Genomic DNA, 113021 nt, shown 5'->3' with positions numbered 1-113021 from the left:
GGGAGGGGCGGGCCGAGGTGCAGCGGACGGCGCGGCGGAACCGGCGCGGGCGGCGGCGGTGCGGGCAGCCGGACGCCCCCCAGATCGACGGAACCGCTGTCACGGCCGGCCGTCTCGTGCGGACCCGGCTCATGTACAGCGGCCTCATGCGGAACCGGCTCGGGCACAGCAGCCCCTTGCTCAGCCGCTTCCTGCGGAACCGCCTCGGGCGATACGACCTCGTACACACCCGGCTCCTGCGCGGCAGCCTCGTGCAAGCCCGGCTCGTAGGCCGCCGCTTCCTGCGGGGCCGGCTCATGAACCGTCTCGAAAACGGGCTCGGGGGCGGGAGGCGGGACCTCGTTGCCCCAGGCGCCCTGGGCGCCCGGGAGGAGCAGCAGGTCTTCGTCCTCGGCGGTGGTCTCGGAGAGGTAGGTGTACGCGCCGTGCGCGGGAACGCCTGGCTGTTCCACCATGCCTGCGTTCTCCGGCAGCCCCTCGGCCGGGATCTGGCCGGTGTCGGTCATGCGTACCCCTCGCCCATCGGTTAGTGCTTCTACGACCCGCTCACCGGGAACGGCGCACCGACCGCCCCGCAGTGGAGAACGAGCGTGCCTGTCCAGCGGCACGAACGACCCGACGTCAAAAGGCGACAAAGCCATTTAGACGACAAAGCCATTGACTGGCATTGTCGCGGGCGTTCGGCCGTCGCGACAGCTTGATCCGCGACGGCCCGCTGTGGACTGCGCCACGTTGCGCGTCCTCCGGTTCCGCCGTACCACACTCACCCCAAAACGGGCGGGTTTTCCGGACATTGACGAACGAAGTGCCGGGTCACCCGATGCGGTACAACAGTCCGCCAGCCTACCGCGCGCAGTACGACAACAGGATCACGGGGACGGTACGAGGGGTCAGGAAACGCGCTCCGGAAGGAGGCCGCTGAGCAGGAACGCGACGCTCCGTTCCGTCTCCGTCCAGGCCCTGGTGTCGAGTTCGACGGACTGGAGGAGGGCGCACTCCACGTGGTAGCCGTGCTCCGTGAGGTCGCGGCCGACGAGTTCGGCCTCGTCGCGGGTGGCGGCGTGCGCCACGATGCGCTGCGGGCGCCGGTCGGCGACCGCGGAGACGACGGCCACTCCCCCGCCGCCGACCCGTACCACGTCGGGTTCGGGGAGGTTCTCCAGGATGTGCGGGGCGTCGCCCTGAACGATCTGGAGGTGCACGCCGAAGCTCCGGGCGGCGGAGTCGGTGCGGGTGCAGGCCTGGGTGTCCCGGTCGACGGCGATGACGGCCGCTCCGGCGCGGGCCGCCTCGATGGCGAAGGCGCCGCTGCCGCAGCCGATGTCCCACACCAGGTCTCCGACGCGCGGGCCGAGACGGGCGAGCTGGGCGGCCCGGAGCAGATCGGTCTCGCCCTCGCCGAGTCGGCCGCCGTAGGCCTCGGCGGGGAGGGTCCAGCCGCGGGCGACCGCGGACGGGTCGCGGCCGGCGATCCAGCCCTCGGCGGTGGTTCCGGTGACGGTCGGGCCGACCGGGCCGCCCATGACGATGACGACGTTGGGGTCGCGCCAGGTGCGGTCGGCGGCCTTCTCGGAGGTGAGGACGGTGACCTGCTCGTGCTCGGTGCCCAGTTCCTCGCAGATGACGAAGGTGCGGTGGACGCCCTCCATGAGGAGACCGAGTTCGGCGGGTCCGGCGCCCGGTGAGGTGAGGACGGCGACCTTTGTGTGGGCCCGGCACACATTCACCGCGCGTCGCAGGGTGCGCCTGTGTGCGACGACCACCTGTGCGTCGTCCCAGGGCATCCCGGCGCGGGCGAAGGCGGCGGCCACCGAGGAGACGGCGGGGACAACCTCGACCTCCAGGCCGAACTCGGGTGCGTGCAGGGCCCGTACGACTCCGAAGAAGCCGGGGTCCCCGTCGGCGAACACGACCGCCGTGCCGCGATGGCCCGCGATGCGGCGGGCGGCGAGGGCGACGCTGCCGAGGCGGATGCGCTCGGCGCGCGGAGGTACCTCGGGGAGCGCGAGATGGTGGGGCGCGCCCGCCACCAGGGTGGCGGCGGCGAGGGCGGAGCGTGCCGCGGCGGTCAGCGGAGAGCCGTCCCAGCCGATCACCGTGACGCGGTCGGCCATCGTCGTCAGTCTCCAGGGGTAATTCGCAGGTCGTCGGGGAAATCGGCCCGTACGCGGGCACCGTGAGGGTACCTGGTGCGGCTGGGAGGTGTTCTCTGTGCCGTACCCGCCGGATTCAGTTCCAGTCGGCGAGTGACGTGAAACCGTCGATGTCCGCGAGTTGTTCGGCCGTGCCCTCCAGGTCCTCCGGGAGGAGGCTCCACACGATGAAGTCGGTACGGACGTCGCTCCAGGTGCCGTCGTCGGCGTGGACATGCGCTATGCACGCGTTGCGCAGAACGCCCTCGCTGATGCAGCCGATCTTCTGGGCCACCTGCTGGGACGCCGTGTTGTCGGCGGCGGTGCGCAGCTCGATGCGCTCGAACTTCTGGTCCCCGAACAGCCATTGGGCGGTGGCGAGCGCCGCCTCGGAGGCGTAGCCCTCGCCGCGGGCCCAGGGCGCGATGACGTACGACAGCTCGGTGGACCTGATGTGCCAGTCGGTCTTGGTCAACTGGACGACGCCGACGAGCCGTTGGGTGAGGAACTCGGTGACGGCGAGGTCGAGGCCGCGCCCCGAAGTCCGTTCGGCGGGCGCATAGTTGGTGATCCACCGACGGGCGCCGGCCTCGGTGAACGGCTGGGGGACGTCGGTCCAGGCCGCGACCTGCTCGTCGTTCATCATCTCGGTCAGGGCGGGCACGTCGTCCTCGTCGAGGGGCCGGAGCACCAACCGCTCCGTGCTGATGGAGATGTTGGGGAAGGTGCTCGTCATGCGCCGCTCCGTAACCTTCGGAAAATGTTCCGGGCCTACCTGAACTGCCCAGCATGCAGCATGAAAGCGGGGAACCGCACCACGGGGTCCACTCATGGTGAGGGCGTGGACCCCGTGCGTGGTGATACGCCGTATACGCCCCCGTCAGCCGGAAGTGACCGGCAGGACAGAGCCCTTGTACTTCTCCGCTATGAACTTCTTCACGTCGGAGGAGACGAGCAGCTTCGCGAGCTTCTCGACGCGGGGGTCGTCCTCGTTGCCGCGTTTGACGGCCAGGAGGTTGGCGTAGGGGTTGTCCTTCGCCGACTCCAGGAGGATCGCGTCCTTGGCGGGGCTGAGGCCCGCGTCCTGGGCGTAGTTGTTGTTGATGACGGCCACGTCCAAGTCGTCCAGCGAGCGCGGCAGTTGGGCCGGGTCCAGCTCCTTGAACCTCAGGTGCTTCGGGTTGGCCGTGATGTCCGCGGGGGACGCGTCCGTGCCCGCGCCCTTCTTGAGGGTGATCAGCCCCTTGGCGGCGAGGAGTTTGAGGGCGCGTCCCTCGTTGGTGGTCTCGTTCGGCACGGCGACGGTGGCTCCGTCGGCGAGCTTCGCGATGTCCTTGACCTTCTTGGAGTACACGCCCATCGGCGGCAGGTAGGCCTTGACGACCGAGACCAGGTCGGTGCTCTTGGACTTGTTGAACTCGTCCAGGAAGGGCTGGTTCTGGTAGAGGTTCGCGTCCAGCGAGCCCTCCTGGAGCGCGGTGTTCGGCAGGACGTAGTCCGTGAACTCCTTGATCTCCAGCTTCAGTCCGGCCTTCACGGCCAGGTTGTCCTTGATGTACGTCAGGACCTCGCCGGCCGGTACGGCGGTGGCGCCGACGACGAGCGTGCCGTCGGCCTTGCCACCGCTCTTGCCCGAGCCGGAGTCGGAACCCGAACCGCAGGCCGTGAGGCCGAAGACGGTCACGGCGAGTCCGGCCGCCGTGATGGCGATGTTCTTGCGCATGGTGATTCCCCCGATTCGGATCAGAAGGACGGTCGGATCAGAAGGACGGAATGACGGAACCGGCGTACTTGCTCTCGATGAACTTCTTCACCTCGGGCGAAGTGAGCAGCTTCGCGAGCTTCTTGACGCGCGGGTCCTTCTCGTTGCCCTTCTTCACGGCGAGGAAGTTGCCGTACGGGTTGTTCTTCGCCGACTCCAGGATCAGGGCGTCCTTGGCGGGCTTCAGGCCCGAGGAGATCGCGTAGTTGCCGTTGATGACGGCCGCGTCGACGTCGTCCAGGGAGCGCGGGGTCTGGGCCGCCTCCAGTTCCTTGAACTTGAGCTTCTTCGGGTTCTTGGTGATGTCCGCGGGGGTCGCCTCGTTGCCCACACCGGACTTGAGGGTGATCAGCCCGTTCGCCGCGAGCAGCTTGAGGGCGCGGGCCTCGTTGACGCTGTCGTTCGGGACGGCGACGGTCGCGCCGCTCTTGAGGGCCTCGGCGCTCTTGACCTTGTGGGAGTAGAGGCCGAGCGGCTCCAGGTGGACCGTGACGACGGGCACGATGTGGGTGCCGTTCTTCTTGTTGAAGTCGTCCAGGTACGGCTGGTTCTGGAAGTAGTTGGCGCCCACCGAGCCGTCCTCCGTCGCCGTGTTCGGCGTGACGTAGTCGGTGAACTCCTTGACCTCCAGGTCGAGTCCGGCCTTCTTCGCCAGGTGGTCCTTGACGTAGTCGAGGATCTCGGCGTGCGGGGTCGGGCTCGCGGCGACGACCAGCGGTCCGCTGTAGTCGGAGGAGGCCGAGGAGGAACCCTTGTCCGAGCCGCAGGCGGAGAGCCCGAAGGTGAGGGCTCCGGCGGCGAGGACGGCGGTGGTGAGCTTTGCGGTGTTACGCACGAAAAGTGCCTTTCCTGAAGGGTGTCGCGTGGTACGACCCCGCGATGGGTGGTGCGGGGAGCTATGGGGGGGTGGGCCAAGCGCTCCGGCTCAGACGGTCTCGCTCGTCGCGGTGGACGCCTTGAGCAGCCGGAGCCTGGGCGCGGCACCGGACTGCCCGCCGCGCCGGTGCAGCGAGCGGGCCGCGTAGTCGCCGGCGAACTGGATGAGGGAGATGACGACCGCGAGGATCGCCACGGTGATCCACATCAGCTGGGTCTCGAAGCGCTGGTAGCCGTAGCGGATGGCGATGTCGCCCAGGCCTCCGGCGCCGACCGTGCCGGCCATGGCGGAGTAGCCGATGAGCGCGACGATCGTGGTCGTGGTGCTGGAGATCAGCGAGGGCAGGGACTCCGGTACGAGGACCTTGCGTACGACGGTCCACGTGTTGCCGCCCATCGACTGCACGGCCTCGACGAGCCCGCCGTCCACTTCCCGGACAGCCGTCTCAACGAGCCGTGCGAAGAAGGGGATTGCCCCGATCGCGAGCGGCACGATGGCGGCCTCGCGGCCGATGGTCGTGCCGGTGATGGTCCGGGTGAAGTTCATCAGCGCGACCATGAGGATGATGAACGGCAGCGAGCGGGCGACGTTCACGATCTGCCCGATGACCTTGTTCGCGGCGACGTTCTGGAGCAGTCCGCCGCGGTCGGTCAGGACGAGCAGGATGCCGAGCGGGAGTCCGCCGACGACGGCGATGACCGTGGACCAGCCGACCATGTACAGCGTGTCCCAACACGCCTGGGACAGCAGCGGCTGCATCTCGGACCAGGTCACTTGGCACCTTCCTTCAGCAGTACGGGCTCCTGGCCCAACACGTCGATCTGTAGGCCCTGTTCGCGCAGGAAGCCGATCGGCACGACGTTGTCCTCGTAGCGGCCGGGCAGTTCGATGCGCATGCGGCCGACCTGGAGTCCGCCGACGGTGTCGATGGCGGCGCCGAGGATCGAGATGTCGATGTTGTAGGTGCGCGAGAGCTGGGAGATGACGGGCTGGGTGGCGGCCTCGCCGTGGAAGGTGACGTCGACGACGGTGCGGTCCTCGCCGTGTGCATCGCCGCTGACCGGGAAGAGCGCGGAGGCCAGCTCGGAGCCCGGGGTGGCGAGCAGTTCGCTCACCGTGCCGGACTCGACGATGCGGCCGTTCCGCATCAGGGCGGCCGAGTCGCACACGTTCTTGACGACGTCCATCTCATGGGTGATGAGCAGGACGGTCAGGCCCAGCTGCCGGTTCAGGTCGCGCAGCAGCTGGAGGATCGAGCGGGTGGTCTCCGGGTCGAGCGCGCTGGTGGCCTCGTCGGACAGCAGCACCTTGGGGTCGCCGGCCAGCGCCCGGGCGATGCCGACGCGCTGCTTCTGACCGCCGGAGAGCTGTGCCGGGTAGGACTTCGCCTTGTCGGCGAGCCCGACGAGGTCGAGGAGTTCGAGGGCCTTGGCGGAGCGATCCTTCCCGGACTTGCCGAGGATCTCCAACGGCAGCTCGATGTTGTCCTGCACGGTCCGCGAGGAGAGCAGGTTGAAGTGCTGGAAGACCATGCCGATACGGCTGCGCGCCTGCCGGAGTTCCCGTCCGGCGCGCGGTCCGCGCCCGGCGAGGGCGGTGAGGTCCTGCCCGGCGACGGTGACGGTGCCCGCGGTGGGCTTCTCCAGCAGGTTGACGCAGCGGATGAGCGAGGACTTGCCGGCGCCGGACTGGCCGATGACGCCGTAGACCTCGCCTTCGCGGACGTGGAGATCGACGCCGTCGAGGGCGGTGACCTCACGGCCGCGTGAGCGGTAGACCTTGGTCAGGCCCGATGTGGTGATCACTGGGGTTCCATGACTGTCGGGTACGCGGGCGTGGGTGTGCCCTGGGTACGAGGGGGGAAATGTGCGCGGGGCGGCGTCAGTCACGTACGAGATGCGACGCACGGACATGCCACGGCGGCTCGCTTCGGGGCGCGAGGCTCGGGGCGCGAAGCCCGGGGGTGGTGCGGGGGCCCTCTAGAAGGCGCACATTCGACACATACAACGAGCACCGGGCGTCAGGGTCGCCTCGGTCGCAAGGGTGCGGCTGCTCGTCGTGGTCATGGAATCAGTAAAGCAGACGTACGGTCCTGACAAAGGGCCGCTGTCCGCATCCCGGACAGCGGCGGACGCCCGTCAGCCGCGTACGGAGATCTCGACTCCCCCGTCACTGACCAGGGCGGACAGGGCTGACAGGTCACTCACAACAAGGTCGGCGTCGAGCTCGTGGGCCTCGTGGGTTGTGGCCAATGCCACGGTGATCATCCCGGCCGCGCGGCCCGCCTGGAGGCCCGCCGGTGCGTCCTCGAAGACGACACAGCGGGCCGGGTCGACGCCCAACTGGCGTGCGGCGAGCAGGTAGGGCTCGGGGTCGGGCTTGCCGCGCGTGACGTCCTCGGCGACCACGAGGGTCTTGGGGAGGATGCCGGCGTACGCGAGCCGGGCCTCGGCGAGGCGCCGGGTGGCGGAGGTGACGACGGCCCAGCGGTCGGCGGGCAGCGAGTCGAGGAAGTCCCGGGTGCCGGGCAGCGGAACGGCACCCCCATTGGGCACGTCCTCCACCTCCAGCGCCTCGATCCGCGCGACCGCGGCCGGGACGACGTCGGCGGGCAGCAGGTCGGCGGCTATCGCCACGGCGGTCCGCCCGTGCAGCTCGACCCGGGCGAAGTCCTCGGCCGTGATCCCGAACTCCTCCGCCCACCGGGTCCAGCACCGGCGCACGGATTCGAGGGAGGAGACGAGCGTGCCGTCGTTGTCGAACAGGAGGGCCTCAGCGTGGATCTTCATGTCCCCGACCCTACGGTCACCTGCCTTTTGGCCCGTAATAGGGTCACTGCATGCTTGATGCCCTGACGCTGGTGACCGGTGTCGCCGCGCTGCTGCTCGCCGCCTGGTGCGGGTGGGCGGCCTACCGTGATCAGCCGACCAAGGACTGGCACTTCATCGGCATGGCCGTCGTCACCCTGCTGGCCACGGTCCAACTGGTGGTCGGCATCGTGCAGTTGGCGCGCGGCGAGAAGGCGGAGCAGGGCACGGTGATCTTCGTGGCGTATCTGCTGGGCGCGTTCGCGTCCGTCCCGGCGGCGGGCTTCATGTCACTCACGGAGCGCACACGCTGGGGTTCGATCACGGCCGCGGCCGGCGGTGTGGTCCTCGCCGTGCTCGAAGTGCGGCTCTACGACATCTGGGGAAGCTGAGATGACCACCGTGGAAGAGAACACCGTGGAAAAGAGGCCCAAGCGGCTCATCAGCGGGCCCGGCATGCTGCTCGTCTGGTTCTACGGCGTGATGGTCGTCGGCGCGGTCTCCCGCTCCGTCTACCAGATCGCCACCGAGTTCGACCGGGCCCCGCTCGCCTACTCCCTGTCGGCCGTCGCGGGCGTGGTGTACGGGTTCATCACGTACTCCCTGATCCGCGGCGGCGAAAGGGCCCGCCTGGCGGCACAGGCGTGCTGCGCCGCCGAACTCGCGGGTGTCCTGATCGTCGGTACGTTGACCGTGATCGACAGTTCGGCCTTCCCGGACGCGACGGTCTGGTCGTACTACGGCGCGGGGTACATCTTCATCCCCGTGCTGCTGCCGCTGTCCGCGCTGTACTGGCTGCGGAAGAACCGTACGACCGAGGCGTCCGACACCGTCACGCCGTAGCGACGTACGCCTCCACCGGCTTCTCCAGGACGATCATCGGTACGCCGTCGTCGCCCTGGGAGGTGCCTACGGTCTCGTAGCCGACGCGGCGGTACAGGCGGAGGTTGCCCTCGCTGCGGTGGCCGGTGTGGAGGCGGAACTTCTTGGCTCCGCGCTCCCCGGCGAGGGCCGACTCTGCCGCGCGGAGGAGGCGGGCGCCGATGCCGTGGCCCTGGAGGCGCGGGTGGACGCAGAGTTTGCCGATGGCCGCCGCGCCGTCCTCGGTCACCGTGCCGCGGACCGATCCGACCACCTCCTCGCCGAGCCGGGCGACGAAGACGCAGTCGGAACCGACCTCGTCCCGGACCGAGTCGAGGCTCTGGAGGAGCGGGTCGATGCGGTAGTTGCCGTACAGCGCCGCCTCGCTCTGGAAGCACAGGTACTGCAGCCTGAAGATCTGCTCTGAGTCCTGCTCGGTCGCCACCGAGATGGTCACGCTCATGCCCATGTGCGCACGCCTCCCGCTCACCTGATCGCCACTTGATTCCTCACTCCTATCCCCGTGCTTCGTGGGCCGCAACCTCCGGCGCCAGCAATCGCCGAAGACATCCCAGACATCTGGAACGTTCCGGGCCGAGACTGCCCTGTGAGATACCCAACTCCCCCGCGATCTCGCGGTAGGTGAGGTCCTTGGGCGACAGCAGCGCCTCCATCAGCCGCGGGCAACGGCCCGGCAATCGGCTCACCGCGTCATGCAGCGCGCGATGCCGCGCAGCCGTGAGCGCGGCCTGCTCGGGGCCGCGGTCGCTGTCGTCGACGGGCTCGTCGCCGTACGACTGTTCGAGGCGAGCGGTACGGCGGCTGCGCTGGGCCTCCGAGCGGACCGCGCGGCGGAGCCAGCGCTGGGGGTCGACCGGAGGGCCGGAGGCGTCGAGGCGCTCCAGGAGGCGGAGCCAGACGGCCTGTTCGAGGTCGCCGGGCTCGGTTCCGGAGGCATATGCCTCGGCCGAGGCTTCTGCGGCGAGCAAGGGGCGCAAGGTGGCGACAAGTTGGTGCGTCATATGCGGCACGACGCGGCCGCCCCGGCGCGAGGTTGCCGGGGCGGCCGTCTGTCACTCCAACGGGGCGGCGGGGTCAGCCGTTGACGAAGTCCGCGCGGGCCAGCAGGCCGGTGTCGGCGTTGTCGGTGAAGACACCGTCGATGCCGGTGGCGAAGTACCGCTTGAAGGCGCCGAACGCGTCGCCGTAGGCGTCCGCGGCCGTGCCCTTGCGGTACTCCAGCGGAAGGAAGGGGTTCTCGTTGCGCATGGTGTAGGGGTGCAGGATCAGGCCCGCCTTGTGCGCGTCGGCGACCAGGGTGGTCTCCTGGTTGAGGCTGCCGTCGGCGTTCTTCGTGATGATCAGGTCGAGCGTCGGGCCCAGGCCGTCCGCGTACTTCGCGATCTCGGCGAGACCCTTGGGCGTGATCAGGTCGTCGACCGTGCGCGGGTCGCCCTGGTCGATGAAGTCGAAGGGCTGGGTGCCCGTGCCGGACAGCAGCACGACCAGCGGGTTGCCGACGAGCTTGTTGATCTTCGCGATGCTGGTCGGCTCGAAGGACTGGATGAGGACCGGCGAGTTCTTACGGTCCTTGCCGTGCTTGCGCAGGATCGTCGAGAGCAGCTTCTCCATCTCGAACCCGCGCTTGCGGAAGTAGGTGGGGTGCTTCATCTCGGGGTAGATCCAGACCTGCTTGCCGCGCTTGCGGGTCTGCTCGTCCTGCCACTTGAGGACCTCTTCGAAGGTGGGGATCTCCCAGCGGCCGTTGTAGAGCATGTTGTGCGGGCGGTTGACCGGGATGCGCTCGATCGCGCGCAGGGTCTTCAGCTCGGCGAGCGTGAAGTCCTCGGTGAACCAGCCGGTCGTGGAGACGCCGTCGAGCAGCTTGGTGGTCTTGCGCGAGGCGAACTCGGGGTGGTCGGCGACGTTCGTCGTGCCGCCGATCTCCGGCTCGTGCCGGCAGACCAGGTGACCGTCCTTGGTGGGGACGAGGTCACCGGCCTCGACGATGTCGGCGCCCAGGTCGAGGGCCAGGTTGTACGAGCCGAAGGTGTGCTCCGGGCGGTAGCCGCTGGTGCCGCGATGACCGACGATCGTCGGCTTGGGCAGGTCCTTCAGGCCACCGCCTCCGTGGCGGGCCGTCGTCGCCTCGGCGGCTCTCGCCGCGCCCGCCGGTCCGAGTGCGGCCACTCCCGCACCGAGCACGGCGGCGCCGAGGAGCGCCCGTCGTCCGGTGCCGTTGGTTCGCTCGTTCGGCCCCTGCGTTCCCTGCGTGTCCATGAAACCTCCTGGCGTCGCCCCGTCGCTGCGCGCCGATCGTAGGTGCGCGTACATGACGAACGGGAGACCTTGGCCGGAACACGGCGGTGACGCTGGATGTCGTACCGGCTGGCAGGTTTGACTCACCGTCACCATGGAACGCGAGATGCGTCACAACATGGCGGCCCGGTTACGGGACCGTCCTGGCGCGGCACCGCAGGTAAACGTGCGTCAACACTGCGTAAGACCTCGGTGAACCCGATGTGCAATACCCCCGGGGCCGCGAGTATCGTCCTCACCTGCACAGATTTATATCGAACCCCTTGACACCGGAGGGCCCGTTGTCCCGCTTCGCGCTCATCAAGGCAGTGCTCGGACCGATCATGCGCCTGATGTTCCGCCCCCGGGTGGAGGGAATCGAGCACATCCCGGGAGACGGTCCGGTGATCCTGGCCGGCAACCACCTCACGTTCATCGACTCGATGATCCTTCCGCTGGTCTGCGACCGGCAGGTGCTGTTCATCGGCAAGGACGAGTACGTCACCGGGGAGGGGTTCAAGGGCCGGCTCATGGCCTGGTTCTTCACCGGGGTCGGGATGATTCCGGTGGACCGGGACGGGGCGAACGGCGGGGTCGCCGCGCTGATGACCGGGCGGCGGATCCTGGAGGAGGGCAAGGTCTTCGGGATCTATCCCGAAGGGACGCGGTCGCCCGACGGCCGGCTGTACCGGGGGCGGACCGGGATCGCTCGGCTCACGATGATGACCGGGGCGCCTGTTGTTCCGTTCGCGATGATCGGGACGGACAAGTTGCAGCCGGGCGGGGCAGGGTTTCCTCGGCCGGGGAAGGTCACTGTTCGGTTCGGTGAGGCGATGGAGTTCTCTCGGTATGAGGGGATGGATCGGGATCGGTATGTGTTGCGGGCTGTGACTGACTCTGTGATGACTGAGGTCATGCGGTTGTCTGGGCAGGAGTACGTGGATATGTACGCCACTAAGGCCAAGGCTGCGTAACGCTGTTTTTCGGGTGCGGGTGCGTGGGGGCTGGTCGCGCAGTTCCCCGCGCCCCTAAAAGCATCCCCCTAGGCGGCGTTTTCCAGGCTTTGCCCCTTGAGCATGAACCAAGCGGCAACTGCCGTTGCCAGTAGGACTGTTGCGCCTACCGCCGACGCCACGCTGAGGCCGCTGACGAAGGCTTCTCTCGCCGAGGTCAGCATTTGCTGGGACGCGTGAGACGGCATTCCCGCTGCCGCTTCCACCGCTCCGCCCAATGACTCGTGCGCGCCGCTCGGAGTGCCCGCCGGAGCTGCGAAGCCCCTGTACACGCCCGTCACGATCGAGCCGAGTACGGCGATGCCCAGGGCCGCGCCCAACTCGTAGGCCGTTTCCGAGACCGCTGAGGCTGCTCCCGCTTGTTCCTTCGGTACGGAGGAGAGGATGACGTCGGCTGTCACCGTGAAGGAGAAGCCGGCGCCTACGCCGACCACCAGGAGGGCGGCGCCGAGCAGTGGGTAGCCGGTTGACTGGTTCAGAGTTGTCAGTACGGCTAGTGCCAGGCCCACCGCCGCCAGGCCGCCGGCGACCACCGCTCGGACCGAGAAGCGGCGGGCTGTCCTTCCCGCGATCAGGCCGGCCGCCACCGCGCCTACGGCGGCGGGGATTTCGGCCAGGCCTGCCTCGAACGGGCCTCTCCCCTGGACCAGTTGGAGGTACTGGGAGAGGAAGAAGACCAGGCCGGACAGGCCGAGGATGGTCAGCAGATCGGCCAGGACGGCCGCGCTGAAGCCTCGGTTGCGGAACAGGCGCATGTCCAACAGGGGGGCGGGGAGCGTGAGTTGGCGGCGGACGAACCAGTACAGGGCCGCCGCGCCGAGCATGCCCACCGTGAGAGAGGGCAGCTCGAAGCCGTGGGTCGCGGCCTCCTTCACGGCGTAGACCACTCCGATCACGCCGATCAGGGACAGGACCACGCTGATCAGGTCCCACGGGCCCGGGTTGGGGTTCTTGGATTCCGGGAGCGTCTTGATGCCTACCAGGACCAGGACCGCCATCACGGGCAGGTTGATGAGGAAGACCGAGCCCCACCAGAAGTGTTCGAGGAGGAAGCCGCCCGCGACGGGGCCGACTGCCGTACCGGCGGAGGCTGTTGCGCCCCAGATACCTACGGCCAGGCTGCGTTCGCGCGGGTCGTGGAAGATGTTGCGGATCAGGGCGAGGGTGGCGGGCATCAGGGTCGCGCCCGCGACACCGAGGAGCGCCCGGGCCAGGATCATCAACTCCGGTGTGGACGCGTAGGCGTTGAGGATCGAGATCGCGCCGAAGGCTGTGGCTCCGATGAGAAGGATCTTCTTGCGGCCTATGCGGTCGCCGAGGCTGCCCATCGATACGAGCAGGCCCGCGATGACAAAGGAGTAGACGTCGCCGATCCAGAGGAGTTGGGTGCCGGTCGGCTTCAAGTCCTCGCTGATGTAAGGGGTTGCGAGGCCCAGGACGGTCGCGTCCACGGCCACCAGCAGCACGGCGAGCACGAGGACGGAGAGCGCGAGCCAACGGCCCGGGCGCTTCTCCGTCTCCGACACGATCGCCGGCCGCAGGGTGCTGGTCATGATTCCTCTCTCTGTGTTTCGTCTCGTCGTAGTGCGCCGCCGAGCAGCAGCTCGGCGATCATGCGGGTGAAGTCCTTGGGGGCGCCCTTGCCGCTCTGCACCATCCAGGCGCCGGAGGCCAGCAGGCCGAACAGCGCTTCGGTGAGCCAGGCGGGCGTCAGGTCGATGCGGAACTCGCCGTTCTGCTGGCCGCGCCGGAACACGGCGGTGATGCGGTCGTCGATCCGGGCCCAGCCCGCGTGCTGTTCCTCGCCCTCGAACAGCTGGTTCTCGGTGTAGAGGAAGGCGAGCAGGCCGGCGGCCGGTTCCACCTCGCGGACGAGCCGTCGTACGGCGTCCTCGGCGGGCTCCTCGTCCAGCCGCGCCGCCTCCAGCGCGGTCTCGCACTCCGCGATGCCGAGCGCCTCCAGCGCCCGTACGAGCGCGTCGCGGCCCGCGAACTGGCGGTGCAGCGTGGCCCGGCTGATCCCGGCCGCCTTGGCGACCTCGTCCATGGTCGCGGTGGACTTGCGGGTCAGCAGGGCCGCGGCGGCGCGGAGAACGTGGTCACGGTCGAGAGCCATGAGACAACCATAACCCACATGAGACACTCACGTCTCATCGGGTGCATGGCTGTCTCATGGATGGTGGGTTGCCAGGGGTTTTTTGCTCAGTGCCAGGGCAGGCGGCCGCGCTTCTCCCAGTACGTCTGCGGCTCCTCGGCGAGGGTCGCGAGGCGGGACAGCTGGTCGTCGTCGAAGTCCACGACCGCCGCGTGCAGGTTGGACGCGAGCTGGCCGACGGTCGCCGCGCCGGAGAGGACCACGCCGGCCCAGGGTTCGCGCAGGACCAGTGCGAGGGCGACCGCGTCGGAGCCCAGGTTCGTTTCCTCGGCTACGGCCTTCAGCGCGTCCGGGGCGTGCGGGTCCGCCAGTCTTCCGTTGGCCATGCCCTCCTTGATGATCACCGTGAGGCCGGCGTCGTGGGCCTCGGTGAGGGCGGGGCCCGCGGAGGTCTCCAGGGCGTTGTAGGTCGACTGGACCGTGCGGAAGAGGGGCTCGCCGTCCACCGTCACCGTGAGTGCGGCGCGGATCGCGTCCGCCTGGGCGGGGCCGCTGGTGGAGAAGCCGATGGTGACGCCTGTTGCCGCCAACTCGGCCAGTTTCGCGTGGAGTTCCTTGTCGGTGAGGGCCGGGCTGTCCGGGGTCACCGAGTGGATCTGGTAGAGGTCCAGGTGGGCGCCGAGCAGTTCGGCGGTCTCGGCGCGCTGGCGGTCGTAGACCTGGACGCTGTGGTCCTTGACCTCGTGCTTCTCCGCGTCCGTGGTCCAGTCGGCTGTGTAGGTGTAGCCCCATTTGCTGCCGACCACGATGTCGTCCAGGTCGGGGTGAGCCTTCAGCCAGTCGGCCAGGAACTCCTCGGAGCGGCCGTAGGAGCGGGCCGCGTCGAAGTAGCGGACGCCCTGCGCGTACGCGGCGTCGAGGAGGTCGTGGGTGCGGGTACGGAGGGCTTCTACGGTGCGGGTCTCTCCGAGGTCTTCTTCTCGGCCCAGGGTGATGTAGCCGGGGCGGCCTACTGCGGCGAGGCCCAGTCCGATGTGGCTGGTGGGGGTTGTCGCGTTGGCCAGTCGGGCGAAGGGCATCGCGGGCTCCGTTGGTCGGCTCCGGTGGGGCTGCTGACCAACGTAACCCGCGATGACCTGCGCTTCAGAGCTCGGGCCTTGCGGTGTTCTGGCGACTACGGGCGCGTCGTGGCTTGTCGCGCAGTTCCCCGCGCCCCCAGAGGGCCTGCGGCCCTTGGGGGCAGAATGCCCAGGCCTACTTCTTCTTGGCCGTTGACCAGGCATGCTGAACCGCCAAGTCCCGCTTTACCTCTGCCAGTTGGATCGCTACCGCGCTCGGGGCCGTGCCGCCTCGGCTGTTGCGGGACGCCAGGGCGCCCGGCACGTTCAGGACCGACCGCACCTCCGGCGTGAGGTGGGGGGAGATCTTCGCGAACTGGTCGTCCGTCAGGCCGTCCAGTTCGATGCCCTCGGATTCGGCGACCTTGACGCACTCGCCGGCTACCTCGTGGGCGACGCGGAAGGGGACGCCCTGCTTGACCAGCCACTCGGCGATGTCCGTGGCGAGGGAGAAGCCGGCCGGGGCCAGTTCTTCCATGCGGTCGCGGTGGATGGTGAGGGTGGCCATCATGCCGGTGAACGCCGGGAGCAGGACCTCCAGTTGGTCGATGGAGTCGAAGACCGGCTCCTTGTCCTCCTGGAGGTCGCGGTTGTAGGCGAGCGGGAGGGCCTTGAGCGTGGCCATCAGGCCCGTGAGGTTGCCGATCAGGCGGCCGGACTTGCCGCGCGCCAGTTCCGCGATGTCCGGGTTCTTCTTCTGGGGCATGATCGACGAGCCCGTGGAGAACGCGTCGTGCAGGGTCACGAAGGAGAACTCCTTCGTGTTCCAGATGATGATCTCCTCGGCGATCCGGGAGAGGTTCACCCCGATCATCGCCGTGATGAAGGCGAACTCCGCGACGAAGTCACGGGAGGCCGTGCCGTCGATGGAGTTGGCGACACTGCCGTGCTCGAAGCCGAGGTCCTTCGCCACCGACTCCGGGTCCAGGCCGAGGGAAGAACCCGCGAGCGCGCCCGAGCCGTACGGGGAGACGGCCGTCCGCTCGTCCCACTGGCGCAGGCGTTCCGCATCCCGGGACAGCGGCTGTACGTGGGCCAGCATGTGGTGGGCGAACAGCACCGGCTGGGCGTGCTGGAGGTGGGTGCGGCCGGGCATCGCCACGTCCGGGTGGGCCTCCGCGAGGCCGACCAGCGCGTCCTGGAGGTCGGCGATGAGGCCGCCGAGGGTGCGGGCGTGGTCGCGCAGGTACATCCGGAAGAGGGTCGCGACCTGGTCGTTGCGGGAGCGGCCCGCGCGCAGCTTGCCGCCGAGGTCGGGGCCGAGGATCTCCAACAGGCCGCGTTCCAGGGCCGTATGGACGTCCTCGTCGGCGATCGTGCCGACGAGGGAGCCGTCGGCGACGTTCGCTGCGAGCTGGTCGAGGCCCGCGAGCATGCGGTTCAGCTCGTCGTCGTCGAGGAGGTTCGCCTTGTGCAGCACGCGCGCGTGGGCGCGGGAACCGGCGATGTCGTAGGGCGCGAGCCGCCAGTCGAAGTGGACGGACGCGGACAGCTTCGCCAGGGCCTCGGCGGGACCGTCGGCGAAACGACCGCCCCAGAGCCGTACGTCACCGCTGTTGCTGCTCACTTGCGCTGCTCCTCAAAGGCCGTGGGTGGGTCGCGATGTTCCGCGTTGTCCCTGTGTCGTCCCTGCAGTTTCCCTGCATTGTCTCGCATGCATGATTATGCAGAGTTCTGTATGGATCGTCAATTTTAGTGTCCCTTGAACGGCAGCAACCGCTTACCCGTACCTCTCGCCGGACGCAGGCGCCGCGTTTCTCCCCATGAGTCACCCAAGAGTCACCCCCAGTTCACCCCTGACCCGAGTGAGGCATTCGCATGTCCAGGGCTCTCCCCAAGTACAACAAGCGTCGCGTCGTGTTCATCGGCGGTGCCGCCGCCGTGGCGCTGTCCGGCGCGGTCATCGCCGGGTCCGCTCTTGCCGGGACGCCGGACAAGAGCAGCACGGCGCAGAGCGCCCGGACCTTGTCCGACCCCGGGACGATCTCTTGCCCTGATGTGAAGTCGCAGCTGCCCGCCGTTCCGGCTTCCGCGCAGGCCGAGGTGGATCGGAACCTCACCCTTCTCGACACGCAGATCGCCGAGGCCGACAAGCGGCTCGTCGACACGGTGGGACAGGGTGGGGCGAACTTCGTCCAGAACGCGATCCTCGGTCCGCTGAAGGACAAGCGGGTGTCCACCATCGACCGGATCGCCATCGCCATCGGGCGTCAGGGCACCAAGCCGACGGGGCTCGACTCGCTGGCCACCTGCACCCTCAACGCCGGTGGGACCGACGTCGGCGGGACGGAGACGGGCGGAACCGACACCGGTGCGACCGACACCGCGACCCCGAGCGCCACGGAGTCCGCCACCGACGCGGCCGGGGGCACGGAGGACACCGGCGACGCGGCGAGTGCGGTCGGGACGATCTCCTGCCCCGACGTGAAGTCGCAGCTGCCCGCCGTTCCGGCCTCCGCGCAGGCCGAGGTCGACCGGAACCTCACCCTTCTCGACACGCAGATCGCAGAGGCCGACAAGCGACTCGTCGACACGGTCGGGCAGGGCGGCGCCAACTTCGTTCAGAACGCGATCCTCGGCCCGCTGGCGGACAAGCGCGTCTCGACGATCGACCGGATCGCGATCGCCATCGGGCGTCAGGGCACCAAGCCCTCCGGTCTCGACTCCCTGGCCGCCTGCACGCTCACCAAGTGACGTGACAGGCAGCCGTGGCCGCCCCGATGAACGCCGGCCGGGGCGGCCACGGTGACGCCCGCGACACACCGGACCACACTCGGACCGGCCCTGAATGGGTCATCCGGGCTGCCCGTGCCGCCGGTGACCTCTACCGTCTGTGCCATGCGCTCCGGTGTCGTCGCCCTCGCGTCCGCGTCCCTTCTTCTGCTCGCCGCGGTTCCCTCACGGGCCGCGGCGCCGCCGAATCCGTCGTCGCTCGCGGATACCGGGGGTGGGAGTCAGCTGATCCTCGCGCAGGCTCCGCGTGTGAACTCCACGGCGGGGACGGTGAGTTGGTGGGAGCGGCGGGGTGGGGTCTGGGTGAAGGTCGGGTCTGTGGCGGCTCGGTTCGGGGCGAAGGGGCTGGTTGAGGGTCGGGCTCGTCAGCAGGGGTCCTATACGACTCCTACCGGGTTGTACGACCTGCCGTTCGCCTTTGGGATCAAGGCGGCTCCTGCTGGGACCAAGGCCAAGTACCGGCGGGTCAGCGGGAGTTCGTGGTGGTGTGAGGACACTCGGTCTCGGGTCTACAACCGGTGGAGCGAGCCCCTGGCGAGCGATTGTCGGGCGTCCGAGTCCGAGCGGTTGATCTCCTATGCGACGCAGTATGCGTACGGGTTCGTCGTCGGGTTCAACTACGCCAAGCCTGTGAAGGGGCGAGGGGCCGGGATTTTTTTGCATGTCAACGGGCGTGGGGCTACCGCCGGTTGTGTGTCTGTGTCGGGGGATGCGATGCGGAGGATTTTGCGGTGGGCTGATCCTTTGCGGGAGCCGCATATTGCGATTGGGACGGTGAGCGGGGTTACGGCGATCACTCGGTACTGATTCGCTAGAGCGCCGTTTCGTTATCGGTCGTGTGGCGAGTGCGGGCGCGTCGTGGCTGGTCGCGCCCACGCGGCGGAGCCGCATATCGACACAGCCCCGCGCCCCTTAGGGGGTTCAGGCCGCCGGAAGCCTCACCGTGAACGTTGTCGAACCCGGGCGGCTCTCCAACGTCACGCTTCCTCCATGCGCCTCCGTCACCGCCGCCACGATCGACAGGCCCAGGCCCGCGCCTCCCCCTCCCCCGCCCTCTGTTCGTCTGCGGTCTGCGCGGGTGAAGCGTTCGAAGACTCCTGGTTGGACCTCTGCGGGGATGCCCGGGCCGTCGTCGTGGACCGTCAGCGAGGTCTCCTCGTCACCCTTCTCGACCGTCACCGTCACTTTCGTGCCAACAGGCGTGTGCAGGCGCGCGTTGGCCAACAGGTTGGCCAGTACCTGTTGGAGGCGGTGGGCGTCGCCCGTCAACGTGACCGGTTCCTCGGGGAGTTCGAGGGTCCAGCGGTGGTCGGGGCCGGCGGCGCGGGCGTCGGCCACGGCGTCGAGGACCAGGCGGGTGAGGTCGACCGGGCGGCGTTCCAAGGGGCGGCCCGCGTCGAGGCGGGCGAGGAGGAGCATCTCGTCGACCATGACGCCCATGCGGGCGGACTCCGCCGCTATGCGTTCCAGCGCCCGGGTGACCTTCGGTGGGACGGGGTCCGGGTGGAGGAGGGCGAGTTCGGCGTGGCCCCGGATCGACGCCACCGGGGTGCGCAGTTCGTGGCTGGCGTCGGCCGCGAAGCTGCGCAGCCGTTCCTCGCTGGCGTGCCGGTGGGTGAGCGCGTCCTCGACATGGCCGAGCATGCGGTTGAAGGCACCGGCGACCTTGCCCACCTCGCTGCGCGGATCGGACTCGGGTGCCCGGGGCGGCAGCGTCACCTCACCGCTGGCCAGCGGGAGTTCACTGACCCGGGTGGCCGTCGCGGCGACCCGGCTGAGCGGCCGTAGGGACCAGCGCACCCAGAGCGCGCCCGCGAAGCCGGCGATCAGGAGGGCCGCGCCGAAGACGATCGCCTCGACCGCCTCCAGCCGGTGGACCGTGGCCTCCACGGACTCCAGCGGGAGCCCGGTGATCATCACGTCGCCGTCCCGGCCCGCGGAGGCGAGGACGCGGTACCCGCCGAGGGACGAGAGGTGGAGGGTGCGTGCCGTGCCTCCGACCGGGACCGCGGCGAGCGCCTTTCTGTCCCGTGCGGTCAGGGTGACCTTCAGGTCCGTCGTGGCGTCGTCCTTGTCGGTGGGTACGACCGCCGCGTTGGTGACGGTGCCGTCGACCAGGCGGGCGCCGAACGTGCCCGGTGCCTGGCGACGGGTGTCGCCGCGTTCCCGGTCGTCGGCGTCGTGGTCGGTCGGCGTCTGGCCCTTGTGCTCCAGGCTGGCCGGGAACTGGGTGCCGACCTCGGTCAGTTGCTGGTCCAGGCGTCCGGTGAGGAAGCCGTCCAGCTCGATCACCGCGGCCACCCCGACCGCGGCGCAGCTGACCGCGAGCAGCACGACCAGGCCTGCCGTGAGGCGCGCCCGCAGGGTGTGCGGCCAGCGCAGTCCCCGTAGTCCCCTGCTCAGTCCCCCGCGCATCAGGGCACCGGCTTGAGCACGTACCCGGCCCCGCGCACGGTGTGAATCATCGGGGCGCGGCCCGCGTCCACCTTCTTGCGCAGGTACGAGATGTACAGCTCGACGACATGGGCCTGGCCGCCGAAGTCGTAGGACCAGACGCGGTCCAGGATCTGGGCCTTGCTGAGGACGCGGCGCGGGTTGCGCATGAGGAAGCGGAGCAGTTCGAACTCGGTCGGGGACAGCTCGACGAGTTCGCCCGCGCGGGTGACCTCGCGGGCCTCCTCGTCCATCACCAGGTCCCCGACCGTCATCCGGGGGCCCTCCTCCTGCTGGCGGGCCATGCCCGCGCGGCGCAGCAGGCCGCGCAGCCGGGCGACGACCTCCTCCAGGCTGAAGGGCTTGGTGACGTAGTCGTCGCCGCCCGCGGTGATGCCGGCGATGCGGTCCTCGACCGTGTCCCGGGCGGTGAGGAAGAGGACGCAGACGTCGGGCTTGACCTCGTGCAGGGAGCGCAGCACGGCGAAGCCGTCGGTGTCCGGGAGCATCACGTCGAGGACGACGGCGTCGGGCCGCAGCTCGCGCGCGCCGACGAGCGCGGAGGCGCCGTCGCCGGCCGCGCGGACCTCCCAGCCCTCGTAGCGCAGGGCACCGGACAGCACCTCGGCGAGGTCGGGGTCGTCGTCGACGACGAGGACGCGCACGGGGGTGCCGTCGGGGCGGGTGAGGGCCGGTCGGCCGGAGCGGGTCGTGTTCATGGCGCTTACCAGCATCTCCCCTGGTGGCGCCCCCGGCCGCCGTGAGCGGCTCTGAGTTTCCTCTGAGAAAGCTGAGAAAGGCGTTCGCTCAGAGATCCCTCAGAGGTTCGGCCCGCACAGTTGCGTGCAGGACGGGTGAAAGGACACACACATGACCACCGTGTACGAACGGCGGACGGCGCCGCCCGTGGCGCCCGCTCCCCGGCGTTCGCCGGCGGGCGCGGTGCTCGGGCTGCTGTGGGCCGGTGCGGCGGCCGCGGTCGCCCTCTGGTGGGCGGACACCGGGTCGGTGGTCGGAGCCGCGGGCTGGCTGACCGGGATCGGGCGGATCGCCGGACTGCTGTGCGGGTACGCCTGCGCGGTGCTCGTGGGTCTGATGGCGCGGGTGCCGCTGCTGGAGCGGCGGGTCGGCTCGGACCGGGTGGCCCGCTGGCACGCGATGGCCGGGCGGTACACGGTCTGCCTGCTCGTCGTGCACATCGTGTTCATCCTCCTCGGGTACGCCGCCCAGGACCGCGCCTCGATCGTGCACGAGGCGGTCACCGTGGTCCTGGACTACCCGGACATGCTGAAGGCGACGTTCGGCGGGGTCATCCTGTTCGCGGTCGGCATCACCTCGGCGCGCGCGGCGCGACGGAAACTGAGTTACGAGTTCTGGTACTACGTCCATCTCCTCACGTACGTCGCCGTGTTCCTCGCCTTCTTCCACCAGCTGTCCCTGGGCAACGAGTTCAACGGCAACGCGGGGGCGACGGACGCCTGGTACGCGTTGTACCTCGGCGTCGCGGCCCTCGTCCTCTGGTACCGGATCCTCGCCCCGGTGCGGCTCAATCTGCGGCACCGGCTGCGGGTGGAGTCCGTGCACCGGGAGGCGCCGGGTGTCTACTCCGTCGTCGTACGCGGGCGGCGGGTCGACGAACTCGGCGCGGAGGCGGGGCAGTTCTTCCGCTGGCGGTTCTTCGGTGAGGGCATGGGCTGGGCGTCCACGCCGTACTCGCTGTCGGCGCCGCCCCGCGGGGACCTGCTGCGGATCACGGTCAAGGCGCTCGGCGACCACAGCGCGGCCGTGCCGTTGCTGCGGCCGGGGGCGCGGGTGTGGGCGGAGGGGCCGTACGGGTCGATGACCGCCCAACGGGGTTCCGGGCAGCGGTCGTTGCTGATCGCGGCCGGGGTCGGGATCACCCCGCTGCGGGCGCTGTTCGAGACGCTGCCCGGCGAGGTGACGCTGCTGTACCGGGCCCGTACGGCCCAAGACCTGGCGCTGGGCGGGGAGTTGGAGGCGATCGCCCAGTGGCGCGGGGCGAAGGTGCTGTACGCGCTCAACGGGCCCAAGGGACAACGGCCTTCGCTCAGCCCGGCGTATCTGCGCAAAGCCGTGCCCCATCTCGCCGGGCACGACGTGTACATCTGCGGTCCGCACGCGTTCGCCCAGGAGATGTACGGGGCTCTGTCCGCCGCGGGTGTGCCGGACCGTCGTATCCATCACGAGTCGTTCGAGCTGTGAGGCCGTCGTGCATCCGTTGAAGAAGAACCGCCCGCTGCGCCGGATCGTGCTGGCGAGCGCGGTCACCGCGTCCGGTCTGGTGATGCTGCTGGCGCTGAAGCCGCACACGACGCCCGAGATCGCGGTGGCGCCCGCGCCGGCCAGCTCCAACTCCGGTGCTGGTTCGGGCGGTTCGACCGCCACCGGCACCAAGACCGTCACCGGGGACACCGTGCAGACCCAATGGGGTCCCGTGCAGGTGAAGATCACCGTGAAGAACGGCAGGATCACCGATGTCACCGCGGTCCAGTCGCCGTCGGACAATCCGCGCGACCAGGAGATCAACTCCTATGCCCTGCCCGAGTTGCGGAGCGAGACGCTGGCCGCGCAGAGCGCGAAGATCGACACGGTGTCGGGAGCCACCTACACAAGTGACGGTTACCGCCAGTCACTCCAGTCCGCACTGGACTCCGCCGGACTCTGAACGCACAGGCGCAACGGCACGTACTTCAGGGCCAAGGGACCAGCCCACCCCCCTTGCCCCGTCCACGGAGGAACCGTGACCACCACGCTCGCAGGCGGACGTGCCGCCCGCCGACAGACGATGCGCCGCATCCGCCCGCGCCGCTCCCCAGCGACCCTGCTGCTGCTCGCCGTCTGGGCGGGCGCGGTCGGGGTGCTGTGGATGTGGTGGCACAACACGCCGTCCATCGCCGACCAGAACGGCAAGATCCTCAACGCGGGCCGTATCACCGGCCTGTTGGCCGGCTATCTGATGGCACTCGTCGTGCTCCAGATGGCCCGCGTGCCCGCCCTGGAGCGCCGGGTCGGCTCCGACCGGGTCGCCCGCTGGCACGCAATGAGCGGTCGCTACACGCTCTGCCTGGTCTTCGCGCACGTCTTCCTCATCATGTGGGGCTACGCCCTCCAGGCGGGCAAGACGCTGAGCGACATCGTCCAGCAGACCATCGACTCGGTGAACCAGCTGCCCGACATGGGCAAGGCCGCGATCGGCACGGGCCTGTTCCTGCTCATCGGCCTGTCGTCGATCGGCGCCGTCCGCCGCAGGCTGCCGTACGACACCTGGTACCACGTCCACCTGCTGACGTACGGGGCCGTGTTCCTGACCTTCTGGCACCAGATCACCACCGGCAACGACTTCGCGCTGACGCCGATCGCCAAGACCGTCTGGTACGGGCTCTACGGCACGGTCACCGCGCTGGTGGTCTGGTACCGGATCCTCACCCCGATCCGCCTCAACATGCGGCACCGGATGCGGGTCGAGGCGGTCATCGAGGAGACGCCCGGCATCGTGTCGGTGCTGATCAGCGGGCGCAAGCTGCACCGGATCGGCGCGGAGGCCGGGCAGTTCTTCCGCTGGCGGTTCCTGGCGCCGGGCATGCGGTTCAGCTCGCACCCGTACTCGCTGTCGGCGGCACCCCGCCCGAACATGCTGCGGATCACGGTCAAGGCGATCGGCGACCACAGCGCCCGGCTGCGCGAGCTGCGGCCCGGCACCAAGGTGTGGGCCGAGGGCCCCTACGGCGCGATGACCTCGCAGCGGCGCACCCGCGGCAAGGTGCTACTGGTCGCGGGCGGCGTCGGCATCACGCCGATGCGGGCCCTGTTCGAGACGCTGCCCGGGGGCGCCGGTGACATCACGCTGCTCTACCGCGCCAACACCACCCAGGACCTGGCGCTGTGGGACGAGTTGGCGAAGATCGCCGACGAGCGCGGCGCCCGGCTGATGTACGCGGTCAACAGCCCCGGCGGTGAGCGCCCCGACATCTCGGCGGACTCGCTGCGCCGGAAGCTGCCGGACATCGACCACCACGACGTCTTCATGTGCGGGCCGCCCGGCTTCGCGCAGTCGGTCTACGAAGCACTGCGCGGCGCCGGGGTTCCCGCCCGCCGTATCCATCACGAGTCGTTCGAGATGTGAGCGACGGGAGTCAGGAGCGATGAAGAAGAGTCACCCCATCCGGCGTGTTCTGCTCGCGAGCGCCGCCACCGTGTCCGGGATCGTGTTGCTGCTCTCCCTGAAGCCGGCGTCGGATCCAGCCTCGGCGTCCGCGCAGGGTGCGGGGACCCAAGGTGCCGCCGCCGCGCAGGAGTCGCCCCAGGGCGGTACCGCGGCGGCCGGGACCTCGACGGTCACGGGCGCCGTCGCCCAGACCCAGTACGGGGTCGTCCAGGTACGCCTGACGGTCGCCAACGGCAAGATCACCAAGGCCGAGGCGGTCCAGGCGCCCAAGGGCGGCACCAGCGACCAGAAGACCGCGCTGTCCGTGCCCAAGCTCAATCAGGAGGCCGTGGCCACCCAGAGCGCGGACATCACGTCCGTGTCCGGGGCGAGCTACACCAGCGCCGGCTACAAGCAGTCCCTTCAGTCGGCCATCGACAAGATGAAGGCCGCCGGCGCCAACACGGCCGCCCCGTCGCAGAGTTCGGCCGCCGCGGCGCCTGCCGCCCAGGCCAAGACCGTCACCGGTGACGTCGTGACGACCGAGTACGGGCCCGTCCAGGTCCGGATCACCGTAGCGGGCGGCAAGATCACCAAGGCCGACGCGGTGCAGGCCCCGAGCGGCGGGACCAGCGACCAGAAGACGGCGCTGTCGATCCCGAAGCTCAACCAGGAGGCCGTGGCCGCCGGGAACGCGAACATCGACTCCGTGTCGGGTGCCTCGTACACGAGCGGCGGTTACAAGAAGTCCCTTCAGTCGGCGCTGGACAAGGCCGGTGGCTGACACGGTGACCGATCCCGCGGCCGCTCCCGCCGAACTGCGGCACGCCGAGGAGGTCATGGGGACGGTGTTCTCCTTCGACATCCGCGGCGGGGAGCCCGAGGCCGTCCGAGCCGCGCTGGAGCAGGCGGTCGCCCAACTGCACCGCGTCAACGAGGTGTTCAGCACCTACCGCGAGGACAGCCAGGTCTCCCGGCTGGCCCGCGGCGACCTCACCCTCGCGGAGTGCGACGCCGAGGTCGCCGAGGTGCTGGAGCTGGGCGCGGAGGCGGAGCGGGTGAGCGCCGGCTGGTTCAGCACCAAGTACGAGGGACCCCTCGACCCCACCGGCATCGTGAAGGGCTGGGCCGCCGAGCGCGCGGCCGAGCTGATCGCGGCGGCGGACGGGGTGAGCGGGGTCAGCGTCAACGGCGGCGGCGACGTCCAGATGTTCGGCGCACCGGGACCGCACCGCCCCTGGCGGGTCGGCGTCTCCGATCCGCTCCGCCCGGGCGGTCTCGCGGCCGTCATCTCGGCCGCGGGCACCGACGAGTTGGCCGTGGCCACCTCCGGTACGGCGGAGCGCGGGGCGCACATCGTGGACCCGAGCACCGGCAAGTCCGCGGTGACCGACCTGGTCGCCGTCACCGTCGTGGCACCGCGTCTGACCTGGGCCGACTGCTGGGCCACGGCCGCGTTCGCGATGGGCTCGCGCGAGGGCCTGGCCTGGCTGGAGTCGCTGCCGGACGTCGAGGCGCTGCTCATCACCGCCGGCGACGAGGTGCGCTGCACGGGTGGCCTGGCGGCCAGACTCGGCTGAAGCCCCATGCGAGTCGGGGGTGCACCGGACAACTCCGGTGCACCCCCGACTCGTTGGCCGTACGGATACGTCAGTGGTCGTTCTGCGCCAGCCGCAGCAGATGGTCCGCGAGGGCCTGGCCGCCGAGCGGGTCCCGGCTGATCAGCATGAGCGTGTCGTCGCCGGCGATGGTGCCGAGGATGTCCTGGAGTTCGGCCTGGTCGATCGCCGAGGCGAGGAACTGGGCGGCACCCGGCGGGGTGCGCAGGACCACGAGGTTGGCGGAGGCCTCCGCGGAGATCAGCAGCTCCGAGGAGAGCCGCCGCATCCGCTCCTCCTTCGCCGACTCCCCCAGCGGCACGCGCGGGGTGCGGAAACCGCCCTCGCTCGGCACCGCGTAGATGAGGTCGCCGTCGTTGTTGCGGATCTTCACCGCGTTCAGTTCGTCCAGGTCCCGGGAGAGCGTCGCCTGGGTGACGCTCAGCCCGTCGTCGGACAGCAGCTTCGCCAACTGGCTCTGGGAACGCACCGGTTGCCGGTTGAGGATGTCCACGATCCGGCGGTGGCGGGCGGTGCGGGTCTGCGGCACGGCAGGCCCCGCGGTGTGCTCGTGCTCCTGCGCCTGACTCATCGTCGACTCATTCTCCGGATCATCCGTCCCCCTTGGCCACGTCCAGGATCCCGGGCAGCGCCCGGAGGAACGCGTCCGCCTCGTCGTCGCCGAGGTTCAACGGTGGCATCAGCCGTACGACATCGGGGGCGGGCGCGTTGACCAGGAAGCCGGCGTCCTGAGCCGCCTGTTGCACCTGGGGCGCGAGCGGCTCGGTGAGCACGATACCCAGGAGGAGGCCCGCACCCCGGACATAATCGATCAGCGGGTGACGGGAACTGCCGTCGGCGCCCTCGATTCCGTCCCGGATCCTCTCGCTCTGCCGCTTCACGTTGTCGAGGAGATCCTCGTTCGCGATGGTGTCGAGTACGGCGAGTCCGGCGGCGCAGGCGACCGGGTTGCCGCCGAACGTCGTGCCGTGCTGGCCGGGTTGGAGCAGCTCGGCCGCACGCCCGAAGGCCACGGTGGCACCGAGCGGCAGCCCACCGCCGAGCCCCTTCGCGAGGGTCACGACATCCGGGAGTACTCCTTCGTGGGCCTGGTACTCGAACCAGTGCCCGGTACGGCCGACCCCGGTCTGTACTTCATCCAGGACCAGCAGCGCACCGTGCGCGGCGGTGATCGCGCGGGCCGCCTTCAGATACCCGGCGGGCGGTACGACGACCCCGTTCTCGCCCTGGATCGGCTCGATGATGACGAGCGCGGTGTCCTCGGTGACGGCGGCGGCGAGGGCCTGCGCGTCGCCGAAGGGCACGTGGGTGACCTCGCCAGGCAGCGGGAGGAACGGTGCCTGCTTGCCGGGCTGGCCGGTGAGGGCGAGGGAGCCCATCGTCCGGCCGTGGAAGGCGCCGGTGGTGGCGACCATGTGCTGACGGCCCGTCAGGCGGCCGATCTTGAAGGCGCCTTCGTTGGCCTCGGCGCCCGAGTTGCAGAAGAACACCTTGCCGTCCCGGCCGAAGCGCTCAAGGAGCCGTTCGGCGAGGGCGACGGGCGGTTCGGCGATGAACAGGTTGGAGACATGGCCGAGTTCGGCGATCTGCCTGCTGACGGCCTCGACGATCGCCGGGTGGGCGTGCCCGAGGGCGTTGACCGCGATCCCGCCGACGAAGTCGGTGTACTCGTTGCCGTCGGCGTCCCAGAGCTTGGCGCCCGCGCCGCGGACGAGGGGGAGCTTCGGGGTGCCGTAGTTGTTCATGAGCGACCCCTGCCAGCGCTGGGTCAGCTCCTCATTCGCGGTCATACGGCATCCCCCTGCTTCTTGCCTGCCTTCTTGGCGGACTTCTTCTTGGCGGACTTCTGGTCGGGCAGCTCGTCCGGCACGACCATCGTCCCGATGCCCTCGTCGGTGAAGATCTCCAGCAGGATCGAGTGCTGGACCCGGCCGTCGATGACCCGGGCGGTGGTCACGCCGTTGCGCACGGCGTGCAGACAGCCCTCCATCTTCGGCACCATCCCGGAGCTCAACTCCGGGAGCAGCTTCTCCAGTTGGGTGGCCGTGAGGCGGCTGATCACCTCGTCGCTGTGGGGCCAGTCCTCGTAGAGACCCTCGACGTCCGTGAGGACCATGAGGGTCTCGGCGCCCAGCGCAGCAGCGAGTGCCGCAGCAGCCGTATCAGCATTGACGTTGTAGACATGTCCGTCGTCCTCGCTCCTGGCGATCGACGAGACGACCGGGATACGGCCGTCGGCGAGCAGCGCCTCGATCGCGCCGGTGTCGATCGCGGTGATCTCACCCACCCGCCCGATGTCGACCAACTCCCCGTCGATCTCGGGCAGATGCTTGGTGGCGGTGATGGTGTGCGCGTCCTCGCCGGTCAACCCGACGGCGAGCGGCCCGTGTTGGTTGAGCAGCCCGACCAACTCGCGCTGCACCTGCCCCGCGAGCACCATCCGTACGACGTCCATGGCGTCCTCGGTGGTGACGCGCAGGCCGGCCTTGAACTCGCTGACGATGCCGTGCCGGTCGAGGGCGGCGCTGATCTGCGGGCCGCCGCCGTGCACGACGACGGGCTTGAGCCCCGCGTGGTGCAGGAACACGACGTCCTGCGCGAACGCGGCCTTCAGGTCCTCGTCGATCATGGCGTTGCCGCCGAACTTGATGACGACGGTCTTGCCGTTGTGCCGGGTCAGCCAGGGCAGCGCCTCGATGAGGATCTGCGCCTTGGGCAGCGCGGTGTGCTTGCGGGTAGTGCTCATGACGAGTACGCGCTGTTCTCGTGGACGTAGTCGGCGGTCAGGTCGTTGGTCCAGATCGTCGCGGTCTCGGACCCGGCGGCCAGGTCGGCGACGATGTGCACCTCGCGGTAGCGCATGTCGACCTTGTCGCGGTCCTCGCCGACGCCCCCGTTCTTGCAGACCCAGACGCCGTTGATGGCGACGTTGAGCTGGTCCGGTTCGAAGGCGGCCTTGGTCGTGCCGATCGCGGACAACACCCGTCCCCAGTTGGGGTCTTCGCCGTGGATGGCGCACTTGAGGAGGTTGTTGCGGGCGATGGAACGGCCCACCTCGACGGCGTCGTCCTCGCTCGCGGCGTTGATCACCTCGACCTTGATGTCCTTGCTGGCACCTTCGGCGTCGCGGATGAGCTGTTGACCGAGGTCGTCACAGACTGCGCGGACGGCCTCGGCGAACTCCTCGTACCCCGGGGTGACTTGGGAGGCGCCGGAGGCGAGCAGCAGTACGGTGTCGTTGGTGGACATGCAGCCGTCGGAGTCGACCCGGTCGAAGGTGGTGCGGGTGGCGGCCCGAAGTGCCTTGTCCAGTACGTCGGTTGCGACGTCGGCGTCGGTGGTGAGGACGACGAGCATGGTGGCGAGGCCGGGGGCGAGCATGCCGGCGCCCTTGGCCATGCCGCCGACGGTCCAGCCGTCCTTGGTGGTCACGACGGCGGTCTTGTGCACGCTGTCGGTGGTCTTGATGGCGATGGCGGCCTTCTCACCACCGTGCTCGGAGAGTTGACCGGCGGCGGCATCGACTCCGGGAAGCAGCTTGTCCATCGGGAGCAGGAGTCCGATGAGCCCGGTGGAGGCGACGGCGACCTCGGCGGCGTTCAGCCTGAGCGTGTCGGCGACCTTCTCGGCGGTGGCGTGCGTGTCCTGGAAGCCCTTCGGCCCCGTACAGGCGTTGGCGCCACCGGAGTTGAGGACGACGGCGGACACCTGACCGCCCTTCAGCACCTGTTCCGACCACAACACCGGCGCGGCTTTGACGCGGTTGGAGGTGAAGACGCCCGCGGCGGCGAGGCGGGGCCCGGTGTTGACCACGAGGGCCAGGTCCGGGTTGCCGTTCTCCTTGATCCCGGCGGCGATGCCCGCGGCCGTGAATCCCTGTGCTGCCGTCACACTCACGGCGCGACTCCGATCGTCGTCAGCCCGGTGGACTCGTCGAGCCCGAGGGCGAGGTTCATGCTCTGTACGGCACCGCCCGCGGTGCCCTTGGTCAGATTGTCGATGGCGCTGATCGCGATGATCCGTCCCGCGACCTCGTCGTACGCGACCTGCACCTGAACGGCGTTGGAACCGTAGACGGACGCCGTCGCGGGCCACTGTCCCTCGGGGAGCAGATACACGAACGGCTCGTCGGCGAAGGCCTTCTCGTAGACGGCGCGCACGGACTCGCCGGTGACGCCGGGCTTCGCCTTGGCGCTGCACGTGGCGAGGATGCCGCGGGCCATCGGCGCGAGGGTGGGCGTGAAAGACACGGTGACGGGCTCACCGGCGGCCGCGCCGAGGTTCTGGATGATCTCGGGGGTGTGCCGGTGCCCGCCGCCGACGCCGTACGGGGACATGGAGCCCATGACCTCGGAGCCCAGGAGGTGCGCCTTGGGTGCCTTGCCCGCACCAGAGGTTCCGGACGCGGCGACGATGACGGCCTCGTTCTCGGCGAGCCCGGCGGCGTACGCCGGGAAGAGCGCGAGCGAGGCGGCCGTCGGATAGCAACCGGGCACGGCGATGCGCTTGGACCCCTCCAACGCGGCGCGAGCGCCCGGGAGTTCGGGCAGGCCGTAGGGCCAGGTGCCGGCGTGCGAGGAGCCGTAGAAGCGCTCCCAGTCGGCCGCGTCCTTCAGCCGGAAGTCGGCGCCCATGTCGACTACGAGGACGTCCGGGCCGAGCTGCTCGGCGACGGCGGCGGACTGTCCGTGGGGCAGGGCGAGGAAGACGACGTCGTGTCCGGCGAGGACTTCCGGGGTGGTTTCCTGGAGGACCCGCCCGGCGAGTGGCAGCAGATGCGGTTGCAGCGCGCCGAGTTTCTGTCCGGCGTTGGAGTTGCCGGTCAGGGCACCGATCTCGACCTCGGGGTGCGCCAGGAGCAGACGCAGGAGTTCCCCACCCGCGTATCCACTCGCTCCGGCCACTGCCGCACGTACCGCCATGGAACCCTCCTCTTCGATGGCATGACTATACGTTTCGCTGCACGTTTATGCAATCTGCCTGGGTGGGTATGCAGACAGGCTGCGATCAGTCGCTTCAGATTCGGTGAGTCACTTCAGGCTTCAGGCACCGGCTGTCCGGGCCGAGCGGGGCTGGGCGCGCAGGGCAGGCAGCCGGGCGCATACTTCGGCTCCGGCCAGCCCCTCCCCCAGGGCGAGGAGCGAGAGGACTCGCACCGGGCGGCCGGCGGTGGCCGCGGCCTCCAGTTTGTGGTGGCCGTCGAGGAGGAAGTGGGTCAGTCCCCAGTGCCGGGACTGGTCGTCCCCGAAGCCGATCGCGGGCTCGCACACGTCCAGCGTCGAGACGGCCACGGCCGTCGGGACCGCACCCCGGCCCATCAGCTCGACGTACTCCTCGACACGCTCCCGCTCGTTCCACGTCGGGGGAACCATGGGCACGACGAACTCGTACAGGTGGGCGGACGCGTCGACCACCGTCTCGAAGGTCCGGTAGTACGGCGTGTGCGGGTCCTCCGGGAGGCCCCAGAACTGGTCGATCCCCCACGTGTCCACCTGCTCCCCGCTGAAGTAGTCGCCCTCCTGGCCCGGGATCACCAGCCGGGGCTCCACGCTCAGCAGCAACGGAAGGTACTCGCCCTCGGGCAACAACGCGCCGAACGCGTCGATCACACCGCCGCTGCCCGGCTCGGCCGGCGTCCCGGCGAGCCGCTCCCGCATGTCCTCCAGCGACAACTTCTTGTTCGCGGTCACCAACCGACGGAAGAGCAACGGGCATGATCCACACCAGTGGCTGAGCTCGAAGGCGGGGTCCCCGTCGACCACGAGCGCCCTGCGCCCCGGCCGGCCCTCGCCCTCCCGCTGCTCCGTCCCGAAGCGCAACCGCGCCTCGGGGTCCGGGACGCCGAGCCTGCGCGGATCATCAAACTTGATCATCACGAACCGACCGTAGGCGGACTCGGCGGATCGACACCACCGTTTATGGGAACGACGCCCTACTGTCGTCGGCATGTCAGAGCCGGCGGCAGAGACCCGTCCCCACGAGAACACCCCGGGCACGGCACGCCTGATCGCTCTGTCCGACGGGATATACGCCATCGCGATGACGCTGCTCGTCATCAACGTCGCGGTCCCCGCGAATCTGGGCGACGCCGCCTTCCACAAGGCCCTGAACGACGCGCTGCCCAGCCTGGGCGCCTTCGCGCTCAGCTTCACGCTCATCTCAGGGTTCTGGCGTGACCACCGCCGCATCCTCACGGCACTGCCTGCCGAGACGACCGTGGTCACCCGCCTGACCCTCCTCGGCCTCGGCCTGGTCGCGCTGCTGCCCTTCCCCACCGGACTCCTGGCCGAGTACGCCTCCCAGCCCGACGCCGTCGCCCTCTACGCGTGCGCCATGGCCGCGATCCACGCGGTCCACGTGGCCCTGCTCCTGCTCACCCAACGCCAGGTGCACCCCTCACCCGAGTCCCCCGCCGCCCTGGCCCGCCGCCGCTTCACCGCCCAACTCGGCTCCAGCGTCCTGGTGTTCGGCCTGTCGATCCCCCTGGCCTTCCTCAACACGAAGGCCGCCATGTGGTTCTGGATCGCGCTCGTCCCCGCGCACTACGCCCTCGGCCACTACCACCGCCGGTCGGCGCGGGACTGACACCGCCCGCTCGGTCAGGACCGCTCGGCGAGTACGGCTTCGAGGTGGGCGACGTGGCGGGCCTCGGCCTCTTTGCGGACGGCGGCGAAACGGCGGTCGACGATCAGCACGGGGATCACCCAGAGGTAGCCCCACAGGCTGAAGTGGTCCACGACTCCCGTCCGCCGCAGCGTCGTGTTGGTGGCGAAGCACAGGATGAGACTGACCACCCACGCGGCCGTCCGGTACCGGCCGAGGAGACGCACCGGCGCGTTCCACGGACCGGAGAACGCCTCCAGAGTCGTGGCGCGCACGGTGGCGGCTCGGTCGAGGGTCTCGGCGGCCTGCGTGGTCGCGCCGTCGCCGTCCCGCTGCCGGAGGTCCTCGGCCAGGGCGCGCGCCTGGGCCTCGGTGTCACGGCCCCGGAGCGCACCGACCACCGCCCCCATCCTGATGTCCTCCCAGTAACCGCGCCGGGTCCAGCGCTCGGCGGCGGCGAGCTGTTCGGCCTCGGCGGACTCCGGTGCCAGTTCCTTCAGGCGCCGGGAGAGGACGGGGGCGCGCGCGGCACGGCCGGGGTACTCGAACGCGTCGGCGCGCAGGCAGAGTTCGGCGTAACCGGCGAGGAGCCCGAGGTGATCGCCGTCGAGCGCGAGTCCCGCCCGGAACGCCTCCTCCGCACGGTCGTCGTGGTCGTCGTCGTCCTCCACGGCATGCCCGAGGGCCAGCCAGCAGTAGAGATCGGCCTGGGGCCCGAGTTCGTCCAGCCCCTCCTGCGCGGCGCGCCGGACGGCCGCGTTTCCCCCGGCCAGGAACAACTGCTCGCAGCGGTCCTGGTACACGTCGATCGCGGTCGTCCCGCTCATCTGGAATCCCCCCTCGCCAACCCCCTCCCCGGGAGTCGGACAAGTGTGCGGGTCGGGTAATCCCCAGGTCAAGCGTCATCCAACGGTTCGGATACGGATCCCGCGCCCGCGGTGGTCCCCCGCTCGCTTGACCTGGAGTGCGCTCCAGGTTCTACCGTTGTGTTCATGAGCAGCGGACAGCCTCCGAAGCCCCTCACCCGGGACCGGGAACCCACCCTCACCATCGCCCAGGTCGCCGAGCGCACCGGTCTCTCGCACGACACGTTGCGCTACTACGAGAAGGCCGGCCTCATCGAGCGGGTCGGCAGGACCACCGGCAACCAACGGCGGTACCAGGCGGCGGACTTGGCCTGGTTGGAGTTTCTGCTGCGGCTGCGCGAGACGGGTATGTCGATCGCCGACATGCAGCGGTTCGCGGGTCTGCGGGCGGCGGGGGACGTCACGGTCGCCGACCGGCTGGCGATGCTGCGCGGGCACCGTGCCGAACTGGCCGACCGGATCAGGGCGTTGCGCCGCAACGCGTCCGCGCTGGACGACAAGATCGACTACTACGAACAGCTGCTCCTCGACGAGGTCGAGCACGAGCGGCCGGGATCGGATGAACCGACATGAGCGCGAGCACCACCCGTGAAGAGCGTTTCGCCCACGGCCTGGAGGTCCTGAAGCGGGTCGACGGCGAGGCGGGGCAGCGGGTCGTCGACTCGCTCGCCGACATCAACCCCGAACTGGGTCACCAGGTCGTCGCCTGGGCCTTCGGCGAGATCTACGACCGTCCCGGACTCGCCCCGCGCGACCGCCAGTTGGTGACGCTGGGCATGCTCACCGCGCTCGGCGGCTGCGAGGCGCAGCTCGACGTGCACGTGAACGCGGCGCTGAACGTGGGCCTCACGCCCGAGGAGATCGTCGAGGCCCTGACGCACTCCGCCGTGTACTGCGGTATCCCCAAGGCGCTCAACGCGACCTTCGCCGCGAAGAAGGTCTTCGCCGAGCGTGGGCTGCTGCCGCTGGGACAACAGCCCACCCCGGAAGCGGAACCTACCTCTGCCTGATCCTCAGGAACGTGACCGAGTTCGCCGGGAAGGTGTAACTGAACCTGTCGGCAACCCCCTTGAAGGTGGACACGACCGGCGCCACGGCCGTCGCCGTCTCGCTGTTCACCGCGTCGGGCGCGGCGGCGAGCGTGGTGACCTTCGCCCTGGAGGCGACCTTCGCGCCGCCCAGGTGGATCGCCGTACGGGCCGCCGAGGGCTGGTCGTTGACGACCTTGACGATCAGGTCACCGGTCTTCGCGTCCTTGGTGACGACCTGACGGAACGGCTCGGCCGGCTTGTCGTCGGCGAAGCTGCCCCACTCCTGGCCGTCGAGGTACAGGGTGACCTGACGGCCCCTCACCTTGATGTCGACGTCGTAGGCGCGGCCCGTCTCGATGGTCCCCGGCTTGGCGATCAGCGTCGACTTGCCGCCGTCCACGGCCTGTTCGACGGCGGTCTGGGTGTTGTTCCAGCCGCCCAGGTTCCACCAGTAGTAGTTGCCTGTGTCCTTGACGCCGAACGCGACCAGGAAGCCTTCTTTCCCTGCTCTCTTCGTTGCCTTCACGTGCAGGTCGTAGTCGTGCCAGGCCGGGTCGCCCGCCGACACCATGGTGTTCTCGGCGGCGGTGTCGGTCTGGACGTACTGCCCGTCATCGAGGCTCCAACTCCCGCCTCCCGTATGGGTCCAGCGGGACGCGTCACCGGAGAAGTCGTCGCTCAGCAGCGAGGTCCCGTCGGCGCCGGTCACCTGTACATCGTCGTACGCCGCGCTCGTCGCCCAGGTCGACAGGCCGACCGCGCCGGAGATCGGGGCGACAAGTGAGGGTGTTCCGGTGGCCGTTGACGGCACCACGCGCGTGCCGACGTTGGTCATGAACAGCTTCTGGACCTCGTAGTTGGCGGAGCCCCAGGAGGCGTGGTTGTTGAACCACACGAGGTCCGGGCGCCACTGGACGTAGTCCTCGTTCGCGAACAGCGGTGCGTAGGAGGCGAGTTTGACGATGTCCGCGTTGCGTTCCAGGCCGGTCATGTACGCCGCTTCGGCGAGGCCGTTCTTGAACGCGTTGCCGCCGGAGGCGTATTCGCCGAGGAAGACCTTCGGGCCGGTGCGGTCGTAGGAGTCGTAGCGGTTGTTGTTCTGAAGGAACCACTGCGGGCTGTTGTAGTAGTGCTCGTCGACCATGTCGACCTTGGCGTCCTTGTTGAGCTGCCAGGCCGTGTCGAAGGTCGAACCGCTGTCGTCCGGGCCCGCGTTGGAGATGACGGTCATGTACGGGTACTTGGCCTCGATCGCCGTACGGAACTGGGTGAAGCGGGCGAAGAACTCGGCGGGGAGGTTCTCCTCGTTGCCGACCTCGATGTGGGTGAGGTGGAAGGGCTTGGGGTGGCCCATCTCGGCGCGCAGCCCGCCCCACTTCGACGTCACCGGCCCGTTGGCGAACTCGACCAGATCCAGGGTGTCCTGGATGTGCCGCTTGAGCAACGCCGGGTCGTCGACGGCCTTGTTCTGGCCGCAGCCGGTCACCAGGGCCGGAACGACGGGCAGCGGCATCGCGCCGACGTCCTCGGCGAGGCGGAAGTACTCGTAGTAGCCGAGGCCGTAACTCTGGTTGTAGCCCCAGAAGTTGGAGTTCGTGGCGCGGGTCTCGACCGGGCCGACGGTGTCCTTCCACTGGTACGAGCGCTTGCGCTGGTAGCCGGAGGCGGCGCTGTAGTCCTCCATGGAACCGGTGTTGACCAGGCAGCCGCCGGGGAAGCGCACGAAGCCCGGACGCAGGGCGGCGATCTTCTCGGCGAGGTCCTCGCGGAGGCCGTTCGGCTCGTGCTTGTAGGTGTCGCGGGGGAAGAGGGACACCATGTCGAGGGCGGCCGCGTCGGAGGAGGCGACGGTGAGGCGGCCGGCGGTGCTGGTGCGGGTCGCGGTGAACCTCGCCCGGTACTGCGCCCAGCCGTTCTTCCGCACCTTCACCTGGTGTGCGGTCGCCAGGGTGCCGCCCGCGTCCTGCAAGCCGACGTCGAGCGTGGTGCCGCTGTCGGCGCGGGCCCACACCGAGAAGTCGTACTTCTTGCCGTCCTCCACGGCGATGCCGGTGTTGTAGCCGGCGTTCGTGACGGACGAACCGGCCGCCAGGGAGAGGTAGTTGCGGTTGGACTCGTTGAGGCGGCCGGCGTCGTTCACCACCTGGGCCGTGCCCGCGACCGTCCAACCGGTCAGCGGGGTGTACGACTTGTTGTCGTCGGTGGAGTACTCGAAGGACCGGTTCTGCACGAGTTCGGCGTACAGGCCGCCGTCGGCCGCGCGGTTGATGTCCTCGAAGAAGACTCCGTACATCGTCCTGTCGATCGCGGCGCCCCGCGTCGACGGGTCGACGGTGATCGCGTAGTCGGTGACATCGGTGACGTCCGTGACGTCCTCGGCGTGGGCGAGTGCGGGGACGACGGCCGTCGCCAGCAGGAAAGCGCTTGCGCCCAAGGTAAGTCTCAGGCGGGTGCGGCTGGTGCGTGACATGGATACTCCGCGGCTCTTGAAGTTGCCCTGAAGCCGCCCGGAAGCCGCTCCAAGGTTGTTCGAGATATCAGACGTCGGTCAGCACTTCGAACGGCAAGATAGAGAAGGGGCGTGAGCACGTCAATGGAACCGGCGCGCACGGGGACGTAGGGTCGAGGGCATGCATGCGCTGTTCCCGTACCTGGCCCTGCTCGGTTTCCTGACCGCCGCACTCGGGTTCTTCACCTGGCCGGCCCGGCGGTTCCGCCGCCGCGGCACCGCCGGGGGCGGCATGAGCGGCGCCCTGGCCGCGTACGAGGAGGCGTTCCGGGCCACGAGCCACGCCTCGCACTACGAGATCCGGGCCCAGGGCGAACGCAAGGCACCCACCGACGCGCCGGACGGCCCGCGTCGGCGGCGGCTCGGGAAGGGGTGACCATGGGCGAGTTCTGGCCGGTGACGGACGCTTTGGCGTATCTGTCCGGGAGTTGGCGGGTGCGGCGGTCGGTACGGGACCTGTCGAGCGGGGACGAGGGCGACTTCTCGGGTACGACCGACTTCAGCGCCCTGCCCGAAGGGGGCCTGCTGCACACGGAGTTGGGCACCTTCACCTGGCTGGGCGTGGCCCGTTCCGCCGAGCGGACCCTACGGTTCCTGCCGGGCGGGACGCCGGCAACGGCCGACGTGCGCTTCGGTGACGGGCGGCCCTTCCACGACCTGGATCTGACCTCGGGGCACCATGTCGCCGACCATCCCTGCTCGGCGGATCTGTACCGGGGCGAGTTCACGGTGCTGGACGCGGACCACTGGCGGACGGTGTGGCGGGTGGGCGGGCCCGCCAAGGATCTGCTGCTCAACACGGAGTACGCGCGCGTGAGTTGAGCGGCGACACTCTCACCCGCCGCACCCCCACCAAGACCCGCCCCGCCCTACACCCGCCGCGACGGAACCCCCACCCCGTCGAACCGGAGACTCCACCGCCCCGCATGCCCCGTGACCGTCGTCGTCGACAGCGGGCGTACGTCGAAGTTCCAGTAGGTCGACGGGGGTGCCTTGAGGGCGTAGACCAACGCGGCGCGGATGACGGAGGGTTCGGCGACGGCGACTATGCGGCCGCCGTCGTCGTCGGGGCGGGTGTCCAGCCAGCCGCCGACCCGGGAGATGAAGGCCAGCAGGGACTCGCCGCCGTGCGGGGTGGAGCGCGGGTCGGCGAGCCAGGCGTCCACCAGGGCCGGCTCGCGGGCCATCGCCTCACCGAGGGTCAGGCCGCGCCAGCGGCCCATGTCACAGTCCCGCAGGGCGAGTTGCACCAACGGGGTGTAACCGAGACCGTCGCCGGTGGTCCGGCTGCGCGGGGTCGGCGAGCAGTAGCGCAGCTCCGCCGCCGCCAGCGGCAGCAGGAACGGGGCGGCGCGCTGGACCTCGTCCCATCCCGCCTGGTCCAGCGGGCGGTCGTCCTCGAAGCGCTCCGCGAGCAGCGGAGAGCTGCGCGCGGCGGCGACGAACGTGACCCGAAGTAGCATGCGGCGATCGTGATCCCGCCGAAGTACGCAGGTCAAGGGGTGCCGGACGAGCGTTACCCAGGGTGGGCGAAACCTCACTTCGAGGTCGGGACCAGGCGGACAACTCACTCGAAAACGAGGGCCATCCACTGGTCGGGCCGCTCCAGTGGCTTGAATCCGAGCTTCTCGTACACCCCGTGGGCGTCGTGCGTGGCGAGCAGGATCCGCCGCAGTCCGAACGGCCGCAGCTCCTCGCACACAGCGCCGACGAACGCCGTGCCGACGCCCTTGCCGCGCACCGACGGGTCCACGTACACATCGCACAGCCACGCGAACGCGGCCTGGTCGGTGACCACGCGCGCGTACGCCACCTGCTCCCCCGAAGTCGTGTCGTACACCCCGAAGTTCAGCGAGGACGCGACCGCCCGCTCGTGCTTCTCGCGGGGGCGGCCCTTCGCCCAGTAGGCGTCGGTGGACAGCCAGCGGTAGGTGCGGTCGATGTCGACGCGGGCGGGGTCGGCGGAGAACTCATAGCCGTCGGGGAGGCTCGGGATGTCGTTCATGGCGGGAGGCTCGCAGGTCAGGGGGCGAGGTGTCGAGCGGTTTTGGCCGGCGGCCCGGGCGTTGTCAGTGCCGGGTGACAGGCTTTGGACTACTGGATCGACGACGGTTCGACGACGGGGAGCGAAGCTACGCACTGCTCACCGAGGCCCCCGGGCTGGAGCACCTCCGCGTCAGAGCACCTCCTCGCAGGCCGCCCGAAGCCGTCGTACGCCCTCCACGATCTCACCCGTCCCCGCGACCGCCGCGAAGCTCAACCGGACGTGGGCGGCCGGGGGTTCGGCGCTGAAGTAGGGGCGGCCGGGGGCGATGGAGACACCCGCGCGGAGGGCCGCGACCGTCAGGGACTGTTCGTCCATGCCGTCGGGGAGACGGAGCCACAGGTGGTAGCCGCCGGAGGGGATGTGCGGGAGGGAGAAGGTGGGGAGTTCGAGGCGCAGAGCGGTCGTCATCGTGTCGAGGCGGGTCTTCAACTCGGTTGAGATCGCGCGGAGATGGCGGGGCCAGGCCGGCGAGCCGACGAGTTCGAGGGCCGCTTCCTGGAGCGGGCGGGGGACGAAGAAGGTGTCGACGACCTGGATGGCGCGCAGGCGTTCCAGTACCGGGCCGTGCGCGGCGAGGGCGCTGACCCGGAAGCTGGGCGAGGTCGCCTTGGTGAGCGAGCCGACGTGGACGACGACTCCGTCGGGGTCGTCGGCGACGAGCGGGCTCGGCAGCGGGCCCGCGTCGTCGTGCACGAGCCGTCGTACGAAGTCGTCCTCGATGACGAACGCGCCGGCGTCGCGGGCGATGCGCAGGACCTCCGAACGGCGGGCGGGGGCGAGGACCGCGCCGGTCGGGTTCTGGAACAGGGGCTGGCAGACGAAGACGCGGGCGCCGGTCGCGCGGAACGCGTCGGCGAGCAGGGCCGGTTTCACGCCGTCCGCGTCCACCGGGACCGGGACCGGACGCAGGCCCGCCGCCCGCGCGATCGCCAACATGCCTGGATACGTGGGGGATTCGACGAGGACCGGTGCGCCCGGGGGTGCGAGAGCGCGCAGGGCGGTGGTGAGCGCGGTCTGGCCGCCCGCGCTGACCAGGACGTCGGCGGCCGTGACCGCTCCGCCGATGCTGCGCGCGAACCACTCGCGCAGTTCCGGCAGACCCTCCATCGGCGGGCGGCCCCAGGCGCCGGGGCGGCGGCCGGCCCGGGACAGCGCCGCGGCCATCGCACGCTCGGGCTGGAGCGACGGGTGCAGATAGCCGCCGTTGAACTCGATCACACCCGGCGGCGGCACGGCCAGGGTGGCCAGGACCGCGGACGCGTCCACCGTGCGCGGGACGAAGTCGGCGGTGCCGTCCGCGCTGAGCGCGACCTCCTGCCAGGAGGTGTCCCCCGAGGCGGCGGCGGTCGCGGGGCGGGGCGTCGCCCGGAACGCGCCCGCGCCGGGCCGGGTGACCACCAGCCCCTCGGCGGCCAGCTGCGCGAGGGCGCGCGAGACGGTCACGGGGCTCACCCGGAACCGTTCGACGAGCGCCCGGCTCGACGGCAGCTTTCCACCTGGTGAGTAGCGGTTGAGTTCCTGCCGCAGGTGATTCGCCAGTTCACCGACACTGCTACGCTCGTGCATGAGAGCACACGATAGCGCTACTGCCCCGAGCCCGATAGCGGTCAGCACCGGTCCTCACCCCAGCCCCGGCCCCGCCCCCGCGCTCGGCGTCCGCGCCGGTACCGTCCAGGCCGCGCTCGGTGTGATCGCCTTCTCCCTCACCTTCCCCGCCACCGCCTGGGGGCTGGAGGGCTTCGGTGCCTGGTCGTTGGTGGCCGTGCGCAGCGTCCTCGCGGCGGTCATCGCGGGTGGCTGCCTGCTGGCACTGCGCGTCCGCGTGCCGGGCCGTCGGCACTGGGCCGGGTTGGCCGTCGTAGCCGCCGGAGTGGTGGTCGGTTTCCCGCTGCTCACCACGCTCGCGCTGGAGACGTCAACTACCGCACATGCAGCGGTGGTTGTCGGTCTGCTGCCGCTGACGACCGCCGCGCTGTCCGCGCTGCGCACGGGCGTCCGCCCCTCGCGCACCTTCTGGACGGCCGCGCTCGCGGGCGCCGGCGCGGTGATCGCGTTCACGGTCCAGCAGAGCGGCGGCGCCGTGACCACCGCCGACCTGTATCTCCTCGCCGCGCTGCTGGTCTGCGCGGCGGGCTACACCGAGGGCGGCCGGCTGGCCCGGGTCATGCCCGGCTGGCAGGTCATCGCCTGGGCCCTGGTCCTGTGCCTGCCGCTGACCGTGCCCGCCGCCGCGATCGCCCTGTCGTACGACACCCCGCACCTCACCGCGCACAGCGTGGCCGGGCTGCTGTGGGTCGCCGCCGGATCGCAGTTCCTCGGGCTCGTCGTCTGGTACCGGGGCATGGCCGCCATCGGCGTCCCGAAGGCAAGCCAACTACAGCTGGCCCAGCCGCTACTCACGCTGGTGTGGTCGGTCCTGCTGCTCGGCGAACACCTGCCTGTGGCCGCCCCGTTGACCGCGACGGCGGTGCTGGTGTGCATCGCCGTCACGCAACGGGCGCGGAGTTGAGGGGCGCGCGGGTCCCGGCCGGGCGGGTCGCCGTAGTCGCGAAAGGTCTCGAACGGCCAGGGTGGTCGGGCGGCACGACCACATCTCGCACGTCGTCGAGGGGATGGGCGCGGAGGGCCGGTCCGCCCTGCCGCGTCCCGTTCCCCGACGGGCACGGGCACGGGGCCGTGATGTCACCCGGACCCGTCTGCGAGATCAAAGCACCAGGACCACCTCAAGTATCCGGACCCAGAACGGCAGTTCAGCGCAGGGCCTTCGCCGGCTGCTGATAGTGGTCGGCGACCACCCGCGCCATCGCGCCGACCGGATCCACCGCCACGTCCCTGGCCGCGAAGAAGACATGCCCGCCGAACTGGGGGTACTTGGCGGCGAGCGTGAGGTGCCGGGAGAGTTCGGCCGGGTCCTGCCAGGCCGCGGGCTGTGCCGGGTCGCCCGCCTTGTACAGCGCCTCACCTGCGTAGAGCCGCGTCTTGGTACCGCGCGCCACCTCCGCCCACCAGGGCAGCAACTTGGCGTAGTCGGCGGCCGCGAAGCCGATGTTCCAGTACAGCTGCGGGACGAGGTAGTCGATCCAGTTCTCGCGCACCCACTTGCGGGTGTCCGCGCAGAGGTCGTCGTACGTCTGCACCCCCGCCCGGGTGTCGGAGCCGCGCGGGTCGGTCGCGATGTTGCGCCACACGCCGAAGGGGCTGATCCCGAACTGCGTGCCCGGGCGGATCTGCTCGATACGGGCCGCGGTCTCGCGGATCAGCTTGTCGATGTTGTCGCGACGCCAGGCGGCCCGGTCGGCGAATCCGCCGCCGTACCTGTCGTAGGCCGCGTCGTCGTCGAAGGTCTGGCCGGCCACCGGGTACGGGTAGAAGTAGTCGTCGAAGTGGACCCCGTCGACCGGGTACTTCTTCACCGCGTCGAGGATCGCGTCCTCGACGAAGGCGCGGACCTGGGGCAGTCCAGGGTTGTAGTAGAGCTTCCCGCCGTACGCCACCACCCAGTCCGGGTGCTTGCGCGCGGGGTGCGAGGCGACGAGCTTGGTGAGGTCGGTGTTGTTGGCGATCCGGTACGGGTTGAACCAGGCGTGCAGTTGCAGCCCCCGCGCATGCGCCTCTTCCACGGCCGTCTCCAGCGGGTCCCAGCCGGGGGGCACGCCCTGGGTGCCGGTCAGGTACTGCGACCAGGGTTCGTACGGGGAGGGCCACAACGCGTCGGCGGTGGGCCGTACTTGGAACATCACCGTGTTGAGACGGTCGCGGACCGCCGTGTCCAGGTGGGCGATCAGTTCGGTGCGCTGCTGTGCCGCGGTGAGGCCCGGGCGGGAGGGCCAGTCGCGGTTGGCCACCGTCGCCAGCCACACGCCCCGCATCTCGGTGACCCCGCGCGGACGACCTGCCGGCCTCGGCGCGTGCCCGGTGTCGGCCGCCGCGCTGCCCGTCGTGGCCAGCGTCGACAGCGCGGCCATCGCGAACGCCCGACGTGACAATCGCCCCATCTGCACACCCCCATACGCTGTGGATCCGTGCTGTCACGGATCGTCTCCGCGCCCCAGAATGCCCGACCCCGGCGATCGATCATCGATACTTGCGGGTAACGTGCACGATCGGAGCAGGCGTCGAACAACGAGGTCCTGCGACAGTCATAGAGCAGCGAAGGGGACGATGTGACCGACATCGAGCGCGTCGGAGTGGTCGGCTGCGGCCAGATGGGCGCGGGTATCGCCGAGGTGTGCGCCCGCTCCGGCCTGGACGTGAAGGTCGCCGAGACCACCGGCGAGGCCCTGGAGATCGGCCGGACCCGGCTGTTCAACTCGCTGAGCAAGGCCGCCGAACGCGGCAAGATCTCCGCCGAGGAACTGGCGGAGACCCAGGCGCGGCTCACCTTCACCACCGATCTCGGCGAGTTCGCCGACCGTGACCTCGTCATCGAGGCCGTCGTCGAGAACGAGCAGGTGAAGACCGAGATCTTCCAGGTGCTCGACCAGGTCGTGACCCGCCCCGACGCGATCCTGGCCTCCAACACCTCCTCGATCCCGCTGGTGCGCCTCGCGGTCGCCACCTCGCGCCCCGACCAGGTCATCGGCATCCACTTCTTCAACCCGGCCCCGGTGCAGAAGCTCGTCGAGCTGATCCCGGCGCTGACCACCTCGGAGGGCACGCTCGGCCGCGCCCAGCTGTTCGCCGAGAAGGCGCTCGGCAAACACGCGATCCGCGCCCAGGACCGCTCCGGCTTCGTGGTCAACGCGCTGCTGATCCCCTATCTCCTGTCCGCGATCCGGATGTTCGAGTCGGGCATCGCCAGCCGCGAGGACATCGACAACGGCATGGAGCTGGGCTGCGCCCACCCGATGGGGCCGCTGAAGCTGGCCGACCTGATCGGCCTGGACACGGTCGCCTCGGTCGCGTTCTCGATGTACGAGGAGTACAAGGAACCGTTGTACGCCGCTCCCCCGCTGCTCCAGCGCATGGTCGACGCGGGACGCCTCGGCCGTAAGTCCGGCTCGGGCTTCTACACCTACGCCTGAGCACTTCCCTCGCGGCAACTCACCGTAATACTTTGGCGGTTGCGGGCCCGGCACTCTTCGGAGCGCCGGGCCCGCGGCATTCACACACCGTGTGCGCGCCGGGCCCGCATATGCCGCTCGCACACTCTCCCCGGGTGTCCACCAGGGGAGTTGACTCTTCATGCGCATGCAAGGGATGTTCCGACTACGGAAAGGAGCGGACCCGTGACCGCCGACCCCGAGCATCCCGTGGTCCATGGAGAACTCGCAGAGTTACGCCGCCGCCTCGACGTCGCCTACGCGCGTGTCGAGGGAGGGCTGGCGCTGCTCAGCCATCGCACCGAGGAGACGGACAAGGAACTGGACGATCTGAGCGCGCGAATCGTTGCGCTGGAGCACACGCGGTGGCCGCTTCCGGCTATCGCCGCGATGACCGCCGTAGGTGCCCTTGTCGTGACTGTCTGGCAGGCCTTGGGACGCTAGAGCCGCAAGGTCGGTGGGTCGGCTGCGGGCTCGTCGTGGCTGGTCGCGCCCCGCGGCGGAGCCGCTAATGTCGACGCCCCGCGCCCCTACGGGGCGCTGCCGAACCCGGCGCTGCATCCGTCCCCAGCCTCAGATGATGCAACAGCAGTAACGCGGCCGCCATGTTGGCGGCCGGGACCTCCCCGCGGGCGACCATGTCGGGTACGAGTTTGAGCGGTACCCATTCCCGGCGGTCCGACTCGAAGTCGTCCACGGGGTGTCCGGTGTACTCGCCCTCGTCGGCCCAGTAGATGTGGTGCCGGGCGTCCGTGAGCCCGTTGGACGGCTCCACGCTCATCAGGTGGTGCAGGGGCCCCGGCCGCCAGCCGGTCTCTTCCTCCAGTTCCCTGGCGGCCGCGCGCGCGATGTCCTCGCCGTCCTCCACGACGCCGGCCGCGAGCTCCCACCCCCAGCTGTCGGTGATGAAGCGGTGCCGCCACAGCAGGAGAACTTCGTTCGCCTCGTTGACCACCGTCGCCACGGCCACCGGGCGCAGCCGTATGAGGAAGTGGTCGAGGTGCCGGCCGTCGGGTAGTTCGACATCCGCGAGATTGACGCTGAACCAGCGGTTTGAGTACACAGTTTGTTCGTTCTGTTTCGTCCACTGCACGGTTCTGCCACCTTCCGTCGAGTAAGTGGCAATATCGCAGCAGGGACTGTGTTGTGGTCTACGGCGCTTTCCAGGGCGCGTTCTACAGCGGTACGCGCAGTGCCCCGTCGATGAGTTCGGCCGCCTCGGTGGTACCCGCGCAGTCGCTGCGCACCAGGTACTCACGGACCGCGCGGAGTCTGTCGCGCAGCCGCTGGGACTCCATGCCCCGTGCCTGCTCGGCCATCTGCACCGCCGTGGCCACCGCTTTGTCGGCGTTTCCCTGGCGCAGTTCGATCTGGCTGAGCATGGCCAGCCGGTGCACCCGGCCCCGGTCGTGCGCCGGAGTGTCCACGGCCGCGTGGGCGTGTTCCCCCGCCGCCGTCAGATCGCCGAGGCTGAGAAGCGCCTCCGCCACCTGGACGTTGACCAGGCCCGGCTGGACATAGCCGGTCTCGTCGGGTTCGTATCCGCGCCGGATGCGTTCGGCGGCCTGCTCGGCACGCCGGATGCAGGACAGGGCGCTCGTGCCGTCGCCGAGGTGCGCGTACGCCTTCGCCTGCATCGCGTACAGGTCGGAGGCGAGCGCCGGGGTGATCTGCCGGCCGGCGGCACGCAGCGCGGCCTCCGCGAAGGCGACGGCCTGGCGGAACTCCCGCATGAACAAGGACTGGTTGACGAGCAGCGCGATGACGTAGGCGCCAAGGCCCCGGTCATTGCTGGCCTTTGCGAGCCTGAGCGCCTGGTGGAAGTAGCGCTGGGCGAGTCCGTGCGCGTCGGAGTCGTAGGCGCAGATGCCCGCGATGGCCACCAACCCGCCGGTGGCGCGGTGCAGTTGGCGGCCGGTGGCGTCGGTGTAGCTGCCGCGCAGCAGGGGCGCGGTCTCGGAGTTGAGGAAGCCGACGATGCGGGTGCGGGTCGCGACGCCGCCGGCCTTGCGGTACATCTGCTCGTAGTGGGCGCGGGCCGAGCGCAGCATCTCGATGTCGGCCATGCTCACCCGGTGCCGGCCGCCGCGCGAGACGTCCACGTCCTCGGGCGGGTTCTCCCACTCCCACACGGGCATCACCGCGGGCGTTCCGGTGACCGCGGGGGCGCCGAGGATGTGCGGGCGCTGCTGTTCGTCGGAGCGCCACAGGGCGGTGGCCCGCTCGACGAAGCCGGAGAGGGAGGTGCCGTGCGGGGCGGACGGTTCGCCCGGTACGCCGAGGCCGATGTCGTCGAGGGTGACGGGTCTGTGCAGGCGGGTCGCGAGTACCTCGCAGATCAGGTCGGGGACCTGGCCCCGGGGGCGCTGTCCCTTCAACCACCGTGCCACGGCGGTGTGTTCGTACCGTAGCGCGAGCCCTCGGGCCCGTCCCGCCTGGTTCACGTGGGCGGCGAGTCCCGCGTGCGAGATTCCCGCCTCGTCCAGGATCGCGTCGAGGAGTGTGTTGGGCTGCATGGATGGCCCCCCGGTGACTCGGTGCGGACAGAGTAGTGCGGTTCGGTTCACACCGGGTGTGAATGGAGTGCGCGAATCCGTGGTGTGTGCGCGCTGTTGCGGAGAGTTCCGAACCGGTTGACTGGATTGCCTCGCAAGAGGCCGGCCGGGCCGCCGGCTCCCCCTCGTAAGTGCGGCGGCCTGGCTTTGCGGGCGACTAGACACCGTTGGGCTGTCGGTAGTTGGTCGGGTGCGGCGCCGTCGTGGCTGGTCGCGCCCCCGCGGCGGAGCCGCTAATGTCACAGCCCCGCGCCCCTGAGGTTGGCCATGTGGGCCTGCGGTCATTGCTCAGGACGAGTATCGCCACGTCGTCCGTGGGCGTGCCGCCCGCGTGGCGCAGTAACGCCGTGAAGACCGAGCCGAGCACCGACTGGGGTACGGGGAGCGGATGTCGGGCCGCCGCCTCAGCCAGGACGTCCCTCAACGGGAAGAAGCGGCCGTGGCTGTCACGGGCGTCCTCCGCCCCGTCCGTGTAGAGGAACAGGGCCTCGCCCGGGAGGAGTTGGCCGCAGCAGACGAACGGCAGCTCTGTCGGCAACGGGAACGGGCCGAGGGGCGGAAGAGGATCGGCCCGGGCAAGAGGTTCGACGCTCTCCCCGCTCAGCAGGTACGGCCACGGGTGACCGCAGTTCAGCCCCCGTATCTCCCCGTCCCTGCCGATCTCCAGCAGCAGTACGGTGACGAACTCCTCGGCGACCGGGCTGTCGGGGTCGAGGGTGCCCGTCGACGGGTGTTCCGCGCGGGCGCGTTCGCGCAGGTGGCGGGCGAGGGCGCGCTCCAGGCGGCGCAGGACGCCCTCCAGGTCGGGCTCGTCGTGGGCGGCCTCGCGGAAGCTGCCGAGGACGGCGGCGACCGTGCCGATCGCGGAGATGCCGTGGCCGCGTACGTCACCCATCACGACCCGGACGCCGTGCTCGGTGGCGATCACCTCGTACAGGTCACCGCCGACCACCGCACCGCGCTCCGCGGAGAGTTGGGCGGCGGCGATGTTGAGCCCGTCGAGGCGGGGTGGCAGCGGCCGTAGCAGGGCGTTCTGCGCGGCGCCGGCGATCTGGCGGATCTGCCGCAGTTCGCGGAGCAGGGAACGGCGGACCTGGACGATGAGACCGGTGCCGACCGCGAAGAACACCGCGCTGGTGACGATGCGTGCGCCCAGGCTGTTCTGCTGGGCGAGCGGGCAGGTGAGTTTGTAGGTGATCGCCATGGCGCCCCAGACCGTGGGCAGCCCCAGAGCGAGCGCCCGGCGCAGCGGACGGCGGGCACGCTTCCTCGGGCGCGTCCTGCGGGGCACCCCAGCCTTGATGCGGATCATGCCTGTGGCCCCCCAAATAGGCCCCGACAGCGCAATCGGACCGACCCCGAAAGGCCGGTCCGATTCTGTCGACCACATGCCCCGATCGGGCCACATCACCCGAACTTCTCACCCGAACGAGTGAGCCGAGATGAGACACGCGCATTTATGCAGATGAGGCCTTAAAAACACAGGCCAGGGGGGCGCCCCTTTTAGGGGCGCGGGGAACTGCGCGACCAGCCACGACGAACCCGCAGCCGCCAAACAACGCACAGTCCCCCACCCCGACGGCGAACTAACCCCGCAGCACAGCCCCGGTCAGCTCAGCGGCCAACGCCACCGCCGCATCCCGAGCCGCAGACGCCTCATCGACAGTCAACGTCCGATCAGCCGCCCGGAACCGCAACGCATAGGCGAGCGACTTCTTGCCCTCGCCCAACTGCGCGGCATTCTCGTAGACGTCGAACAACCGGATCGACTCCAGCAGTTCACCCGCCCCCTCACGCAACGCGGCCTCGACACCCGCATGCGGCACAGCCACATCGACAACGAGCGCGACATCCTGCGTGGCAACAGGGAACGTGGAGATCTTCGGCCCCTTGGGAACCCCCGAAGACGCCAACTCAAGGACATCCAGGTCGAGTTCCATCGCACTGGTACGCGCGGGCAGCCCCAGCGTCTTCAGCACACCGGGGTGCAACTCCCCCGCGTACCCGATGACTTGCTCAACACCCTCGACGACAACCGCGAGTTCCGCGCAGCGCCCCGGGTGCCAGGGCCCGTACTGCCCACCCCGCACGACGAGTTCGGTCCCGGCCTCACGCGCAAGCACCCGCGCCGCCTCGACCGCGTCGGCCCAGTCGGACGGACGCCCCTTGCCCCACCAACCGGCCTGCTCCCGTGCGCCCGCGAGGACGACGGCGGCATGCCGGGGCTGGACGGGCAGCGCCTCGGTGAGAGAAGCGATCTCCTCGTCGGTGGGACGCCGGTCGACAGGCAGCCGTACCGCGATCTTCAGCTCTTCACGCGGGTGGAAGACCAGCCCGGTCTCGAACAGCGCGAGGTCGTGCGAGCCCCGACCGTCGTTCCGGCGCAGCGCACCGAGCAGGCCCGGCAGCAGCGTCGTACGAAGCGCGGGCTCCTCGTCGGAGAGCGGGTTGACCAGCTTGACGACCTTGCGGTTCGGGTCGTCGGCGGTCAGGCCGAACTGGTCGAAGACGTGCTCGCCGATGAAGGGGTAGTTCGGCGCCTCGACGTAACCGGCACCGGCCAGCGCGCGGCCGATGCGGCGGTGCAGCCGCTGCCGGTCGGTGAGGCCCCGGCCCGCGGGGGGCTTGGGGAGCGTGGAGGGCAGGTTCTCGTAGCCCTCCAGGCGGATGACCTCTTCGGCCAGGTCGTTCGGGTCGGTGAGGTCGGGGCGCCAGGACGGGACGGTGACGATCAGCTCGTCCTGCCCGTACACGTCGCAGCCGACCTCCTGGAGACGCCGCACGACGGTCTCGCGGCCGTAGGCGACACCCGCGACCTTGTCCGGGTGGTCCGCCGGGATGGCGATGGTGTGCGGGGCCGACGGGGCGATGACCTCGGTGACGCCCGCGTCCGCCGTGCCGCCCGCGAGGAGGACCAGGAGGTCGACCGTGCGCTGCGCGGCGGCGGAGGCGGCCTGCGGGTCGACGCCGCGCTCGAAGCGCTTGGACGCCTCGGAGGCCAGCTTGTGGCGGCGGGCCGTACGCGAGATGGAGAGCGCGTCGAAGTGCGCGGCCTCGACGACGACCTCGGTGGTGGTGCCCTCGGTGTCGTCGATCTCCGTGTTGGCGCCGCCCATGACGCCCGCGAGACCGATGGGGCCCCGGTCGTCGGTGATCACCAGGTCCTCGGCGTCCAGCGTGCGCTTGGCGCCGTCGAGGGTGGTGAGCTTCTCGCCCTGGGTGGCCCGGCGCACGCCGATCGGACCCTGGACGCGGGAACGGTCGTAGGCGTGCAGGGGCTGGCCCAGTTCCAGCATCACGTAGTTGGTGATGTCGACGGCGAGCGAGATCGGGCGCATGCCCGCCTTCTGGAGGCGGCGGGTGAGCCAGAGCGGGGAGCGGGCGTCGGGGTCGAGGCCGGTCACCGTGCGGGCGGTGAAACGGTCGCAGCCCATCGGGTCGGAGACCTGGACCGGGTAGCCGAAGGCGTTCGGCTGCGGCACGTCCAGCAGGGCCGGGTCGCGCAGCGGGAGGCCGTAGGCGGTGGCGGTCTCGCGGGCGACGCCGCGGATCGACAGGGCGTAGCCGCGGTCGGGGGTGACGGCGATGTCGAGGACCTCGTCGACGAGCTGGAGCAGCTCGATCGCGTCGGTGCCGACCTCGTGCTCGGGCGGCAGCACGATGATGCCGTGCGAGCCGTCGTCGCCCATGCCCAGCTCGTCGCCGGAGCAGATCATGCCGTGCGAGGTCTTGCCGTACGTCTTGCGCGCGGCGATCGCGAAGTCGCCGGGCAGGACCGCGCCGGGGAGGACCACGACGGCCTTGTCGCCGACGGCGAAGTTGCGGGCGCCACAGACGATCTCCTGGGGCTCACCGGTGCCGTTGGCCTGGCCGACGTCGACCGTGCAGAAGCGGATGGGCTTCTTGAAGCCCTCCAGCTCCTCGATCGTGAGGACCTTGCCGACGACGAGCGGGCCCTTGACGCCGTCGCCGACCTGCTCGACGGTCTCCACCTCAAGGCCGACGGAAATGAGCTTGGCCTGGACGTCGCGGCCGGTCTCCGTCGCCGGCAGGTCGACGTACTCCCGCAGCCAAGAAAGCGGGACGCGCATCAGATCTCCATCCCGAACGGCCGGGTGAACCGGACGTCGCCCTCGACGATGTCTCGCATGTCTTCGACGTTGTGGCGGAACATCAGCATCCGCTCGATGCCGAACCCGAAGGCGAATCCGCTGTACTTCTCCGGGTCCACACCGCAGGCCACGAGGACACGGGGGTTGACCATGCCGCAGCCGCCCAGCTCGATCCAGCCCTCGGAGGAGCAGGTACGGCAGGGGCGGTCGGGGTTGCCGACGGACTCGCCCTTGCAGACGTAGCAGAGCATGTCCATCTCGGCGGACGGCTCGGTGAAGGGGAAGTAGTTCGGCCGCAGCCGGGTCTTCATCTCCGCGCCGAAGAGCGACTGGACCATGTGGTCGAGGGTGCCCTTGAGGTCGGCCATGGTGAGGCCCTCGTCGATGGCGAGGAGCTCGATCTGGTGGAAGACCGGGGTGTGCGTGGCGTCCAGCTCGTCCGTGCGGTACACGCGGCCGGGGCACACGATGTAGACCGGCGGCTCACGGTCCAGCATGGCGCGGGCCTGCACGGGGGACGTGTGCGTCCGCAGCACGACGCCGGACTCGTCGCCCGAGCCCGCGGCGGAGCCGCTATCAGATGCAGCCTTGGGGCCCTGGACGAAGAAGGTGTCCTGCATCTGCCGGGCCGGGTGGTCCGGGGTGAAGTTCAGGGCGTCGAAGTTGAACCACTCCGCCTCGACCTCGGGGCCCTCGGCGATCTCGTACCCCATGGACACGAAGACGTCGGCGACGCGCTCCATGAACGTGGTGAGCGGGTGCCGGGCGCCGGCCGGGACGCGGTCGTACGGCAGCGTGACGTCCACCGCCTCCTCGACCAGGACGCGGGCGTCGCGGTCGGCCTCCAACTCGGCCTGGCGGGCGGCGAGGGCCTTGTTCACCGCACCCCGGGCCTGGCCGACGAGCTTGCCGGCCGCGGCCTTGGCCTGCGGGGGCAGCGCGCCGATCTCGCGGTTGGCGAGGGCGAGCGGGGAGGTGCCGCCGGTGTGGGCGACCTTGGCCTCCTGGAGCGCGTCGAGGTCACCGGCGGCGGCGAAGGCGGCGAGCGCCTCGTCCCGCATGCGCTCGATCTCTTCCGGTTTCAAGGCCTCGACCTCTACAGGGTCGTACGACTTATTCGGTGCCGACATCTCTTCCCGTGCTTCCGGTTGGCTGGCGGATGGTCCCCGTCCCGACTCGACTCGGGGGACGCGTCGTCGTCCCTGAAACGGGGACGCGAAGGTGCCAAAGGCCGAGTCTAACGGGGGTGGGGCAGGTGACATCGCCCGTGGGCCCTCGTCGGCGGCTGCGGCAGGGCTACTGCAGATACGCCGGGGTGCCCACGGGCAACATAAATCGGAACTCGGCGCCGCCGCCGGGGGCGCGGCCGACCGTGATGGTGCCTCCGTGGGCCTCGACGATGCCCTTGACGATGTACAGCCCGAGACCGGTGCCGCCGCGCTTGCTGCCCCGCCAGAAGCGGGTGAAGACGCGGTTCATGGACTCCTCCGGGATGCCTGGGCCCTCGTCGCTCACCGTCACCGAGGTGCCGGTCTCCTCCCCTTCCCGGGGGGAGGCCGAGGCCGTGACGTCGATAGTGACGGTTCCCTCGCCGTGCCGCACCGCATTTTCCAGCAGGTTGCTCAACACCTGGTCGACCTTGTCGGGGTCGGCCCACAGGTCGGGCAGCGGCTGCTCGACGCGGAGCAGGAACCGGTCGGCGGTCTGGCCCGCGGCGACATACGCCTGGATGTGACGGCCGACGGCCGCGCCCATGTCGACCGGCTGGCGGCGTAGCTCCAGCCGCCCGGAGTCGATGCGGGAGATGTCGAGCAGCTCGGCGATGAGCCGGGTGACGCGGTTGGCGTCGGCGTCGACGGTCTCCAGCATCAGCCGCTTCTGGTCGTCGGTGAAACGCTCCCACTTGGCGAGCAGGGTCGCGGTGAACCCCTTGACGGAGGTGAGCGGAGAACGCAGCTCGTGCGCGACGGTGGCGATCAGCTCGGCATGGCTGCGCTCGGTGCGACGCCGAGCCTCGGTGTCGCGCAGGGAGACGACGACGCGCCGGACCGGGCCGAGGGGTTCCGCACGGACATAACGCGCGGTGACGAGGACTTCATGACCACCGGGCAGCAGCAGATTGCGCTCGGGCTGCCGCACCCGAATGGCCAACCCACCATAGGGATCGGTCAGTTGCCACCAGCGGCGCCCCTCAAGATCCTCTAACGGAAGGGCCTTCTCCAGCCGCTGCCCGAGAGCGTCGGAGGCGGCGACGGAGGTGATGCGCTCGGCGGCGGCGTTGAAGCAGACGACATGACCGTGCTCGTCGGCGATGACCAGTCCGTCGGCCAGCTCGTCGGGGTCGATGCCGAGGTCGTCGTGCCGGGCCTCGGACGGCCGGGGCACACCCCGTGCTCCCGGCGCGCTGCTCGTGCCGACAGTCATCCCCGTACCCCACCTCTTCTCATACGGCGCAGGTGGCCCCCGAGCTGGTCACCCTACTAGCTGCCGGTGACAGAGCGGCACCCTCCGGAGGCGCGCTGTGCACGCGCCGACGCATACAGACATACGGCGGCGGCGGTGGCGAGGTTCAGGCTCTCGGCCTTCCCGTGGATCGGAACCCGCACAACGGCGTCCGCGAGCACCCGGGTCTCCTCCGGAAGCCCCCACGCCTCGTTCCCGAACACCCAGGCGGTGGGCCCACCCATGGTCCCCTGATCCAGCTCGTCGTCGAGGTCGTCGGTCCCGGCCCCGTCGGCGGCGAGAATCCGCACCCCGATCCCCTTGAGCCCGGCCACAGCCTGCTCAACGGGTACCCCGACAGCGACGGGCAGATGAAACAGAGACCCCACGGAGGCCCGAACGGCCTTGGGGTTGTACAGATCCACAGAAGCGTCGGTCAGTACGACGGCCTCGGCCCCGGCGGCATCCGCACACCGCAGAACGGTGCCGGCGTTCCCGGGATCCCGCACGTTCGCCAGCACGGCCACGAGCTTGGGCCGCCCCTTGAGGATCTCCTCGAAGGGAGTGTCGAGAAATCGGCACACCCCGACGAGCCCCTGCGGAGTGACGGTCGTAGAGATATCGGCGATGACCTGCTCATCCGCAAGGTGCACGCGCGCACCGGCGTCACGGGCCTCACCGACGATGTCGGTGTACCGCTCGGCGGCTTCAACAGTGGCGAACAGTTCGACGAGCGTGTCCTTGTATCCCGCTGCCTCCCGCACGGCTTGCGGACCCTCGGCAAGAAACAGCCGCTCCTTGCTCCGAAAGTTCCGCCGCTCAAGCCGCCGAGCGGCGGCTACACGGGAGGACCGGGGAGAAATAAGCTCGGGACCGTTCGGGGACATACTCCGCTTCACCTTCAATCTCAGGCCGACCGTGTTTTTTAGGGGCGCGGGGAACTGCGCGACCAGCCACGGACGGCCCGCACCCGACCAACTACCGAACCGGGGTTGACAGCAAAGAACCCGCAGGCCTGAAAACCTGCGGGTCCCTCAACTCACGGCGAAAGCCAAATTCACGCGGCCTTGGGCGCGTTGACGTCGCTCGGCAGGGCCTTCTGCGCAACCTCGACCAGCGCGGCGAACGCACCGGCGTCGTTGACGGCCAGCTCCGCGAGGATCTTGCGGTCGACCTCGATGTTGGCCGCGTTCAGACCCTGGATGAAGCGGTTGTAGGTGATGCCGTTGGCGCGGGCAGCGGCGTTGATGCGCTGGATCCACAGCCGACGGAAGTCGCCCTTGCGCTTCTTGCGGTCGTTGTAGTTGTAGACCAGAGAGTGGGTGACCTGCTCCTTGGCCTTGCGGTACAGGCGCGAACGCTGACCGCGGTAGCCCTTGGCGGCCTCGAGGATCGCCCGGCGCTTCTTGTGGGCGTTGACTGCCCGCTTGACGCGTGCCACTTGTTTAACTCCTTGTAGCGGGGCCGTGGTTGGACTCACACGGCCCGGAATCGATGGGGTCCCGGTCCAGACGTACGGCGCTCAACCGGAGCGCCGCGTACGTCACTTGCCGAGAAGCTTCTTGATCTTCTTGGCGTCGCCCGGGGCCATCTCGGCGTTGCCGGTGAGGCGACGCGTCACACGGGACGACTTGTGCTCGAGCAGGTGGCGCTTGCCGGCACGCTCGCGGAGCACCTTGCCGGAGCCGGTGATCTTGAAGCGCTTGCTGGCACCGCTGTGCGACTTGTTCTTCGGCATAGCGCCGTATCTCCTCGTCGGTGGCGCTCCGGTGCCCGGTCGTGAAACCGGGCACAGGTGGAGCGTCGCTCTTGTATCGGTTACATCCCTGGACTGGCGTCCGGGGATCAGGCGTCGGCGCGAGCCTCGGCCGGGGCCTCGACGGTCTCGACCTCGTCGACGTGGTCCTCGTCAACGATCTCCTCGCTGACGCTGTCCTCGTTGACGCTGTCCTCGTCGTCGAACTCGGACTCCGCGGCGTTCTGCGACTTGCCCGGGTTGGCCTTCGCTTCCGCCTTGCGGACAGCCTGGGCCTCACGGGCCTCGGCCATCGCCTCGGTCTTCTTCTTGTGCGGGCCGAGAACCATGATCATGTTTCGGCCGTCCTGCTTCGGGTTCGACTCGATGAACCCGAGGTCCTCGACATCCGTGGCGAGACGCTGAAGCAGTCGGTAGCCGAGTTCCGGCCGGGACTGCTCGCGACCACGGAACATGATCGTGATCTTGACCTTGTCGCCCTGCTTCAGGAACCGGACGACGTGACCCTTCTTGGTGTCATAGTCGTGCGGGTCGATCTTCGGCCGGAGCTTCATCTCCTTGATGACCGTGTGCGCCTGGTTCTTGCGCGCCTCACGGGCCTTCATGGCCGACTCGTACTTGAACTTCCCGTAGTCCATGAGCTTGCAGACCGGCGGACGTGCACTCGCCGCAACCTCGACCAGGTCCAGGTCGTACTCCTGCGCAAGCTCAAGGGCCTTGGCAAGCGGAACAATTCCGACCTGCTCGCCGCTCGGACCGACAAGTCGCACTTCGGGAACGCGAATCCGGTCGTTGATACGGGGCTCGGTGCTGATGGATCCTCCTCGGTTAGCACCACACGGCCATCTGGCGGACGGCCGCGCTTGTCTTCGGTAGACAGACCTAACCGCGCCGGAACACAAAAAATGCCCCGGACGATCACAAGACGGGGCTCCAAAACACTGCCGGAGCACCGCCGCGATGATCGCGGGGCGCACTTTCGGGCGACTCCATCGTCCGTACGGAACGATGGTGACCGCCTGACCGGGGTGACCCGCCGTCCGTGAGGACAGTCAGGTGGGAGATCGGAGCCTCCACTTGTTGGCCGGGCACCACGGTGCCTGGCCGGTCATCACACAAGGTTAGCAGCTCCCCGAGGGTGGTGCGAACCGCCGTACACCGGGCCCTATCGTGTGGGGCATGAGTGACACGCCTCCCGAGTCCACCAATGTTGACGCCCCCGACTTCGACGCCATGGCCCGCGACATCGCGGAGGTCCCGGCGGTCGAGGTGATCGTGACGGTCGCCGTGAATCTGATGAGCGCCGCCGCCGTGAAGCTGGGTCTGACCGAGGAGGGCGACAAGTACAAGGACCTGGACGAGGCCCGCAAGCTGGTCACCGCCCTGGCCGGCCTCCTCGACGCGAGCGCGACCGAGATCAGCTCGTTCCACGCGGCCCCGCTGCGCGACGGACTGAAGTCCCTCCAGCTGGCCTTCCGCGAGGCGTCCCTCGTCCGCGACGAGCCGGGCCAGGGCCCGGGCGAGAAGTACACGGGCCCGATCTACGGCTAGCAGCTCACCCCATACGTACGTACAAGGGCTCGCCCGGAGGCGTCGCCCCGGCCGGCAGCAGTGCCAGGTCGAGGCCGCGCACCAGGCGGGCCCTCAGCGTCTCGTCGTCGGCGAGACGACGGGCCACCGCGCGGGCGGCCTCGGCGGCGGGCGCGGCCGGGTCGAGCACGAGCGCGAGGGTGCCGTCGGCCTGTCCCGGCCCGAGGTGCGCACGCAGTACGGCGGGCTCGGCGGCGACGGCGGTCCGTACGGCCTCGACCACCGCCGGATCGGTGAGCGGATCGGCGGTCGTCCGCCCCTCCGCCACCGCGAGCAGCGCGGACCCGCTCAGCTCGTACGGCACGGGCCCGGCCAGGTCCAGCACGATCGTGTCCGCCTTCTCGTGCACGGCGGCCTGGAGTGCCTGGTGCAGGGGTACGGCCACGGGTCGGGCCGCCGGGTCCCAGCGGGCCAGCGAGTCGGTGGACGTGAAGGCGGGCAGCGCGGTCCGGCCGCCGGCCTTCAGAGTCGGCACGGCCATGTCGCTGGTCTTCTCGCGGCGCAGCCCGCCCTCCCGTCTCCCACCACCACCCTTCCAAGGAGCTTCGCGCCCCTCCTCACTGTCCTCCTCGACCTCGCCGAGCACGGCCACCACGGGCACGAGCAGGCGGGCGCCCTTGAGGGCCGCCAGGACGGGTCCCACGGCGGTGCGGTCCTCGGCCCAGGCGGCGAGCGCCGCGCTCAGTGCGGGGTCGGCCGTGCCGTCGTCGTCGGAGTAGCCGGAGTCGGGAATGTTCTTGTTCGCCACGGTGACCGACCCTATCGGGGGGATGCTGCAGGGCTTGTGCGGGTCCTGAAACGCGGGGGACACAGCTTTCACACGTTTCTCAGACACAGTTGACAGACATCTAACTTTCATCTCACGTGTCGCACAGTCGCCGCCACCAGCATCGCGGGCATGGAGTCTTCCAGAGCCGCCCGCCGACACCACCGCGCGCGTTCCTCCCGGCGCCGTCCGCTCCCCTACATCGCCCTCGCCGCCGTGGCCGTCGTGGGCGTCACGGCGGGAGGAACCGTGTACGTGAAGGCACACGCGCACTCGGGCGCCGTATCGTCGGCGGCGGCGCCGTCGGCCTCGGCGTCGGGCAGCCGGGAGGCGACGGTGGAACCTGTGACGCAGCCGACGGTCGACTACGACGCGCTGCTGGCCAAGGCGATGAGGTCGGTGACTCCGACCGGCGACCAGAAGGTGTCGGTGGCGGTGCTCGATCTGACCTCCGGCGAGAGCGCGACGTACGGCGGCGCCGCCTTCGACACGGCGAGCATCGTCAAGGTCGACATCCTGGCGACGCTGCTGCTCCAGGCGCAGGACGCGGGCCGGCAGCTGACGGCGACCGAGAAGTCGTACGCCACCACGATGATCCAGAACAGCGACAACAACTCCGCGACGGCCCTGTGGGACATCATCGGCACGGCGGACGGGCTCGACGCGGCGAACAAGACGTTCGGGCTGACCGGTACCACGGGTGGCACCGGCCCGCTCTGGGGGCTGACCCAGACCACGGCAGCGGATCAACTCGCCCTGCTTCAGCAGGTGTTCGGGGACGACTCTAAGCTCAGCTCGGCGTCGCGGTCGTACATCCAGGGGCTGATGAAGCAGATAGAGGCCGATCAGCAATGGGGGGTGTCTGCGGCGGCCGACGGCTCCAAGTGGGCGCTGAAGAACGGCTGGTTGGCGCGCAGCACGACCGGTCTGTGGGACGTCAACAGCATCGGCCGGGTGACGGGCACGGACGGCGACGCGTACCTGGTCGCCGTCCTGTCGAAGGGCAGCACGACCCAGACCAAGGGCATCTCCCTGATCGAGGCGGCGGCGAAGGCGGGGGTCGCGGCGTTCGGTCAGAACAGCGGTTCGGCTACGGCGGCTTCGGCGTCCGCGACGGACTGACGACCGCTCGCCCGTTCCGGGGTGGGAGTGGCTAACTCTGGCCAACTGCCCCTGCTCACCTCACCGTTCAGAAGGCCTCGGGGCGTCGGCGTCGGCCGCGCCACAGGACGACCGCGGCCACCAACAGGACTCCGCCGACGCTGCCCGCGAGCGGGCCCGCCCAGTCGGACGTGCTGCTGTCGGACTGGGCTGCGTCCGGTCCCGAGCCGAAGTACTTCTTGCCGTAGGCGGCGGAGGTCAGGCCCGTGGGCTTCAGGCCGGCCGCGGCCTTGATGGCGGCGGCGGGGTCGATGAAGCCGTAGCCGCGGGAGTCGTCGCGGCCGCCGGCCGGGGGGTTGCGGGCGGTGTCTTCGAGGAGCTTCTTGATCTGGGCCGGGGTCAGCCCCGGGTGGGCCGCCTTGATCAGCGCGACGGCCCCTGACACGAAGGCGGACGCGGCGCTGGTCCCCCACCCCTCGTAGTACTTGTGGTCGGGGTCGGCGATGACGACGTTGACGCCGGGGGCGCTGACCGTGGCGTACCAGCGGCGGGTGGAGAAGGAGGCGCGGGTGCCGAAGCGGTCCACGGCGGTCGCGGCGATCACGCCCGGGTAGGCGGCCGGGTAGGAGACGTGGTCGCCCTTCTCGCCGCCGTTGCCGGCCGAGGCGACGACGGCGACGCCCTTCTTCAGGGCGTACTGCACGGCCTCGTCCTCGGCGGGCTCGGGGTGCGCGGAGGCGGAGTCGTCGCCGAGGGAGAGGTTGATGACGTCGGCGCCGTGGTCGGCGGCCCAACGGATGCCGTCCGCAAGGGCGTTGCCGCGGGTGGTGCGGGCCTTGCCGCGGGCGGAGTCGCCGTCTTCGAGGATCACGCGGACGGGGAGGATCTTGGCCTCGGGGGCGATGCCGATGACTCCGTCGGTGTCGCCGGGGCCGTGTCCGTGGCCGGCGATGATGCCGGCCATCGCGGTGCCGTGGCGGGCCCAGGCGCGGTCGCCCGGCTTGGCCCCGAAGCCGACCATGTCCTTGCCTGCGAGGACGTTGCCGGTGAGGTCGGGGTGGTCGGCCTCGACGCCGGTGTCCAGGACGGCGACGGTGATGCCCTTGCCCTTGGTGGTCTGCCAGGCATCTTGGGTGTGCATGGCGTCCAGGGCCCATTCCTGGGCGCGTATGCCGTCGGCGTGCGCGACGGTGGACGGGACCAGGGCGAGGGAGGCGGCCAGGAGGGCGCTCAGCAGACCGGCCCGGCGGACGGTGACGCTCATGAGGTCTTCTTCTCCGAGCTCGTTGAGGCCCCCGAGGGCGAGTCGACGGTCTTGCGCAGGCTCCGCTCCACGCGGTCGGCGAGGCCCTGCGCCTCGTTGCCGAGACCGGCCTGGGCGGGGGCGTCGGTGCTGCCGGACGTGACCGCCTTGTCGGCGGGTTCGGGTGCGTCGACCTTACGGCCGTCCGCCCAGCCGGAGACGGCGTAGACGACGACGGGGGCGTCGGTGAGGACGGAGACGGTCCACGAGGCCCGCTGCTTGTCGCCGAAGGCGTCGGCGAGGGTGCCCTTGGCCGCGTACGGGCGGGGCATGAGGTCGGTGCGGTTGCCGAGGTTCTCGTTCTTGAACCGGGTGGAGAGGGCGGTCATCGCGGCGAGGTCGCCCTTGGCGAAGAGGATGCCGACCGTGGTGACGTAGCTCTGAGTCGCGTCGGTGTAGGTGGCCCGCAGGAGTCGCTGGCAGCCGATGGGGGCGAGGACGTCGCGCAGCAGCGGATCGAAGGCGTTCGCACAACCGGTGTCCGGGGCGACGGCGATCCGCGTCCACGTACGGTCGGCGCCGCCGGGCCCGGCTCCCTGCCCCTGCACGGTGGGCGGGAAGAGCTGATCGACAGGCACGCTGTGCCACAACTGTCCGGCGGCGGCGAAGGACGTGGCGCCGCTGTCCACCCCGTCATCTCCCGTGAGCCAACTCCCGGTCACCGCACCGCCGATGAGCCCGAGACCGAGCACGACACAGACGCCGACGGCGGCGGTCCGGGACCGTATCCGCGCCCCCAACGGCCGCGGCCGCACCCGCTCGTCGTATCCCTCGGGTTCCCCGAACGACACGACCGGACGTCCTTCGCCGGGGTGCACCGACTCGGTCCAGGAAAAGGCGGGGTCGGGGGTGGGACTGACTGGGGTGCCGGGGGTGGTGGTCGGCCAGGATCGGGTGTCGGCGCTTTCGGGGGTGGGGCCAACGGGCTTGCTGAGGGCGTCCGTTGACCAGGCACGGGTGTCGTCGGCGGTGGGCCTGGCCGGGGCTGGGCCACTGGGTACGGCCGGTGACCAGGCGGTGGCGTCCTCGACGGTGGGCCCAACTGGCGTGCTGGGAGCGGTTGCTGACCACGCACGGGCGTCGGTGTCGTCAGCGGCGGGCCCAACTGGCTTACGGGGGGCGGTCGGTGACCAGGCGGCGGTGTCGTCGACGGTGGAGCTCTGTGCGGCGGACGCGGAGGGGTACGGGGCGGCGGGGTGGGCGTCAGCCGTCCGAGTGTCGGAGGGGCAGGGCGCGTTGCCACCGGAGGGCGACCAGGCACCACGGCTGGGCGCGCCGCCGGTGGGATCCGTGAACGACTCGCCCCGCCAAGGGGTTTCCGGCCGGAGCCGATCGGTGGACTCCGAGGAAGGCTCGGGGGCGGGGCTGGAGGGCGGAGCCGGTGGGCGAGTGAGGGTGGGGCTCTGCCGGTCGGGTGCCTGGTGCGGGGGCTCGATGGTCGGGCGGGGCGGGGTGGTCGCGGGGCCGGGAGGTGTTGCCGGGCGAGAAGAGTCCTGGCGGAGGTGGTCGGACGGCTGGGGCGAGGGCTCGGCTGCGGGGCGGGGCGGGGTGGCGGAACCGGCAGTCGTTCCCGGGCGCGTGGGGACGTAGCGCTGACGGTCGGGCGACCCGCCTGGAGGCTCGGCCTCGGGACGCGGCGGAGCGGCGGGGGTGGAGGACGTTGCCGAGCGAGCGGAATCCTGACCCATCCAGTCGGACGACTGGCGCCGAAGCTCGGCCTCGGGACGCGGTGGAGCGGCCGGGGCGGAGGGCGTTGCCGGACTGTTCGGGTCCTGGCCCAGCCGATCGGAAGACTGACGCGGAGCCTCACCCTCGGAACGCGGCGGCGTGACCGGCGCGGGAGGCGTCGCCGAGCGAGCGAAGTCCTGGCCCAGCCGGTCGGACGACCGACGTGGGTGCCCCGGAGTTGCCAGGCCGGATGGCGCTGCCGGACTGTTCGAATCCTGGCCCAGCTGGTCAGACGGCTGGCGCGGAGCCTCGCCCTCGGGACGCGGCGGCGTCACCGGCGCGGGAGGCGTCGCCGAGCGAGCGGAATCCCGGCCCAGCCGGTCGGACGACCGACGTGGGCGCCTCGGAGTCGCCGAGCCGTGTGGCGCTGCCGGGCTGTTCGAATCCTGGCCCAGCCGGTCGGAAGACTGACGCGGAGCCTCGCCCTCGGGACGCGGCGGCGTCGCCGGCGCGGGAGGCGTCGCGGAGCGAGCGGAGTCCTGGCCCAGCCCCCGGTCGGACGGCTGGGGCGGAACCTCGGGCGCCGAACCGGGCGGGGTGGTGGAACCGGCGGATGTTCCCGGTCGGGTGGGGACATAGCGCTGACGGTCGGACGACTGACGCGGAGGCTCGGCATCGGGGCGCGGTGGAGTCGCCGGCCCGGGAGGCGTAGCCGAGCGGGGCGAATCCTGACGAGGTCGGTCGGACGACGGATGCGCCTCGTTCGCAGGGCGCGGCGGGGTGCTCGCATCGGCAGATGTCCCCGGACGGGTCGGGACGTACCGCTGCGAGTCCGACGACTCACGCGAAGCCTCGGCCGCCGAATCGGACGGGGTGGCAGGGCCGGCAGATGTTCTCGGCCGCGTCGGGGCATGGCGCTGCGGGTCATTCGACTGACGCGGCGTCTCGTCCTCGGGGCGCGGCGGAGTCGCCGGACCGGGAGGAGATGCCTGGCGAACAGAGTCCTGGTCGAGCCGATCGGACACTTGAAGCGGTGCCTCGCCCGCCGGACCGGGCGGAGTGGGGTCGCTGGTAGGCGTTCCCGGGCGCCCGGGGACATGGCGAAGCCGGTCGGGCGACTGACCAGGACCCTCGCCCGCAGCGCGCGGCGGAACACCCGGGGCAGGAGGCATCCCCGAACCAGCCGAATCCTGACGCGCCCAATCGAACGCCTCACGCGGAACCTCACCCGCAGGACGCGACGGAGCAGCGGAACCAGGAGGCGTTACCGGGCGGCCCGGAGCATCACGAAGCCGATCAGGCGACCCACCAGAGCCCTCGCCCGCAGCGCGCGACGGAACACCCGGAGCTGAAAGCACCCCCGAACCAGCCGAATCCTCGCGCGACCAATCGAACGCCTCACCCGGAGCCTCACCCGCCGAGCGCGGCGGGACAGCGGAGCGGGGAGGTGTCGCTGGCCCGGTCGCATCCTGGCGAAGCCAGTCGGACGACGGGTGCGGGACCTCGCTCGCAGGGTGCGGCGGGTTGTCCGAGCCGGCCGGTGTGGTCGGACGGAAAGGGCTGGCCGCATCCGAACCGGGTTCCCACAGCGCTTCGTTACCGCCTGTCGCCGCCGTAGGGCGTTGAGGCGGTCGGGGCGGGACGGTTTCGGCGTTCGTGCGGAACGCCTCGCCGCCGGGCGCGGGCGGGGTGTCCGGGAAGCGTGCCGAGGCTGGAGGAGGGGGTGGGCTCACGGGGTCCATGGCATGGGGTGAGAAAGGCCGAAGGCCGGGAAAACGCGGCCGCCCGTCGGAGGACCCGTCACGGCCGTCGGAGCCGTTGCCCTGAGGCGCGGTACGAGGGTCGGGGCCGTTGCTCGAAGATCCCGTACTCGAAGACACCGCACCAGCGTCAAATCCGTTGCCCTGAGCCCTCGTTCGCGCATCGGGACCGTTCCCGTTCCCCCGGAACACCGCGTCGGCATCGGACCCACCGTTCTGCGGTGCCGTACGCCTACCGTCACCGCGGTCCCACCACCCCGTACTGGAACCGCCGCTCCCCGCCGAACCCGCACCGGAACCCGCCGCGAACGGCTCTCGCCCAGCCCCCGAGTTACCCGACCCCGACACACCCGTACCCGTACCGTCGCTCGGTCGCGGCGCATCCCCCGCCACCCGTCGCCCGCGCGCGTGGGCGCCCGAAGCAGGCCGCCGTTCCGACGTCCCACCGTTCGTCGACACACCCGGCATCCCCGGCGCACTCCACGCGTCCCACGCACTCGAAGTACTCGACGCACCAGGCCTGTTCGGCCCACCCGGCGTCCCCTGCCCGCCCCTCGAAGCGGAACCCGGAGCCATCCCCGAAGCCGGACCGGAACCGGAGCCCGGACCCCAAGCGAACCCCGGGGCCGGGCCACTGACAGAACCCGTGCCCGGAACCGAAGCAGAACCCGAAGTGGCCCCTGACGCGGTCGCCCCCGAATCCCCCACAGAACCAGAATGCGGTCGGTCCAAGTCCTCGCCCGTTGCCTCGTCGGCCGTCGGCCGCCCCGCCGAGTCCGTCACGTTCCCCGAATTCGTCCCGTTCGTCCCGTTCGCCGAGTTCACGGGATGCCCCGAGCCCGTCGAACCCGAACCCATCGATTCCGTCACGCCCGGCGGCCGGTGCGGCGGCGTCGAACCCGCCGGTCCGGGGGCGCGTCGCGCTTCCGTGCTCATGCACCCCCCGTTTCCTCGTACCCGGGCCACCGTCTGCTCGCCTGCGGGCCGATGTACGCCTGCCCGCTGTCCGTACGCGGGCCGGTGTACTCCTGCCGTGCTCGTATACGGACCGGCGTCCACCCCGCTCTCACCCGGCACGACACAAAATCGAAGTCGTCCCGAGCACGCATACCCGCAGCGGCGGACCGCCATCCCGGGCGCGGTCGAACGACCGGCGGCGTTTCCTCCGTGCGTGCGCGTCACTCTACGGGTTGACCCCGCGCGAACGGGAACCAGTCCACACCCCCGGGGCATCTGCCCGGAACGTCCCCCTACCCTGCGGTAATCCTGTCTGGCAGGCTGCGTTCATGACTGCGCGCGCCGCCGACCGGGCCCGTTACGACCGGGCCACCGCCCACCTCGACGCCCCACTCGCGATCGTCGACCTGGACGCCTTCGATGCCAACGCGGACGACCTCGTCCGCCGGGCCGGCGGCAAGCCGGTCCGCGTCGCCAGCAAGTCCGTCCGCTGTCGAACGCTCCTCGAACGCGTCCTGGCCAGGGACGGCTTCGCGGGCCTGATGTCCTTCACCCTCGCCGAGTCGCTGTGGCTCGCCCGCTCCGGGTTCGAGGACGTCCTCCTCGCCTACCCCTCCGCCGACCACGCCGCCTTCGGCGAACTGGCCAACGACCCCAAGCTCGCCGCCGCCGTCACCGTGATGATCGACGACCCGGCCCAGCTCAAACTCATCGACGACTCACGCGACGGCGGCACCGAAGTCATCCGTGTCTGCCTGGAGTTGGACACCTCACTGAAGATGCTCGGCGGCCGGGTCCGCATCGGCGCGCTCCGTTCGCCGCTGCGCTCCCCCGCCCAACTCGCCGACATCGCACGGACGGTGTCCCGCCGCCCTGGCTTCAAGGTCGTCGGGATCATGGCCTACGAAGGGCACATCGCCGGTGTCGGTGACTCCATCGCCGGGCGGCCGTTCCGCTCGCGCGCCATCCGGCTGATGCAGGCCACCGCCAAGCGCGAACTCGCCGAGCGGCGTGCCGAAGTGGTGCGCGCGGTAAGGGCGGTTGTGCCCGACCTGGAGTTCGTCAACGGCGGCGGCACCGGCAGTGTGCAGCACACCGCGGCCGAGGACGCGGTGACCGAGATCGCGGCCGGTTCAGGGCTGTACGTGCCGCGCCTCTTCGACAACTACACGTCGTTCACCGGCCGTCCGTCCGCGCTCTTCGCCATGCCCGTCGTACGGCGCCCGGGCGTCGGCGTCGTCACCGTCCTCGGCGGCGGCTACCCCGCCTCCGGCGCCGCCGGCCCCGACCGCCTCCCGGTGCCGTACCTCCCGGAGGGCCTGCGCTACGACCCCCAGGAAGGGCCCGGCGAGGTGCAGACGCCGCTGCTCGGCTCCCCCGCCGACGATCTCCTCATCGGCGACAAGGTGTGGTTCCGCCACGCCAAGGCCGGTGAACTCTGCGAGCGGTTCGACGCGTTGCACCTGATCGAGGGCGACGCGGTGACGGCGACCGTGCCGACGTATCGCGGCGAGGGCATGACCTTCCTGTGACGGATTGACGGAACGTCACAAACAAACGGCGGCCCGGAAGTTGTTCCGGGCCGCCGTCGCCGTATTCGTGCCGCTTCGTGCCGCGCTTACATCGGCGTGACGTACGCCCCCGAAATCCCGCCGTCCACAAGGAAGTCGGCGGCGTTGACGAACGACGAGTCGTCACTCGCCAGGAACGCCACGGCCGCGGCGATCTCGGTCGCCTCCGCGAAACGGCCGACCGGGATGTGCACCAGGCGGCGCGCGGCGCGCTCGGGGTCCTTGGCGAACAGCTCTCGCAGGAGCGGGGTGTTGACCGGTCCCGGGCAGAGCGCGTTGACGCGGATGCCCTCGCGGGCGAACTGCACGCCCAGTTCACGGGACATGGCGAGGACGCCGCCCTTGGACGCGGTGTACGAGATCTGCGACGTCGCCGCGCCCATCCTCGCCACGAACGACGCCGTGTTGATGATGGAGCCCTTGCCCTGGCGCCGCATGTACGGGATCGCGGCCTTGCAACACAGGTACACGGACGTGAGGTTGACGTCCTGGACGCGCTTCCAGGCCTCAAGTCCCGTGTCGAGGATGGAGTCGTCGTCCGGCGGTGAGATGCCCGCGTTGTTGAAGGCGATGTCGACGCTGCCGTAGGTGTCGAAGGCCGTCTTGAAGAGCGCCTCGACCTGTTCGAGGTCGGTGACGTCGACCTTCACGAACAGCCCGCCGACCTCGTCGGCCGCCGCCTTGCCGTGGGTCTCGTCGATGTCGCCGCAGACGACGTTGGCGCCCTCGGAGGCGAGCCGGCGCGCGGTGGCGAGACCGATGCCGCTGCCGGCTCCGGTGATGACGGCGGTACGGCCGACGAGACGTCGGCAAACAATCTCTGAGGTCACTGTGCGGGGCCCTCCGTGCTGGTAGAGACGCTGCTGGTGGAGACGTTGCTGATGAAGACGTTCTTGGTTTCGGTGAAGGCGGTGAGCGCGTCCGGGCCCAGTTCGCGGCCGATCCCCGACTGCTTGAAGCCGCCGAAGGGGGTCCAATAGCGGACGCTGGAATGGGAGTTGACGGACAGGTTGCCCGCCCGGACGGCCTGCGAGACGCGCAGCGCGCGGCCCACGTCCCGGGTCCAGATGGAGCCGGAGAGACCGTAGTCGGTGGCGTTGGCCAGCGCCACCGCCTCCGCCTCGTCCTCGAAGGGGAGCACCACGGCGACGGGGCCGAAGACCTCCTCGACGGCCACGCGTGCGTGCGGGTCGACGCCGGTCACCACCGTCGGCGGGAACCAGAAACCGGGACCCTCGGGGGTCTTGCCCCGAATGCCGGCCAGGTCGTCGGTGACGTACGAACGGACGCGCTCCAGCTGGACCTTGGAGATCAGCGGGCCCATGTCCGTCGTCTCGTCGGCCGGGTCACCGACCGTCACTCCCTCGATCGCCGGGGTCAGGAGCTCCAGGAACCGGTCGTAGACGGAGCGTTGGACCAGGATGCGGGTGCGGGCGCAGCAGTCCTGGCCGGAGTTGTCGAGGAAGGACATGGGTGTGGCGGCTGCCGCGGCCTCGATGTCCGCGTCGGCGAAGACGATGTTGGGGCTCTTGCCGCCGAGTTCGAGGGTGACGCGCTTGAGGAGCGCCGAGCCCTTCGCCAACACCTGTTTGCCCACGGCCGTCGACCCCGTGAACACGATCTTCGCGACGCCCGGGTGCTCGACGAGCGCGGTGCCCGCGACCGGGCCGTGGCCGGGAAGGACCTGGAAGAGCCCCTCGGGAAGGCCTGCCTCCAGGGCGAGTTCGGCCAGCCGGAGCGCGGTGAGCGGGGTGGTCTCGGCCGGCTTGAGGATGACCGCGTTGCCGGCCGCGAGCGCCGGGGCGGTGCCCCACGCGGCGATCGGCATCGGGAAGTTCCAGGGCGCGATCACGCCCACCACGCCCAGCGGTTCGAGGATCGTGATGTCGAGGCCGCCCGCGACCGGGATCTGCCGGCCGGTCAGCCGCTCCACTCCCCCGGCCGCGTAGTCGAGCAGATCACGGACGTTGCCGGCCTCCCAGCGGGCGTTGCCGACCGTGTGCCCGGCCTCGCGCACCTCCAACCGGGCCAGTTCTTCGAGGTGTTCGTCGACGGCGACCGCGAAGCGGCGCAGCAGCCGGGCCCGGTCGGCGGGCGGGAGCGCCGCCCACTTCGCCTGGGCCCGAGTGGCGCGTACGACGGCGGCGTCCACGTCGGCCGCGGTGGCGGCCGGGACGGTGGCGACGACCTCCTCGGTGGCCGGGTTGAGCACCTGGAGTTCAAGCTCGTAGGACAACGAAGGACCTCTCACAGACGTTCGAAGGAGCGACGCAGCTCCCAGTCGGTGACGGCGGCGTCGAAGGCTTCCAGTTCGACGCGTGCCATGTTGCGGTAGTGCGCGACGACCTCGTCGCCGAAGGCGGCCTGGGCGATCGGGCTGTTCTCCCACAGCTCGGCGGCCTCGCGGAGATTGGTGGGCACGTGCGCGTACCCGCCGCTGTAGGCGTTGCCCGTACAGGCCTCCGGCAGCTCCAGCTTGTGCTCGATGCCGTAGAGCCCGGCCGCGACGAGCCCCGCCACCGCCAGGTGGGGATTGACGTCCCCGCCGGGCAGCCGGTTCTCGAAGCGCATGGAGCGGCCGTGGCCGACGACCCGGAGGGCGCAGGTGCGGTTGTCGTTCCCCCAGGCGACGGCGGTCGGCGCGAAGGAGCCCGGCTGGAACCGCTTGTACGAGTTGATGTTCGGGGCGTAGAGCAGCGAGAAGTCGCGGAGCGCGGCGAGTTGCCCGGCGAGGAAGTACCGCATGACCTCCGACATGCCGCCGGGGTCGTCCGAGGTGCCCGCCATGGCGTTGCCGCCGTCGGCGTCGGCGAGCGAGAGGTGGATGTGGCAGGAGTTGCCCTCGCGCTCGTTGTACTTCGCCATGAAGGTGAGCGAGACGCCTTCCTGGGAGGCGATCTCCTTGGCGCCGGTCTTGTAGACGGCGTGCTGGTCGCAGGTGACGAGGGCGTCGTCGTAGCGGAAGACGATCTCGTGCTGCCCCGGATTGCACTCGCCCTTGGCGGACTCGACGGTCAGGCCTGCGACGGTCATCTCGTTGCGGATACGGCGCAGCAACGGCTCGATACGTCCGGTCCCCAGCACCGAATAGTCGATGTTGTACTGGTTGGCCGGTGTGAGCCCCTTGTAGCCCGCGTCCCAGGCCTGTTCGTACGTGTCCTTGAACACGATGAACTCCAGCTCCGTACCGACCTGCGCGGTGAAACCGTGCTCGGCGAGGCGCTCCAGCTGGCGGCGCAGGATCTGGCGGGGTGCGGCGACCACCGGCGATCCGTCGTTCCAGGCGAGGTCGGCGATCAGCAGGGCGGTGCCGGCGTTCCAGGGCACACGACGGAGGGTGGACAGGTCCGGGTGCATGGCGAAGTCGCCGTAACCGCGCTCCCACGAGGACATGGCGTAGCCGTCGACCGTGTTCATCTCGGTGTCGACGGCGAGGAGGTAGTTGCAGCCCTCGGTACCGTGCTGGAGCACGTCGTCCAGGAAGAACTGGGCGGCGAACCGCTTGCCCTGGAGCCGCCCTTGCATGTCGGGGAAGGCCAGGACAACAGTGTCGATCTCACCACTGGCGACGAGGCGTTGAAGTTCCTCGACGCCCAGTGGGGGTGTGCGGTCTGCCACGGGAAAGCCTCCTTCGGCTTCTACGGTCAGCCGGAAGCCATAAGGTATTGCGGAGAACCATTGCTTGGGAAGGGGGTGCCGCCATATGTCGCTGGATGCGGAGAACGGGCTTGAGGACCGGTTGACCCCGGTACTGCGGCCGGTGCGGGCGGGCAACGGATTCGAAGAGGCGCTGGAACAGATACTGCAGGTCGTACGGCTGGGTCTGGTGCCGGGGGGCGAACGGTTGCCGGCCGAGCGGGAACTGGCCGAGCGGCTCGGGATCAGTCGGGTGACGCTGCGCGAGGTTCTGAAGGTACTGCAGGACCAGGGCCTCGTGGAGTCGCGGCGCGGACGCTACGGCGGGACGTTCGTGCTGCCGAAGTCGGACGCGGGCGGCGAGGACGAGCTGCGGCGGCGGATCAGCGCGGTCGACATCGAGGACGTGCTGCGGTTCCGGGAGGTGCTGGAGGTCGGCGCGACGGGCCTGTGCGCGACCCACGGCCTGAGCGACGAACAGGCGGGCCGCCTGCGCGACGCCCTGGCCCGCACGCACGACGCGCCGCTCGCCGACTACCGCCGCCTGGACACCCTGCTCCACCTGACCCTGGCCGAGCTGTGCGGCTCCCCGACCCTGACCGCGCAGTACGCCGCCGTACGGGCCACGGTGAACGATCTCCTCGACTGCATCCCCCTCCTCGTCCGCAACCTGGAGCACTCGCAGCGCCAGCACATCGCGCTCGTCGAGGCGGTCCTCGACGGGGACGCGGACGGGGCGCGGGAGATGATGCGCGAGCACTGCGCGGGGACGGCGGCGCTGCTGCGCGGGTTCCTGGCATGACGGCCTGACCTGCGGGGTAGTTCAATGGTTCCCACGGAGTCCATTCAATTCGCTTCACGTCGGAGGGGCGCATGGCGGGCAGGCCGCTGATCGGCATCAGTACGTATCTGGAGGCCGGAGCACGGTGGGGCACCTGGGAGTTGGAGGCGGCCCTGCTGCCCGCCGGCTATCCCCGTCTCGTCCAGCGCGCGGGCGGCCTCGCCGCGATGCTGCCCCCCGACGCCCCCGAACACGCCGCGGCGACGGTCGCCCGCCTGGACGCCCTGGTGATCGCGGGCGGCCCTGACGTGGAACCGGTCCGCTACGGCGCCGACCGCGACCCCCGCACCGGCCCACCGGCTCCCGCCCGAGACGCCTGGGAACTCGCCCTGATCGAGGCCGCGTTGACCGCGGGCATCCCCCTCCTGGGCATCTGCCGGGGAATGCAGCTCCTCAACGTCGCCGTCGGCGGCACGCTCGTCCAGCACATAGACGGCCACGCGGAGACCCCGGGAGTCTTCGGCCACCATCCGGTGAAGCCGGTACCGGGAACCCTGTACGCGTCGGCGGTTCCGGAGGAGACCTCGGTCCCGACCTTCCACCACCAGTCCGTGGACCGCCTGGGCGCGGGCCTGACGGTGTCGGCCTGGTCCGAGGACGGCACCCCGGAGGCCGTCGAACTCCCCTCCGCCGACTGGGTGTTGGGGGTGCAGTGGCACCCCGAGATGGGCGAAGACCTGCGGGTGATGCGGGCGTTGGTGGAAGCGGCCGCGAAGGCTCGTTAGCCCTGCGTCAGCGAGAGCAGTTCCCGCGCCGGTCCCGTCGGCCGGTGCCCGGTGGGCCACACCGCTCTCAAGTCCCGGGCGAGAGTGATCCCTTCGACGGGGATACGCACCAGCCTCCGCATCGACAGCTCCTCCCCCACGGCGAGTTCGCTCAACACCGCGGGCCCCGCTCCGCTCACCGCCGACGCCTTGACCGCCGTGGTGGACGACAACTCGATGAGAGGCCGGGCCAGGCCACCCAGCGCCGCGTCCAGTACCTGCCGCGTGCCCGAGCCCTCCTCCCGCAGGATCAGCGGCGTCGACGCCAACTCCGCCGCCGGGACCGGGCGTTGGCGGCGGGCCCACGGGTGGGTCGGGGCGGTCACGACGATCAGGTGGTCATGGGCGATCACCGTGGAGTCCAGTCCCGCGGGCACGGACAGGCCCTCCACGAAGCCCAGGTCGGCCTCGTCGGCGAGGAGCCGTTCCGCGACCGTGGTCGAGTTGCCGGCCAGCAACGAGACGGCTGTGTCCGGGCGTTGGGAGCGCAGGGCGAGGAGCCAGCCGGGGAGCAGGTACTCGGCGATGGTCATGCTGGCGGCTACGCGGAGCCGGGAGTCGCGACGGTGTCGTAGCGCCTGGGCACCCGCGTCGAAGGCAGCCGCCGCCTCGACGACCCGGCGGGCCCAGTCCGTGACCAGGGCACCGGCGTCGGTCAGGGTCGAGCCGCGCGGTGAACGGTCGACCAGGGCCACGCCGAGCTGTCGTTCCATGGAGCGGATACGGCTGCTGGCGGCCGGCTGCGTGATGCCCAGTTCGCGGGCCGCGGCGCCGAGGCTGCCGAGCCGGGCCACCGCCAGCAACAGCTCCAGCGCCCCGAGGTCCGGCACCCGGTGCGCGATCGACCCGCCGCGCTGATCTTCCGTCTCACTCCCGCTCATAAATCCAGTTTATGTCCCCATAGACACATACTCCCTGGTCGCGCGTCTCAGTCGGCGAGACGGTGGAGGCATGGTCACCGCCGTTCGTCATCTCGGACCCAACTGGTACGCCTCCGTCATGGGCACCGCCATCGTCGCCACGGCCGGTGCCGGGCTCCCGCTCCACCTCCCGGGACTGCGCACGGCCTGCACCGCCGTCTGGGCCCTCTCCCTCGCGATGCTGCTGGCCCTGCTCGCCGCCCGCACCCTGCACTGGACCCACCACCGCGACCAGGCCCGCGCCCATCTCCTCGACCCGGCGATGGCCCCCTTCTACGGCTGCCTCGCGATGGCCCTGCTGGCGGTGGGCGGCGGCACCCTGGTCGTAGGCCAGGACTGGATCGGGCTCCGGACGGCGGTCGTACTCGACTCCGTGCTGTTCGGCGCCGGGACGCTCATCGGGCTCACGGCCGCCGTCGCCGTCCCGTACCTGATGGCCGTACGGCACAAGGTGCACCCTTCCCAGGCGACCCCCGTGTGGCTGCTGCCCGTCGTCGCGCCCATGGTGTCCGCCGCGCTCGGCCCACTCCTCGTGCCCCACCTGCCGCCCGGACAGCCCCGGGAGACGCTGCTCCTCGCGTGCTTCGCGATGTTCGGACTGAGCCTGCTGGCAACGCTGTTGATGCTGCCGCTGGTCTTCGCCCGGCTCGTCACCGGCGGACCGCTGCCCCTCGCGCTCACCCCGACGCTGTTCCTGGTCCTGGGCCCGCTGGGCCAATCCACCACCGCAGTAGGCAAGTTCGCGGACTTCGCCCCAGGCGTCGTACCGGCCCCCTCCGCCCAGGGCTTCAGCCTCCTCGCCGTCCTCTACGGCGTCCCCGTCATGGGCTTCGCCCTGCTCTGGCTCGGCCTCGCCACCGCACACGTCGTCCGCGCCCGCCGCCACGGCATGCGCTTCACAATGACCTGGTGGGCGTTCACCTTCCCGGTCGGCACCTGCGTCACCGGCGCCGAATCCCTGGCCCGCCACACCGGCCTCGCCGTCTACGACGGGCTCGCGATCGTCCTCTACGGCGTCCTGGTCGCCGCCTGGGCCACCGCCGCCGTGCACACGGCCCGCGGCCTGCTCAGCGGTGCGCTGCTCGCAGGGCCGCGCCCAGCACCCGTGGCGCTTCGCCCAGTGACGGCCCGTACCACGTGAGGTGCCGGCCGCTGACGAGCGCGCAGGGCAGACCCGCGAACGCCTCCGGGCCGTCGTCGGCCGTGAAACGGTACGGCTCGTCCGGGAGGACCACCAAGTCCGGTGCCGCAGCCCGCAGTTCGTCGACCGTGGCACGCGGATAGCGCTCGGCGTGCGTCGCGTACACGTGGTCCACTCCCAGCCGGGACAGCACATCGCCCGCGAAGGTGTCCCGGCCCAGCACCATCCAGGGACGGCGCCAGATGGGGACGACGGCGGTCGATCGGCGTGCGGGAGCCGGGAGTTCAGCCCATGCCCGCTCCGCGTCGTCCAGCCAGCGTGGGCGGGTCGGCGCTCCGCACGCGTCGAGAACCCGGGCGAGTTCGCGGAATGCCTGCGGGACGTCACGCACCTCGGTGACCAGGACCTCAACACCCGCCTCGCGCAAGGCAGTCAGGTCCGACTCACGGTTCTCCTCCTCGTTGGCGATCACCAAGTCGGGGGCGAGGGCGAGGATCGGGTCGAGTTTCGGGTTCTTGGTGCCGCCCACGCGCGTCACGTCGAGGTCGGCCGGGTGACTGCACCAGTCCGTCGCGCCGACCAGAACTCCCGGAAGCGATACGGCGATCGCCTCCGTGAGCGACGGCACGAGAGAGACGACGCGCATCAGCGCTGGCGGTCCTGGACCGCCTCGATGTGCTCGGCCACCGCGACCACGACCACCCGGGTGTCCGGCACGGTCGCCCGCCAGCGGTGACGGACGCCTCCGGTGAGGTACATGGTGTCGCCGCGCACCAACCGGTACGCACGCCCCTCCGCCTCGATCTCCACGGCGCCGTCCGCGACGTACATCAACTCGTCGTTCCGGTGCTGGAATTCACGCCCGGCGTCATGGTCACCGGTGAACTCCGAGGCGTGCAACTGGTGGTGACCGCGTACCAGGGAACGCATCCGGGGTGCCCCGACCGACTCGGGCTCCTCCGCGCGTACGACGTCGACGCTGCACGCGGGGTCGGCGGCGGCGAGAAGTTCGACGGCCGTGGTGCGCAGGGCGTCGGCCACCTTCTCCAGGGAGCTTCGGCTGGGGCGGGCCCGGTCGTTCTCGACCTGGCTCAGGAAGGGCACCGACAGGCCGCTGCGTTCGGCCACGACGGCGAGGGTCAGGGACAGCGCGCGGCGGCGTCGCCGTACGGCCGCGCCCACCCGAAGGGGCTGTTCTTTGTGGTCGCCCATCGCTCCGGCTCCCTCCTTCGCTCGTCTGTCTTCAGTTGCCTCTGATGAGTTCTCTGCACCCTACGCATGTTCGGCAAACCGTTTCATGCGCCTGTCACATCCACGTCACACAGCGTGCGATCGGACGTCATGGTTCTGGCCAGTCCGCACGGGCCCGCCGACCCTCGATCGGCGGGAGACTTCCTCTCTACTCTTCAATGCGTACGCGGTCGCCTGTGTTCCCGCTCACCTCTCGGGCCTGATTGCGGGGTTTCGTAGCGCTATGTGGTTGGCCGGATCCTTTTCGTACCGGATCGGGGCACCGACAAAGGTGGGCCCCGCCGCACGAAGGGGGGAACGTGCGGTGGGGCCCACCTCTGGGACGGCGGCTGCGGGACTGTCAGGTCACCCCGGCCGCCTGGCTCTTCCGGTCGGTCCTACCGGCTCTTCTGGTTCTTCGTGACCGGCGCCAACTGGTCGACGAGGCCCGGGTGTTGCTTCAGCCAGGTGCGGACGGCGTCCTGCTCCTCGCCCTTGCCCGACTTCTGGATCTGCGCCTCAAGACCGGTGAGCTGGCTCTCGGTCATCCTGAAGTCCTTCAGCCACGTGCCGACGTCGGGGTTGTCGTCGGCGAAGCCCTTGCGCGCCACGGTGTGCACGCCGTCGCCCTTGCCCCAGGCGTTCTTGGGGTCCTTGAGCTTCTTCAGCTTGTAGTCGCTGTACGCCCAGTGCGGCGACCAGAGCGTGACGACGATCGGCTGCTTCTTGGCGTACGCCCGCTTCAGCTCGGCCAGCATCGCCGGGGTCGAGCCGTCGACGACGTCGTAGGAGCCCTGGAGGCCGTACTCCTTGAGGACCTTGGTCTTGAGGAGGCCCATCATTCCGGCGCTCGGTTCGATGCCGGTGATCTTGCCGTCGAACTCGGAGGCGTGGGTCTTGAGGTCCGCCAGGGTGTTGACGTCCTTCATGTACGCCGGGACGGTCAGCTCCAGGGACGTGGAGCCGTACCAGCTGCCGAGGTCGTCGAGCTGCTTGCCGTACTTCTTCCAGTACTCGGCGTGCGTGGTGGGCAGCCAGGCGTCGGTCTGGAAGTCGACCTGGCCGGTGGCGACACCGGTGTACAGCGGGCCTGCCGCGTACTGGGTGGTCGTCACCTTGTAGCCGCGCTCCTCCAGGATCTCCTTCCAGAGGAAGGTGGAGGCGATGCCCTCGTCCCAGGGGATGTAGCCGATGGTGATGTTCTTGCCCTTGCCGACGTCCGTGGCGGAGGTCGCCTTGGTGCCGGGGGAGGAGCCGAAGACGCCGATGCCGCTGGCGACGAGGGCGAGGACGACCACGCCGATCACGGCGAACGCGGGGCGGGGGCGGTAGTTCCAGGGCTTCTCGTTGCCTGCCGCGCGGGCCTTCGCGGCGGCGCGGCGGCCCAGCGGGGAGATCTGGGTGCCGAGCGCGCTGGTCATGCGGTCGAGGTAGATGGCGAGGACGACGATGCCGACGCCCGCCTCGAAGCCGAAGCCGATGTCGAGCTGGCCGATGGCCTCGTTGACGGCGCCGCCGAGGCCGCCGGTGCCGACCATGCCGGCGATGACGACCATCGACAGGCCGAGCATGATGACCTGGTTGATGCCCGCCATGATCGTCGGGAGGGCGAGGGGCAGCTGGACGCGCAGCAGGGTGTCGCGCGGTGAGGTGCCGAACGCCTCGGCCGCTTCGACGAGTTCGGCGTCGACCTGGCGGATGCCCAGCTCGGTCATGCGGACGCCGGGGGCGAGCGCGAAGATCAGGGTGGCGATGACGCCGGCGGAGGTGCCGAGGCCGAAGAAGAGGATCGCCGGGATCAGCAGCACCATCGACGGCATCGTCTGGAGCAGGTCGAGTGCGGGCCGTACGACCGCGCTGACCGTCTTGGAGCGGGCCGCCCAGATGCCCAGCGGGATCGAGATCACCAGGGCGATGACGGTCGCCACGAGCACCAGGGCGAGCGTCGACATGGCCCGGTCCCACAGGTCGAGCGAGTCGATGAGCAGGAACCCGGCGAAGGCCAGGACACCGGCGACCAGTCCGCGCAGCCACCAGGCGATCACGGCGAGGATGCCCGCGAGGAGCAGGGGTTCGGGGGCGGTGAGGACCGCGTTGATGCCGTCGTACATGCCCTCGACGACCGTCTTGATCGCGTCGAAGAGCCAGGACATGTGGGCGAGGAGCCAGTCGACACCGGAGTCGACCCAGTCGCCGAGCGGGAGCCTAGGCATGGGCGGTCACCTTCTCGCCGCCGTCGCGCGGACTGACACAGGGGGTGGGTTCGTGCTGCTCGTCGCCGAGGAAGGCGACCAGGCGCTGCCTGGGTACGACGCCGACCAGTTCGTGGTCCTTGTCGAGCACCGCTACGGCGTGCGAGAGGCGGGCGCTGATCGCGCAGAGGTCGTTGAACGGTGTGTCCGGCATCGCGGTCTCGCAGGCACAGTCGGCCTCGTCGCCGTGCAGGTCGGTGTCCATGACGGAGCTCGCCGTGAGGACCCGGGAGCGGTCGACGTCCTGGATGAAGGAGGAGACGTAGTCGTCGGCTGGGCGGACGAGGATGTCCTCGGCGGTGCCGGTCTGGACGATGCGGCCGTCGCGCATGACGGCGATGCGGTCGCCCAGGCGCATGGCCTCGTTGAGGTCGTGCGTGATGAAGACGATCGTCTTCTTCAACGACTTCTGCAGTTCCAGGAGTTGGTCCTGCATGTCCCGGCGGATCAGCGGGTCGAGCGCGCTGAACGACTCGTCCATGAGGAGCAGGTCGGCGTCGGTGGCGAGGGCGCGGGCCAGGCCGACGCGCTGCTGCATACCGCCGGACAGTTCGTCGGGCCACGAGTCCTCCCAGCCGGCCAGGCCGCACAGGGCGAGCGCCTCGCCGGCGCGGGCTTCGCGCTCGGCGCGGGGCACGCCCTGCACGGCCAGACCGTAGGCGGCGTTCTCGCGGACGCTGCGGTGCGGGAAGAGCGCGAAGTGCTGGAAGACCATGCTGATCTTGTGGGCGCGGACCTCGCGGAGTTCGCGGTCGCCGAGCGCGGTCAGATCCTGGCCGTCGAAGAGGACACGGCCCGCGGTCGGCTCCAGGAGTCCGTTGAGCATCCGCAGGAGGGTCGACTTGCCGGAGCCGGACAGGCCCATGACGACGAAGATCTGGCCCGGTGCGACGGAGAAGGAGGCGTCGATGACGGCGGCGGTGGTGCCTTCGGCGCGCAGCTCCTCTCGGTCGGCTCCTTCGCGGAGTCGTTCGACTGCCTGGTCGGGTCGTCTGCCGAACACCTTGTACAGATGCTCGGCTTCTAGCCTGGCTGACACGCGTACCTCTCGGTCGGGGGCAGGACGGGAGGCGACGGCGGGAGACCCGAAGGCCCCTCGACGGTTGAATGTGCAACCGGCATCGCTCCGAGGCCGCGCCTTCCCAGGCTTCCCGCGCGCAAACACAGGAGTGGCCCAGCTCACCAGGCAGGGGTGTTCGCCCTTCCGGAGCCGGCGGTGTTGCTCCCTCCGAGTGACATGGAGGGGTGATCGTGACCCTGTCGTGCGGCATGATGCGAGACGTGACCGGACGACTGATGCTCCTCGACACCGCCTCGCTCTACTTCCGCGCCTACTTCGGCGTCCCGGAGTCCGTGAAGGCGCCGGACGGGACGCCGGTGAACGCCGTGCGCGGGCTGCTCGAATTCATCGACCGCCTGGTCAAGGACCACCGCCCCGACCAACTGGTCGCCTGCATGGACGCGGACTGGCGGCCGCAGTGGCGGGTCGACCTGATCCCCACCTACAAGGCGCACCGCGTCGCCGAGGTCCGCGAGAGCGGCCCGGACGCGGAGGAGGTGCCGGACACGCTCTCCCCGCAGGTGCCGATCATCGAGGCCGTCCTCGACGCCGTCGGCATCGCGCGCGTGGGCGTCGAGCGGTACGAGGCGGACGACGTGATCGGCACGTTCACGGCGCACGCCAAGGGCCCGGTCGACATCGTCACCGGCGACCGCGACCTGTACCAGCTCGTCGACGACGCCCGAGGCATCCGCGTCCTGTATCCGATCAAGGGCGTCGGCATGCTCCAAGTCACCGACGAGGCGTTCCTGCGCGAGAAGTACGGCGTCGACGGGCGCGGCTACGTGGATCTGGCGCTGCTGCGCGGCGACCCGAGCGACGGTCTGCCGGGCGTCCCCGGGATCGGTGAGAAGACGGCGGCGAAACTCCTCGCCGAGTTCGGTGACGTGCCCGGGATCATGGCCGCGATCGACAACCCCAAGTCCAAGCTGACCCCCTCGCAGCGCAAGCGCCTCGACGAGTCGCGGCCGTATGTCGCGGTCGCGCCCAAGGTCGTCCGGGTCGCCGACGACGTACCGCTGCCGGATGTCGACACGACACTGCCGCACGCCCCGCGTGACCCGGAGCTGGTGAGCGCGCTGGCGGAGCGCTGGGGGCTGGGCGGATCATTGCAGCGACTGCTCACCACGCTGGGCGCGTAAGCATTGTTATTGCTCTCGCCTTCTTGCCTATCACAAAGAATCTAGTGCTAACTTAGGTAAGCCTAAGCATGGGAATCTGGGAGGCCGTCATGGCAGAACGTCCGGCACGGAAGCCGCGTAAGCCCCACTCCGCGCAGGTCGTCCGCACCGAGCGCCTGACTCCTCACATGCAGCGCGTGGTGCTCGGTGGCGAGGGTCTGGCCGAGTTCTCGGCGGACACCTGCACCGACCATTACGTGAAACTGCTGTTCCCGGCCGGGGGTGCGGTCTACCCCGAGCCCTTCGACGTGGAGCGTATCCGCGCCGAGTTCCCGCGCGAGCAGTGGCCGGTGACCCGCACCTACACCGTGCGCGCCTGGGACCCCGAGCACCGCGAGATGACCCTGGACTTCGTGATCCACGGCGACGAGGGCCTCGCCGGCCCGTGGGCGACCCGGGTCCAGCCGGGCGAGACCGTCCACTTCAATGGTCCCGGTGGCGCCTACGCCCCCGACGCGGGCGCCGACTGGCATCTGCTCGCCGGGGACGAGAGCGCGCTGCCCGCGATCGCCCGCGCGCTGGAGTCGCTGCCCGAGGGCGCGACGGCCCACGCCTTCGTGGAGATCTCCGGCCCCGAGGAGGAGCAGAAGATCGACTCCGCCATCGAGGTCGTCTGGCTGCACCGCGGGGACCGTCCCGTCGGCGAGGCGCTGGCCGAGGCCGTACGGGCGCTGGAGTTCCCGGACGGCCGGATGCACGCCTTCGTGCACGGCGAGGCGGCCTTCGTGAAGGACCTGCGGGCCCTGCTGCGCGTCGAGTTGGCGATCCCTCGCGAGGATCTTTCGATCTCCGGGTACTGGCGGCTTGGCCACAACGAGGACGGGTGGCAGGCGTCGAAGCGGGATTGGAACGCGAAGATCGAGGCGGAGCAGGAGGGCGTTGCCGCGTAGGTGCGCCTATGGGGGTGCCGGGTTGGGTTGTTTGGCGTCTGCGGCGGTGTTGTGGCTGGTCGCGCCGTTCCCCGCGCCCCTTTGGGGCGCTACACCGAGCGTTGGTATGACCTGAATGTGCGGATCGACAGCCATACCGCCGCCACCGCGAGCCCCAGCAGTGCGCCGCCACGGCTGAGCACGTCACCCCAGTCCGGATGCTCGCTCATCGCCGAACGACCCGCCACCATCGCCCAGTTGAGTGGGTTGAAGTCGGCGATGTGCCGCATCCACGAGGGCATCTGGGACGGCGCCATGAAGGCGCTGGACAGGAACGTCAGGGGCAGCAGCAGGAAGGTGTTGATGCCGATGATCGACTCCCGTTGCTGCACCAGCATGCCGAGCGCGTTGGACAGTGCCCCGAAGATGGTCCCCAGCAGCACGGAGGCCACGATCAGGATCGTGATGCCGCCGATGCCGCCCGGGTAGTCGGCGCCGCCGAGCAGTCCGAGGAGCACGATGATCGCGGACTGGAGCGCGGTGACGAGGCCGTTGTTGACGACGTTGCCGTTCATCAGCGCGGCCCGGCTGACCGGAGTGGTCAGGAAGCGGTTCAGCGTGCCGCGCTGGATCTCCTCCAACGTGCCCATGCCCGCCCACATGTTGGAGCTGAGGGCGCTCATCACGACCACGCCCGGGACGAGGTAGTCCAGGTACGAGGTGGTGCCGAAGCCGCCGAGTTCGACGACCTTCTTGAAGAGGTTGCCGAACAGGAACAGCCAGATCACCGGCTGGATGAGGGTGATGATCGCGAAGGCGGGCTGCCGTGCGAACACCATGAGTTGACGCTGCGTCATGTACCAGGTCTGCGAGACGGCGGTGCTCATCGCGCACCTCCGGCGACCGCGAACTGCCCGGTGCTGTTCGCGTCGGCCTCCGAGTAACGGCGGCCCGCGTAGCGGAGATAGACGTCGTCCAGCGAGGGGCGGGCGACGGTCGCGCTGGCGACCCCGACGCCGGCCCGCTCGAACGCCGCCAGCAGGACGGGCATCGCGGCCGCTCCGTCGTCGGCGCGGGCACTGACCCGGCGCCCGTCGACCAGCACCTCGCGCACGCCCGGCAGTCCGACGAGGGTGTTCCGCAGCAGCGTACGACCGGCGTCGCCGACCGCTTCCCGCAGCTCCAAGTGGACGGCGTCGCCACGGAGTTCGCCCTTGAGCGAGTCGGGGGTGCCCTCCACGACGACCCGGCCGCGGTCGACGATCGCGACGCGTTCGGCGAGCCGGTCGGCCTCTTCGAGGTAGTGCGTGGTGAGCAGGATGGTCAGCCCCTCCTCCCCCGCGAGCCGGCCGATCTCGTCCCACATCGCGGTGCGGGCCTCCGGGTCGAGGCCGGTGGTGGGTTCGTCGAGGAAGAGCACCTCGGGCCGGTGCACCAGGCCGAGCGCCACGTCCAGGCGGCGGCGCATACCGCCGGAGTAGCCCTTCACCGGGCGCTTCGCGGCGTCGGCGAGGGTGAAGCGGTCGAGGAGCTCGTCCACCCGCTCCGTGAGGGCGGTGCCCCTCAAGCCGTAGAGCCTGCCCTGGAGTTGGAGGTTCTCGCGGCCGGTCGCCGTCGGGTCGGCACCGGAGTTCTGGGCGACCACGCCGATCGCGCGGCGGACCCGGTCGGGGTGGCGCAGCACGTCGTGGCCGGCGACCGTGGCCGTGCCGGAGTCGGGCCTGGCGAGGGTGGTGAGGATCTTGACGGTGGTGGACTTGCCGGCGCCGTTCGGCCCGAGGAGGCCGAAGACGGTGCCGGGCTCGACGGTGATGTCCATGCCGTTGAGGGCGGTGACATCGCGGGAATAGGTCTTGATCAGTTGACGCGCCTCGACCGCGGGCGCACGGGTACTGCCCATGACAGCTCTCCAAGGAATGAGCGGATGTGCGATGTGAAAGGTCACGACTGATCCGCGTGAAGAGCGCCCGGCTATCCTGGGTGTGCCGCACCTCGATCGCCTGGCTTCGCCGCACGGCGGGTCAGTTCGGGGTTCGTGACCCCGGCGGGGCTGCTCCAACAGCCCGGTCGGGGTTCTTCGTGTCTAGGTGAACTCCGTCGGCAGCTCCCCCGTCTCGTGGAAGTGGCGCCAGCCCTCTACGCCGGGCAGTGAGCCCTTCTTGATCTCGTCGACGAGACCCCGGATCCACTCCGCCTGCGCCCGCACCATGTGCAACTGGTACTCGCTCTCCACCAGGAAGAGCCGGGGCAGCGTCTCGTACAACTTCTCCAGCGCACCGCGCGCGCTCGCCGCCTGGAGGTCGAGGTTCTGCACCCGCTCCTCCAGGAGCCGCACCACCTCGTCGGGGTGGATGACCCCGACGAGCGGGAGCGCGGTCTCGAAGATCGGGAACTCCTTGACCGGCACGGCCAGCAGGTCGGAGAGCCACTCGACGGCTTCCTCGCGCCCCGCGTCGGTGATGCCGTAGACCGTGCGTTCGGGGCGGTTGCCCTGCCGCTCCACGTCGGTGACCTCGACGAAGCCGTGCTTCTCCAGGTTCTGGACGACCGTGTAGAGCGAGCCGTAGTTGATCTTCGTGGTGCTGTCCTTGCCCTGGCGCCGCAGGGTCTGGGCGATCTCGTACGGATGCATCGGGCCCTGCCAGAGGGTGACCAGCACGGTGAGTGCCAGCGGGTTGCCGAGCTTGCGGCGCTTGGGCGGCATGGCCATACCTCGCTTCCGAATATCCGTGGCCGAACATATCGCGAGTGCGCGGCGAGCGTCAACACACACGATGTATCGCGTTTTGGTGGCGAAGGCAAGAGCGTGAGGACTTAGGCCCGCCGCGGACACGGCGGCGTGACGCGGCCGAAACAGCCTCTCCCTAATTTCTGTCACCCGACAGGAATTCAGCTGTCGCCGTCAGGATTCCGCTCTCCTGCGCCGAAGGCAGGTGCCGCCGTGACCACCACAGCCCCCTCCGACATACGCCCCGACCCGCCCCACTCCCCCTCCCCCGACGACGGCTCCCTCGCGGAGTTCGGCTACCGCCAGGAGTTGCACCGCAGCCTCGGCCGGTACGCGTCGTTCGCGGCCGGTTTCTCCTTCATCTCCGTACTGACGACCGTCTTCCAGTTCTTCGCCTTCGGGTACGCGTTCGGCGGCCCCGTCTTCTTCTGGGCCTGGCCGATCGTGCTGGCCGGCCAGCTCCTGGTGGCCGCCTGCTTCGCGGAACTGGCCGCGCGCTACCCGATCTCGGGCGCGATCTACCAGTGGTCGTCCCGCCTCTCCAACGCGACCTTCGGCTGGTTCGCGGGCTGGATCATGGTGATCGGCCAGATCGTGGTGGTGGGAGCGGCCGCCCTGGCCCTCCAGATGGTGCTGCCGGCGATCTGGTCGGGCTTCCAGCTGGTGGGCGGCGACCCGGCACCCACCTCACCGGACGGCGCGGCGAACGCGGCGGTCCTGGGCGTGATCCTGCTGGTCCTGACGACGCTGGTGAACATCCTCGACAACCGCGTGATGTCGGTGATCAACCGGGTCGGGGTGACGGCCGAGATCATCGGCGCGATCCTGATCGTCGTTCTCCTCCTGACCCACTCGAAGCGCACCCCGACCATCACCTTCCACACGACCGGCAGCCTGGAGGGCGGACTGCTCGGCGCCCTGCTGGTCGGCTCGTTCACGGCGGCGTACGTGATGATCGGCTTCGACAGCGCGGGCGAGATGAGCGAGGAGACCCACAACCCGCGCCGCACCGCGCCCCGCACGATCCTCACCGCGCTCACCGCGGCGGGCCTGCTCGGCGGCCTGATCATCCTCGGCGGCCTCCTCGCCGCCCCCAGCCTGACCGACGGCCACCTGGGCGTCGACGGCCTCAGCTACGTCCTCACGAGCAGCCTCGGCGACGGCGTCGGCAAGGCCCTGTTGGCGGACGTGGTGGTGGCGATCGCGGTAGCGACCCTCGCCATCCAGACGGCGGCCTGCCGCATGCTCTTCTCGATGGCCCGAGACGGCCAACTCCCCTTCTCCGCCCGCCTGTCCAAGGTCAACCCCCGCACCGGCATGCCCAGCGCCCCGGCCATCGTCGTGGGCATCCTCTCGGCCGCCCTGCTCCTCCTCAACTTCGCCTCCCCGGACGCGTTCCTCGCCATCGGCACCACCTGCATCGTGATGCTGTACCTGGCCTACGCGATGGTGACGGGCCCGTTGCTGTTCCGCCGCGTGCGGGGCGAGTTCGAGGTGGCGGGCACGGACGAGACGGGCGCGCGCCTCTTCTCCCTGGGCCGGTGGGGGGTACCGGTCAACGCGCTGGCGCTGCTCTACGGCCTTGTCATGACGGTCAACCTGGCGTGGCCGCGGGCTGCCGTGTACGACCCGGCGGGTGGGCACTGGTACTTCCAGTGGTTCACGGTGTTGTTCCTGGTGGTGACGGTCGGGGCCGGCTTCGGGTACCGGGCGTACCGGGCCCGCACGGTCGCGACGGAGGCTCCTGAGGCGGTCCTTCCGGAAGCGACTATGTAGCGTCCACTGCGGTGTTCTCTCCGGTCGGACGGGGGCACGTGTACCTGTCGAGCGTGATGCTCGGCTTCGAGTGGGCGGGTCCAGAAGGTCCCGGAGGGCTGTGCGGTGTGCACCCCTCCGGGACTCGCACACGTTCCGGCTCCGCGCTCGCGGGCTTCCCGATGCGCTCCCGCTTCGCGCACCTCGAAGGGGAACGGATCCGAACGAACCATCACGGACCGGCAACAACCGCCCGCGCTCGGTAAGCGGCCTGGCACTGTGACCCCACGCAACACCCGCACCACCAGGGGGACTTCATGCGCCGTACCGTCCTGCCCATCACCGTCATCCTGCTGACCGCCGCTTGCAGTGGCAGCCCGAAGGCCGGCACGGCCGTCGACTCGGGCGGCAGAGCGGCCGAGCCCCTCACGGCCGGCAGCGCGTTCACGAAGCTCTCCGTGACCGTGACGTCCGCGAAACAGTCCGGCACCGTCACCGCGGCCGACGATCCGAACCATCTCCTCGGCCGGCCGAATCAGTACACGTCGAAGGTGACGTTCACCGATTCGCGGATCGCGGCGTCCGATGTGGCGGGTACGTCGAAGGGAGATGTGGAGCGTGGTGGCGCGATCGAGGTGTTCACCGACCCGGCGGACGCGACGTCACGCGCCAAGTACATCCAGGCCATCACCAAGTCGATCCCGGCGTTCACCGAGTACGACTACGTCCACGGGCCCGTGCTCGTCAGGGTGTCGCACTACCTGACCCCGAAGCAGGCCGCCGAGTACAAGACGGCTCTCAGTAAGGTCAGTTGACAGCCTCGTCGGCAGTACGGGCTGGTTGCGGGTCCGCTGTACCGCTGTACCGCCGTCGAAAGTGTTCGGGATCGCGGGGCCCTCGGACAGGGCCCGTTCCCTCCGCCGGAGAGATGATGACGACCTCATGCAGCACATCCTCGACACACCAGGACGGCTGACGGACCGGGGTCGGCGTTTCCTCGCCGCACGAGCCCGCACCGTTCCTTTCCCCACGCGGGACAACCCGGACGACACCGAGGTCATCGCCCGGCTCGCACCGTTTCCCGAGGCGGACGCCACGGTGCTGCTCGCCGGGCTCCGGCAGGCCCAACACCGCTACGGCGGGCTGGTCTATCCCACCTCTGCCTGGTCGTTCCAGGAGGAGATTCGTTTCCAGCCGTGGCCGTCCTTCGAGAAAAGCGCGGAGCACGGGCCGCTGGCGGGGTTCATCGCCCACGAGGTGGCGCACCCGACGGGTTTCGCGTACACCTGTGGCGGACGTTCGCGGAACTGTTCCAGCAGGAGGGGCAGGCCAAGTGGGGCCTGTGGGCCAGGGACGAGGTAGGTCTGCGGGCAGCCCGTCGGTTCCTCGCGGGAAACGGTCTTCGGTGACATATGACACCGGGCAGGCCGCCAGAGCCTGAGCCGCAGAGCGGACGTGCGTGATCCTCGGCAGCTTCCTCGCCGCGCGGAAAAGCCGTTGGGGTGCTCCCCTGAAAGGGGAACCCGGAGGCGGCCATGGACAGTTCGCAGCAGCGCGGGTGGGGGAACAGAACGACGTCGCACGGCGGTCCGGACCAACCGCCGCCCGAACGCAATCCGTGGCGCCGAGTGCCGTGGTGGCTCTACGTCATCGGCGCGTTCACGGTGATCATGGTGCTCGCTCTCGTCACGGATCCGTCCTCCGCGTCCAGGCCGTCGCCCTCGGACACGGTGACAGCGACCGAAACCGAGACGAAGACAGAGCTGGTACCCGGGCCGACCGTCACCTCCACCGAGACGATCGAGGAAACCGTACCGGCCAAGCACACAACCAAGCCGTCACAGCCGACCGAGCACTCAGTCAGGCCGTCGAAGCCCGCCGAGCCCTCGGACAACGGTTACGCGTACTACGAGGACTGCGATGCCGCCCGAGCCGCCGGCGCCGCGCCGCTCCACCGAGGAGATCCCGGGTACCGACCCGAGTTGGATCGAGACGGAGACGGCGTCGCCTGCGAGCCGTACCACGGGTGACCGCCTCGGTGCCGCCTCTGCGCTGGCTCTGCGCTGGCTCTCGAAGCAGCCCCCCGCCCGACCCCACCGCCTACCCTTGACCCCAATGACCCGAAAGCGCCGTATCCCGCCCTCCCCCCTCCCCCAACGCGACGGAGTGGACCCGGTGCGGGTCCGTCTGCCCCCCGATGAGGCCTGGACCACCGTGCGCGAGTACCTGGTGGACCGGCTCTCAGGGGCGGGCGACGGGGTCGTCGATCAGATGATGGACGACGGGCTGTTCGTCGGGGTGGACGGGACGAGTGTGGCCGGGTCGCCGTACGAACCCGGGATGTTCGTGTGGTTCCACCGGGAGCTGCCCGTCGAAGTGCCGGTGCCCTTTCCCGTGGACGTCGTGTACCGCGACGAGCACATCGTCGTCGCCGACAAGCCGCACTTCCTCGCGACCACCCCGCGTGGCAGCCACGTCGTCGAGACGGCATTGGCGCGGCTGCGCAGGGAGTTGGGGATCCCGGCGCTCGGGGCCGCGCACCGGCTCGACCGACTCACCGCGGGGCTCGTGCTGTTCACGGTGCGGCCCGAGGAACGGGGCGCGTACCAGGCGCTGTTCCGGGAGAAGCGGGTGCGGAAGGAGTACGAGGCCGTCGCGCCGTACGACTCCGGGCTGGACCTGCCGACCACCGTGCGGTCCCGGATTCTCAAAGAGCGCGGGGTGATGGCCGCGCAGCAGGTCGAGGGTGAGGTCAATGCCGTCAGCCGGGTCGAGTTGGAGGAAGAGCGGGGGGACGGGCTTGCCCGGTACCGGTTGACGCCCAGTACCGGGCAGACTCATCAACTGCGGTTGCACATGAGCGCGTTGGGCGTGCCCATCCTCGGTGATCCGCTGTATCCCGTGGTCGACGACCCCGTGGCGGACGGTGATTTCCGGCGGCCCCTCCAACTGCTGGCGCGGGCCCTGGAGTTCACCGATCCGGTCACGGGGGCCGAGCACCGGTTCCGTAGCGGGCGGGTGCTCGAAGCCTGGTCCTCGTACGAGGACTGGGCCGGTCAGTAGCCCCGCCACCACCTCAAGAACCGCTGCCACGCGCCGAGTTGGTGTACCGGTTCCGGAGTCACCACCGGCTCCGGCGGTGCCGTCGGCTCGGCGGCCCCGGGCATCGCCGCCGATGTCGGCTGCGGGTCGGACTGCATGCCGACGTGCCAGGTGTGGCGGGGTTGCGGAACCGCCGCGTGGCCCGGCTTCTCCGAGACGTCCTGCGGGGGCTTCGGGGCGAACTGCACCGGCAGCTCCACCAGGTGGCGGGACGCGATCGACGCCGTCCAGCTCAACTCGGCCTCGTCGCAGTCGAGTTCGATGTCCGGGAGACGCATCAGCAGCGCGTCCACCCCGGTGTCGGCGATGGCGCGGCCGATGTCCTGGCCGGGGCACTCGTGCGGGCCGCCGCCGAAGGCCAGGTGGGAGCGGTTGCCCATCATGTTGGCCTTGAGGTCGGGGCGTACCCGGGGGTCGACGTTGCCCGGCGCCGGCGCGAAGAGCAGGCCGTCGCCCTTGCGGATGCGCTGGCCGCCCAACTCCGTGTCCTGCTTGGCGAAGTAGGCGAAGACGGTGGAGAACGGCGGCTCGTCCCACAGGGACTGCTCGACCGCCTCCGGCACCGTCATCTGCCCGCCGTTGAGCTGGGCGCGGAAGCGCGGGTCGGTGATGACCATGCGCAGCGCGTTGGCGAGGAGGTTGGTGGTGGCCTCGTAGGCGGCGAAGAGGACGAGCCGCAGGTGCTCCCTGACCTCGTCGTCGCTGAGCCCCGCCGGGTGCATGACGAGGTGGCTGGTGAAGTCGTCCGCGGGTTCGGCCCGGCGCAGCGCGGTGAGCCGGCTGAGCGCGTCCATGACGTACTGGTGGCTGACGATCGCGGTGGCGGTGCCCTTGAGGGCGTCGCGGGCCGCCTCCACCATCTGGTCGTTGTACTCGTCGGGCATGCCGAGGATCTCGCACAGCACGGCCATCGGCAGGTGTTCGCAGAACTGGCTAACGAGTTCGGCGTGGCCCTGCTCGCAGAAGGTGTTGGCGAGGATCTGGGTGTAGCGGTTGATGTGCCGGCGGATGCCGCGCGGGTCGATGGTCGACATGGCGCCGGTGACCGCGCCGCGCAGCCGCAGGTGTTCGTCGCCCTCGGCGTGCGAGGCGATGGGCTGCCAGGCGATGTGCGGCATCAGCGGGTGGTCGGGCTTGACCATGCCCTCACGCAGCGGTGTCCAGACCCGGCTGTCCCGGCTGAACTGCGAGGGCGTACGCACCATGTGCAGGTTCTCGGTGTGGCCGAGGACGACCCAGATCGGCACGTCGTCATGCAGCAACACCGGTGCTACGGGGCCGTGTTCGGCGCGGAGCTTCTCGTAGAGGGCGCCCAGGTCCGCCGCTTCGGGGCCGTACAGCCGGTGCAGTCCCCCGGGCCCCTGGCCGTGCGCGGGGCAGCCGGGGGGCGGGCCGAGCCTGGTGTCGTCCGTATCGGTCGGAAAGTGGTGTTCAGGCGTCACGGTGATCGCTCCGGGAGCTGAAGTGGATCCGGTGTCGGGGGAGTTGGGCGGGTCAGGTCAGTGAGCCCGTCATCGCCAGGGAGTGCAGGAAGCGCATCAGGGTCATCAGGACGTCCCGGCTGGAGGCGCGGCGGCGCGCGTCGCACTCGATGATGGGGATGTCCGGGGACAGGTCGAGCGCCGTACGCAGGTCCTCGATGGGGTAATGCGGGCCGTCCGGGAAGGAGTTGACGGCGATCACGAACGGCACCCCGCGCTCCTCCAGCCGTCCTATGACGTCGAAGCTGACTTCGAGGCGCCGCGTGTCGATGAGCACCACCGCGCCGAGCGCGCCCTCGAACAGCCCGTTCCACAGGAACCAGAAGCGTTCCTGGCCGGGGGTGCCGAACAGGTACAGCACCAGTTGGTCGGTGATGCTGATGCGGCCGAAGTCCATCGCGACGGTGGTGGCCGTCTTGCTCTCCGAGCCGTAGTTGTCGTCGACGCCGACGCCGGCCTGCGTCATGGTCTCCTCGGTGGTCAGCGGCCTGATCTCGCTGACCGAACCGACCATGGTCGTCTTGCCGACCCCGAAGCCGCCGACGATCACGATCTTCACCGCGGCCTGGGCCGTGTGCGGGAGATGGTCCTCGGTCCGAGGGCCCGTGACGGTGTCAGAGCTTTTGAAGTCCATGCATCACCGCTTCGAGGAGGGAACGGTCGGGGAGCGCCTGGCGGACGATCGGGGCGCGCGCCTGCACCAGTTCGGCCGTCAGCAGCTCGGTGAGCAGGACGGTCACCACGCTGTACGGCAGGTTGAGATAGGCCGACAGCTCGGCCACGGACAGGGGGGCGATACAGAGCCCGAGCAGGGCCGCCTGCTCCGGAGTGGCCGACTGCGGCGCGTCGGAACGCGCCACGATCAGCGTGACCAGGTCGAGTTCGGCCCGGTCACCGTCCTCGGTCGCGCCGGTGAGCACGTACAGCCGCTCCGGGATCTTTCCTTCGCCCTGCTTCTTGGCGGGCTCGGGCGGCGGCCCGTCCGTCGGATGTCGCCGCTGGCGTTGCGGAGGAGTCATACGGTCTGCCCGTTGCGCCTCGGCGGGCTGGTGAGGTGGGCGCCGATTCTGACGACGAGGTCGCGCATGCGGTTGCTCATCAGGCCGGGCTCGGCGACGACGTCGGACAGGACGGCCAGGTAGGCGTTGGCGCCCGCGGCCATCAGATAGAAGTAGCCGCCGTTGATCTCGATGATGACCATCTTCATCCGGCCGTCGCTGCCCGGGATCTCCGAGGCGACGGCACCCGCCAGGCTCTGAAGTCCGGCACAGGCCGCGGCGACGCGGTCGGCGGCATCGGGGTCGCCGCCGTAGCGGGCGATGCGGAGTCCGTCGGCGGAGAGCACGACGATCTGCTGGATGCCGGGCACGCCGTCGGCGAGATCCTTGAGCATCCAGTCGAAGTTGGCTCGCTGCTGGATCACTTGAGGTCCCCCTCGTCGTCGGCCTCGACTCGGGCCGGCTCGGTCTTCTGGGTGAAAGCGGTCGGGTCCGGGTCACCCTTGAGGCCTTCCATGAACGCCTCGACCCACAGGCCCGGTTCGGGTTCGTCCTTCTTCTCCGGCTCGGGCTCGGGCGTGCCCCAGGCGGAGCGGGCCTCCCGTGCGGCGGCCTCGGCGCGCTCGGCGGCGGCCTGTTCGGCGTACCGCTGGGCGAGCGGGACCTTGACCCGGCTGCGGCGCTGCGGCAGGCCGCCCGCCGTCCACTCGGTGACCTCGGGAACCTCGTCCTCCATGCTCACCGAGGCCGGGATGCGCGGGCTCGTGGGGCGGCGCCGCTTGATCGTGCGCTTGGGGCCGTCGACCGCGCCGAGTTCGGCCTTGGGCATGGCGGTGGCGCCGATGCCGTGGGCGAGTCCGGGTGCGGTGCCGGGGGTGAGCATCTCGCTGGGCACGATGAGGACGGCGCGGACGCCGCCGTAGGCCGAGGCGCGCAGCGAGATCTGCATGTTGTACGTCGCGCAGAGCCGGCCGACGACCTGGAGGCCCAGGCGCGGACTCTCGCCGAGGTCCTGGAGGTCGGTGCCGGCCTTGGCGCGCTCCAGCATGCCCTCGGCCCGCGCGCGCGACTCCTCGCTGAGGCTGACGCCGCCGTCCTCGATCTCGATGGCGACACCGGTCTGCACCTCTACGGCGGTGACGTGCACCTTGGTCTGCGGGGGCGAGTAACGCGTGGCGTTGTCGAGGAGTTCGGCCGCCGCGTGGATGACCGGCTCGACGGAGATGCCGCGGATGTTGACCTTGGCGATGGAGTGCAGCTCGATGCGCCGGTACTCCAGGATGCGGGACATGGCGCCGCGCAACACGCTGTACAGCGGCACCGGTTCGGGCCACTGGCGGCCCGGGCGGCCACCGCCGAGCACCGAGATGGAGTCGGCGAGACGACCGATCAGCGCGGTGCCGTGGTCGATGCGCAGGAGGTCGTCGAAGACCTCGGGGTTGCGTCCGTGGTCCTCCTCCATCTCCCGGAGTTCCTTGGCCTGTTGGTGGACGATGGCCTGGACACGGCGGGCGATGCTGACGAAGGAACGCTGCGCGGAGTCACGCATGTTCTCCTCGCGCTGGACGATGTTGAGCACCGTCCTGAGCAAGTCGCGCTGCGGCTGCGGAAGTTGCCGCCAGTCCGGATCGGCGTCGACGACTTGGCGAATCACCTCTCCGGGGGATTCTCCGCTGCTGAGCCGGTAGAGCGTGGCGGGCAGGATCTCCTTGCCGAGCCGGAGCATCTCCACGTTCTGGTCGGCCAGCCGCCGCTCCAGATACGCGGTGTGACGGTCGTGCTCGGCGCGGGCGTCCCGCAGGTTGCGTCCGCGGCGTACGGCTTCGGCCGCTGTCACGATCACCAGGAGGGTGGCGACGGCTCCGCACCAGCCGACGGCGATCCGGGCAGGCCCCGCCACCAGGGCGACGGCGGCCCCGGTCGCCGCGGCCATCACTATGGCAGGCGGCAACAACACGCGCGCGTAGGGAAGTTCACGGCCACGGGGGGGCGATTGAACACTCACCATGTATGCCCTCTAAAGACAGGTCGGCTGGGGGGAAGGGGGAAATCTGGGGGGAGCTTCTGTATCTTTTGCATGTTTGGGAACAAGCGCACGAATACAGCCCAACTCGGTGCGCTGCGGGCGAGCTTAGTCCGACCGGATCACCGCTGTGTCATATTCAGCAAGCCCCTGAAAAGGGACATGGAAGAGGAGTACCCTCAGCCCATTTACACGCTGAGGCTTCATTCGCACACAGCGAGTTACGGCGTACGGACATGCGAATATCACTCACCGTAAGGAGTGAAGCCCCGGTTCCGGCTCGGGTTCAGGGCCGGATCGCGGCTCAGATTCCCGCGATGCGCAGCGCGGCGTCGGCCGTCGCCTCCGCGAAGGCGGACACCGGCCGCTCGGGGTCGGAGCGGTGCACGAGGATGACGCCCTCGATCAGCCCGAACACCAGATCCGTCCGCAGCTCCAACTCGCTCTTCGCGAGCGCTCCACCGGCGGCCGTCGCGGCGAGCAACTGCCGGTAGGCGTCCTTGAGTTCGGCGCGTACGGCATGGAAGCCGGCGAACCGCTCGGCGCGCACTTCGGGCAGCAGATACAGCCCGCCCAGGTTGTGCGAACCGCCGCACAGCAGCTCGACATCCGTACGGCACAGCTCCCACAGCCGACCCTCGGCCGACGTGGCGTCGTCCGCGAGGAGTTCCCGGGCGTACGCCAGCGAGGGCGTGACCGTGGACTCCAGGAGGTCCGCGAGCAGCTCCTCCTTGCCGGAGACGTAGTGGTACATCGACGCCTGCCGCATGCCCGCGCGCTCGGCGACGGCCCGGGTGGTGGTGGCCGCGTAGCCGCGGGTGGTGAACAACTCGGCGGCGGCGGAGAGGAGTTCGGCACGCGGTGCGAGCCCGCTGTCCGGCCGCTGATCGGCCCGCGGCCTGCCGACCCGGCGGCCCCCCTGTGCACCCGTTGTCCCCATGCGTTCGATCCTCGCACACGGCCCCGGACGGCGAACGCCCACCGAATGCGCGCCGAGTGGCCGCCGGACTCCCGGTGATCTTCGTGAGGGCTCGGTAACCGAGCGGCAACACCCGGGCAACCCCGGCGACCCGCCCGCCTCCTAATTTCTGTCGAGCGACAGAAATGCCGCACGACCACGACGTCCCCGCAGCCGGAGGTCCCCCGCGATGGCGACAGCGACCACTTACGGAGCCCGCGACCACGCCCGCGCCCAGGAGGGCAAGCGGGCCGAGGCGATGCCCGTCGTCCCGGCCGGCGACTGGCCGGCCCCGCCCTGCGAGGCGGGCCACCTGGTCTGGGCCGAGACGGTGGCGGGCGGCAACTACACCCACCGCGTCCTGGCCCGCGGCACCGAACTCCGCCTGACCGACCTGCGCGGCGACGCCTGCGCCCACCTGCTCCTGTACGCGGCCGACCGCCCGTGGGAGCGCCTGAACGTCGCCGACACGGTCAAGGTCCAGTGGAACGCCTACCTCGGCGAGGGCCGGCTCCTCCTCTCCGACCAGGGCCGCGTCCTCGCCTCCCTCGTCGCCGACACCTCCGGCCGCCACGACGCGCTGTGCGGCACCTCCACCCTGGTCCGCAACACCGAGCGCTACGGCGACGGCACTCCGCAGTCCGACTCCCCCGCCGGACGCGAGTTGTTCAAGCTCGCCGCCGCCAAGAACGGCCTGGAACCACGGGACTTGCCGCCCTCGCTCTCCTTCTTCCAGGGCGTCGAGATCCGCGACGACGGCTCCCTCGACTTCACCGGCTCGACCGGCCCCGGCGGCAGCGTGACCCTGCGCGCCGAACAGGACGTGACGGTACTGATCGCGAACGTGCCGCACCCGGCCGACCCGCGCGACGACTACGTCAACTCCCCGCTGGAGGTGCTCGCTTGGCGCGCCGAGCCCACCGAGCCGGGCGACCCGCTGTGGGAGGCCACGCCCGAAGGCCACCACGCGTTCCTCAACACCACGGAATTCCTTGCCGCAAGGGGGCTCGCATGAGCACGACCGTCGTTCCCGCCCGCGCCGCCTGGTCCGCCGTCATCCGCACCGGCGAGACCCTCACCGTCACCGACCTGCACGGCAACCAGGCCGTCGACTTCCTCGTCTACGACGCCCACGACACCTCGGTCCGCTACAGCGCCCCCGACACCATCCACGCCCAGGGCAACCTCTTCCTCACCACCGGCAGCGTGCTGATGTCCAACGAGCACACCCCGCTGATGACCGTCACCGCCGACGAGGTCGGCCGCCACGACACGGTCGGCGGCGCCTGCTCCAAGGAGTCCAACACCCTGCGCTACGGCCACCACACCTGGTCGCAGCACGCGTGCGTGGACAACTTCCTCGCGGAGGGCGCCCGTTACGGCCTCGGCAAGCGCGACCTGGTCTCCAACATCAACTGGTACATGAACGTGCCGGTCGAGAAGGACGGCACCCTCGGCATCGTCGACGGCCTCTCCTCCCCGGGCCTCAAACTGACCCTGCGCGCCGATCGCGACGTCCTGGTCCTGGTCTCCAACTGCCCCCAGATCAACAACCCTTGCAACGGCTTCGAGCCGACGGCCGTGGAGATGACCATCGGGGTCCCGGAATGACCTTCGACACGCTGCTGATCGCCAACCGGGGCGAGATCGCCGTCCGCGTCATCCGCACGGCCCGCGAACTCGACCTCCGCACGGTCGCCGTGTACTCCGACGCCGACCGCTCGGCACCCCACGTACGGCTCGCCGACGAAGCGGTACGACTCGGCCCGGCACCCGCCAAAGAGTCGTACCTGGACGCCGACCTGGTCCTCAAGGCGGCCAAGGACACGGGCGCGGGCGCGATCCACCCCGGCTACGGCTTCCTCTCCGAGGACGCGGCCTTCGCACGCCGCTGCGAGGACGCCGGAATCGTGTTCGTGGGACCGACTCCCGCACAACTGGAGCTCTTCGGCGCGAAACACACAGCGCGCGCGGCGGCCGAGGCGGCAGGAGTCCAACTGGCGCCCGGCACAGGCCTGTTGGCAGACCTGGACGAGGCGCTCGCCCAAGCCGCCCTGATCGACTACCCCGTCATGCTCAAGGCAACAGGCGGAGGCGGCGGCATCGGCATGTCGGCCTGCCACTCCCCCGCCGAACTCACCGAGTCCTGGGAGCGCGTGCAGCGTGTCGCCGCCGCCTCCTTCTCCTCCGCCGGCGTCTTCCTGGAACGCCTCGTCGAACACGCCCGCCATGTCGAGGTACAGGTCTTCGGCGACGGCGAGGGCAAGGTCGTCACCTTCGGCGACCGCGACTGCTCCCTCCAGCGCCGCAACCAGAAGGTGGTGGAGGAAGCCCCCGCACCCGGCCTCCCCGACCACATACGCACCCAACTGGCCACCTCCGCCCGCGACTTGTGCGCCTCGGTCGGCTACCGCTCCGCCGGCACCGTCGAGTTCGTCTACGACGCCGCCCGCGAGGAGGCCTACTTCCTGGAGGTCAACACCCGCCTCCAGGTGGAACATCCGGTCACCGAGGAGATATACGGCGTCGACCTGGTCGCCTGGATGCTACGGCTGGCCCAGGGCGAGCCCGACGTCGTCCGCGACCCCGGCACCCCGCGCGGTCACGCCGTCGAGGCCCGCGTCTACGCCGAGGACCCGTCCCGCGAACACCGGCCCAGCGCGGGCCTGTTGACCCGGGTCGAGTTCCCGGACGGCGTACGCGTCGACGGCTGGGTGGAGACCGGCACCGAGGTGACCACGTCGTACGACCCGATGCTCGCGAAGGTCATCGCCTACGGCCCCGACCGCGCCCACGCGCTCCAACGCCTCGACGAGGCACTGGCCCGCACCCGCATGGACGGCATCGAGACGAACCTCGGCCTGCTCCAAGCGGCGCTGGCCGAACCGGACTTCAAAGCGGCCACCCACTCCACGGCGACCCTCGCCACCATCACCGACCCCACCTCTCGCATCGAGATCGTCTCCGGCGGCACCCTCACCACGGTCCAGGACTGGCCAGGGCGCACCGGCTACTGGCAGGTCGGCGTCCCCCCGTGCGGCCCGATGGACGACCTCTCCTTCCGCCTCGGCAACCGCGCACTCGGCAACGACGAAGGCACCCCCGGCCTCGAATGCACGCTCCAGGGACCGACGTTGAGGTTCACCCACGCCACCACGGTGTGCGTGACGGGCGCCCCGGCACCGGTGACGATCGACGGAACTCCGGTCCCGCAGTGGGAGCCGGTGACGGTACCCGCGGGCGCCACCCTGGAGATCGGCGCCCCGGCCGAACACGGCCTGCGCACCTACGTGTTGTTCGCGGGCGGCCTGGACGTCCCCGCCTTCCTCGGCAGCGCGAGCACCTTCACCCTGGGCCGCTTCGGCGGCCACGGCGGCCGGGCCCTGCGCACCGGCGACGTCCTGCACGGCGGCACGATCACCGAGGGCACACCCGTACCCACCGCCGACCGCCCGACCTTCACCGCCGTCTGGGACGTAGCAGCGGTCGAAGGCCCGCACGCGGCACCGGAGTTCTTCACCGCGGACGACATCCGCGACTTCTACGCGGCCGACTGGAAGGTCCACTTCAACTCGGCGCGCACGGGCGTCCGCCTGGTCGGCCCGAAGCCCCGCTGGGCCCGCACCGACGGCGGCGAGGCGGGCCTGCACCCGTCCAACATCCACGACACCCCGTACTCGGTCGGCGCCGTCGACTACACGGGTGACATGCCGGTGCTCCTCGGCCCCGACGGCCCGTCCCTCGGCGGCTTCGTCTGTCCCGCGACGGTCATCAGCCAAGAGCGTTGGAAACTGGGCCAGTTCAGGCCGGGCGACACGGTCCGCTTCGCCCCGGTGAACGTCGACGGCTCGCCCCGCCCCGACATAGTGGACGGCGGCATCCTCGCCAGGGACGGAGACGTCACCTTCCGCCGCAGCGGCGACGACAACCTCCTCGTCGAATTCGGCCCCATGCAACTGGACTTGGCGCAACGCATGCGGGTCCACGCCCTGATGGAAGCGGTGGCGGAGGCCGACTTCGAGGGCGTCACGGACCTCACCCCAGGCATCCGCTCCCTCCAGATCCAAACGGACCCGAGCCGTCTCCCCCAGTCCGAACTCCTCAGCTCCGTAAGGGAGACAGCGGCGGCACTCCCGCCCACGGACCAACTGATCGTCCCCTCCCGCACGGTCCACCTCCCCCTCTCCTGGGACGACCCGGCAACGCGCGAGGCGATCGCCCGCTACATGGCAGGCGTCCGCGACGACGCGCCCTGGTGCCCCTGGAACATCGAGTTCATCCGCCGCGTGAACGGCCTGGACTCGGTCGAGGACGTCTACGGCACGGTCTTCGACGCGGAATACCTCGTACTCGGCCTGGGAGACGTCTACTTGGGCGCACCCGTGGCCACCCCCCTGGACCCCCGCCACCGCCTGGTGACGACGAAGTACAACCCGGCCCGCACCTGGACGGCCGAGAACTCGGTCGGCATCGGCGGGGCGTACCTCTGCGTCTACGGCATGGAGGGCCCCGGCGGCTACCAGTTCGTGGGCCGTACGACCCAGGTGTGGTCGGGCTGGCAACAGCGCGGCGCGTTCGAGCAGGGCTCCCCGTGGCTGCTCCGCTTCTTCGACCGCATCAAGTGGTACCCGGTGGAAGCGGACGAACTCCTCGATCTCCGGGCCGACATCATCTCCGGCCGCTTCGTCCCGCGCATCGAGGAGGGCACGTTCTCGCTCGCCGAGTACGAGGCGTTCCTCACCGAGAACGCCGAGTCCATCGCGGAGTTCAGATCCCGCCAGCAGACCGCGTTCGGCGCGGAACGCGATGCCTGGGAGGCGGCGGGCGAGTTCACACGCGCGGAGGCCGCAGCCACCCCGGCACCACCGCAGGCCGAGGTGACGGTCCCGGCCGGCGGACGCCTGGTGGAAGCCGAATTCGCCGCGTCGGTATGGCAGTTGAATGTGGAGCCGGGCGACGAGGTGACAGTCGGCCAACCCCTCCTGGCCCTGGAGGCGATGAAGATGGAGTCCAGGGTCCACGCCCCGATGGCCGGCATAGTCACGGAAATCCTGGCCAGGCCCGGAGACCAGGTCGAGGCGGGCACGGCGCTGCTCGTCCTGGCCCCCGCAAGCTGAACCGCAAGGAGCAAGAAGAGATGTCGACCACCGTGTCCCGAGTCCGAGCCGCCTACGCCCGCATAGAGGCGGTGAACCGCCCAGAGATCTGGATCGACCTACGCCGGCAACCGGACGTGGAGTCCGAGGCGAGGGCGATCGACGAGCGTGTATCGGCAGGCGATCAACTCCCTCTCGCGGGCCGCCTGTTCGCGGCCAAGGGCAACATAGACGTCCACGGCCTACCGACAACGGCGGGCTGCCCCGCCTACGCCTACGAGCCGTCGGCCGACGCCCCGGTGGTGGCCCGCCTCCGCGCGGCCGGCGCGATCGTGCTCGGCACCACGAACCTCGACCAGTTCGCCACGGGCCTGGTCGGCACCCGCTCCCCGTACGGCGCGGTCCGCAACGCCCACGATCCCGAGCGGATCAGCGGCGGCTCCAGCGCGGGTTCGGCGGTAGCGGTGGCCCTGGGCATCGTCGACTTCGCCCTCGGCACCGACACCGCGGGCTCGGGCCGGGTCCCCGCCGCGTTCAACGGCATCGTCGGCCTCAAGCCCACCCGGGGCCTGGTCCCGACGGCGGGCGTGGTCCCGGCCTGCGCCTCGATCGACTGCGTGACGGTCTTCGCCCGCACCCTCCCCGAGGCCGAACAGGCCCTGTCCTTCATGACCTCCCCACCCGCCCGCGCCCTCCCGCCCCTCCCCCAACGAGCGCCGGGCCCCTGGCGCATAGCGGTCCCCCCACGAGACCAACTGGGCGAACTGGACGAGGGCTGGGCGGAGGCCTACGAGGAGGCAGTCACCCGCCTCCGAACGGCAGGCGCCGAGATCCGCCCCCTGGACCTCACCCCGTTCACGGAAGCGGCGGCGATGCTCTACCAGGGGGCGTTCGTGGCCGAGCGCTACACAGCGGTGGGGGCATTTATCGACAAGGCGATCGCATCCGGCACCGAGGGCCTAGACCCCACGGTCACCGGCATCATCACCCGAGCCCGAGACATCCCGGCCCACCAGCTGTACGCGGACGAGGAGCGCCTGGCCGCCCTCCGCACCCGAGCCCTCTCCGAACTGGCCGACGCGGACGCCCTGTTGCTCCCGACAACTCCAGGTCACCCGACCCTGGCCGAAGTAGCCGAAGACCCCCTCGGCGCGAACGCCCGCCTGGGCCGCTTCACCAACTCCACCAACCTCTTCGACCTGGCGGCAGTAGCAGTCCCGTCGGGCGAGGTGAACGGCCTCCCCTTCGGGGTAATGCTGATCGGCCCGACGTTCACGGACAACCGCCTGGCGCAGATCGCCCGCGACCTGAACTCAACGGTCCAACTGGCAGTCGTAGGAGCCCACTTGACGGGCCAGCCCCTGAACCCCCAACTCCTGTCCCTGGGCGCCACCTTGGACCGCACGACCACAACGGCCCCGGTCTACCGCCTACACGCCCTGACAACAACTCCGCCCAAGCCGGGCTTGGTTCACGTCGGCGAGGGCGGAGCGACGATAGAGACGGAGGTATGGCACCTACCGGCAGAGGGCCTGGGCCGCCTGCTGGCGACCCTGCCCCGCCCCATGACCTTGGGCAGCGTAGAGCTGGCAGACGGCACAAGCGTCCCGGGTTTCTTGTGCGAGCCGGCGGCGCTGAAAAACGCCGAGGACATCACAAGCCACGGCGGCTGGCGACCGTACCTGAGCTCTTGAAGAGGCGCGAGGCCAACCCTCTTAGGGGCGCGGGGCTGTGTCGATATGCGGCTCCGCCGCGTGGGCGCGACCAGCCACAGCGAACCCGCACCCGCCCCCAAACCGCTACCCCACCGACGAGTACGCCACAACCCCCCGCAGCAACAACTCCACAGCCTTACGCGCATTCTTGGCCACGGTAGATGACGCCTCCCCGCCAGTAACCGGCGCCGCAGCAGAAATCTGCCCCAACACATCGATCACCTGCTTACACCACCGAACAAAGTCCCCGGCAGGCATCTCAACCTCCCGAAGCACCTCGTCCAACCCCTTCCCACTGGCCCACATATACGCGGCCCAGGCAAACCCAAGATCAGGCTCCCGCTGCCCGACCCCCTCGGTCTGAGTGATCCGGAAGTCCTCCTCAAGGGCGTCGAGCCGCCCCCAGATCCGCACCATCTCCCCGAGCGCGGCCTTGGCCGCACCCGACGGCACCTTGGGAACAGTCGCGTCGTCGCTGACCCGCGCCTCGAACACCAACGCCGAGACACACGCGGCGAGTTCGGCAGGAGCAAGCCCCTCCCAGACCCCCTCCCGCAGACACTCACTGGCCAGCAGATCAAGCTCGCCGTACAGCCGCGCCAGCCGCTTCCCGTGCTCGGTGACCTCGTTGCCCCGCAGATAGTCAAGGTCGGTCAGCAGCGCGACGATCCGGTCGAAGGTCCGGGCGATCGTGTTCGTCCGCCCCTCGATCCGCCGCTCCAACTGCGTGGTGTCCCGCTGCAGCCGGTGATACCGCTCGGCCCAACGCGCGTGATCCTCACGGTCGTTGCACCCATGACACGGATGCGCCCGGATCGCCGTACGCAACTGCGCGATCTCCCGGTCGTCCGCGGCCTGCGAGCGCTGCTTGCGGGCCCGCTCCGGCGGAATGTGCCCGGCCTTGGTGCGCAGCGCGGCGGCGAGGTCCCGACGGGACTGCGGGGAACGGGCGTTGAAGGACTTCGGGATCCGCATCCGCTCCAACGCCTCGACGGGGACGGGGAAGTCCATCGACGCGAGCCGCTTGACCTGCCGCTCGACGGTCAGGACCAGCGGACGCGGTCCGTCGTGCTGCTCGAATCCGCGATGCCCGTTGGACCGCCCGGCGGGCAGTCCCGGGTCCAACACCAGCGCCAGACCGGCGTACTTGCCGGTCGGGACATGGATGACGTCACCCGGCTTGAGCTTCTCCAGCGCCACGGCGGCCTCAGTACGGCGCTGTGCCACGCCCTGCCGGGCCAGCTCGGTCTCGCGGTCCTTGAGCTCGCGGCGCAGCCGCATGTAGTCGTCGAAGTCGCCCAGGTGGCAGGTCATGGAGTCCTTGTAGCCCTCCAGACCCTCCTCGTTCCTCTGCACCTGCCGCGAGATCCCGACGACCGACCGGTCGGCCTGGAACTGCGCGAAGGACGTCTCCAGCAGCTCCCGCGACCGGTGCCGCCCGAACTGCTCGACGAGGTTGACCGCCATGTTGTACGACGGCTTGAAGCTGGAGCGCAGCGGATACGTGCGCGTGCCGGCCAGTCCGGCGAGGTGCTCGGGGCTGATCCCGCGCTGCCACAGCACGACGGCGTGGCCCTCGACATCGATGCCGCGACGGCCGGCCCGGCCGGTCAGCTGGGTGTACTCGCCGGGGGTGATGTCGGCGTGCTGCTCGCCGTTCCACTTGACGAGCTTCTCCAACACCACCGAGCGCGCGGGCATGTTGATGCCGAGCGCCAGTGTCTCCGTGGCGAACACGGCCTTCACGAGCCCGCGCAGGAACAGCTCCTCCACGACCTCCTTGAACGTCGGCAGCATGCCCGCGTGGTGGGCCGCGATGCCGCGCTCCAGGCCTTCCAGCCACTCGTAGTACCCGAGGACATGCAGGTCCTCGTTCGGGATGGACGCCGTGCGCTCCTCGACGAGCGCCCGCACCTTCTCCCGTGCCTCGTCGTCGTTGAGCCGCAGCCCGGCGTACAGACACTGCTGTACGGCGGCCTCGCAGGCGGCGCGGCTGAAGATGAACGTGATGGCGGGCAGCAGGTCCTCGTTGTCCAGCCGCTCGATGACCTCGGGGCGGCCCGGTGTCCACACCCGTGACCGCGATCTGCGCTCCCGCTCCCGGTCGGCCTCGCGCATGGCACGGCCGCGCTTGCGGTCCTGGTACGAGGGGCGCTGCGCCTCCATGCGGGCCAGGCGCGTGAGGTCGGGGTTGACCGCCTTCTTGCTGCCCTCGCCCTCCTCGAAGAGGTCGTACATCCGCCGCCCGGCGAGCACGTGCTGGAACAGCGGCACGGGCCGGTGCTCGGAGACGATCACCTCGGTGTGACCGCGGACGGTGTCGAGCCAGTCGCCGAACTCCTCCGCGTTCGACACGGTCGCCGACAGGGAGACCAGGGTCACCGACTCGGGGAGGTGGATGATCACCTCTTCCCATACGGCGCCGCGGAAGCGGTCGGAGAGGTAGTGCACCTCGTCCATGACCACATAGCCGAGGCCGAGGAGGGTCTGCGAACCCGCGTACAGCATGTTGCGCAGCACCTCGGTGGTCATCACGACCACCGGGGCTTCGGAGTTGACGCTGTTGTCGCCCGTGAGCAGGCCGACCTTGTCCGCGCCGTAACGGCGGCACAGGTCGGCGTACTTCTGGTTCGACAGTGCCTTGATCGGGGTCGTGTAGAAGCACTTCTTGCCCTGCTGGAGGGCGAGGTGGACGGCGAACTCGCCGACGATCGTCTTGCCGGAGCCGGTGGGCGCCGCGACCAGCACGCCCTTCCCCGCTTCGAGCGCCTGGCAGGCCTCGATCTGGAAGGGGTCGAGACCGAAGTCGTACATCTCGCGGAAGTCCGCGAGCGCGGTGGCCTGCTCGGCTGCCCGCAGGCGGGCTGCCGCGTACCGCTCGGCCGGGGAGAGGTCCTCTGTCATCGTGCTTTCGAGCGTACCGGGCGCCACTGACAACAGGACGATCATTATCCGTTCCCACGAGTCCTCCACACACGGAGACCGGCCGCCCGCGCTGCGGGAACGGCCGGTCTCGGTGGAGTTCGGAAGGTGATCAGGTCACGTCGTCATACCCGTTGACCCGGTCGGAACCCGTGCCGCTCGCCTGCTCGGGCAGAGCTGCCCGGCCGGCCGAGACGGCTTCGATGTCGCCGATGTCCTCGGGGGTCAGGTCCAGGTCCGAGGCCTCGTCGTCGTCCGGTCCGTCCGCCTCGCGGCGGCGCTTGCGCCGGTCGTTGAGCAGAGAGAAGACGACGGCGCCGAAGTACAGCACCCAGATCGGCCCGGCCAGCGCCAGCATGGTCAGCGGGTCGGTGCTGGGGGTGGCGACGGCCGCGAAGACCGTGATGCCGAGGATCATGGCGCGCCACCAGCCGAGCATCCGCTTGCCGGTCAGCGCCCCCGTGAGGTTGAGCATGATCAGCAGCAGCGGCAGCTCGAAGGAGAGGCCGAAGACCAGCACCATGCGCGTGACCAGGTCGAGCAGGTCGTCCAGTGGCAGCAGGTTGTCGACACCGCTCGGCGTGAAGCCGATCAGCACCTTAGCCGTGGTGGGCAGCACCTTGTAGGCGAAGTAGGCGCCGCCGAGGAACAGCGGAACGCCGGTGCCGACGAAGGAGAGCGCGTACTTCTTCTCGTTCTTGTGCAGGCCCGGCGCGACAAAGCCCCAGAGCTGGTACAGCCAGACCGGGGAGGCCAGTACGACACCGGCCATCAGGGACACCTTCAACGCCAGCGTGAACGGCGTCAGCAGACCGTTGATCGTGATCTGCGCACACTGCTGGGTCTTCGCCGACGACCTCGACAACTGCTCGAAGTTCTGGGAGCAACCGACCGAGTGCAACACCGGCTTGGTGATGATGTTGACGATGTCGTTGTAGAAGAAGGCGGCCACGCAGGTCACCACGATGATGGCGAGCATCGCCTTCGCGAGCCGGTTGCGCAGCTCGCGCAGATGGTCCGCGAGGGGCATCCGCCCCTCGGGGTCCTTCTCCTTCGTGCGGGCAGACTTAGGCAACCCACGTCCTCATCTCGTGCGGCAGGCCGAGGGGGTCCCGGCCCTGCGTCAGCGCTTGGTCGTGTCCGACGGCTCGGTGACGGGACGCGCACTGGTCACGTCGCCGGGGGCCGCCTGGATGGTGCGCTGCACGGACTCGTCGGTGTTCGGCGGGCCGGCGGGGGTGGGCGTGGTGTTGCCCTCTTCCTTCATCGCCTTGGCTTCGCTCTTGAGGATGCGGGCGGACTTGCCGAGCGAGCGGGCCATGTCCGGAAGCTTCTTCGCGCCGAACAGGAGCACGATGACGACGAGGATGAGAATGATCTCGGGTGCTCCGAGCCTTCCGAACATAAGTCTTTACCTTCTCACCGAGGCGGCTGGGGTGGGGTGCTGTCCGATCGATCGGACATCTGTCCGACCTTCGTGCTGCCAGCGATCGTAACGCTCAGGGGTAAACGTGAGGCAATCCCCGTGCGTACTCCCGGTCCGCGCTCCGGGCCTCGTTATCCGGACCGCGATCAGCAGCGTACCCGCCTCCACCGACAACGTGACAGGGCAAAGTGACGCGAAGCGCATGAGGCGCGCAACTCACACCCCGCCCATATGTGACTCACAGTGCGTCCACGGAACGCGCCGTGGATGCCGCCGCCCGCTCCAGGTCCTCTGCCGCCCGGTTGATGCGCTGCGCGGAGTCCGTGACCTGGAGTCCGAGCCGCCGCGCCTCCAGGAAGACCCGGACGGCGAGCACGCCGAGCACGGCGAGACCCAGGAAACCAACAGCTACCGCGACCATCGCCCAGAACATGGGGCGAGCCTAGACCCTGCTACCCGACGGAGGTCAGCCGCAGGGTCCGGACCCCGCCGCCGGTGAGCAGTTCGACGATCCGCTCCCCCGCGGGCTTGCGTACGGCCGTGCCGCAGTCGGGGCAGGTGAACGAGTAGAAGGTGGTGCGGCTGGTGGCGCCGATGGCGAGGCGCAGGGCGCTCGCCGCCAGTTCGAAGTTGCCCCGGCAGTCCGGGCAGCCCGCTCTGAACATCACGGGGACCACGCTCTTCATCCCGGCGAACGCGGCGGCCACCGTCATCTCCGGACCACCCGGGACACCAGAGACCCCCGGGACACCCGTCATAGTCGACTCGCTCACAGCCCCTGCTCCCTCTTTCCTTGGTCGTTCGCCTCCGGGGCGCTTTCAGCCGTTACGGCTCACTCCGGCCTCTCGTCAACACCGTGCACCGCGTCAGCAACACCCTGCGGACCGTCGTAGGCGGCCAACGCCTCGCGGGCGGCCCGGCGGGCGCTGTCGGCGAGGTCGCTCGGGGAGACGATCCGGCCGTCGCGCCCGAGCCGCAGGGCCAGGCGTCTCAGGGACGTCGGGTCGGGGGTGCGCAAGGTAATACGCAGCCCGCCGTCGGGAAGCTCATCGGCACTGTCGTGCGGGTAGTACTCGGCGACCCAGCGCCCACCCGGGCCGACCTCGACGACGACCTCGGGGTCCTCGGCGGCGGGCTGGACCAGCGCCTCCGACAGATCCCGCAGTTCAATCTCGGGCGGGGCGGACGGCTCGTCGAGGATCTTGATCTCGGCGACCCGGTCGAGGCGGAAGGTGCGCCGCGCCTCGGAGCGCCGGCACCAGGCCTCCACGTACGTGTGCCCGACGCTGACCAGCCGGATGGGGTCGATCTCCCGCTCGCTCAACTCGTCGCGGGCGGGCGAGTAGTAGCGGATCCACAGGCGGCGGCGCTCCGAGATCGCGCGGTCGACGTCCGCGAAGACCCCGCCCTCGGACTCGAAGGTCACCGAGAGGCGTGCGCTGGCCCCGGCCGCCTCACCGGCCGCCGCCTCCACCTTGGCGTTGGCCCGCAGCAGCGCCTGCCGGTCGCTCTCGCGCAGGCCCGGGAGGGTCGACACGGCGCGGGCGGCCACCAGGAGGGCGGTCGCCTCGTCGGCGGCGAGCCGGAGCGGTTCGGCGACGTCGTCCGGGTTGTGCCACCAGATGCGGTCGCCGTCGGTGTCGATGTCGAGCAGGTCGCCGCCCCGGAAGCTGGTTCCGCACATGGGCAGCACGTCGAGGTCGGAGACCAGCTCGTCCTCGGTGATCCCGAAGGCACGGGCGACGTCCTCGATACGTGCTCCGGGGCGCTCCTTCAGATAGGTCACCAGGGAGAGCATCCGCCGGGTCTGGTCGATGGCGTTGACGGGCCTGACCGGTTTGCCTGCCACAGTTCTCTTCCGCTCCCCCTCAGCCCTTGGCCACAGCGCGCAGCCGGTCCACCACGTCGGCCCGCAGCTCGGCGGGCTCCAGGACGACCACGTCGGGCCCGAACTCCACCAGCCAGGCGTCCAGCCCGTGGCCGTACGGAATCTCCAACTCGTCCCAGCCGTCCGCGAGTTCCCGAACCGCCGCGGCTTTCGCCCGCAAGGGGTACCCGGAGCCCGTGCGCAGCCGGATCAGCGCGGAGCGGTCGGCGGTCTCCCCCGCCCAGCTCGCGACGGTCTCGCGCACGGTGACGACGTCGGGGATGTCCGCGGTGAACCGCCCGTTGCGCGAGCGCACCTTGCCGGTGATCCGGGACAGCCGGAAGACCCGCTCGGCGCCCCGGTCCCGGTCCCAGCCGGCGAGGTACCAGTGGCCGCGCCAGCACTCCAGCGCCCACGGCTCGACGTTGCGGGGTTCGGGGCGGGCGGCGGTGGCCTTGCGGTAGTCGAAGAGGACGGGCCGGCGGTCGCGGCAGGCCAGCATCAGCGGCTCGAACGACGCCTCGTGCACCGGGATGCGCGGCTCCAGGGCGCCGTGCGGCTCGTACGGGTCGAGGTCCTCGGGCATCCCGGCCGCGCGCAGCTTCTGTAGCGCGCCGCTCGCGGCGCCGGCGAGCCGGGCCTGCTGCCACACCTTGGCGGCGAGACCGAGCGCGGCGGCCTCCTCGGCGTCGAGGGTGATGGGCGGGAGGCGGTTGCTGTCGCGGCGGGCGAGATAGCCGACCTCGCCGTCCAGGTTCTCCACCGTCTCGATGACGAGGCCGAGTTCGCGCAGATCGTCCTTGTCGCGCTCGAACATCCGGTTGAAGGAGTCGTCGCTGCCCGCTTCGAGATAGGCCTCGATGGATTCGCGCAGCTCACGCTTGCTGAGCGGCCGCCGTGTCCCGAGCAGACACAGCGCGAGGTTCATCAGCCGCTCGGCCTTGGCAATGGCCATCGACGCCCTTCGCCTCCCTGTATGTGCTTACGAACGATGACCGTACCGCCCCGCGGAGGCCTGGCAAAAGCCGAGGGCCCATGCCCTCGCAGGCATGGGCCCCAGGTGATCGGGTCCGGTCGGAACCGGTGATCAGACGGCGATGAGGTCGACCACGAAGATCAGGGTCTCGCCCGGCTTGATCGCCGGGGTCGGGCTCTGGTTGCCGTAGGCGAGGTGCGCCGGGATGGTCAGCCGGCGGCGGCCGCCGACCTTCATGCCCTGCACGCCCTTGTCCCAGCCCTTGATGACACGGCCGCCACCGAGCGGGAACTTGAACGGGGTGCCGCGGTTCCAGCTGGCGTCGAACTCCTCGCCGGTGCTGAAGGCGACTCCCACGTAGTGAACGGTGACGTTCTGGCCCGCCACCGCGATCTCTCCGTCACCCTCCCAGAGATCCACGATCTCCAGGTCGGCCGGGGCTTCGCCCTCCGGGAAGTCGATCTCGGGCTTCTCGATGCTCACGTCTCTGGCTCCTGCTATGTGTACGACAAGACAACTCGGACAGTCTCGCATCCCAGCCGGGGTCGCGCTCCGGCCAGGCCGATCCCCGCAGGGGTCACATGGCCGCCAGGATGTCCACGGAGAACACCAGGGTGTCGCCCTTCTTGATGGCACCGCCGCTCGGCGGGGTGTCCCCGTAGGCCAGGTCCGCGGGCGCCACGATCATGATGCGGCTGCCGACCTTCTTGCCGGTGATGCCCTGGGCCAGACCCTTGACGACCGACTCCATGTCCTTGATCGCGAACTGGCTCAACCGCCCCTGGGAGTACGTCGATTCGAACTCCTTGCCGGTGGACCAGACCACGCCCTTGAACTGGCAGAGGATCGACTGCGCCTCCTTGACGACGGCTCCGTCGCCCTCCAGGACGTAGTTCGACACCAGCTTCTTCGGCGGGTCCGCCTTGGGGATGGTGACCGAGGGGGCCTTGCCGTCGGTGTTCGTGCCGACCTTGGGCAGATCGGCGTCGGACTGCGCGACGGTCGAACCCTTGGCGGAGCTCTTGGCGTTGAAGGAGTCCTGGATGTCGATCACGAAGACCAGCGTGTCGGTGCCCTTGATGCCCGCTTGGGGGCTGCCCGCCGTGCCGTATCCCCAGGTCGGCGGGATCGCCATCTCGACGCGGCTGCCGACCTTCCTGCCCGCCAGGCCGTAGCGCCAGCCGTCGATGATGCCGCCCTGGGCGAGCTGGATGACCAACGAGGTCTTGCGGTCGTAGGAGTTGTCGAAGACCTTGGCCGTCGACCAGATCTGGCCCAGGTAGTTCACCTTGACGAAGTCGCCCTCCGCCACGGCCTTGCCGCCGCCCGCGATCACCGTCTTCACCGCGAGGTCCTTCGACGGAGTGCCGGTGCCCTTGGCGACGGTCGGCTTCTCGTCGAACTTGGTGCCCGCGGTGATCGCCGGCAGCGGACCGTCCACGAGCTTCGGCGGCGGCACGGTCGAGGCCGAGGAGGACGGCGAGGGCGACGGCGACGCGCTGGCCTTGCTGGAGGAGGAATCGCTGTCACCGCACCCCGCGAGCGTCACAAGTCCTGCGGGAACAGCGATAAGAACGGAGCGTCGGCGCACGGTGAAGGCCTCGTAATCGGTCGATCTTGTTGATGGCGTGCGCGCAACTCTACGGTGCGACACGGGCCCCGTACGTGAAACGTACGGGGCCCGTGTGGCGTACCGAATATGCATCCGGACGTCGATATCCGGATACTTTCGCCTACATTCCGGCGATCAGTTTCTCCACCCTGTCGTCCACGGAACGGAACGGGTCCTTGCACAACACCGTGCGCTGGGCCTGGTCGTTGAGCTTGAGATGGACCCAGTCGACGGTGAAGTCCCGCCGCTGTTCCTGAGCCCTGCGGATGAAGTCGCCGCGGAGCCTGGCCCGAGTGGTCTGCGGCGGAACGGACTTGCCCTCGAAGATCTTCAAGTCGTTGCAGATCCGGGCGGCTTGGCCCTTCCTCTCCAGGAGGTAGTAGAGCCCTCGGCGACGGTGGATGTCGTGGTAGGCGAGGTCGATCTGCGCCACCCGCGGGTGGGACATGGTCATGTTGTGCTTCGCCCGGTACCGCTCGATGAGCTGGTACTTCATGACCCAGTCGATCTCGGTGCCGATCCGGTCGAGGTCCTCGGCCTCGATCGAGTCCAGCACCCGGCCCCACAGTTCGAGGACCTGCGCGACGGTGCCGGTACGGATGCCGCGGCGGTCGACGAAGTCCACGGCCTTCTCGTAGTACTCGCGCTGCACCTCGATCGCGGATGCCTCGCGTCCGCTGGCCAGACGCACCTTGCGCCGGCCCGTGATGTCGTGGCTGACCTCGCGGATCGCCCGGATCGGGTTCTCCAGGGTCAGGTCGCGCATCACCGTGCCCGCCTCGATCATGCGCAGCACCAGGTCGGTGGCGCCGACCTTGAGCAGCATGGTCGTCTCGGACATGTTCGAGTCGCCCACGATGACGTGGAGACGGCGGTAGCGCTCGGCGTCCGCGTGCGGTTCGTCCCGGGTGTTGATGATGGGTCGGGAACGCGTCGTCGCCGAGGAGACGCCCTCCCAGATGTGTTCGGCGCGCTGGCTGACGCAGTACACGGCGCCACGCGGAGTCTGAAGCACCTTGCCCGCGCCGCACAGAAGCTGACGCGTGACCAGGAACGGGATGAGGATGTCCGCGAGCCGGGAGAACTCGCCGTGCCGTGCCACCAGGTAGTTCTCGTGGCAGCCGTACGAGTTGCCCGCCGAGTCGGTGTTGTTCTTGAAGAGGTAGACGTCGCCCGCGATTCCCTCCTCGTGCAGGCGTCGTTCGGCGTCCACCAGGAGTCCTTCGAGAATGCGCTCGCCGGCTTTGTCGTGGGTGACCAGTTCGGTCAAGTTGTCACATTCGGGGGTCGCGTATTCCGGATGTGAGCCCACGTCGAGATAGAGCCGGGCGCCGTTTCGCAGAAAGACATTGCTGCTGCGGCCCCATGACACGACACGGCGGAAGAGGTACCGAGCCACTTCGTCGGGAGACAGACGCCGCTGTCCCCTGAACGTACACGTGACGCCGTACTCGTTCTCCAGCCCGAAAATGCGGCGGTCCATGACTGAACATTACGCCCGATCGCCTGTGCTGAAACGGGGTTCGGCGGCACGGTTTGGATCATTTTCCGATGAAGCCGCAACCACCGCACCCACGGCGGGAGCTGCGAGGACCCGCCCGGTGGTCAGCAGAACCAGCAACGAGACGGCCCCCGCGGCCCCCGGCACGACGAACCCCCACAGGGCCCCACCGGCCTGTACGACCGGCCCCGCGACGCCCGTTCCGACCGACGCCCCCACGGTGAACGTGGTCACAAGCCACGAGAAAGCCTCGGTGACCGTGCCCTTCGGGGCGTGCCGGTCGACGATGATGAAGGCGCAGGCGAGAGCGGGCGCGAGGAACACCCCGGCGAGCACGGTCAGCAGCACCATGCCGACCGCGCCCGGCATCAGCATCAACGGCAGGTAACACACCGCCAGCAGCCCCACCAGGACCCGCAGTCGGCGCTCCGGCACCCCGCTCCACTGCCGCGCCCCGTAGACGGTCCCGCCCAGCAGCGCGCCCAGCCCGATCGCCGCCATCAGCCAGCCGTACACCACGTCACCGCCGTGCCCGTCGGCGTACGGCACGGACGCGACCGTGATCGACCCGAGCGCCATCCCGACGAACAGGAACGCGCCGAGCAGCGCCAGCAGCCCCGGCGAGCGCAGGGCGCCCAGCCAGTGCGCCTCGCGCGGAGCCGAACGCCACGCGCGCGAGGGCGGCGACACGACTACGGAGAGGGCGCCCAGCACCCCGATGACGTTCAGCACGAGCAGCGCGACGGGGGCGGACCACAGCGACACGAACACCGTCACGAGCAACGGCCCCACGGTGAACATGACTTCCTGGGCGACCGCGTCCATCGCGTACGCCGTGTGCACCTGCTCCTCCCGGCGCAGCACAGCCGGCCACAGCGCCCGCAGACCGCCCTCCAGGGGCGGCGCGAAGAGACCGGCGGCCGCGACGGCCACGTAGGCGAGCGGCAGCGGATCGGTCCCCCAGAAGGCGAAGACGGCCATCGAGAGCGCCGACAGGACCGCGGCGGGCAGCTGCACACGCGGCTGCCCGTGGACATCCACCAGGCGCCCCAGGAGGGGCTGTCCGACCGCGTTGGCGATGCCGTACACGGCCGCCAACGCGCCCGCGAGGCTGTAGGTGCCGCCCTCCGCGCGGATGAACAGCACGATCGCGATCGCGGCGGTGGCGTTCGGCAGCCGTCCCACCAGCGTGCCCACCAGCAGGCGGGTGGCGTGCCTCGCCCTGAGGATCTCCAGATATCCCACGGCCTCGTCCCGCCCTCCCCCTCACCGTCGCGCATGAGGTTTTACGTATAACGTCTGCAGTCATACGTACCATGTGCGCTGTTCGCGAGTCCATACGGAGTCCCTACGGAGTCCTCACCAAGGAGCAGGCCGACCGTGGCACCAGCCAGCACCCGCCCCACGAGCCGCGACGTCGCGCAGGCCGCCGGCGTCTCCCAGGCCGCGGTCTCCCTGGTGCTCGGCGACAAGTGGCGCGGCCGGGTCTCGGCCACGACCGCCGAACGCGTCCGCGAGGCCGCCCGCGACCTGGGCTACCGCCCCAACCTCGCCGCCCGCAACCTCCGCCTCGGCCGCACCCGCACCGTCCTGCTCGTCGTCCCGGTGCTGACGACGGAGTTCTTCGCCGGCGTCTACACCGGCGCCGCCCGGGTCGCCGCCGAACACGGCTTCGGCGTGGTCCTCTACCCCTCCCCCGAGGGCATCGGCCCCGCCCGCGACCCCTTCGCCTCCGCCCAGGCCGCCCTGGACGGCGTGATCGCCTCCTCCATGGCCGCCGACGCCCTCACCGCGATCCGCGGCGACCAACTCCCCCTGGTCATGCTCGACAGCGACCCCGAGGGCAGCCTCGGCGCGGCCACCGTCAACCTGGACATCGCCGACGGCATCCGCCAGGTCGCCGACCACCTGCTGACCCTGGGCCACCGCCACTTCCTGCACCTGGCCGCCGACGTCCCGTCCTGGACCTTCGAGGTACGCGCGCGTGAACTGGCCGCACGGGTCGGCGAGTTCGAGGGCACCTCGGTCCGTACGACCCGCGCCCCCATTTCGATCGAGGGCGCCCTGGCCGCCGCCGAAGCCGCGCTCGCGGCACCGGGATCACGGGTGACCGCCCTGGTCTGCGACGACGACAAACTCGCCGCCGGCGCCTACAAGGCCGCCCGCCGCCTGGGCCTGCGCATCCCGGACGACCTCTCGATCACCGGCCTCGACGACCTCGCCCTCGCCACCGCCATCGACCCGGAACTCACCACGGTCCGCCTCGACGCCGAACTCTTCGGCGAACACGGCATGCGCGCCCTCCTGGCCGTCCTGGACGGCCGCGTACCGGAGGACGGGGACATCCCGGTGGAACTGGTCGTCCGCGGCTCCACGGCGCCACCAGGCGCCGCCTGACGCCCCTGTGGCCCCCGCAACGCCGCGTGCCCCGGCCGATGACCGGCCGGGGCACGCGAAAAGCTGGGTGAGGTCGACTCACTCCTCGTCGTCGGCGTCGGACTCCTCGGACGACGTGTCCGCGTTCTCGCCCTCCAGCAGGCGGGACAGCTGCGGGCCGACGATGCGCCGGAACTTGCGGGCCTGCGGACGCGTACGGTCCAGGACCGCGACCTCCAGGCGCTCGGCGGGGATCTCCCGCTCGCTGCCGTTCGTGTCACGGGACAGGGACTGCACGGCCAGCTTGAGCGCCTCCGCGAGCGTCATGCCGTCGCGGTGGCGCTGGTCCAGATAGGTGCTGATCGTCTCGGCGTTGCCACCGACCGCGACCGAGCCGTGCTCGTCCACGATCGAACCGTCGTGCGGCAGCCGGTAGATCTGGTCGCCGTCCGGCGTGTCCCCGACCTCCGCGACGACCAGCTCCACCTCGTACGGCTTCTCGGCCGCACTGGAGAAGATCGTGCCGAGCGTCTGGGCGTAGACGTTGGCGAGACCGCGCGCGGTCACATCCGCACGGTCGTAGGTGTAACCGCGCATGTCGGCGTACCTGACGCCGCCGATCCGCAGGTTCTCGTACTCGTTGTACTTTCCGGCGGCCGCGAACCCGATCCGGTCGTAGATCTCGCTGAACTTGTGCAGCGCACGGGACGGGTTCTCGCCGACGAAGACGATGCCGTCGGCGAACTGCAGCACGACCAGGCTGCGGCCACGGGCGATGCCCTTGCGGGCGTACTCCGCCCGGTCGGCCATGGCCTGCTGGGGTGAGACATAGAACGGCGTCGACACCGGTATCCGTCCCTCTCTTTAAAGTTCCGTCGAAGTCACTGGATCACCTGGATGAGAACGAGCCGGGTCAGAGCAGCGCGGCGCGCGGGCCGTCGGGCTGCTGCAGTCGCCGCTCCAGGATCGAGCGGGCGATCTCGGAGGACTCGTCGTCGG

At 70.0% G+C, this 113021-nt stretch carries 107 protein-coding genes and 1 pseudogene (2 of these 108 only partly in view); 36 read left to right on the top strand and 72 right to left on the bottom strand.

The genetic code is table 11. From position 1 onward, the window contains the following. From cobT to OG194_RS38550, 8 genes are all read right to left on the bottom strand, one after another. On the bottom strand, nt 1-506 hold the start of the coding sequence (cobT, locus tag OG194_RS38585) for a nicotinate-nucleotide--dimethylbenzimidazole phosphoribosyltransferase (protein ID WP_327405375.1). Its footprint begins 3313 nt before the window's first position; the window shows 506 of its 3819 coding nt (coding positions 1-506); its start codon is at nt 504-506; the stop codon falls past the left edge of the window. Nucleotides 507-890: 384 nt separating this feature from the next. Further along, complete coding sequence (gene cbiE / locus OG194_RS38580) at nt 891-2114, bottom strand: precorrin-6y C5,15-methyltransferase (decarboxylating) subunit CbiE (RefSeq protein WP_327405374.1); 1224 nt, start codon at nt 2112-2114, stop codon at nt 891-893. A 115-nt stretch (nt 2115-2229) separates the two neighbouring features. Beyond that, nucleotides 2230-2868 (bottom strand): GNAT family N-acetyltransferase, encoded by a 639-nt coding sequence (locus OG194_RS38575; RefSeq protein WP_327405373.1) that lies wholly within the window; start codon nt 2866-2868, stop codon nt 2230-2232. 144 nt (nt 2869-3012) lie between these two features. Next, nucleotides 3013-3855, bottom strand: a complete 843-nt coding sequence (locus OG194_RS38570; RefSeq protein ID WP_327405372.1) for a MetQ/NlpA family ABC transporter substrate-binding protein — start codon at nt 3853-3855, stop codon at nt 3013-3015. Between the two features lie 37 nt (nt 3856-3892). Then, nucleotides 3893-4729, bottom strand: coding sequence for a MetQ/NlpA family ABC transporter substrate-binding protein (locus OG194_RS38565; protein ID WP_327405371.1), 837 nt, complete (start codon nt 4727-4729; stop codon nt 3893-3895). A 90-nt stretch (nt 4730-4819) separates the two neighbouring features. After that, a complete protein-coding gene (locus tag OG194_RS38560; RefSeq protein ID WP_327405370.1) occupies nt 4820-5545 on the bottom strand; it encodes a methionine ABC transporter permease in 726 nt (241 codons plus the stop codon). Then, nucleotides 5542-6576 carry a methionine ABC transporter ATP-binding protein gene (locus tag OG194_RS38555; RefSeq protein WP_327405369.1) on the bottom strand — a complete coding sequence of 345 codons (1035 nt, stop codon included), beginning with the start codon at nt 6574-6576 and terminating at the stop codon, nt 5542-5544. Before OG194_RS38555 ends, OG194_RS38560 begins: the two co-directional genes overlap by 4 nt. A gap of 333 nt (nt 6577-6909) precedes the next feature. After that, entirely contained in the window at nt 6910-7560 is a 651-nt protein-coding gene (locus tag OG194_RS38550; protein ID WP_327405368.1) for an HAD family hydrolase, read from the bottom strand. A 50-nt stretch (nt 7561-7610) separates the two neighbouring features. Here OG194_RS38550 and OG194_RS38545 point away from each other — a divergent pair, with 50 nt between their 5' ends. Both OG194_RS38545 and OG194_RS38540 read left to right on the top strand, forming a co-directional pair. Then, entirely contained in the window at nt 7611-7970 is a 360-nt protein-coding gene (locus tag OG194_RS38545) for a hypothetical protein (RefSeq protein WP_327405367.1), read from the top strand. A 1-nt stretch (nt 7971) separates the two neighbouring features. Continuing rightward, nucleotides 7972-8421, top strand: coding sequence for a hypothetical protein (locus tag OG194_RS38540; RefSeq protein ID WP_327405366.1), 450 nt, complete (start codon nt 7972-7974; stop codon nt 8419-8421). On the opposite strand, the gene OG194_RS38535 is transcribed toward OG194_RS38540, so the two are convergent. The 3 genes from OG194_RS38535 to OG194_RS38525 form a co-directional block, all read right to left on the bottom strand. Continuing rightward, entirely contained in the window at nt 8411-8908 is a 498-nt protein-coding gene (locus tag OG194_RS38535; RefSeq protein ID WP_327405365.1) for a GNAT family N-acetyltransferase, read from the bottom strand. The genes OG194_RS38540 and OG194_RS38535 overlap by 11 nt on opposite strands. Before the next feature lie 46 nt (nt 8909-8954). After that, nucleotides 8955-9461: a sigma-70 family RNA polymerase sigma factor gene (locus OG194_RS38530; protein ID WP_327405364.1), complete on the bottom strand. Its 507-nt coding sequence runs from the start codon at nt 9459-9461 to the stop codon at nt 8955-8957. 73 nt (nt 9462-9534) lie between these two features. Then, entirely contained in the window at nt 9535-10719 is a 1185-nt protein-coding gene (locus OG194_RS38525) for a glycerophosphodiester phosphodiesterase (RefSeq protein ID WP_327405363.1), read from the bottom strand. Nucleotides 10720-11039: 320 nt separating this feature from the next. On the opposite strand from OG194_RS38525, the gene OG194_RS38520 reads away from it, so the two are divergent. Next, nucleotides 11040-11711, top strand: coding sequence for a lysophospholipid acyltransferase family protein (locus tag OG194_RS38520; RefSeq protein WP_318021589.1), 672 nt, complete (start codon nt 11040-11042; stop codon nt 11709-11711). A 68-nt stretch (nt 11712-11779) separates the two neighbouring features. Here OG194_RS38520 and OG194_RS38515 read toward each other — a convergent pair whose 3' ends face one another. The 4 genes from OG194_RS38515 to argH all read right to left on the bottom strand — a co-directional run bounded on the left by OG194_RS38515 (nt 11780) and on the right by argH (nt 16530). After that, nucleotides 11780-13303 (bottom strand): MFS transporter, encoded by a 1524-nt coding sequence (locus OG194_RS38515; RefSeq protein ID WP_327405362.1) that lies wholly within the window; start codon nt 13301-13303, stop codon nt 11780-11782. Further along, nucleotides 13300-13866: a TetR/AcrR family transcriptional regulator gene (locus OG194_RS38510; protein ID WP_327405361.1), complete on the bottom strand. Its 567-nt coding sequence runs from the start codon at nt 13864-13866 to the stop codon at nt 13300-13302. Before OG194_RS38510 ends, OG194_RS38515 begins: the two co-directional genes overlap by 4 nt. Before the next feature lie 86 nt (nt 13867-13952). Next, nucleotides 13953-14924 carry an aldo/keto reductase gene (locus OG194_RS38505; RefSeq protein ID WP_327405360.1) on the bottom strand — a complete coding sequence of 324 codons (972 nt, stop codon included), beginning with the start codon at nt 14922-14924 and terminating at the stop codon, nt 13953-13955. A 175-nt stretch (nt 14925-15099) separates the two neighbouring features. After that, a complete protein-coding gene (gene argH, locus OG194_RS38500) occupies nt 15100-16530 on the bottom strand; it encodes an argininosuccinate lyase (protein WP_327405359.1) in 1431 nt (476 codons plus the stop codon). Nucleotides 16531-16781: 251 nt separating this feature from the next. Here argH and OG194_RS38495 point away from each other — a divergent pair, with 251 nt between their 5' ends. Continuing rightward, the gene (locus OG194_RS38495) at nt 16782-17657 is read left to right on the top strand and encodes a hypothetical protein (RefSeq protein ID WP_327405358.1); all 876 of its coding nucleotides are present in this window, start codon (nt 16782-16784) and stop codon (nt 17655-17657) included. A 144-nt stretch (nt 17658-17801) separates the two neighbouring features. Next, the gene (locus tag OG194_RS38490) at nt 17802-18503 is read left to right on the top strand and encodes a L,D-transpeptidase family protein (protein WP_327405357.1); all 702 of its coding nucleotides are present in this window, start codon (nt 17802-17804) and stop codon (nt 18501-18503) included. 114 nt (nt 18504-18617) lie between these two features. Here the strand turns inward: OG194_RS38490 and OG194_RS38485 are convergent, their stop codons facing one another. Both OG194_RS38485 and OG194_RS38480 read right to left on the bottom strand, forming a co-directional pair. Continuing rightward, nucleotides 18618-20111: a sensor histidine kinase gene (locus OG194_RS38485; RefSeq protein ID WP_327405356.1), complete on the bottom strand. Its 1494-nt coding sequence runs from the start codon at nt 20109-20111 to the stop codon at nt 18618-18620. Next, nucleotides 20111-20848: a response regulator transcription factor gene (locus tag OG194_RS38480; RefSeq protein WP_327405355.1), complete on the bottom strand. Its 738-nt coding sequence runs from the start codon at nt 20846-20848 to the stop codon at nt 20111-20113. The genes OG194_RS38485 and OG194_RS38480 overlap by 1 nt, the downstream gene beginning before the upstream one ends. Before the next feature lie 151 nt (nt 20849-20999). On the opposite strand from OG194_RS38480, the gene OG194_RS38475 reads away from it, so the two are divergent. The 5 genes from OG194_RS38475 (at nt 21000) to OG194_RS38455 (ending at nt 25874) form a co-directional block, all read left to right on the top strand. Continuing rightward, complete coding sequence (locus tag OG194_RS38475) at nt 21000-22352, top strand: ferredoxin reductase family protein (protein ID WP_327405354.1); 1353 nt, start codon at nt 21000-21002, stop codon at nt 22350-22352. Nucleotides 22353-22359: 7 nt separating this feature from the next. Next, nucleotides 22360-22815 (top strand): FMN-binding protein, encoded by a 456-nt coding sequence (locus OG194_RS38470; protein ID WP_327405353.1) that lies wholly within the window; start codon nt 22360-22362, stop codon nt 22813-22815. Nucleotides 22816-22890: 75 nt separating this feature from the next. Continuing rightward, a complete protein-coding gene (locus tag OG194_RS38465) occupies nt 22891-24273 on the top strand; it encodes a ferredoxin reductase family protein (protein WP_327405352.1) in 1383 nt (460 codons plus the stop codon). Between the two features lie 19 nt (nt 24274-24292). Beyond that, the gene (locus OG194_RS38460) at nt 24293-25078 is read left to right on the top strand and encodes an FMN-binding protein (RefSeq protein ID WP_327405351.1); all 786 of its coding nucleotides are present in this window, start codon (nt 24293-24295) and stop codon (nt 25076-25078) included. Next, nucleotides 25071-25874, top strand: a complete 804-nt coding sequence (locus OG194_RS38455; RefSeq protein ID WP_442811692.1) for an FAD:protein FMN transferase — start codon at nt 25071-25073, stop codon at nt 25872-25874. The genes OG194_RS38460 and OG194_RS38455 overlap by 8 nt, the downstream gene beginning before the upstream one ends. Before the next feature lie 70 nt (nt 25875-25944). Here OG194_RS38455 and OG194_RS38450 read toward each other — a convergent pair whose 3' ends face one another. From OG194_RS38450 to OG194_RS38425, 6 genes are all read right to left on the bottom strand, one after another. Beyond that, complete coding sequence (locus OG194_RS38450) at nt 25945-26484, bottom strand: arginine repressor (RefSeq protein WP_327405350.1); 540 nt, start codon at nt 26482-26484, stop codon at nt 25945-25947. A gap of 19 nt (nt 26485-26503) precedes the next feature. Beyond that, nucleotides 26504-27703 (bottom strand): acetylornithine transaminase, encoded by a 1200-nt coding sequence (locus OG194_RS38445; protein ID WP_327405349.1) that lies wholly within the window; start codon nt 27701-27703, stop codon nt 26504-26506. Continuing rightward, entirely contained in the window at nt 27700-28659 is a 960-nt protein-coding gene (argB, locus tag OG194_RS38440) for an acetylglutamate kinase (protein ID WP_266870487.1), read from the bottom strand. Before argB ends, OG194_RS38445 begins: the two co-directional genes overlap by 4 nt. Beyond that, nucleotides 28656-29810, bottom strand: a complete 1155-nt coding sequence (gene argJ, locus OG194_RS38435) for a bifunctional glutamate N-acetyltransferase/amino-acid acetyltransferase ArgJ (protein WP_327405348.1) — start codon at nt 29808-29810, stop codon at nt 28656-28658. Before argJ ends, argB begins: the two co-directional genes overlap by 4 nt. Further along, nucleotides 29807-30835: an N-acetyl-gamma-glutamyl-phosphate reductase gene (gene argC / locus OG194_RS38430; protein ID WP_327405347.1), complete on the bottom strand. Its 1029-nt coding sequence runs from the start codon at nt 30833-30835 to the stop codon at nt 29807-29809. The genes argJ and argC overlap by 4 nt, the downstream gene beginning before the upstream one ends. Nucleotides 30836-30955: 120 nt before the next feature. Continuing rightward, nucleotides 30956-31786 carry a hypothetical protein gene (locus OG194_RS38425; RefSeq protein ID WP_327407349.1) on the bottom strand — a complete coding sequence of 277 codons (831 nt, stop codon included), beginning with the start codon at nt 31784-31786 and terminating at the stop codon, nt 30956-30958. 73 nt (nt 31787-31859) lie between these two features. Here OG194_RS38425 and OG194_RS38420 point away from each other — a divergent pair, with 73 nt between their 5' ends. After that, complete coding sequence (locus OG194_RS38420; protein ID WP_327405346.1) at nt 31860-32498, top strand: TMEM175 family protein; 639 nt, start codon at nt 31860-31862, stop codon at nt 32496-32498. Between the two features lie 14 nt (nt 32499-32512). Here OG194_RS38420 and OG194_RS38415 read toward each other — a convergent pair whose 3' ends face one another. Next, nucleotides 32513-33343 carry a hypothetical protein gene (locus OG194_RS38415; protein WP_327405345.1) on the bottom strand — a complete coding sequence of 277 codons (831 nt, stop codon included), beginning with the start codon at nt 33341-33343 and terminating at the stop codon, nt 32513-32515. 165 nt (nt 33344-33508) lie between these two features. Between OG194_RS38415 and OG194_RS38410 the strand changes: the two genes are divergently transcribed. Beyond that, nucleotides 33509-33955 carry a MerR family transcriptional regulator gene (locus OG194_RS38410; RefSeq protein WP_327405344.1) on the top strand — a complete coding sequence of 149 codons (447 nt, stop codon included), beginning with the start codon at nt 33509-33511 and terminating at the stop codon, nt 33953-33955. Further along, nucleotides 33952-34392 (top strand): carboxymuconolactone decarboxylase family protein, encoded by a 441-nt coding sequence (locus OG194_RS38405; protein ID WP_327405343.1) that lies wholly within the window; start codon nt 33952-33954, stop codon nt 34390-34392. Before OG194_RS38410 ends, OG194_RS38405 begins: the two co-directional genes overlap by 4 nt. Here the strand turns inward: OG194_RS38405 and OG194_RS38400 are convergent. After that, a complete protein-coding gene (locus OG194_RS38400; RefSeq protein ID WP_327405342.1) occupies nt 34379-36883 on the bottom strand; it encodes an alpha-L-arabinofuranosidase C-terminal domain-containing protein in 2505 nt (834 codons plus the stop codon). The two genes, OG194_RS38405 and OG194_RS38400, sit on opposite strands and share 14 nt — an antisense overlap. Nucleotides 36884-37043: 160 nt before the next feature. Here OG194_RS38400 and OG194_RS38395 point away from each other — a divergent pair, with 160 nt between their 5' ends. Both OG194_RS38395 and OG194_RS38390 read left to right on the top strand, forming a co-directional pair. Continuing rightward, nucleotides 37044-37298, top strand: coding sequence for a hypothetical protein (locus OG194_RS38395; protein WP_327405341.1), 255 nt, complete (start codon nt 37044-37046; stop codon nt 37296-37298). A gap of 2 nt (nt 37299-37300) precedes the next feature. After that, the gene (locus OG194_RS38390; RefSeq protein ID WP_327405340.1) at nt 37301-37744 is read left to right on the top strand and encodes a DUF6314 family protein; all 444 of its coding nucleotides are present in this window, start codon (nt 37301-37303) and stop codon (nt 37742-37744) included. A gap of 47 nt (nt 37745-37791) precedes the next feature. Here the strand turns inward: OG194_RS38390 and OG194_RS38385 are convergent, their stop codons facing one another. The 3 genes from OG194_RS38385 to OG194_RS38375 all read right to left on the bottom strand — a co-directional run bounded on the left by OG194_RS38385 (nt 37792) and on the right by OG194_RS38375 (nt 40535). Beyond that, nucleotides 37792-38385, bottom strand: a complete 594-nt coding sequence (locus OG194_RS38385; protein ID WP_327405339.1) for a histidine phosphatase family protein — start codon at nt 38383-38385, stop codon at nt 37792-37794. 104 nt (nt 38386-38489) lie between these two features. After that, nucleotides 38490-38927 (bottom strand): GNAT family N-acetyltransferase, encoded by a 438-nt coding sequence (locus OG194_RS38380; protein ID WP_327405338.1) that lies wholly within the window; start codon nt 38925-38927, stop codon nt 38490-38492. Between the two features lie 171 nt (nt 38928-39098). Further along, nucleotides 39099-40535 (bottom strand): aminotransferase-like domain-containing protein, encoded by a 1437-nt coding sequence (locus tag OG194_RS38375; RefSeq protein WP_327405337.1) that lies wholly within the window; start codon nt 40533-40535, stop codon nt 39099-39101. Here OG194_RS38375 and OG194_RS38370 point away from each other — a divergent pair. Next, on the top strand, nt 40534-41478 hold the full coding sequence (locus OG194_RS38370) for a DMT family transporter (RefSeq protein ID WP_327405336.1): 945 nt from the start codon (nt 40534-40536) through the stop codon (nt 41476-41478). The two genes, OG194_RS38375 and OG194_RS38370, sit on opposite strands and share 2 nt — an antisense overlap. 241 nt (nt 41479-41719) lie before the next feature. On the opposite strand, the gene OG194_RS38365 is transcribed toward OG194_RS38370, so the two are convergent. Then, nucleotides 41720-42964, bottom strand: coding sequence for a glycoside hydrolase family 10 protein (locus tag OG194_RS38365; protein ID WP_327405335.1), 1245 nt, complete (start codon nt 42962-42964; stop codon nt 41720-41722). Between the two features lie 168 nt (nt 42965-43132). On the opposite strand from OG194_RS38365, the gene OG194_RS38360 reads away from it, so the two are divergent. Continuing rightward, nucleotides 43133-43993 carry a 3-hydroxybutyryl-CoA dehydrogenase gene (locus OG194_RS38360; RefSeq protein WP_327405334.1) on the top strand — a complete coding sequence of 287 codons (861 nt, stop codon included), beginning with the start codon at nt 43133-43135 and terminating at the stop codon, nt 43991-43993. 204 nt (nt 43994-44197) lie between these two features. Continuing rightward, the gene (locus tag OG194_RS38355) at nt 44198-44455 is read left to right on the top strand and encodes a hypothetical protein (RefSeq protein ID WP_327405333.1); all 258 of its coding nucleotides are present in this window, start codon (nt 44198-44200) and stop codon (nt 44453-44455) included. Nucleotides 44456-44519: 64 nt separating this feature from the next. On the opposite strand, the gene OG194_RS38350 is transcribed toward OG194_RS38355, so the two are convergent. The 10 genes and pseudogenes from OG194_RS38350 to infC form a co-directional block, all read right to left on the bottom strand. Next, complete coding sequence (locus OG194_RS38350) at nt 44520-45104, bottom strand: NUDIX hydrolase (RefSeq protein WP_327405332.1); 585 nt, start codon at nt 45102-45104, stop codon at nt 44520-44522. Between the two features lie 82 nt (nt 45105-45186). Further along, nucleotides 45187-46527: a transcriptional regulator gene (locus tag OG194_RS38345; protein ID WP_327405331.1), complete on the bottom strand. Its 1341-nt coding sequence runs from the start codon at nt 46525-46527 to the stop codon at nt 45187-45189. Between the two features lie 196 nt (nt 46528-46723). Beyond that, the gene (locus tag OG194_RS38340; RefSeq protein ID WP_327405330.1) at nt 46724-47878 is read right to left on the bottom strand and encodes a PP2C family protein-serine/threonine phosphatase; all 1155 of its coding nucleotides are present in this window, start codon (nt 47876-47878) and stop codon (nt 46724-46726) included. A gap of 274 nt (nt 47879-48152) precedes the next feature. Next, entirely contained in the window at nt 48153-50657 is a 2505-nt protein-coding gene (gene pheT / locus OG194_RS38335) for a phenylalanine--tRNA ligase subunit beta (RefSeq protein ID WP_327405329.1), read from the bottom strand. Then, nucleotides 50657-51808, bottom strand: coding sequence for a phenylalanine--tRNA ligase subunit alpha (pheS, locus tag OG194_RS38330; RefSeq protein WP_327405328.1), 1152 nt, complete (start codon nt 51806-51808; stop codon nt 50657-50659). Before pheS ends, pheT begins: the two co-directional genes overlap by 1 nt. 166 nt (nt 51809-51974) lie before the next feature. Beyond that, nucleotides 51975-53102: a sensor histidine kinase gene (locus OG194_RS38325; protein WP_327405327.1), complete on the bottom strand. Its 1128-nt coding sequence runs from the start codon at nt 53100-53102 to the stop codon at nt 51975-51977. 56 nt (nt 53103-53158) lie between these two features. Then, nucleotides 53159-54007 (bottom strand): TrmH family RNA methyltransferase, encoded by an 849-nt coding sequence (locus OG194_RS38320; protein WP_327405326.1) that lies wholly within the window; start codon nt 54005-54007, stop codon nt 53159-53161. A 170-nt stretch (nt 54008-54177) separates the two neighbouring features. Continuing rightward, a complete protein-coding gene (gene rplT / locus OG194_RS38315; RefSeq protein WP_019065472.1) occupies nt 54178-54561 on the bottom strand; it encodes a 50S ribosomal protein L20 in 384 nt (127 codons plus the stop codon). Nucleotides 54562-54663: 102 nt separating this feature from the next. Beyond that, on the bottom strand, nt 54664-54858 hold the full coding sequence (gene rpmI, locus OG194_RS38310) for a 50S ribosomal protein L35 (RefSeq protein WP_019065473.1): 195 nt from the start codon (nt 54856-54858) through the stop codon (nt 54664-54666). A 107-nt stretch (nt 54859-54965) separates the two neighbouring features. Beyond that, nucleotides 54966-55716: pseudogene (gene infC, locus OG194_RS38305) on the bottom strand (translation initiation factor IF-3). Between the two features lie 339 nt (nt 55717-56055). Between infC and OG194_RS38300 the strand changes: the two are divergent. Continuing rightward, nucleotides 56056-56427, top strand: a complete 372-nt coding sequence (locus tag OG194_RS38300) for a DUF1844 domain-containing protein (protein ID WP_019065475.1) — start codon at nt 56056-56058, stop codon at nt 56425-56427. A gap of 4 nt (nt 56428-56431) precedes the next feature. Here OG194_RS38300 and OG194_RS38295 read toward each other — a convergent pair whose 3' ends face one another. Continuing rightward, entirely contained in the window at nt 56432-57214 is a 783-nt protein-coding gene (locus OG194_RS38295) for an SseB family protein (protein ID WP_327405325.1), read from the bottom strand. 150 nt (nt 57215-57364) lie between these two features. Between OG194_RS38295 and OG194_RS38290 the strand changes: the two genes are divergently transcribed. Next, nucleotides 57365-58354, top strand: a complete 990-nt coding sequence (locus OG194_RS38290) for a serine hydrolase (RefSeq protein WP_327405324.1) — start codon at nt 57365-57367, stop codon at nt 58352-58354. Between the two features lie 67 nt (nt 58355-58421). Here the strand turns inward: OG194_RS38290 and mycP are convergent, their stop codons facing one another. Together mycP and OG194_RS38280 are read right to left on the bottom strand one after the other, a co-directional pair. Next, nucleotides 58422-59597 (bottom strand): type VII secretion-associated serine protease mycosin, encoded by a 1176-nt coding sequence (gene mycP, locus OG194_RS38285; RefSeq protein ID WP_327405323.1) that lies wholly within the window; start codon nt 59595-59597, stop codon nt 58422-58424. Then, the gene (locus tag OG194_RS38280; protein ID WP_327405322.1) at nt 59594-60427 is read right to left on the bottom strand and encodes a hypothetical protein; all 834 of its coding nucleotides are present in this window, start codon (nt 60425-60427) and stop codon (nt 59594-59596) included. Before OG194_RS38280 ends, mycP begins: the two co-directional genes overlap by 4 nt. A gap of 3923 nt (nt 60428-64350) precedes the next feature. Between OG194_RS38280 and OG194_RS38275 the strand changes: the two genes are divergently transcribed. Beyond that, a complete protein-coding gene (locus tag OG194_RS38275) occupies nt 64351-65553 on the top strand; it encodes an amino acid deaminase/aldolase (RefSeq protein ID WP_327405321.1) in 1203 nt (400 codons plus the stop codon). 86 nt (nt 65554-65639) lie between these two features. Here the strand turns inward: OG194_RS38275 and OG194_RS38270 are convergent, their stop codons facing one another. From OG194_RS38270 to OG194_RS38260, 3 genes are read right to left on the bottom strand one after another with little or no spacing between them, the layout of a single operon-like run. Continuing rightward, nucleotides 65640-66422: a 3-oxoacyl-ACP reductase gene (locus OG194_RS38270; RefSeq protein WP_327405320.1), complete on the bottom strand. Its 783-nt coding sequence runs from the start codon at nt 66420-66422 to the stop codon at nt 65640-65642. Beyond that, the gene (locus OG194_RS38265; RefSeq protein ID WP_327405319.1) at nt 66419-67828 is read right to left on the bottom strand and encodes an aldehyde dehydrogenase family protein; all 1410 of its coding nucleotides are present in this window, start codon (nt 67826-67828) and stop codon (nt 66419-66421) included. Before OG194_RS38265 ends, OG194_RS38270 begins: the two co-directional genes overlap by 4 nt. A gap of 11 nt (nt 67829-67839) precedes the next feature. Beyond that, the gene (locus OG194_RS38260; RefSeq protein WP_327405318.1) at nt 67840-69210 is read right to left on the bottom strand and encodes a glutamine synthetase family protein; all 1371 of its coding nucleotides are present in this window, start codon (nt 69208-69210) and stop codon (nt 67840-67842) included. A gap of 85 nt (nt 69211-69295) precedes the next feature. On the opposite strand from OG194_RS38260, the gene OG194_RS38255 reads away from it, so the two are divergent. Together OG194_RS38255 and OG194_RS38250 are read left to right on the top strand one after the other, a co-directional pair. Continuing rightward, complete coding sequence (locus OG194_RS38255; RefSeq protein WP_327405317.1) at nt 69296-70030, top strand: FadR/GntR family transcriptional regulator; 735 nt, start codon at nt 69296-69298, stop codon at nt 70028-70030. A 71-nt stretch (nt 70031-70101) separates the two neighbouring features. Further along, nucleotides 70102-70794, top strand: a complete 693-nt coding sequence (locus OG194_RS38250) for a gamma-glutamyl-gamma-aminobutyrate hydrolase family protein (protein ID WP_327405316.1) — start codon at nt 70102-70104, stop codon at nt 70792-70794. On the opposite strand, the gene OG194_RS38245 is transcribed toward OG194_RS38250, so the two are convergent. Beyond that, nucleotides 70791-71714 (bottom strand): LysR family transcriptional regulator, encoded by a 924-nt coding sequence (locus tag OG194_RS38245; protein WP_327405315.1) that lies wholly within the window; start codon nt 71712-71714, stop codon nt 70791-70793. The genes OG194_RS38250 and OG194_RS38245 overlap by 4 nt on opposite strands. A gap of 70 nt (nt 71715-71784) precedes the next feature. Between OG194_RS38245 and OG194_RS38240 the strand changes: the two genes are divergently transcribed. Further along, a complete protein-coding gene (locus OG194_RS38240; protein ID WP_327405314.1) occupies nt 71785-72894 on the top strand; it encodes a TDT family transporter in 1110 nt (369 codons plus the stop codon). Here the strand turns inward: OG194_RS38240 and OG194_RS38235 are convergent. The 4 genes from OG194_RS38235 to OG194_RS38220 all read right to left on the bottom strand — a co-directional run bounded on the left by OG194_RS38235 (nt 72821) and on the right by OG194_RS38220 (nt 77415). Then, the gene (locus OG194_RS38235) at nt 72821-73540 is read right to left on the bottom strand and encodes a helical backbone metal receptor (protein WP_327405313.1); all 720 of its coding nucleotides are present in this window, start codon (nt 73538-73540) and stop codon (nt 72821-72823) included. The two genes, OG194_RS38240 and OG194_RS38235, sit on opposite strands and share 74 nt — an antisense overlap. After that, nucleotides 73540-74106, bottom strand: a complete 567-nt coding sequence (locus tag OG194_RS38230; RefSeq protein ID WP_327405312.1) for a helix-turn-helix domain-containing protein — start codon at nt 74104-74106, stop codon at nt 73540-73542. The genes OG194_RS38235 and OG194_RS38230 overlap by 1 nt, the downstream gene beginning before the upstream one ends. A 416-nt stretch (nt 74107-74522) precedes the next feature. Continuing rightward, nucleotides 74523-76337: an ABC transporter permease/substrate binding protein gene (locus OG194_RS38225; protein ID WP_327405311.1), complete on the bottom strand. Its 1815-nt coding sequence runs from the start codon at nt 76335-76337 to the stop codon at nt 74523-74525. Next, a complete protein-coding gene (locus OG194_RS38220) occupies nt 76330-77415 on the bottom strand; it encodes a quaternary amine ABC transporter ATP-binding protein (RefSeq protein WP_327405310.1) in 1086 nt (361 codons plus the stop codon). Before OG194_RS38220 ends, OG194_RS38225 begins: the two co-directional genes overlap by 8 nt. A gap of 233 nt (nt 77416-77648) precedes the next feature. Here OG194_RS38220 and OG194_RS38215 point away from each other — a divergent pair, with 233 nt between their 5' ends. Both OG194_RS38215 and OG194_RS38210 read left to right on the top strand, forming a co-directional pair. Then, nucleotides 77649-78578 (top strand): 5'-3' exonuclease, encoded by a 930-nt coding sequence (locus tag OG194_RS38215; RefSeq protein WP_327407347.1) that lies wholly within the window; start codon nt 77649-77651, stop codon nt 78576-78578. Nucleotides 78579-78667: 89 nt separating this feature from the next. Further along, nucleotides 78668-79507 (top strand): siderophore-interacting protein, encoded by an 840-nt coding sequence (locus OG194_RS38210; RefSeq protein ID WP_327405309.1) that lies wholly within the window; start codon nt 78668-78670, stop codon nt 79505-79507. Between the two features lie 89 nt (nt 79508-79596). On the opposite strand, the gene OG194_RS38205 is transcribed toward OG194_RS38210, so the two are convergent. The 3 genes from OG194_RS38205 to OG194_RS38195 form a co-directional block, all read right to left on the bottom strand. Beyond that, complete coding sequence (locus OG194_RS38205) at nt 79597-80373, bottom strand: ABC transporter permease (protein WP_327405308.1); 777 nt, start codon at nt 80371-80373, stop codon at nt 79597-79599. After that, complete coding sequence (locus tag OG194_RS38200) at nt 80370-81386, bottom strand: ATP-binding cassette domain-containing protein (protein WP_327405307.1); 1017 nt, start codon at nt 81384-81386, stop codon at nt 80370-80372. The genes OG194_RS38205 and OG194_RS38200 overlap by 4 nt, the downstream gene beginning before the upstream one ends. 183 nt (nt 81387-81569) lie before the next feature. Further along, a complete protein-coding gene (locus OG194_RS38195; protein ID WP_327405306.1) occupies nt 81570-82190 on the bottom strand; it encodes a PadR family transcriptional regulator in 621 nt (206 codons plus the stop codon). Nucleotides 82191-82427: 237 nt separating this feature from the next. Here OG194_RS38195 and OG194_RS38190 point away from each other — a divergent pair, with 237 nt between their 5' ends. The 5 genes from OG194_RS38190 to OG194_RS38170 all read left to right on the top strand — a co-directional run bounded on the left by OG194_RS38190 (nt 82428) and on the right by OG194_RS38170 (nt 87032). Then, nucleotides 82428-83990, top strand: coding sequence for an amino acid permease (locus OG194_RS38190; RefSeq protein ID WP_327405305.1), 1563 nt, complete (start codon nt 82428-82430; stop codon nt 83988-83990). Between the two features lie 296 nt (nt 83991-84286). Then, the gene (locus OG194_RS38185; RefSeq protein WP_327405304.1) at nt 84287-84784 is read left to right on the top strand and encodes a hypothetical protein; all 498 of its coding nucleotides are present in this window, start codon (nt 84287-84289) and stop codon (nt 84782-84784) included. Between the two features lie 127 nt (nt 84785-84911). Continuing rightward, nucleotides 84912-85331: a hypothetical protein gene (locus tag OG194_RS38180; RefSeq protein ID WP_327405303.1), complete on the top strand. Its 420-nt coding sequence runs from the start codon at nt 84912-84914 to the stop codon at nt 85329-85331. A 173-nt stretch (nt 85332-85504) separates the two neighbouring features. After that, a complete protein-coding gene (locus OG194_RS38175) occupies nt 85505-85999 on the top strand; it encodes an excalibur calcium-binding domain-containing protein (RefSeq protein WP_327405302.1) in 495 nt (164 codons plus the stop codon). Between the two features lie 85 nt (nt 86000-86084). Then, entirely contained in the window at nt 86085-87032 is a 948-nt protein-coding gene (locus OG194_RS38170; RefSeq protein WP_327405301.1) for a pseudouridine synthase, read from the top strand. Here OG194_RS38170 and OG194_RS38165 read toward each other — a convergent pair. The 6 genes from OG194_RS38165 to OG194_RS38140 form a co-directional block, all read right to left on the bottom strand. Beyond that, entirely contained in the window at nt 87026-88513 is a 1488-nt protein-coding gene (locus OG194_RS38165; RefSeq protein ID WP_327405300.1) for a cytochrome P450, read from the bottom strand. The two genes, OG194_RS38170 and OG194_RS38165, sit on opposite strands and share 7 nt — an antisense overlap. Nucleotides 88514-88565: 52 nt before the next feature. After that, a complete protein-coding gene (locus OG194_RS38160) occupies nt 88566-89186 on the bottom strand; it encodes a GTP-binding protein (protein WP_327405299.1) in 621 nt (206 codons plus the stop codon). Continuing rightward, a complete protein-coding gene (locus OG194_RS38155; protein WP_327405298.1) occupies nt 89167-89571 on the bottom strand; it encodes a DUF742 domain-containing protein in 405 nt (134 codons plus the stop codon). The genes OG194_RS38160 and OG194_RS38155 overlap by 20 nt, the downstream gene beginning before the upstream one ends. After that, the gene (locus tag OG194_RS38150; protein ID WP_019066134.1) at nt 89568-89975 is read right to left on the bottom strand and encodes a roadblock/LC7 domain-containing protein; all 408 of its coding nucleotides are present in this window, start codon (nt 89973-89975) and stop codon (nt 89568-89570) included. Before OG194_RS38150 ends, OG194_RS38155 begins: the two co-directional genes overlap by 4 nt. Further along, entirely contained in the window at nt 89972-91558 is a 1587-nt protein-coding gene (locus tag OG194_RS38145) for a sensor histidine kinase (RefSeq protein ID WP_327405297.1), read from the bottom strand. The genes OG194_RS38150 and OG194_RS38145 overlap by 4 nt, the downstream gene beginning before the upstream one ends. Before the next feature lie 319 nt (nt 91559-91877). Further along, nucleotides 91878-92513: a TetR/AcrR family transcriptional regulator gene (locus OG194_RS38140; RefSeq protein WP_327405296.1), complete on the bottom strand. Its 636-nt coding sequence runs from the start codon at nt 92511-92513 to the stop codon at nt 91878-91880. 208 nt (nt 92514-92721) lie between these two features. Here OG194_RS38140 and OG194_RS38135 point away from each other — a divergent pair, with 208 nt between their 5' ends. From OG194_RS38135 to atzF, 4 genes are read left to right on the top strand one after another with little or no spacing between them, the layout of a single operon-like run. Further along, nucleotides 92722-93546, top strand: coding sequence for an urea amidolyase associated protein UAAP1 (locus OG194_RS38135; RefSeq protein WP_327405295.1), 825 nt, complete (start codon nt 92722-92724; stop codon nt 93544-93546). After that, the gene (locus tag OG194_RS38130; RefSeq protein WP_327405294.1) at nt 93543-94142 is read left to right on the top strand and encodes an urea amidolyase associated protein UAAP2; all 600 of its coding nucleotides are present in this window, start codon (nt 93543-93545) and stop codon (nt 94140-94142) included. The genes OG194_RS38135 and OG194_RS38130 overlap by 4 nt, the downstream gene beginning before the upstream one ends. Continuing rightward, nucleotides 94139-97648 (top strand): 5-oxoprolinase/urea amidolyase family protein, encoded by a 3510-nt coding sequence (locus OG194_RS38125; RefSeq protein WP_327405293.1) that lies wholly within the window; start codon nt 94139-94141, stop codon nt 97646-97648. The genes OG194_RS38130 and OG194_RS38125 overlap by 4 nt, the downstream gene beginning before the upstream one ends. Nucleotides 97649-97668: 20 nt before the next feature. Beyond that, nucleotides 97669-99321 (top strand): allophanate hydrolase, encoded by a 1653-nt coding sequence (gene atzF, locus OG194_RS38120; protein ID WP_327405292.1) that lies wholly within the window; start codon nt 97669-97671, stop codon nt 99319-99321. Between the two features lie 105 nt (nt 99322-99426). On the opposite strand, the gene OG194_RS38115 is transcribed toward atzF, so the two are convergent. The 11 genes from OG194_RS38115 to OG194_RS38065 all read right to left on the bottom strand — a co-directional run bounded on the left by OG194_RS38115 (nt 99427) and on the right by OG194_RS38065 (nt 110891). Then, nucleotides 99427-102291, bottom strand: a complete 2865-nt coding sequence (locus tag OG194_RS38115) for a DEAD/DEAH box helicase (protein ID WP_327405291.1) — start codon at nt 102289-102291, stop codon at nt 99427-99429. An 85-nt stretch (nt 102292-102376) separates the two neighbouring features. Next, a complete protein-coding gene (tatC, locus tag OG194_RS38110; protein WP_327405290.1) occupies nt 102377-103339 on the bottom strand; it encodes a twin-arginine translocase subunit TatC in 963 nt (320 codons plus the stop codon). Nucleotides 103340-103387: 48 nt separating this feature from the next. Further along, a complete protein-coding gene (gene tatA, locus OG194_RS38105) occupies nt 103388-103669 on the bottom strand; it encodes a Sec-independent protein translocase subunit TatA (protein ID WP_033283742.1) in 282 nt (93 codons plus the stop codon). Nucleotides 103670-103928: 259 nt separating this feature from the next. Then, on the bottom strand, nt 103929-104123 hold the full coding sequence (locus OG194_RS38100) for a hypothetical protein (protein WP_327405289.1): 195 nt from the start codon (nt 104121-104123) through the stop codon (nt 103929-103931). Nucleotides 104124-104142: 19 nt separating this feature from the next. Then, nucleotides 104143-104448, bottom strand: a complete 306-nt coding sequence (locus tag OG194_RS38095) for a hypothetical protein (RefSeq protein ID WP_327407346.1) — start codon at nt 104446-104448, stop codon at nt 104143-104145. Between the two features lie 74 nt (nt 104449-104522). Then, nucleotides 104523-105539 (bottom strand): helix-turn-helix transcriptional regulator, encoded by a 1017-nt coding sequence (locus OG194_RS38090; RefSeq protein WP_327405288.1) that lies wholly within the window; start codon nt 105537-105539, stop codon nt 104523-104525. Between the two features lie 19 nt (nt 105540-105558). Further along, nucleotides 105559-106512, bottom strand: a complete 954-nt coding sequence (locus OG194_RS38085; protein WP_327405287.1) for a helix-turn-helix transcriptional regulator — start codon at nt 106510-106512, stop codon at nt 105559-105561. A gap of 132 nt (nt 106513-106644) precedes the next feature. After that, nucleotides 106645-107016, bottom strand: a complete 372-nt coding sequence (locus OG194_RS38080; protein WP_327405286.1) for an FKBP-type peptidyl-prolyl cis-trans isomerase — start codon at nt 107014-107016, stop codon at nt 106645-106647. Between the two features lie 94 nt (nt 107017-107110). Further along, complete coding sequence (locus OG194_RS38075; protein WP_327405285.1) at nt 107111-108124, bottom strand: FKBP-type peptidyl-prolyl cis-trans isomerase; 1014 nt, start codon at nt 108122-108124, stop codon at nt 107111-107113. A 142-nt stretch (nt 108125-108266) separates the two neighbouring features. Next, a complete protein-coding gene (gene pafA / locus OG194_RS38070) occupies nt 108267-109628 on the bottom strand; it encodes a Pup--protein ligase (protein WP_327405284.1) in 1362 nt (453 codons plus the stop codon). A gap of 9 nt (nt 109629-109637) precedes the next feature. Continuing rightward, nucleotides 109638-110891, bottom strand: a complete 1254-nt coding sequence (locus tag OG194_RS38065; protein WP_327405283.1) for an MFS transporter — start codon at nt 110889-110891, stop codon at nt 109638-109640. A gap of 135 nt (nt 110892-111026) precedes the next feature. Between OG194_RS38065 and OG194_RS38060 the strand changes: the two genes are divergently transcribed. Beyond that, on the top strand, nt 111027-112043 hold the full coding sequence (locus OG194_RS38060) for a LacI family DNA-binding transcriptional regulator (RefSeq protein WP_327405282.1): 1017 nt from the start codon (nt 111027-111029) through the stop codon (nt 112041-112043). 78 nt (nt 112044-112121) lie between these two features. Here OG194_RS38060 and prcA read toward each other — a convergent pair whose 3' ends face one another. Together prcA and prcB are read right to left on the bottom strand one after the other, a co-directional pair. Continuing rightward, on the bottom strand, nt 112122-112868 hold the full coding sequence (gene prcA, locus OG194_RS38055) for a proteasome subunit alpha (protein WP_327405281.1): 747 nt from the start codon (nt 112866-112868) through the stop codon (nt 112122-112124). A 67-nt stretch (nt 112869-112935) separates the two neighbouring features. Further along, a protein-coding gene (gene prcB, locus OG194_RS38050) for a proteasome subunit beta (protein ID WP_327405280.1) crosses the window boundary here: on the bottom strand, nt 112936-113021 show its 3' portion. The gene runs 760 nt beyond the window's last position; the window shows 86 of its 846 coding nt (coding positions 761-846); its start codon lies beyond the right edge, outside the window — the gene reads right to left on this strand; the stop codon is at nt 112936-112938.

The organism is Streptomyces sp. NBC_01288, assembly GCF_035982055.1.
GTDB lineage: Bacteria > Actinomycetota > Actinomycetes > Streptomycetales > Streptomycetaceae > Streptomyces.
The sequence above is the reverse complement of the archived record's forward strand: the minus strand, read 5'-3'. Positions and strand labels throughout refer to the sequence as shown.

Coding starts and splice junctions, on each gene's coding strand:
- cbiE (WP_327405374.1), bottom strand. CDS start 2,114: ATGGCCGACCGCGTCACGGTGATCGGCTGGGACGGCTCTCCGCTGACC.
- OG194_RS38575 (WP_327405373.1), bottom strand. CDS start 2,868: ATGACGAGCACCTTCCCCAACATCTCCATCAGCACGGAGCGGTTGGTG.
- OG194_RS38570 (WP_327405372.1), bottom strand. CDS start 3,855: ATGCGCAAGAACATCGCCATCACGGCGGCCGGACTCGCCGTGACCGTC.
- OG194_RS38550 (WP_327405368.1), bottom strand. CDS start 7,560: ATGAAGATCCACGCTGAGGCCCTCCTGTTCGACAACGACGGCACGCTC.
- OG194_RS38545 (WP_327405367.1), top strand. CDS start 7,611: ATGCTTGATGCCCTGACGCTGGTGACCGGTGTCGCCGCGCTGCTGCTC.
- OG194_RS38540 (WP_327405366.1), top strand. CDS start 7,972: ATGACCACCGTGGAAGAGAACACCGTGGAAAAGAGGCCCAAGCGGCTC.
- OG194_RS38535 (WP_327405365.1), bottom strand. CDS start 8,908: ATGGGCATGAGCGTGACCATCTCGGTGGCGACCGAGCAGGACTCAGAG.
- OG194_RS38530 (WP_327405364.1), bottom strand. CDS start 9,461: ATGACGCACCAACTTGTCGCCACCTTGCGCCCCTTGCTCGCCGCAGAA.
- OG194_RS38525 (WP_327405363.1), bottom strand. CDS start 10,719: ATGGACACGCAGGGAACGCAGGGGCCGAACGAGCGAACCAACGGCACC.
- OG194_RS38515 (WP_327405362.1), bottom strand. CDS start 13,303: ATGACCAGCACCCTGCGGCCGGCGATCGTGTCGGAGACGGAGAAGCGC.
- OG194_RS38510 (WP_327405361.1), bottom strand. CDS start 13,866: ATGGCTCTCGACCGTGACCACGTTCTCCGCGCCGCCGCGGCCCTGCTG.
- OG194_RS38505 (WP_327405360.1), bottom strand. CDS start 14,924: ATGCCCTTCGCCCGACTGGCCAACGCGACAACCCCCACCAGCCACATC.
- OG194_RS38495 (WP_327405358.1), top strand. CDS start 16,782: ATGTCCAGGGCTCTCCCCAAGTACAACAAGCGTCGCGTCGTGTTCATC.
- OG194_RS38490 (WP_327405357.1), top strand. CDS start 17,802: ATGCGCTCCGGTGTCGTCGCCCTCGCGTCCGCGTCCCTTCTTCTGCTC.
- OG194_RS38485 (WP_327405356.1), bottom strand. CDS start 20,111: ATGCGCGGGGGACTGAGCAGGGGACTACGGGGACTGCGCTGGCCGCAC.
- OG194_RS38480 (WP_327405355.1), bottom strand. CDS start 20,848: ATGAACACGACCCGCTCCGGCCGACCGGCCCTCACCCGCCCCGACGGC.
- OG194_RS38475 (WP_327405354.1), top strand. CDS start 21,000: ATGACCACCGTGTACGAACGGCGGACGGCGCCGCCCGTGGCGCCCGCT.
- OG194_RS38460 (WP_327405351.1), top strand. CDS start 24,293: ATGAAGAAGAGTCACCCCATCCGGCGTGTTCTGCTCGCGAGCGCCGCC.
- OG194_RS38450 (WP_327405350.1), bottom strand. CDS start 26,484: ATGAGTCAGGCGCAGGAGCACGAGCACACCGCGGGGCCTGCCGTGCCG.
- OG194_RS38445 (WP_327405349.1), bottom strand. CDS start 27,703: ATGACCGCGAATGAGGAGCTGACCCAGCGCTGGCAGGGGTCGCTCATG.
- argB (WP_266870487.1), bottom strand. CDS start 28,659: ATGAGCACTACCCGCAAGCACACCGCGCTGCCCAAGGCGCAGATCCTC.
- argC (WP_327405347.1), bottom strand. CDS start 30,835: ATGGCGGTACGTGCGGCAGTGGCCGGAGCGAGTGGATACGCGGGTGGG.
- OG194_RS38425 (WP_327407349.1), bottom strand. CDS start 31,786: ATGATCAAGTTTGATGATCCGCGCAGGCTCGGCGTCCCGGACCCCGAG.
- OG194_RS38420 (WP_327405346.1), top strand. CDS start 31,860: ATGTCAGAGCCGGCGGCAGAGACCCGTCCCCACGAGAACACCCCGGGC.
- OG194_RS38415 (WP_327405345.1), bottom strand. CDS start 33,343: ATGAGCGGGACGACCGCGATCGACGTGTACCAGGACCGCTGCGAGCAG.
- OG194_RS38410 (WP_327405344.1), top strand. CDS start 33,509: ATGAGCAGCGGACAGCCTCCGAAGCCCCTCACCCGGGACCGGGAACCC.
- OG194_RS38405 (WP_327405343.1), top strand. CDS start 33,952: ATGAGCGCGAGCACCACCCGTGAAGAGCGTTTCGCCCACGGCCTGGAG.
- OG194_RS38400 (WP_327405342.1), bottom strand. CDS start 36,883: ATGTCACGCACCAGCCGCACCCGCCTGAGACTTACCTTGGGCGCAAGC.
- OG194_RS38395 (WP_327405341.1), top strand. CDS start 37,044: ATGCATGCGCTGTTCCCGTACCTGGCCCTGCTCGGTTTCCTGACCGCC.
- OG194_RS38390 (WP_327405340.1), top strand. CDS start 37,301: ATGGGCGAGTTCTGGCCGGTGACGGACGCTTTGGCGTATCTGTCCGGG.
- OG194_RS38385 (WP_327405339.1), bottom strand. CDS start 38,385: ATGCTACTTCGGGTCACGTTCGTCGCCGCCGCGCGCAGCTCTCCGCTG.
- OG194_RS38380 (WP_327405338.1), bottom strand. CDS start 38,927: ATGAACGACATCCCGAGCCTCCCCGACGGCTATGAGTTCTCCGCCGAC.
- OG194_RS38370 (WP_327405336.1), top strand. CDS start 40,534: ATGAGAGCACACGATAGCGCTACTGCCCCGAGCCCGATAGCGGTCAGC.
- OG194_RS38375 (WP_327405337.1), bottom strand. CDS start 40,535: ATGCACGAGCGTAGCAGTGTCGGTGAACTGGCGAATCACCTGCGGCAG.
- OG194_RS38365 (WP_327405335.1), bottom strand. CDS start 42,964: ATGGGGCGATTGTCACGTCGGGCGTTCGCGATGGCCGCGCTGTCGACG.
- OG194_RS38345 (WP_327405331.1), bottom strand. CDS start 46,527: ATGCAGCCCAACACACTCCTCGACGCGATCCTGGACGAGGCGGGAATC.
- OG194_RS38340 (WP_327405330.1), bottom strand. CDS start 47,878: ATGATCCGCATCAAGGCTGGGGTGCCCCGCAGGACGCGCCCGAGGAAG.
- pheT (WP_327405329.1), bottom strand. CDS start 50,657: ATGCGCGTCCCGCTTTCTTGGCTGCGGGAGTACGTCGACCTGCCGGCG.
- pheS (WP_327405328.1), bottom strand. CDS start 51,808: ATGTCGGCACCGAATAAGTCGTACGACCCTGTAGAGGTCGAGGCCTTG.
- OG194_RS38325 (WP_327405327.1), bottom strand. CDS start 53,102: ATGACTGTCGGCACGAGCAGCGCGCCGGGAGCACGGGGTGTGCCCCGG.
- OG194_RS38320 (WP_327405326.1), bottom strand. CDS start 54,007: ATGTCCCCGAACGGTCCCGAGCTTATTTCTCCCCGGTCCTCCCGTGTA.
- rpmI (WP_019065473.1), bottom strand. CDS start 54,858: ATGCCGAAGAACAAGTCGCACAGCGGTGCCAGCAAGCGCTTCAAGATC.
- OG194_RS38300 (WP_019065475.1), top strand. CDS start 56,056: ATGAGTGACACGCCTCCCGAGTCCACCAATGTTGACGCCCCCGACTTC.
- OG194_RS38290 (WP_327405324.1), top strand. CDS start 57,365: ATGGAGTCTTCCAGAGCCGCCCGCCGACACCACCGCGCGCGTTCCTCC.
- mycP (WP_327405323.1), bottom strand. CDS start 59,597: ATGAGCGTCACCGTCCGCCGGGCCGGTCTGCTGAGCGCCCTCCTGGCC.
- OG194_RS38275 (WP_327405321.1), top strand. CDS start 64,351: ATGACTGCGCGCGCCGCCGACCGGGCCCGTTACGACCGGGCCACCGCC.
- OG194_RS38255 (WP_327405317.1), top strand. CDS start 69,296: ATGTCGCTGGATGCGGAGAACGGGCTTGAGGACCGGTTGACCCCGGTA.
- OG194_RS38250 (WP_327405316.1), top strand. CDS start 70,102: ATGGCGGGCAGGCCGCTGATCGGCATCAGTACGTATCTGGAGGCCGGA.
- OG194_RS38245 (WP_327405315.1), bottom strand. CDS start 71,714: ATGAGCGGGAGTGAGACGGAAGATCAGCGCGGCGGGTCGATCGCGCAC.
- OG194_RS38240 (WP_327405314.1), top strand. CDS start 71,785: ATGGTCACCGCCGTTCGTCATCTCGGACCCAACTGGTACGCCTCCGTC.
- OG194_RS38235 (WP_327405313.1), bottom strand. CDS start 73,540: ATGCGCGTCGTCTCTCTCGTGCCGTCGCTCACGGAGGCGATCGCCGTA.
- OG194_RS38230 (WP_327405312.1), bottom strand. CDS start 74,106: ATGGGCGACCACAAAGAACAGCCCCTTCGGGTGGGCGCGGCCGTACGG.
- OG194_RS38225 (WP_327405311.1), bottom strand. CDS start 76,337: ATGCCTAGGCTCCCGCTCGGCGACTGGGTCGACTCCGGTGTCGACTGG.
- OG194_RS38215 (WP_327407347.1), top strand. CDS start 77,649: ATGCGAGACGTGACCGGACGACTGATGCTCCTCGACACCGCCTCGCTC.
- OG194_RS38210 (WP_327405309.1), top strand. CDS start 78,668: ATGGCAGAACGTCCGGCACGGAAGCCGCGTAAGCCCCACTCCGCGCAG.
- OG194_RS38205 (WP_327405308.1), bottom strand. CDS start 80,373: ATGAGCACCGCCGTCTCGCAGACCTGGTACATGACGCAGCGTCAACTC.
- OG194_RS38200 (WP_327405307.1), bottom strand. CDS start 81,386: ATGGGCAGTACCCGTGCGCCCGCGGTCGAGGCGCGTCAACTGATCAAG.
- OG194_RS38195 (WP_327405306.1), bottom strand. CDS start 82,190: ATGCCGCCCAAGCGCCGCAAGCTCGGCAACCCGCTGGCACTCACCGTG.
- OG194_RS38185 (WP_327405304.1), top strand. CDS start 84,287: ATGCGCCGTACCGTCCTGCCCATCACCGTCATCCTGCTGACCGCCGCT.
- OG194_RS38180 (WP_327405303.1), top strand. CDS start 84,912: ATGCAGCACATCCTCGACACACCAGGACGGCTGACGGACCGGGGTCGG.
- OG194_RS38175 (WP_327405302.1), top strand. CDS start 85,505: ATGGACAGTTCGCAGCAGCGCGGGTGGGGGAACAGAACGACGTCGCAC.
- OG194_RS38170 (WP_327405301.1), top strand. CDS start 86,085: ATGACCCGAAAGCGCCGTATCCCGCCCTCCCCCCTCCCCCAACGCGAC.
- OG194_RS38160 (WP_327405299.1), bottom strand. CDS start 89,186: ATGGACTTCAAAAGCTCTGACACCGTCACGGGCCCTCGGACCGAGGAC.
- OG194_RS38155 (WP_327405298.1), bottom strand. CDS start 89,571: ATGACTCCTCCGCAACGCCAGCGGCGACATCCGACGGACGGGCCGCCG.
- OG194_RS38145 (WP_327405297.1), bottom strand. CDS start 91,558: ATGGTGAGTGTTCAATCGCCCCCCCGTGGCCGTGAACTTCCCTACGCG.
- OG194_RS38140 (WP_327405296.1), bottom strand. CDS start 92,513: ATGGGGACAACGGGTGCACAGGGGGGCCGCCGGGTCGGCAGGCCGCGG.
- OG194_RS38135 (WP_327405295.1), top strand. CDS start 92,722: ATGGCGACAGCGACCACTTACGGAGCCCGCGACCACGCCCGCGCCCAG.
- OG194_RS38130 (WP_327405294.1), top strand. CDS start 93,543: ATGAGCACGACCGTCGTTCCCGCCCGCGCCGCCTGGTCCGCCGTCATC.
- OG194_RS38125 (WP_327405293.1), top strand. CDS start 94,139: ATGACCTTCGACACGCTGCTGATCGCCAACCGGGGCGAGATCGCCGTC.
- atzF (WP_327405292.1), top strand. CDS start 97,669: ATGTCGACCACCGTGTCCCGAGTCCGAGCCGCCTACGCCCGCATAGAG.
- OG194_RS38115 (WP_327405291.1), bottom strand. CDS start 102,291: ATGATCGTCCTGTTGTCAGTGGCGCCCGGTACGCTCGAAAGCACGATG.
- tatA (WP_033283742.1), bottom strand. CDS start 103,669: ATGTTCGGAAGGCTCGGAGCACCCGAGATCATTCTCATCCTCGTCGTC.
- OG194_RS38100 (WP_327405289.1), bottom strand. CDS start 104,123: ATGTTCTGGGCGATGGTCGCGGTAGCTGTTGGTTTCCTGGGTCTCGCC.
- OG194_RS38095 (WP_327407346.1), bottom strand. CDS start 104,448: ATGACGGGTGTCCCGGGGGTCTCTGGTGTCCCGGGTGGTCCGGAGATG.
- OG194_RS38085 (WP_327405287.1), bottom strand. CDS start 106,512: ATGGCCATTGCCAAGGCCGAGCGGCTGATGAACCTCGCGCTGTGTCTG.
- pafA (WP_327405284.1), bottom strand. CDS start 109,628: ATGGACCGCCGCATTTTCGGGCTGGAGAACGAGTACGGCGTCACGTGT.